Raw genomic sequence first — 106081 nt, forward strand, 5'->3', positions numbered from 1 at the left:
CCAAAACGATTTCCGCCTTGCGCCTCTCCCTCAGGACCTCGGGATGGCGGTAGAAGCGCTCCAGGAGGAAGGCCTTCAGTTCCCGGTGAGCCCGCTCGGCCTCAGGGGTGAGAGCAGCCAGGCGTTCAGGATGCCGGCGCACTTCCTCCGGGCTCCTCACCCCGGCCCCTTCTACCCTTTGGTGGGTGGCCTCTATGGAGGCGGTGATGAAAAAGCCCAGAAGCTGGCGCACCAGGATCCGGCGGGAAAGCTCGGTTAGCTCCGAAAGGTCCAGGCCTTCTTCCCGGGCCAGCTCCGCCAGGAAGGGCACCTCGGTGAGCTCTTGGGGGCGAAGGAGGCCACTACGGAGGCCGTCGTCCAGGTCGTGGGCCGCATAGGCGATGGCGTCGGAAAGGTCCACCACCTGGGCCTCGAGGGTGCCCTTGCCCTCGTACTCCGGCTTGAAGCCCGGGGTATAGGCGGCCTCGTGGGTGGCGATGCCCTCCAAGACCTCATGGGTGAGGTTGAGGCCCTTGAACCCGGGGTAGCGCACCTCCAGCTCGGTGAGGATCCTCAGGGCGTGGGCGTTGTGCTCAAACCCCCCGTGGTCCTGCATGAGCTCGTTCAGGACCTTCTCCCCCGTGTGGCCAAAGGGAGGGTGGCCTAAGTCGTGGGAAAGGGCGATGGCCTCCGTGAGGTCCTCGTTGAGGCCCAGGGCGCGGGCGATGGAGCGGGCCACCTGGACCACCTCCAGGGTGTGGGTAAGGCGGGTGCGGTAGTAGTCCCCAGCCCAGTTGGGAAAGACCTGGGTCTTGTACTCCAGGCGCCGGAAGGCGGTGGTGTGAAGGATGCGGTCCCGGTCCTTCTGGAAGGGCGTGCGGTAGGGGGACTCGGGTTCCGGGTATTTCCGCCCCCGGGTGTCCCGGGCCTTCTGGGCGTAGGGTGCCAGCCTTTCCGCCTCCAGATCCAGAAGCCTTTCCCTGGAGTAGAGCATCCCCTAGATCCGTTTGAAGAGAAGCACGGCGTTCTGACCGCCGAAGGCGAAGGAGTTGGAGAGGGCGTAGGCCACCTTGGCCTCCCGGGGCTCGGGCACGAAGTCCAGGTCCAGCTCGGGGTCGGGGTCCTCCAGGTTGATGGTGGGAGGGATGACCCCGTGGTAGAGGGCCTGCACCGTGGCGATGGCCTCGATGCCCCCGGCAGCCCCCAGGAGGTGGCCGGTCATGCTCTTGGTGCTGGAGACCATGAGCCGCTGGGCGTGCTCCTTGAAGACCTCCTTGATGGCCAGGACCTCGGCCCGGTCCCCCACGGGGGTGGAGGTGCCGTGGGCGTTGATGTAGCCCACCTCCTCGGGGTTCACTTTGGCGTCCAAAAGGGCGCGGCGCATGGCTAAGGCGGCGCCTTTCCCCTCGGGGTGGGGCTCGGTGATGTGATGGGCGTCGGCGCTCCGGCCAAAGCCCACCAGCTCGGCGTAGATCCTGGCTCCCCGCCTCTTGGCGTGCTCGTACTCCTCCAGCACCAAGACCCCAGCTCCTTCCCCCATCACGAAGCCATCCCGGCTTAGGGTGAAGGGGCGGCTGGCCTTGGTGGGCTCCTCGTTCCGGGTGGAAAGGGCCCGCATCACGGCGAAGGCCCCGATGGCCATGGGGGTGATGGCGGCCTCCGTGCCCCCAGCGAGGACGACGTCGGCCTCCCCCAGCTGGATCATGCGGAGGGCGTTTCCGATGGCATCCGACCCCGTGGCACAGGCGGTGACGGCGGTGGAGCTGGGTCCCATGAAGCCGTAGCGCATGGCGATGTGGGCCGAGGCCATGTTGGCGATCATCATGGGGATGAAGAAGGGGCTTATCCGGTTCGGGCCCCGCTCCAGGAAGACCTTGCTTTGGGCCTCCCAGGTTTCCATGCCCCCGATGCCCGTGCCCACCAGGGTACCCACCCGCTCGGGATCCAGGGCGCTGGGCTCCAGCCCCGCATCCTTCAGGGCCAGCTCGGCGGCGATCAGGGCGTACTGGACAAAGCGGTCCAGACGCCTAAGCTCCTTTTTGTCAATGAACTCCTCGGGATTGACGTCCACCTCGGCGGCGATGCGCACCGGCAGGGCCGAGGCGTCAAAGCGGGCGATGGGGCGCACCCCGCTTTTCCCGGCAAGCTGGGCCTTATGGTAAGCTTCCGCCCCCACACCGATGGGGGTGAGGGGTCCGAGGCCGGTAACCACCACGCGTCGCATGGGGGTAGTATACCGGGAAAAGCCCTGGGAAAAAGAAAAGGGGCGCGGGAAGCGCCCCTTAAAAGCCCTATTAGCTCTAGCCTAGCTTGGCCTGGATGTAGGCCACCGCATCCTTCACGGTGCGGATCTTTTCGGCCTCCTCGTCGGAGATTTCCAGGCCGAACTCGTCCTCGAGGCCCATGATGAGCTCCACGGTATCCAAGCTGTCCGCCCCCAGGTCCTCGATGAAGCGGGCATCGAGGGTGATCTTCTCGGGTTCCACCGAGAGCTTGTCCGCAATAACCGCCTTCACCTTTTCAAAGATCTCCTTCTCCGTCATGAAAACCTCCCTTGGGGATTTTACCACGGGGTATAGCTTAGGGCCTGGCCCCTTCAATGGGGGGTGAGCCCCCCATCCACGCACAGGGTTTGGCCGGTGATGTAGCCTGCAGCCTCGGAGACCAAAAAGGCCACCGCCTCGGCCACGTCCTCCGGCCGGCCGAAGCGGCCTGCGGGGATGCTTTTCAGGTAGGCCTCCCGCACCTCGGGCGGGAGCTTTTCCGTCATCTCCGTTTCGATAAACCCCGGGGCCACGGCGTTCACCGTGATCCCTCGGGCGGCGTACTCCTTGGCCACCGCCCGGGTGAAGCCGATAAGCCCCGCCTTGGAGGCCACGTAGTTGGCCTGGCCGGGGTTTCCCAGGATCCCCACCACGCTGGTGATGTTCACGATGCGCCCGAAGCGGGCCTTCATCATGAGCTTGATGGCCTCCCGGGTGGTGCGGAAGACCGCGGAGAGGTTGGCTTCCAGCACGGCTTCCCAGTCCTCGTCCTTCATGCGGATGAGGAGGGTGTCCCGGGTGATGCCGGCGTTGTTCACCAGGGTGTCCAGGCCCCCCAGGATCTCCGCCGCCCCGTGGACCAGGCCCGTGGCGGCCTCCGCCTCCAGGAGGTTGGCCCCCAAAACCCCCACCAGGGGGCTTCCCAGCCTCCTTGCCTCCTCCGCCACCTCCTCCGCCTTCTCCCGGTTCTGCCCGTAATGGATCACCAGGGCATAGCCCTCCCGGGCCAGCCTGAGGGCGATGGCCCGGCCGATGCCCCGGCTGGCTCCCGTCACCAGTGCCTTACGCATCCTCCACCTCCAACGCCTTCCTTACCCCTTCCGGGTCCCCCACGGAAAGGGCGTGCGCTTCCTTCAGGGTACGGGCCACCAGGCCTTTCAGCACCTCCCCGCTACCGAACTCCAAAAAGCGCCGGACCCCCCTCTTTTCCATGTCCTTTAAGATCTCCACCCAGCGCACGGGGGCGGTGATCTGCTCCAGGAGAAGTTCACGGATGCGGCCGGGGTCCTCCTCGGGCGTTGCGGTCACGTTGGAGTAGACGGGGAAGCGGGGCTTCCTCAGGGTTACCTGGGCCAGGTCACGGGCCAGGCGCTCCTTGGCAGGAGCCATCAGGGAGGAGTGGAAGGGGGCGGAGACCGGGAGGAAAACCACCCGGGCCCGTTTTTCCTTTAGCCTTTCCGCCGCCTCCTCCACCGCCTCCTTCCTGCCGGAGATCACCGTCTGTTCGGGGCTGTTGAGGTTAGCGATCTCCACGCCCTCTAGCCCCGCCAAAGCTTCCTGGATGGCTTCCAGAGGAAGCTTCAGGATGGCGGCCATGGCTCCCTCTCCCGGGGGCACAGCCTCTTGCATGTACCGTCCCCGGAGGCGTACCAGCCTCAGGGCATCCTCCAGTTCCAGGGTGCCCGCGGCCACGTGGGCGGTCCACTCCCCCAAGGAGTGGCCAGCGGCCAGGGAAGGGGGCTGGCCTCCCTGGGCTAGAAAGGCCTGGTAGGCGGCGTAGCCCACGGCCAGAAGGGCGGGTTGCTGGTTTTCCGTGAGGGTGAGGGCCTCCTCGGGGCCTTCCCACATGAGCTTTAGGAGCCCGGGCAGGGTGGCCTCGGCTCGGTCCAGCACCTGGCGGGCGGCAGGGAAAGCCTCGTAAAGGGCTTTTCCCATACCCACCTTCTGGGAGCCTTGGCCGGGGAAGAGGGCGGCGTACATTAGGCTCCCCCCCAGGTGAGGACCGTGGCGGCCCAGGTGAGCCCGGCCCCGAAGGATACCAGAAGAACGTGATCGCCTTCTTGGATCCTGCCGTCCTCCACAGCTTCCTTGAGGGCCAGGGGGATGGAGGCGGTGGAGGTGTTGCCGTAGCGGTCCACGTTCACCACCACCCGTTCCCAGGGAAGGCCCAGTCGCTCCCGGGCGGCGTCGATGATCCTGAGGTTTGCCTGGTGGGGCACGAAGACCTTGATGTCCTCCGGGGTGAGGCCGGCTTTTTCTATGACCTCGAGGGTGGCGGTGTTCATCACCCGCACGGCGAACTTGAAGACTTCCCGCCCGTTCATGTAGAGGCGGTTGCGCATGGAGGTCCCGTCGGGAAGCCTGGGGGCCACGCAGGCGTGGTAGAGCTCCTTGGCCCCGCTACCGTCCGCCCCCAGCACGAAGGAGCGGAAGCCGAAGCCTTCCCGCACCCTGCCCACCACCGCCGCTCCCCCGGCGTCCCCGAAGAGGACCGCGGTGGCCCGGTCGTTCCAGTCCACGATCTTGGAAAGGGCCTCGGCCCCCACTACCAGGACCTTACGGGCCAGGCTCGCTTCCACCATGGCGTGGGCCTGGGCCAGGGCGTAAAGCCAGCCCGGGCAACCCGCCAACAGGTCGTAGGCGAAGCCCTGGATGCCGAAGCGGGCCTGCACCAAGGCGGCGGTGTTGGGGAAGAGGGCGTCGGGGGTGTTGGTGGCCACGATGACCCCATCCACTCCCTCTAGGGCCCCGGGGTGGCGCCTTAGGAGGTCCTCCACCGCCTTGAAGGCCAGGTCCGAGGTGTACTCGTCCTCGGCGGCGATGCGCCTTTCCCGGATGCCGGTTCGGGTCACGATCCACTCATCCGAGGTGTCTAGATAGGCCTCAAAGTCCTCGTTCCTCAAGACCCTTTGGGGAACATACGCCCCCAGGGCCAGGATGCCCGGCGCCTGACCTCCCGTCATGGGCTCCACTATACCGGCCCATGGCGCAAAAAGTTGAGACCCCGGAGGCCGGGGTCCCTTAAGTCTTGACCGGGTCTAGACTTCTAGAACCTTGCGCCCATCGTAGTAGCCGCACTCTGGGCAGACGGTGTGCGGGGGCTTCATCGCCTTGCACTCGGGGCAGGGGACCAGGGTCGGGGGGGTCAGGGCATGGTGGCTCCTGCGGGCATCGCGCCGCGCCTTAGAGGTCTTCTTCTTGGGTACAGGATGCTTGGCCATCTCCAGTCCTCCAGGGGGGCTTGGCCCCCGCTAAACCCCTGGTAGTATAGCAGACCCGTTAGAGTTCGGGAAGGAGGTCCTTAAGGCCCAGGAAGGGGTGGTGGGTTTCCGGCTCGTGGCCGCAGTCCACCAGGTTGCGGTCCGCCCCGCACACCGGGCAGAGGCCCTTGCACCCTTCCTCGCAGAGGACGGTGTAGGGCATCTCCGTCACGAACGCCTCGGTGAGGAAGGGGAGAAGGTCCAAGTCGGGCTCGCCAAAGGCGTAGTACTCCTCCTCTTTCTCCTCGTGGAAGACCACCTCTTCCAGGCCTTGCTGGTAGCGGAGGAGGTGCTGGAAGTGGGCGTGGATGGGGGTGGGGGTGGGCTTGAGGCAGCGGCGGCACTCCATGAGGACCACGCCCTCCACCTCACCCGAAAGCCAGTACTCATCCCCTCCCACGGCGGAGACCGCCACCTTCCAGGTGGCCTCTCCTTCCAAGGGGAAGCGCTCCTCGCCTACAAAGAAGGCTTCCCGGACCACGCCTGTGGCGCGGGCCGTGCCTCCTTCCCGCAAGAGGCGGGCCAGGTTGATGCTTGCCACCTCGCAGTGTTCCATCCTTTTAAGTATAGCGCCAAAAGCCCCTTCCTCCTAGGGGGTTGGCATAAAGTTCCCAAGCGGTGCATGGGGTTTTCTGCTAGCATGCCCCCCATGGAGCGGGTGGCCATCCTGGGTGTGCCCATGGACTTAGGCGCAGGCCGGCGTGGGGTGGACATGGGGCCTTCCGCTTTGCGCTATGCCCGGCTGGCGGAGGAGCTCGAGGCCCTGGGTCTGGCGGTGGAGGACCTGGGGGACGTGCGGGTACCCGTGGCGGAAACCCTGAGGCGAAAGGGCTTGCGCTTCGGCGGGGAGAACTACTTGGAGGAGATCCGCCAGGCGGCCCTCGAGCTCAAGGAGCGGCTCCGCTCCCTGCCGGAGGGGGTATTTCCCATCGTGCTGGGCGGAGACCACTCCTTAAGCATGGGTTCGGTGAGCGGGGTGGCCAAGGAGCCCTTGGGGGTGGTCTGGGTGGATGCCCATGCGGACTTCAACACCCCGGAAACCAGCCCTTCGGGAAACATTCACGGCATGCCCCTGGCGGTGCTCTGCGGGCTTGGGCACCCCCGCCTCACGGAGGCCTTCCAGGCGGTGGATCCCAAGAGGGTGGTCCTGGTGGGGGTGCGGAGCCTGGACCCCGGGGAGAGGCGGCTTCTTCGGGAAATGGGGGTTACCGTTTACACCATGCACGAGGTGGACCGCCTGGGGGTAGCTCGCATCGCCGAGGAGGTTTTGGAAAGGCTTTCCGGCCTGCCCCTCCACGTTTCCCTGGACGCCGACGTCCTGGATCCCACCCTGGCTCCCGGGGTGGGGACTCCGGTGCCCGGGGGCCTTTCCTACCGGGAGGCCCACCTCCTCATGGAGATCCTGGCCCAGTCGGGCCGGGTGCGGAGCCTGGACCTGGTGGAGGTGAACCCCATCTTGGACGAGCGTAACCGCACCGCGGAGATGATGGTGGGCTTGACCCTCAGTCTCTTAGGGAAGCGAATTTTATAGTTGACGGCTTATCCCTCCTTCAACTATATTGGGTCCATGAAAGCCCGCTGGGGTCTAACAATTCTTGCCTTTCTTTTAGTCCTCTTGGGTGGTTATCTGGTCCTTTCCCCGTACTGGGCTCTTAAGGGTTTGCAAGCGGCCATCGAGCGCCGGGATCCAGCGGCCCTGGAGCAGTATGTGGACTTTCCCCGAGTTAGGGCAAGCCTAAAGGCGGATCTCAATGCGGCCATGGTAAAGGAGCTGGAGAAGGCTCAGGATGATCCCTTTATGGCTTTGGGGATGATCTTTGCTGGGGGTCTTGTTCAGGCCCTCGTGGACGCCCTGCTTACGCCCGAGGGTCTTGCCAGCTTGGGTACAGGAAAAGATCCCGAGCAGGCCAGTCTGGAAGAAGTGCGCCAATGGCGGCTAAAACTGCAAGGGCTATCGCGGGCTTACGTCCACCACAAGGATGACCCCCAGACTGGTTTGGTCATGGAGCGGCAGGGGTTGAGGTGGCGGGTGGTGCGGATTGTCTATACCCCCTAGGCCCGGTTCCGCAGGTGCCGCCCCAGTTGCCGCCCGCCCTGGAAGGCCAGGGCGAGGCTTTCCCAGGGGGGTTCTTTTTTGTGGTGGAGAAGAGGATCCAGGGCCTCCCTGGCCCACTGGCTCACCAGCACGGGAAAGTCCAGCCCCGTTTCCAGGAAGTACTCCTCCGCCTCCCGCCAGGCACCCTCCATGCGGCGGAAGAAGGCGGAAAGATCCTTGGGCACAGGGGCTTCCGGCCAGAGGAAGCCGCTCACCACCCCTAGGAGCCAGGCCCCCCGGAGGTCCTTGGGCAAAGCCTGGGCCCCCCGGGCCACGTAGCCCAGGGGATCCTTGTGCAGAAGCTCCCGCGGCAGGTGGGCCAGGGGGTCCTCCATGCTTAGAGTGTAAACCTGAAGTGGGAAAAAAGCCCGGGCCCCGGGATACCTTCTGTACCCCAGGGCCCGAAAGAAGGCCCCGGGCTTAGCCCGCGGCCAGGGCGGGAAGAACCGCCCCGGGGATAAGGCCCAGCAGGATGAGGAGAAGGGCTACCCCCAGGGCCACCCCCCGGGCCAAGGGCCGGGGACGGGCCTCCGCCTCACCCTTTTGGAAGACGGCAAGCCCCAGGCCCAGGTAGTAGTAGGCGCTCACGGCGCTGGTGATGAGGGCCAGCACCAAAAGGCCCCACTGCCCGGCCTTGGCGGCCTCGGTGAAGACCAGGTACTTGCCCCAGAAGCCAGCCAGGGGGGGAAGGCCCAGGAGGGACAAGGAGGCCACGAACAGGCCAAGGCCGAGGAGGGGGTCCCGGTGGAAGAGCCCTTTAAGGCGCTCCAGGGGCACCCGGTCCGGGGAGACCTCCGAGAGCACGGCGAAGGCCAGTCCCGTGGCCAGGACGTAGGTGAGGAGGTAAAAGCCCAAGGCCGTGGCGTTTCCCGTGTAGAGGGCCAAGGCCATGTACCCAGCGTGGGCGATGGAGCTGTAAGCCAGAAGCCTTTTGGCTTCCCTTTGGCTCAAGGCGGCCAGGTTCCCTAGGAGGACGGAGAAGGCGACGAGGAGGGCCAAGGCGTCGGGGACGCCGGGGGCGGCCACCCTAAGCAGGGCGGCGAAGGCTGCGGCCTTCACCCCCGTGGCCATGAAGAGCACCACGGGGGTGGGGCTACCCTGGTAGACATCCGGGGTCCAGAAGTGGAAGGGAGCCAGGGCCACCTTGAAGCCTAGTCCCACCAAAAGAAGGCCCAGGGCCAGGGCGTAGAGGGGCCCTTCGCCGGGGGTGCCCGCCAGGAGGTTTCCCGTGGCCCCGTAGTGGAGGGCGGTGCCGTAGAGGAAAAAGGCCGCGGCCAAGGCCCCCAGGAGGAAATACTTCAAGGCGGCCTCCAGGCCTTCCCCCCGTCGCCAGGTGGCCAGGGCGTAGAGGGGGAGGGAGAGGGCCTCGAGGGCCACCAGCATCAGGATGAGGTTTTGGGTGGAGGCGAGGAGGTGCATCCCCAAGGTGGCGTAGAGCACCAGCAGGTAGAACTCAAACCGCCCGCTCCGCACCAGTCCCACGGTCCAAAGGGCCCCCAAAAGGGCCAGCAGGGTGAAGACCTGGGAGATCCCGTCCACGTGGTAGGGGCCAAGGGCGAAGGGTTTTCCCCAGGTGAGAAGGAGGGAAAGGAGGGCCAGGGAAAGCCCCAGGATGGTGAATCGTTTGAAAAGGGGCACCGAGACGAAGAAGCCCAAGAGGGTGAGAGCCACGGAGAAGAGGCTAAGCACCAGGAGGGTCATGCGCCACCTCCAAGGATCTTGGCGAAGGCTTCCGCTAAGGGCTTAAGGCCCTTTACGAAGAAGCCGGGGAAGACCCCCATGAGCACCAAGGCGGCCACCGCCAGCGCGGCGAAGGGCCACTCCGCTCCCTTCAGATCTTCGGTCTTCTGGGTACCTTCTTCCCAGAAGACCTTCTGGAAAGCGGTGAGGGCGTAGGCGGCCCCGGCGATCACCGAAAGGAAGGCCATGGCGGTGAGCCAGGGGCTTTGTTTGTAGGCGCCCAGGAGGGTCATAAGCTCCCCGGGGAAGCCGGAAAGCCCGGGAAGCCCCACCATGGCCAGGAAGAGGAAGAGGGCCAAGGCGGCCATGCCCGGAGCGCTTTGGGCGAGGCCCCGGAAGGGACCGATCTCCAAGGTGCCCACCCTCTCGTAAAGCCTCCCCGCCAGGAGGAAGAGGGCCCCGGTGTAGACCCCGCTTGCGGCGAGGAGGTAAAGCCCCCCCAAGGCCCCCTCCTCCGTGGCGGAGAAGACGCCGAGGGCTGCCACCCCCATATGGGAGAGCCCGGCGTAGGCCAAAAGGGTCTTGAAGTCCTTGGCAGAGAAGGCTACCCAGGCCCCGTACAGGGCGGAGATGGCCGCCAGGAAAAGGAGAAGCCCCTGGAGCTCGGAGAATCCTTCGGGGGCCAAGGGGATGGCGAAGCGGAAGAAGGCGAAGACCCCCACCTTATAGAGGGTCCCCAAGGCATCCGCCAGGCCTGAAGGGTGGTTCTCCTGGTGAAAGGGGGGAAGCCAGGCGTGGAGAGGGAAGAGGGGGGTCTTGATGGCGAAGGCCAGGGCGAAACCCAGAAATACCCAGAAGGCGGCGCCTCCGCCAACTGGGTGGGCCAGGAGGTCCTCGAGGAGGAAGGTGGGGCTACCCCCTAAGACCTTCACCGCCAGGATGGCGGCCAGCATGGGCAAGGACCCCGCTAGGGTGAAGAGGAGAAAGATGTAGAGGGCTTTTATCCGGCCCTCGCCCCCGTAGAAGAAGAGCATGAGGAGGGCGGGGATCAAGGCCGCCTCAAAGAAGAGGTAGAAGACCAAGAGGTCCCGGGCGGCGAAAAGCCCGAGGAGAAGGCCCGACATCAAAAGGGCGAGGCCCAAAAACCGCCCCTCCACCTGGGCCACCAAGGCCCCCAGGAAGACGGTAAGACCGATGGTAAGGAAGAAGAGGGCGGAAAGCCCATCCAGCCCGAAGGCCCAGTAGACCCCCACACCGGGAAGAAGGGGAAGGGTTACTGGGTGGGCCGTCCCCCCGGGGTGGGTGAGGAAGAGGTAGAGGTTTAAGAGGAAGCTTAGGCCCGCTCCCAAGACCCCCAGGGCGCGGGGAAGGCCCAGGAGGAGGAGAAGGCCGAAGAGGATGGGTAGGAGGATCGCCAGGATTACCACCGCATCACCCCCAGTAGCACCAAAGCGCCCAGCACGAAGAGCAGGGCGTAGACCCTTAGGTAACCGGTCTGCAGGCGGGCCATCCCTTGGCCCAGGCTCCGCACCGCCCCGCCCAGGCCCAGGTAGCCGCGAAAGAGGCTGCCATCCCCATAGAAGAGCACCTCGGCCAAGGCCTTCAAGGGGTTCACGATTAAGGCGTTGTACACCCGGTCGACAAAGAAGCTTTCCCGGCTCCAGGCCTCAAAGGTGAGGTACCAGGCGGGGAAGGCCTTGCGCTGGAAGAAGGTGTAGCCCAGCCAAAGCCCCAAGAGGGCCACCGCCCCCGAGAGGGCGATGAGCCCCCACTCCGCCCCCAGGGAAAGGTGGTGGGCTTCCACCTCGGCCAAGGTGGGCTTCAGGAAGGCCTCGAGGGGATTGGGCAGGGGATAGGGCAGGGCCACGTACCCGGCCAGCACCGAGCCCAGGGCCAGGAGGTGGTTGGGCCAAAGCATCACCGGAGGGGCCTCATGGGGATGGTGGTGGCCCCGCTCTTCCCCCAGGAAGACCAGGACGAACCAGCGCATGGCGTACATGGCGGTGAGCACCGCCACCAAAAGCGCTCCCAGGTAGAAGCCCAGGCCGCCAAAGGGGTAGGTGAGGGTGGCGGCCAGGATGGCGTCTTTGGACCAGAAGCCGGAAAGAAGGGGCAGGCCCCCTAGGGCCAAAGCCCCGATGAGAGCGTGCCAGCGGGTGACGGGCAGGTGTCTCCAGAGCCCCCCCATCCGGCGCACGTCCTGCTCTCCCCCCAGGGCGTGGATCACGCTACCCGAGGCCAGGAAGAGGAGGGCTTTAAAAAAGGCATGGGTGAAGACGTGGAAAAGGGCCACCCAGTAGGCCCCCACGCCCGCTGCCAGGAACATGTACCCCAGCTGGCTGATGGTGGAATAGGCCACAATTTTCTTGATGTCGTTTTGGCCAAAGGCGGATAGGGCCCCGTAAAAGGCGGTGATGAGCCCAATGACCGCGATGATGTAGGAAACGTCGGGGAGGTTGGCGTAGAGGAAGGAGCTCCGGGCGATGAGGTAGACCCCAGCGGTGACCATGGTGGCGGCATGGATCAAGGCGGAAACCGGGGTGGGGCCGGCCATGGCGTCGGGGAGCCAGACCATGAGGGGCACCTGGGCGCTTTTGCCCACGGCCCCCAGGAAGAGGAGGAGGCCCGCCAGGGCCAGGAGGCTGGGGTTCTTCAAGGGGCCTTCCAGGGCCTCCTTTAGCTCGCTGATGGAGAGGGTGCCGTAAAGGGCCCACAGGATGGCCATGCCCAGCATGAAGCCCAGGTCGCCGATCCGGTTCACGATGAAGGCCTTGCGGGCGGAGTCGGCGTACTGGGCGTTCTTGTACCAGAAGCCGATGAGGAGGAAGCTGGCCAGGCCCACCCCCTCCCAGCCGATGAACATCACTGGATAGCTGTCGGCCAGGACCAGGGTGAGCATCATGGCGATGAAGAAATTGAAGTAGGCGAAGAAGCGGCTGTAGCCCGCATCCCCGGCCATGTAGCCGATGGCGTAGACGTGGATGAGAAACCCCACCCCGGTGACGATGAGGAGCATGAAGCCGGAGAGGTTGTCCAGAAGCAGGCTAAAGGGGATCCCGGGAAGCCACTCCGCTTCAAAGCGGGCCCCGCCCGAAAGGAGAAGGCCCACCCCCACCAGGAAGGAGGCCAGGACCAGGGCCGAGGCCAGGACCCCGGGGAGGGGTTCTCTCATCCGTTTTCCGAAAAGCCCCAAAAGGGCAAAGCCCAAGAGGGGAAGGAGGATGGTCAGCAGCAGCATCTTCACCCCCTAAGCTCCGAGAGATCGTCCACCGCGGTGCTCTCCCGCTGGCGGAAGATGGCCACGATGAGACCCAGGCCCACCGCCACCTCGGCGGCGGCGATGGCGATCACCATGAGGGCTGCCACCTGGCCTTCCAGGCCAAAGGCCCGGGCGAAGCCCACCAGGGAGAGGTTGGCGGCGTTCAGCATGAGTTCGATGGAGAGAAAGACCAGGATGGCCGTCCTGCGGGTCAGGACCCCGTAGACCCCCAGGGCGAAAAGGATGGCGGAGGCATAGAGGTAGCTCACCGCACCACCTCCTTTTCCGCCTTCCGCTCCTCGGGCCTCAGGGCGTCCAGGGGCCTTTGCGGCTGCACCAGGGCCACGGCCACCACCGTGGCCACCATGAGGAGGAAGCCCACCGCCAAAAGCACCCCGAGCCAGTCCCCGTAAAGGAGGGGCCCCAGGGCCTGGGGCAGGCCGCCCTTAAGGTCCTGGGTGAAGGCCAGGTTTAGGCCCCAAAGCCCCGAGAGGAGGACCAGGGCCACCCCCAAGGAGAGGAGGAGGGCCAAGGGGCGGCTTCGCGCCAGGGGATCAAAGCCCACCTCCCCCTGGGCGGCGTAGAGGATCATGATGACGAAGAGGAAGAGGACCACGATGGCCCCGGCATAGACGATGATCTGGATAAAGCCCAGGAAGCGGGCCTCGAGGGCCACGTAGATCCCGGCCAGGATCAGGAAGTTCCCGATGAGGGCCAAGGCGGCGTGGATGGCGTTTTTCAGGGTGACCACCAGGACCCCGGTGAAAAGAAGGGCCAGGAGGGCTAGGGCTTCTAAGGGGCTCACTTTTTCCCTCCTTCCGTGGGGGCCTTAAACCCCTCCAGCTCCGGGCGGACGTAGGGTACCACGTAGCCGGGCTTCACGGGCTTGCCGGTCATCTTCGCTTCCCGGCGCTGGGGCTTGGTGCCCACCACGTCCACCAGCATGTCCTCCTTGCCGTAGATGAGGTCGGAGTACTCGTAGTCGGCCATCTCAAAGTCGTAGCCCAGCACGATGGCCCCGGTGGGGCAGGCTTCCTCGCAGAGGCCACAGAAGATGCACCGGAGCATGTTGATCTCGTAGACCTTGGCGTAGCGCTCCCCCGCCGAGACCGGGTTTTCCGGGTCGTTCTCTGCCGGTTCCACGTAGATGGCGTAAGCGGGGCAAGCAGCCGCGCACAGGGAGCAGCCGATGCACTTCTCCAGGCCGTTGGGGTGGCGGGTGAGCACGTGGCGGCCGTGGAAACGGGGCTTGAGGGCCACCGGGGCGTCGGGGTAGGGCACGGTTACCGGCTTGGAGAAAAGGTACTTGAGGGTGATGCCAAGGCTTTGGGCCAAGGCCTTAAGGGTCATGCGCCACCTCCTTTGGATAGCCCCTTGGGGGCTTTGCGCGCGGATTTAGGACTGTACAGGATGGCTCCCAAAAGGACCAGGAAAGCGGCCAGCGAAAGGTAGAGGAGGTAGGAGCGGGGAAGGTCTAAGGCCACCACCAAGGCGGTCACCAGGAACCAGACCAGGGCCACCGGGAAGAGGAAGCCCCAGCCAAGGCGCAAAAGCTGGTCGTAACGGAGGCGGAACCAGGTGGCCCGGATCCAGATGAAGAGGAAGAGGAAGAAGGCGATCTTGAGGAACATCCAGAGGTAGGGCACCTCCAGGAAGGGCATGGTCCAACCTCCCAGGAAGAGGGTGGGGATGAGGGCGCTGGCGGTGATGAAGTGGATGTACTCGGTCATCTGGAAGAGGGCCCATTTGATGGAGCTGTACTCCGTGTGGTACCCCCCGACCAGCTCCTGTTCGGCCTCGGGCAGATCAAAGGGGGTGCGGGCGGCCTCGGCCATGCTGGCGATGAGGTAGACCAAAAAGGCCGGGAAGGCGTAGAGGATAAGCCAACCGTTTTCCTTCTGCCAGTTCACGATGTCGTTCAGGTTAAGGCTCCCCACCAGGAGAACAGGGGAAAGGAGGGCGATGCCCAGGCCCAGCTCGTAGGAGATCAGGCTCGCCGAGGAGCGCAAGGAGCCCAGGAGGCTGTACTTGCTCCCGGAGGCCCAGCCCGCCAGGAAGATGCCGTAGATGGCCATCTCGCTCACGGCGAAGAGGTAGAGGAGGCCGAGGTCCAGGTTCAGGACCCAGGGCTGGTAGCCGAAGAAGCTCCCCGGGGGGCCGAAGGGGATGGCCCCGAAGGCCAGGAGGGCGAAGACCACGCCGATCAAGGGAGCCAGGACAAAGAGAACCTTGTCCGCCCGCTCCACCACCAGGTCTTCCTTGAAGATGCTTTTGATGGCGTCGGCGATGGGCTGGGAAAGACCCAAAGGGCCCACCCGGTTGGGGCCCATGCGGACCTGGAAGCGGGCGAGGAGGCGGCGTTCGATCAAGGTCATGAAGGCGAAGGCGGTGAGGAGGCCCACCACCACCAAAAGGGCCTTTAAGGCCACCATCCAATAGGGATCCACGGGGTAAGGGTTCATGCCTCACCTCCTAAAGGCACCAGCACCTTGGCCTCCGCGCACCTTCCCGCAAAGGGGCCAAGGGCCGAGAGGTAGAGGAAGCCCTTGGGCAGGTCTTCCCGGTGGACCACCTGGGCCAGGACCGGGCCCAAGGGGCCTTCCACCTCCACCCAGGCTCCTTCCAGAAGGGCCTCGGCCTTGGCGGTTTCCGGGTGGACCCAAAGCTCAGGGCGGACGGTCTGGGCCACCTTGCCCGTAAGCTGCCAGGCCCTCCACATGGTGGGCCTAAGGTAGAGCCTTCCCTCCTGGGCCCTGGGCCGCAGGCGTTGGGTGCGGTGGATGAGGAGGCTATTCGGAGCGGGCACCTTTTTCTTGAGCTCCCGCTCCACCTCGAGGCCAAGCCGGAAGGGAGGCCGTACCCCAAGGGCCTCGGCCAGCAGGGCCAGGGCCTGGATGGCGCCCTCCGCCTCGCCGTTTTCGATGGGGGCGGGGTTGAGGGAAAGGACCCGCCCTTCCAGGTTCACCACCTGACCCCGCTTCTCGTAGAAGGTGGGGGCGGGGAGGACCACATCCGCATACCGCTCCGCCAGGGGGTGGAGATGGCTTAGGTGCATGACCAGGAAGCGTTTGTCCTTTAGGGCCCCTTCCGGGGGTACGAAGCCGTAGTAGGCGTAGGGGCTTCCGGGTTCGTCCCAGGCCGCCCCTTTCTCCCCGGGCCAGACCCCCAGGGCCTCGAGGCCCCGGGCATTCGCCGCCGGGGTCATGGCCAGCACCTTGGCCCCCTTGCGCTCGGCCAAAAGCCTGGCCCTTTCCGCCGCCACCGCATCCTGCAAGACCCCAGCCCCCAGGATGAGGATGGGGTTTTGGGCCTTCTCCCACGCCTCCTTGGCCTGCTTGACCGCCTCGCTCCCCTCCTTTTCCCCAAGAAGGGCCAGGAGGATATCCCGCTCCTCCCCAGGGGCGTGGACCCCTGCAATGCGGGCCCACTTCATCAAGGGGGCGCGGTAGGGGGCGAAGAGGGCCATCTTGTCGGTGCGGCGGGGCATCCTCTCCTTGATGGAGAGGTCGGCGAAGGGGGTGCCGTGGGCGAACTTAGGGGCGGGCTTGAGGTCCCGCACGAACTCGCTTAGGCGGAGGTGCAGGATGGGGGCTTCCTCCGTGGGATCCCCCAGGACCAGGGCGAAATCGGCCCTGAGGAGGTCCTCAAAGGTGGCGGGCACAAAGAGGCTCGCTGGGGCGGCGGTGCGGCCCTGGAAGTCCAGGTGGGGGGTGTTTAGCCCCCGGGCCAGCTCCGCCGCCATGAGGCCCTCCTCGAGGGTGGCGTCGTGGGGTAGGTAGATGCCCACCTCCTCCTTCCTGGCCTCCTTGAGGCCCTCCCGGATGGCGGCGAAGGCCTCCTCCCAGGTGGCCTCCACGAGCCTTTCCCCTTTCCGCACCAGGGGGTATTTGATCCGGTTCTCGTCCGCCCACTCGTGCCCGAACCGACCCGCATCGCAAAGCCAGATCTCGTTCACCTCGGGGACTTCTCGGCCCCGGATCCTTAAAAGCTCGCCGCTACGGGTGTCCGCGGTGATGCCGCACCCCACAGGGCATAGGGCGCAGGTGGAGGGGGTTTCCTCCATCTCCCAGTTGCGGGCCCGGAAGCGGGCGGTGAGGTCCAGAAGGGCCCCCACCGGGCAGATGTCGGTGATGTTCCCGGAAAACCCCGAGGGAAGCCCGAAGTCCATGGTGCCGATGAAGGTGTGCACCCCCCGCTCGATGAAGTCCAGGACCTCGTCTCCTGGGATCTCCTCAAAGTAACGCACGCAGCGCTTGCAGTGGATGCACCGCTCCCGGTCCAGCACCACAAAGGGGGAGAGGGGGTGGTGTTTGTCCACGTGGCGGCGGGTGAACTCGAAGCGGGTGTAGGTGGGAAGCTCGAGGGGGGCCTTCTGGTAATACTTCTCGTAAAGTCCGTACTCCACCGTTCGGTCCTGGAGCTCGCAGGCTCCCCCCTTGTCGCAGGTGGGGCAGTCCAAGGGGTGGTTGAGGAGGGTGAACTCCACCATCCCCGCCTGGGCCTCCCGCACCACCTCCGAGAGGGTGTCCACCACCATGCCGTCCGCCACGGCGGTGACGCAACTGGCCGCCAGCTTGGGCTGCCAGGCGATCTCGGGCTCTCCCTTCTCGTTCAGGACCGGCTTGCCGTCCGGGCCCCTTTTGGGCAGGCCGATGCGCACCAGGCACATGCGGCAGGCCCCTATGGGGGAGAGGTGCTTTTCCGAGCAGAAGAGGGGCACGTCGTACCCCGCGTGGAAGACCGCGTCCATGACGCTGGTTCCCGGGGGCACTTCCACCATGCGGTCGTTGACCTTGACCTTAACCACCTTCACCTCCAGAGGTTCACCCTGGGCACGGGCTTCTTTTCCCGCACCAGGGCCAGGTACTGGTCCTTAAAATGCTTCAAGGAGCCTTTCACCGGCCACACCGCCGCATCCGCCAGGGGGCAGAAGCTCCGGCCCTCGATGAGGGGCAGAAGGGCCTCGAGGTTTTCCACGTCCTTCTCCTCCCCCTCCCCGGAGCCGATCTTGGCGAAGAGGTTCACCATGAAGCCCGCCACCCCCTCCCGGCAGGGGGTGCACTTGCCGCAGGACTCGTGGGCGTAGAAGCGGGTCACGTTCCACATGGCGTCCACCATGCTTACCCTCTCCGGGATGAGGATCACGCCTCCGGTGCCCAGCATGGAGCCCTGGGCCTGCAGGTGCTCGTAGCTCATGGGGGTGTCCAGGACCTCATCGGTAAAGGGCAGGGGCGGGGTGGAGGATCCCCCAGGGATGAGGGCCTGGATGGGCTCCAGGGGCCCTCCCGCCCAGTCGTAGATGAGTTCCCGGAAGGTGGTGCCCATGGGAAGCTCATAAACCCCTGGCCGCCTAACCGGGCCGGAGATCTGGTAGAGCTTCATCCCCTTGGACTGCTCGGTGCCCATGCTGGCGAACCAGTCGGCCCCCCGTTCCAGGATGGGCACCACCGAGGCCAGGGTTTCCACGTTGTTGATGGTGGTGGGCTTGCCCCAAAGCCCCGACTGGGCGGGGAAGGGGGGTTTGAGGCGGGGGTTGGCCCTTAAGCCCTCCAGGGAGTTCATGAGGGCGGTTTCCTCCCCGCAGATGTAGGCTCCGGCCCCCCGGTGCACGTGCACGTCGAAGGAGAAGCCGCTGCCGAAGAGGTTCTCCCCCAGGTAGCCCCGGGTGCGGGCTTCCCGGATGGCGGCCTCCAGGCGGTCCGCCGCCTTGCGGTACTCCCCCCGCACGTAGATGTACCCCACCGTGGCCCTTATGGCGTAGCCCGCCAGGATCATGCCCTCGAGGAGCAGGTGGGGAACATCCTCCAGGATGTACCGGTCCTTGAAGCTACCTGGCTCGGACTCGTCGGCGTTGCAGATCAGGTAGTGCTGTTTCCCATCCTTGGGCATGAAGCTCCACTTCACCCCTGTGGGGAAGCCTGCCCCGCCCCGGCCCCTGAGCCCCGAGCGCTTCACCTCCTCGATGACCTCCTCCGGGGTTTTCTCCTTTAGAACCCGCTTGGCGGTCTCGTATCCCCCGTGCTTCAGGTAGTAGTCCAGGGTCCAGCTTCCCTCCTGGCCCACGTGGGCGTAGAGGGTTTTTTCAAACCGGGGGTCGCGTCCGGAAACGATGGGCCCGGTCATACCTCCACCTCGTGCACGTGGTGCCCGCATTTGCCGGGGAGCTCGATCTCCTCGATGCGCTTGCCCGCCTTAAGGCCCTCCAGAAGCGCCTCAAGCCTCGCCCGGGTCACGCATTCCACATAGGGTTCGTCGTTCACCTGGATCACGGGGGCGGTGTGGCAAGAGCCTAGGCACTCCACCTTCTGCACGCTGAAAAGGCCATCCGGGGTTACCTCCCCCGGGCCGATGCCCAGGGTTTCCGTGAGGTAGTCCCAAAGCTCGTCGGCCCCGGCCAGCTTGCAGCTCAAGGTGGCGCACACCTGAAGGTGATAGCGCCCCGTGGGCACGAACTGGTAGTAGGAGTAGAAGCTCGCCACCCCCATGACCTCCGTGGCCGTGGTGCCCACCAGCTGGGCGATCTCCTCTATCCGTTCCGGGCGGATCCAGCCCTCCTCCTGCTGCACCCGCCTTAAGAGGGGCATGATGGCGGAGCGTCGCCCCTCCGGTGGATACTTGGCGAAGGTTTCCTCCAGGAAGTCTTGCTTGTCGTCAAAAAACCCCATCTTCCCTTCCCTCCTATCGGTCCACGTCGCCCATCACGGGGTCTAAGCTGGCGATGATGGCCACCATGTCGGGCACCTGCTCCCCCTTGCAGGCGTAGGGGAGGCTTTGCAGGTTCACGAAGCTTGGGGCCCGCACCTTGACCCGGTAGGGCATGCTGCCCCCGTCGGAGACGATGTAGTACCCGAGCTCCCCCCTGGCGGACTCCGTGGGCACGTACACCTCCCCTTTGGGGGGATGGAAGCCCTCGGTGTAGTGCTTGAAGTGGTAGATGACCGCCTCCATGGAGGTTTCCAAAAGGTGCCTGGGAGGCGGGGTGATCTGGGGGTTGGGGTCCCGCACCGGCCCTGGTTCCAGCCTCTCCAGGGCCTGCTGGATGATCTTCACCGACTCCCGCATCTCCCGGATGCGGATGATCATCCGGTCAAACACGTCCCCGTGCTCCCCCAAGGGTACGTCAAACTGGTAGGTCTCGTACCCCGAGTAGGGGTAGGCCTTGCGCACGTCGTAGTTCACCCCGCTCGCCCTTAAGGACCCTCCGGTGAGACCGAGGTCAATGGCCACCTCGGGGGGAATAACCCCCACCCCCCGGGCCCGTTCGTAAAAGATGGGGCTTTCCGCAAAGAGGGCCTCGTACTCGTCGATGCGGTGGGGCAGGACCTGCAAAAGCTTTTTAAGCTCGGGCACGAACTCCTCGGGGAGGTCCTCCTTGACCCCGCCGATGCGGATGTAGTTGTGGTGGAAGCGCTGGCCCGTTACCCACTCAAAGAGGTCCAGGATGGTTTCCCGCTCCCGGAAGGCGTAGAAGAAGGGGGTAAGGGCCCCGAGGTCCAGTAGCCCGGTGCCCAGGAAGACCAGGTGGCTGGCCAGGCGGGAAAGCTCATTCAAGATGATGCGGATGGTCTCGGCCCTAGGGGGTACCACCGCCCCCACCAGCTTCTCCACCGCCAGGGCGTAGGCCAGGTCGTGGGCGAAGGAGTGGAGGTAGTCCATCCGGGGCGTATACGTGATCACCTGCGTATACGTCCGGTACTCCATGTTCTTCTCAAACCCGGTGTGGAGGTAGCCGATGTGGGGGACGAGGTCCAAGACCTCCTCGCCGGAAAGGGTCACCACCACCCGCAGCACCCCGTGGGTGGAGGGGTGCTGGGGTCCCACATTCAGGGTCATGACCTCCGTGCGGAGTTCCTTGGGCTCCTCCGCCACCCTTGGGTCCAGGTCCAGGTAGTCCTTCATTTGACCTCCTTGGCCTTCATGAGATCGGCCCAAAGGGCCCGGTACCCCTTGCGGCTACCGCCCCGGTATAGGGTGAGGCCGGGGTTCTTCCCGGTAAGGGAGGCCCGGAACTCGCTGGGCACGATGAAGCGCCCCTCGCGGAAGAGAGTGGGGGTTTCCCCCAGGGGGAAGTCCTTGCGCAGGGGGTGGCCCTCGAGGTCCTCCGGGGTCAGGATCTTGCGCAAATCCGGGTGGCCTTCAAAGACGATCCCAAAGAGGTCGTAAACTTCCCGCTCCAAAAAGTTGGCGCTTCCCCAGAGGTCGGTGACGGTGGGAAGCCTGGGGTCCTTTTCCGGCACGTAGACCCGGAGGAAGAACCGGCTTCCATCCCCGTCCTGCCACCCGGGAAGGGAGACCAGCTCGTAGACCACGGCGAAGCGCTCCGGGCGGGGGTCGGGGTATTCCAGGTAGTCCAGGCCCACGATGTCCGCCAGGTAGTTAAAGCCCAGGGCCTTGTAGTGGACCATCTCCTCCTTGAAGGCCTCCCGGGGCATCACCACCCAGAGGTTGCCGAGGCCGTTATCCTCTATGGTGTAGCCCTTGGCCCGGGCTTCTTCCAGCACCCTATTGAGCCGCATACCTCACCCCCTGGCGCGCTTCCAGGCGGCCACGGGGGGAAGCCTCTCGCCCCTTTCGTTCACCGCCTGGCCCCGCACCTTTTTCTGTAGCTGCATCACCGCATAGATGAGGGCCTCGGGGCGCGGGGGGCAGCCGGGCACGTACACGTCCACCGGCACCACCGAGTCCACGTTCTGCACGATGGCGTAGTTGTTGAACATCCCCCCTGAGCTGGCGCAGGCCCCCATGGAGATCACCCACTTGGGGTCGGGCATCTGCTCCCAGACCCGCCGCATGACAGGGGCCATCTTCTTGGAAAGCCGGCCCGCCACGATCATCACGTCCGCCTGGCGGGGGCTTGCCCGGAAGACCTCGCTCCCGAAGCGGGCCAGGTCGTTTCTGGCGTCGGTGGAGGCCATCATCTCGATGGCGCAGCAGGCCAGGCCGAAGGTGGCGGGCCATAGGGAATTGGAGCGCCCCCAGGCCACCAGCTTCTCCAGGGTGGTAAAGAGGATGCCTTCCCGCTCCAGCTCCTGCACGTCCCGCTCGAAGAGGTCCTTCAGTGCCACCGCATCACCCCCTTCCACCACTCGTAGAGGAAGCCCACGAAGAGGAGCAGGGTGAAGGCCGCCACGCCCAGGAAGCCGTATAGGCCGAGCGTGCCTGCGCTCACCGCATAGGGCCAGAGGAAGGCCACCTCCACGTCAAAGAGGATGAACAGCATGGCCACCACGTAGAAGTGGACGGGGAAGCGCTTGACCTCCCCCGCCGGGTCGTTCCCCGACTCGTAGGGCATCAGCTTGGCCTTCCCCGGCTTCTTGGGACCCAGGAGGGCCCCCACCACCAGGGCCGCCACCCCGATGAAAAGGGCCACTCCCAGATAGATCAGGATGCTCACATACTCCGCGATCGGCGCCAAGGTCCCCTCCTTTCGTGCATCTCTTCACGAGGTAAGGGCCCAAAACCATCGAGGCCCCCACCTCAGTTCCCGCCCATCTTATCACCCCAGGTGCGGGGCAATAGGGGTGGACTACACCGAAGGGGAGGCTAATCGGTGTAAGCCATTTGATTATCGGCTGCTAAGACATTACACCCTGGTGTAGAGAAGGTCCTTGAGCCTCTGGAAATAGGATAGGTCCAGGGCCTCCGCCCGAATATCCGGGGAAAGACCCAAGCTCCTAAGGGCCTCCTCCACCTCCTCCTTGGGGTACCCGGCGGCGGTGAGGGCGTTTTTCAGGGTCTTGCGCCGCTTGGAAAAGGCGGCCTCGAGGAGCTGGAAAAGGGCAGGATCGTCCGCCACCTTCCTGGGGGTGAGGCGCACCAGGCTGCTCACCACCTTGGGAGGGGGAAAGAAGGCTCCGGGGGGGAGATCAAAGAGCTTTTCCGCCCTTGCGTGGTAGGCCACCCGCAAGGAGAGGAGGCCATAGGAAGGGGTATTGGGCCGGGCCACCATGCGCTCCGCCACCTCCTTCTGCACCAGAAAGACCAGGCGGGCAAACCGCCCGGTCCTGAGGAGGCGGGTGACCAAGGGGGTGGCGATGTTGTAGGGGAGATTGGCCACCAAAAGGCTTCCCTTAGGCACCTCTTCCCACGGGAAGGCCAGGGCATCGGTAAAGACCAGGTTCACGGGAAGGCCCTTCAGGGTTTCCTCCAGCAGGGGTTTTAGCCGCAGGTCCTTCTCTATAGCTGTGACCTGAGCCCCGGCCTCCACCAAGGCCCGGGTCAAAACCCCCAGGCCCGGGCCCACCTCATAGACCGGGCCGGTGAAGGGCTTTGCCGCTTCCACGATCCGCCTCAGGTGGGCGAAGGAGACCAGGAAGTTTTGCCCTAAGCGCTTGTCGGCATAAAGCCCGTGCCGCCGCAGTAGCTCCCGCACCCCTTTGGGGGAAAGCAAGGCTTCAAGCATGGTTCAGGCGTTTCACCTTGGGGCGCAAAGGCTCTTCCTCTGGAAAGAGCTCCAGGTACTCCCCCAGGTCCAGGGCGTCGATGAGGGCGAAGCGTTCCTTGAGCAGGATCCCCTCCTTCATGGGCACATGGCCGTACACGCCGTAGCGGTAGCCCATCCGCTCCACGTAGTCGGGGGTGCGGAACCACCAGGTTTTGGGCTCGCTTTGGGCGTAGAAGAGCTCGTCGTACTCCTGGAGCCAGGGCACAGGTCCCACGTGGGCGAAGTGCACCCCATGGAAGACCACCTCCCGGGGGAAGCCCGCTATCCAGCTCCTTAGGGCCTTGGGAAGGGGGCGCCCCCCGTGCTCGGGATGGAACTCCAGGTGCTTGAGGTGCTGGTTTCCCAAGATGGGTTCCCCTTTTAGGACCGCCTCGTCGTGGTTGCCCAGGAGGATGGTCACCTGCCCCTGGGCTGCCTCCTGAAAGGCTTTTAGCCGGAATAGCTCCCGGATCTGAGCCCCTGCCGCCAGGCGCAGGTGGTTTGGGTCCAGGGGGTCGAAGGGGCTAAGCCCCGTCAGGCGTTCGTAGTCCCTGGGGGTCTTGGGGTGGACCAAGTCTCCCAGGAGGACCAGATAGGTCTTCCCCGAAAGGAGTTCCTCGGTGGGCTTAAGCCCAGCATCCGCCAGTCCCTCTGTCTTGAGGATCCGCCAAAGGGCGGGGAAGTTGGCGTGAAGGTCCCCGACGGCGACGATTCTCATCCCTTAAGCAGGGCCCTGAGCTCCCCGTAAAGCCGCTTGGTTTCCTCGGGGGTTTTGCCATAGCCGCCGTACCTGGTAACGATTTTGGCGGCCTCCTTGCCCAGGCCCTTTTCCTTGAGCCTTTCCAGAAGCTGGTCGATGAGCCGGTAGGCCTCGGGCTTTTCCTCCTCGAGGCCCTCCTCCTCGCCAGGGGAGGGTTCGGGCAGCTTGGGTGGGGTGAAGCGGCCCTTCTCCGGGTCGTAGTCCACCCACTGTTTCTCGAGGCGGTAGAGGTACCGGCCCACCCCGAACTTCACCGCAGCCCTCTTCAAGGCATCAGAGAAGGCCGCCTTCAGGGAATCCCCTTCCCCCACGTCCTCCTTGGTCACCCCCAGGACCGTGAGGCGGCACTTCACCTCCACCAGGCGTTCCCGCCGCTCCCCCCGCTCGTCCCTCACCGCACGCTCGGCGTCGGCCAGCACCTCGTAGGCGTCCTGCCACCCCTCGGGACCCACCACCCGGTCCAGCCGGTCCAAAACAGTGCGGGCATCCACATAGGGGACCACCAGGGCGCGTTTTTTGTCCCGGGAGAGGGCCTCGATGCGCCACTGCACCTCGCCGGGGGGGAAGGGTTCGGAGAGTTTTTGCCAGACTTCGTCCATAGCTAAAGTGTACTTTAGGCCACCCTCAGGGGTTAGGGGAAAGGATGGGTTAGGCTAAGGCCATGCGCAGGATATTCGGGATGCTACCCTTGCTGGTTCTGGCTTGGGCCCTCGAGGTAAATCCCTCCGGCTCCATGGAACTCCGCATCACCGCCACCCTCTCCTTTAACCTTTTCCCCCAGGCGGTGGTGGTGGAGCGCCTTCCGGAGCCCCAAGGGCTCGTGGTGGTTTACCGTTTCTCCCAGGCGGGGGCCATCTTCCGCTACCACGACGAGGACCTCCGCCGCCGGGGCTGGGTGCGGGTCAAGTACGAGGTGAAGAAGGACGAGTGGAAGGCGGAGTACAAGAAGGGTAAGGCCAAGGCCAAGCTTTCCGTGAAGGACAAGAAGGGCCGGGTGGAGGTGCGGCTTAAGGAAGGGGACTAGACAAGGCCACGGCCCCCCGCTACCATATAGGGCGCGTGGGGCCGTGGCGCAGCTGGGAGCGCGCCTGAATCGCACTCAGGAGGTCACGGGTTCGAGTCCCGTCGGCTCCACCAGCTCCAGAACGGAGTTTTTGACCCCCCGGGCTTCCCCGGGGGGTCGCTCTGTAGCAGAAGGTGTAGCAGGAACCCCGCTAACCGATGTCCAGCACCCACCCCCGCCGCTCCTCCTCCAGGAGGTGGCGGTAGATGCCCAGGGTGATGTTCGGGTTTGCGTGGCCCATGCGCTCAGCCACCAGCTCCACGGGAGCCCCGTGGGCGAGGAGGAGGGAGCCGTAGGTGTGCCGGAGGTCGTGGACCCGCACCTGGGGGAGACCGAGCCGGGCGAGGAGCCTGCGGAGGAAGTGGTCCGGGGCGTCCGGGTGGACGGGCTGGGAGGGGTCCCGCCCCGGGAAGAGCCAGCTCCTCCGCACCTCCTCCTCGCTGAGCCCCTGGACGCTCTCGCGGTAGGCCCGCAGGCGCTCCAGGGTGGTGGGAGGGATAGGGACCGCGCGGTAGCCAGAGGAAGTCTTCGGTTCGGATATGACTCCCTTCCCGCCCACCTTCGCCCACGCCCGGCGCACGTGGAGCACCCCCTCCTCGAGGTCCACGTCTTCCCACCGGAGGCCCAGAGCCTCGCCCCTTCGGAGCCCGCAGGTGAGCATGAGCCGGAGGGCGAGGGCGAGGGGGGAGGGGTGCTCGTCCAGCGCGGCGAGAAGTCTCCTAGCCTCATCGGGCTCCAAGGTTCTTCCCGGACTCCTCCTCGGCGGCCCCTTCACCTTCACGGGAGCCACAGGGTTGCGGTGGATGAGCTCCATCCGCACGGCGTCCTCAAAGACGGCGTGGAGGAGCCAGCGGATGTTCGTCATGGCGTGCGGGGTGAGCCTGAGCCCGTCCAGGTGCCGCCGGACGTGGAGGGGTTGGACGCTCTGGAGCCGCATGCGCCCAAAGCGGTCGTAAGCCGTGGGGTCCCTGAGGGAGGGTATGGCCTTCGCCAGGTGGTAGCGGTAGCTCTCCAGGGTGCGGGGGCGAACCTCCGCCGCCTTGCGCTTGAGCCAGTCCTCGGCCCAGTCCCGCACGGTGATCTGGGCGGGCTCGGCGAGGAGCCCCCGGTGGTGGAGCACCTGGAGCTCGGCGAGCTTACGGGCGACCTCCTGGCGGGTCCTGCCGTAGACGACCTTCCGCCGGGGGTTCCCGCGAGGGGTGTAGCCCACCGTGATGGCCCCGACCCAGAGCCCGTCCTTCCGCTGGTAGATGGACCCTTCTCCTGGAGGACGCTTGCGGGCCATGTCAGCGCAGGTGCTGGCTCAGCCAGGACTCGTAGTCCCGGTGGCTGACCTCCAGGGTGTAGAACGTCCTTGGGTTGCCGCTGAGGACGAACACCGCCTCGCCCACACGCCTCTCCAAGGGTTCCCCTGGCCGCACCCTGTTCAGGTTCTCCTCCACCCAGCGTTTGGACTCCACCTGGGGGTTCCCGTCAAAAGGGGCGGTGGCGAGGTAGGGGAGGAGCCAGGACGCCGTGGGCTCGGCGTTCAAACCGGATACGCTGACCTCGTAATGCAGCACCTTGTCCCCGTAGGAGTAAACCTCCACGACCATTTCCGCCCCCGTGTCCGGGTCCACCTCGCTGGCCCTCCTAACCCACACCCCGGGGAGCACGTTGGACTTCTCCGCCTTCCACCGGAAGCCAAAGGGTTCCTTCTCCAGGTTCAGCGTGATGTCTACCCAGGCGAGGCCGGGGAGGGTGGGGGGCGGGTTGCTTGGCTCTTCTGGCTGGGGTGGCTCCTCTGGCTTGGGTGCTTCCGTTGGCGCGGTTGGCTGGGTTGGCTCCGTTTGCTGGGTTTGCTGAGCCGTCTGGGGCTGCTGGGGTGGCTGCGGGGCGGGGAAGAGGTACGCCAGTCCGATGAGGAGGAAGACCACGCCGAAGGCAAAGCCTCCAATCCGCTGACCCTGGGTCAACTGCCGCCTGGACTCTCTAGAGAGGGCGCCCGCGATGAAAAGGACGCCGAGGATGAGGAGAACCCATCCCACCGCTACCTCCTACATCTTCCGCACCAGGGTGGCCGCCACCCCGAGGATGCGGTCGCGCTCGGTTAGGGGAACGGGAGGGTGGTCCGGGTTGTCGGAGTAGAGGTACCAGGAGCCGTTGTAGCGCTGGAGCCGCTTTGCCACAACCCCGTCCCAGTGCACGTGCACCGCCACGATGCGCCCGGGCTCCGGGGCTCCCCCCGTCCAGAAGACCACGATGTCCCCGTCCCTGAGCGTGGGCTCCATGGAGTCTCCCTTGACCCGCACGGCGAAGAGCTCTTCCTCCCGCTTGCCCCTGAGCTCGGGGATGTGGAGGGTGATGTATTCCGCGCCCTCGTTCCACATCGGCGGCCCAGCCCCGGCGTCTATGACAGGAATACGATACCGCACCACGGGGATGGACCCGGGGATTTCCGCACCAGGAAGCTGGATGCCGGTTTCGCGGGAGAACTCCTCGGGGGTCCATTGGAGAACATGAAGGATGCGTTCAAGGGTGGCGGGCTCTTTATAAGCGAGGTAGCGCACCATGTTTTCCACGTTGGGTAAAAACCTCGCCCCGGCCCACCCAGGGCTTTTGCCTACCCGCTTGGAAAACTCCGCCTGGCTAATGCCAAGCTTTTTCAACCTGGCTTTTATGACTTCTGCTGCTTCATCTATCGCCACCATCTTCTCCCCCCAAATACCTTTGGTATTAGGATAGCCCCGTAATGACTACTGAGGGTATTGACAAGCGCGGGAGCTTTGACTACAATGGGTAGCGATGATCGGTGAACGGCTCAGGGAGCTCCGGTTGAAGCGCGGCCTCTCCCAGTACGAACTGGCCCGCGCGGCCAATGTGAGCCAAGGGCTCATTTGGCAAATAGAGGCCGGGCGCAAAACCCCCAGGCTGAAGACGCTTTTGCGCCTGGCCGAAGCGCTTTCCGTTTCCCCCGAGGAACTACTACCAGTAGTATCTAAGGAGGAGACCCATGCATAACCCCGTGGCCTACAACATCGCCCAGGCGGCCAGGGTCCTGGGCATCGGCGAGAGGACCCTCCGGTATCTCATCCGGGCCGGGCAGATCCGCGTGGCCCGGGTGGGGAGGAGGGTGCTGGTCCCTCACTCGGCCATCGTGGAGTTTTTAGAACGCGGTGGCGTTGAACAGGTCCTTTACGGCCACGTGGCCGTGAGGAAGGCCAGGGTGGAGGCCCTGGCCTAGTGGAGGTGATGCGAATGACTAGACAGGCGCAGGTTCAGTATACCACAGCTCTGCGGCGGGTGCTGGAGAAGTACCCAACCCTCCCCCCTCGGAAGCGCGGCGAGTCCTGGGAGGAGTACCTCCAGCGCTTGGAGCACCGGCTCCGGTTGCTGGAGTACGCCTGGGGGGACTGGGTGGAGTCCCCCCCTAGGCCCGAGCTCTACCTCTCCGACCCTTACTTGGCACACGCGTGGCCGAAGGCCCGGGGGGAGATTTACCTGCTCCGGATGGCTATCCCGGAGCTTCGGCGGGCCCTCAAAGGGGTGCGCCATGCGTAGGGACTGGCGCACCGCCTGGTATCAGGCCAACCCAGAGGGACTGGTGGGGCGTCTCAGGGACCTCGCGCGGTCCCGCCCCGAGGCCGCCAGGGCCCTGGCCACGCGGCTGGAGCGCGAGGGCTGGGGCCCCTGGTGGGAGCTCCTGGGGGACCTCCAGGCCCCCCGGGCCCTCTGCCCCGTGTGCCGGGGGGAGGGGGTGGTGTGGACGCATCCCATGGCTCGCTCGTGGGAAGTCCCCCAGGACCTCGCGGACGAGTGGTGGCAGGACTGCCACGCATGCGGGGGGGAAGGCCTGGTGCCCTTCCCCGTTGACGCAGGGGACTACGGGGAGGAAACCCCGTTCCCAATGGCCGAAGAAGGCCAAAGGAGGTAGATCATGGGGATCTTTAAAGGGATGGTCGCGGAAAGGAGCGGCGAGCAGGCGGTTAGGGAGCCTGGGACTTACGAGTTCCAGCTTGTAGAGGTGCAGGCGGGGCTCATGGCGAGCCAGTTCAGCGAGGAGCCCAAGCCCGCCCTGCGCTTCCTCTTTGAGGACGACGAGGGGCGCCTCTCCGGTCTCGTCAACATCCCCTCCATCGGTAGAACCCCCGATGGCTCCTACGGGCTCCTCTACAACGAGAAGTCCAAGTTTTGGCAGGTGGTGGGGGCCCTCTGGGGCCGGGCGGTCGGGCCTCAGGACGCGAGCCTCCTGGACATGGACATTCCCGGGGTGAACAGACCGGAGGACCTGAAGCGCTTACCTCTCTTCTTCACAGAGGGGCAGGAACCGGTGAAAGGGGTGGTGATTCGCATGGGCGAGGAGGAGATCACCGCCCCCGGCAGGCCCGTGCTCCTCACCATCGCCACGAAGGAGAAGGGGGACCGGGTGGTGACCAACATCATCCAGTACGCCCCGGTTCCGAGGAAGCGGGCTCAGAAGGCGGCCCAGAAGGCGGCTGAAGACCTCTGGTAGGAGGAGCCATGGCCCACCGCGCCCTGTACGACCCGACCCCGGAGGAGTGGCGCTACTACTCCTTCTCCCCCACGGCGGTGCGGTGGGCCAGGGTCGCCCTCGAGGCGGAGGGGTACGAGGTGGAAGCGCACGCCGCCCTGCTGGAGTTCGGCGTCCTCCTGGCGGCGTGGCACCCCGAGAAGGGGACCGGATTCCTCCTGGACGTCTACGATGTGAACCTCGTGGCGCGCCACGGCCCCGAAGCCCTCAGGAAGGGGCTCGTCCGGGGCTACGCCGCCAACCACGTCCGGGAGGACGAGCCCGGCTACCACATCCGCCGCTACGCCGAGGCGGCCCTGGCTCGCATCGTCAACGAGTTCGCCCGCGAGGCCACGCCGGGGAACCGCAACAACGCCCTGAACCGCATGGCCTACCAGCTCGGGCGGCTGGTGGGTGGTGGGCTCATCACCGAGGAGGAGGCGAGGGCGCTCATTTTCGGGGAGGCCGAGAAGGTCTTCCAGCCCTCCGAGCGCGCCGAGGTGGAGGGGACGGTCCGGTCGGGCCTCGAGGCCGGGAAGCGGAAGCCCGCCCCGCGCCCTGAGCGCCTGCTCGGCCTCAAGCCCAGGAAGGGGGTGGTGCCGCCGTGGGCGAAGTGAGCATGGCCCCGCCGGAGCGCCTGCCGCGGGAGGAGGCCCTGGCCCGCCTGCGGGAGTGGATCCCCGGGGTGGAGCGGGTGCTGCGGGTGCTCTCCACCCCGGTGCACTACGCCCTGGTGGTAGAGGGGAAGCGGGTGGAGCTGGGGCCGGTGGACACCCTCCTCTCCCAGCGCCGCTTCCGGGCCAGGGTGGTGGAGAGCTTGAACGTCCTCCCCCGCTGGCTGGACCAGCGCTACTGGGACAGCATGGCCCAAGCGGTGCTGGACGCCGCCGAGGAGGTGGAGGCCCCAGAGGCGGAGGAGCTGGACCTGCTGCGGGCCTGGCTGGAGGCCTATCTAGAGGAGCGCGCCCCCGCCCAGGCCTCGGACCCTCAGAGCTACGAGGCCCACTTGCGCCTGGAGCTCCCGGTGGTCACCCCCGATGGGGAGGTGGCGGTGAACGCCGTGAACATGGCCACCTGGGTCGGGGACAGCCGGGGGGCGAAAATCCAACCCCGGGCTCTAGCTCTCCTCCTCCGGCGCTACGGGGCAGAGGCCAGGAAGCTCCAGGTCTGGAAAGAGGGGCGAAACCGCACCAAGCGCTACTGGATCGTCCCCAGCACCGTCTTGCCCGAGTGGGCCCGGGGGTTGGGGGAGGATTTTGAACCCGGTCAAGGTTCTAGTCACATAGTCACTTCTCCGGAACAAGTGACTAGAGGGGTTAGCCCCGTCCAGGACGAGAAAAATGGGGGGTCTAGTCACATAGTCGGAGAAAAAATCGCCCCCGCACCATCTCAAGTATCTGACTATGTGACTAGACCCCAAGGAAACCCCGTGCAGGACGGCAGTAATGCTCTAGTCACATGGGGCAACTCATCTGACTATGTGACTAGACTTAGTGATGCGGAACACACTTCTGAACCGGAGAAGGATTTCTCAACCCCACCAGGAGGTGGAGACCAGGAATGGCCCCCCGATGGGGAGACAAGTTTCACGAAGAAGGAGGTGGGCGGTGGCAAGATCCGCATTGTCCTCGACCCCTAGCCTGCGGGTCTACGGGCCTCCAGGCACGGGCAAGACCACCTGGTTGGCCCAGGAGGTGCAGGCCCTTTTGGAAGAGGGGGTGCCCGGGGAAGATATTGCGGTTTGCTCGTTCTCCCGGGCTGCTTTCCGGGAGTTCGCCGGGAGGCTAGGAGGGAAGGTGCCAGAGGAGAACCTGGGCACCATCCACTCCCTGGCCTACCGGGCTATCGGCAGACCCCCGCTGGCTTTAACCGCTGACGCCCTGAAGGATTGGAACGCCAGGGTACCGGACACCTGGCAGATCACCCCCAGGGTCAAGGGTAAGGGAGCGGATTTCTTGGACGTCATGGACCCGTACGAGGACGAGGACAACCGCCCCTACGGGGACCGGCTCTACGATCAAGTGGTCCTTCTCCGCAACACCCTCACCCCCATGCGGGAGTGGACGGAGGAGCAGGTGCACTTCTACCAGGCGTGGAAGTCCTGGATGCACGCCCAGGGGGTGGTGGACTTCCCGGGCATGCTGGAAGCGGCCCTGGCCCAGCCCGGAGGCCTCGGGGTGCGGTTCCTCCTGGTGGACGAGGCCCAGGACCTCACCCCCCTGCAGCTCCAGCTGGTCCTCAAGTGGGCCCAGGGAGCCCGCTACGCCCTCATCGGGGACGACGACCAGAGCATCTACGCCTTCATGGGGGCGGACGGCTCCTCGTTCCTTTCTGTGCCCGTGGCAGGGGAGCTGGTCCTCTCCCAGTCCTACCGGGTGCCCGCCCAGGTGCAGGCCCTGGCCCAGGCGGTGATCCGCCGGGTGGGGCGCCGGGCGGAGAAGGAGTACGCCCCCAGGGACGAGGACGGGGTGGTGATGCGCCTGCCCGTGGACCCCGAGTGGCCGGCTCCCGCGGTGGAGGATGCCCTGGAGCGGGTGCGGGCGGGGGAAAGTGTTCTTTTCCTTGCCACCGCCAAGTACCTCCTGGACCCTCTTACGGAGGAGCTCCTCTTGCGCGGGGAGCCCTACGGCAACCCCTACGCCCCTCACCGGCACAGCTTCAACCTCTTCCCCAGCGGGGCCAGGGGGGCGTGGGAGAAGGCCAGGGCCTTTCTCTTCCCCAACCGGGTGGGGGCGGACCTGAAGGCCTGGACCCCCTACGTGCGGGCGGAGGTATTTGCAGTCAAGGCGGTGAAGGCCAGGGAGATCATCGACGCCCTCCCGGACCACGAGCGTTTGGACGACCGCCACCCCATCTGGGAGGTCTTCGCCCCGGGGCACCGGGAACACGCCGTGGGACGCAACCCCTCGTGGCTTCTGGATCACCTGCTTGGCAAAGCCCCCAAGGGCTTCAGGCAGGCCCTCATGGTGGCCCTGCGCAACCCGGCGGCGGTGCTGAAGGGGGAGGCCAGGGTGTGGCTCGGGACCATCCACAGCGTCAAGGGCGGGGAGGCGGACTGGGTGTACCTCTGGCCCGGCTACACCCGCAAGGCGGCCAGGGAGAACCCCGACACCCTGCACCGCCTCTTCTACGTGGGCCTCACCCGGGCGAGAAAAGGGGTGGTGCTGATGGCTCAGGGTGAAGCCCCGCACGCCTACGTCTGGCCGGAAAGGAGGAGGGTTTACGTATGACCGGGATGACGGCGCTGGAGGTGTTGCTGGCGGCCCAAAAGGCCGGGGTGCAGCTGGTGGAGGAGGAGGGGCGGCTGGGCCTCGAGGGCCACACCGAAAACATCCAGGCTTTCATGGCCCGCTACGGGGAGGCCCTGAAGACCCGCCGGAAGGAGGTCCTGGCCCTCCTGCGGGGGGAGGTGGACGAGGACACCCGCCGGGCTCAAGCCCGCCTGGAGTTTGCCCTGGCCTTTACCGCCAAGCTGGAGGCCGAGGCCGAGGAGGAGGCTGGCGTGCCCACCTGGTTGGCCTACGCCACCTGGTGCCTGGTGGGGGACGCCATGGAGGGCTTCGTCCGCTGGGGCCTGGGGGATGCCTGGCCTGCTATCCAGGAGGCCTGTCAGGACCGGGCGGAGGCCAGGGGGCTCAGGGAACGGGCATTAGAGAAGTGGGCAGAGGCCCACAGCAAGCGGGAGGCGTTGCGGGCTGAACTCCGCTGGAACGACCCTCAGTGGCACCTCTGGATGGACCAGTTGGGCCACGAGGCGGAAACCTGGGCGTGGCGAGCCTTCTTGGTGGAGCTGGCGCTGAAAAACCCGGGGGCGTCCAGTGAGGTGGAAAAGGGCTTCGACCCCTGGGTGGACCTCACCCCGTGGGCGCACTACCTGGCGCAAAACGGCAAGCGCTTGCGGCTGGTGTGGCGGGAGGCAGCGTAGGGGTGGCCCGTGATGGAGATGGCATGGTGCCCGGTGTCCGATAGGTGGGAGGTCCTGGTGATCCACGGGGGCCGCACCGTCGGCTACGGCCAGGGGGTGACCCGCGCTCAGGCGGTGGAAAGGGCCATCCAGGACGCCCTCCGGCACGGCTACTCGGTGCCTTTGGCCCAGGCATACCTGGCCTGGTGGGAGGGCGTGGTGCTGGACGTGCGGGATGTGCTCCTGCGCGTGATAAAGGAGCTGGCGAGATGAGCTTGCTTCAGCTGGTACTCGTCTACGTCCTGACCTCCTACCTGGCCCTGGGGCTCCTCCTGCTCTACCTTTCCCGGCGGGGGGAGGAGCTTCCCGAAGGGGCCAGTGTGGGCATCCTCGGTCTGGCCGCCCTTGCGGGACTGGTGGGCGTGCTGGTGGCGCTGGTGTGGAGGGGGGTATGAGCCGCACTCTGAAGTACTGCCGCTACGTGGCCCTGATAGACGGGGGGATGGGCTGGGAGGTGTTTGGGTCTACCTTCACCCAGGATTGGCTTGCCCCCCGCATGTCCGACCTGCTTGCCGCCCTGGAGCGGGCAGGGTACGACGACTGGGAAGACATCGGCAAGGCCCCCAAGCTGGAAGCCGAGCTTGCCACGACCGTTCTTCCCTGGCCCCTGGACAAGCTCACCATCGGCGAGGGGGTGAGCGTGTACGCCGGGCCGACCAAGGTTGTGGAGGGGCGCTTGGTGCGCTCGGCCATCTTGGAGCTGGGCCCGGAAGCCCTCGAGGCCCTGGGGTACTTCGAGCGCTACGCCTGCCCCGCCGAGGGGTGCCAGGGCACCATCCGGGTGCCCAAGACGATTACCCCGGATATCTACACGTGCCCGTGCGGGGCCAAGCGGATTTTTGTGCGGCTTCCCCGCTACGGGGAGCGCTTAGAGCCTGATAAGCACTTCATCCTGGAGGTGGTGGGGTGAAGCGTCTTTGGTACGTACGCTACCGGGAAAACGGCTATAGCCGGGTGAAAACCTTCGCCCACCGGGAAGCGGCAGCCCAAGAGGCTCAGCGCATTGCGGACGCCACCGGGCGGCCCGTGGAGTTGGGCATGTGCTCCACCGGTTACCGCGAGGGCATCCGTTACACCGTCTATCCAAGGAGGGAGTCATGAGGGCCACTTTGCCCTGGCCCCCCTCGGTCAATCACTACTGGGCCGCCCGTGACAATGCCCGCTACCTGTCCCCCCGCGCCAGGGCGTGGCGGGATGAGGCCGCTTGGCGGCTCCGGGAGGCCAGGAATGGGAAGGGGCGCATCTCTCAGGAGGTGGCCCTGTTCCTCTTCGCCTACCCCCCGGACCGCCGGAAGCGCGACCTGGACAACATCCTCAAAGCCGTCCTGGACGCCCTCGTGCACGGGGGCGTGCTGAAGGACGACCACCAGGTGGCGGAGATCCACCTCATCCGCCGGAGACCGGAGCCGGGCGGAAGGGTGGAGCTCTACCTGGAGGTGATGGACCCTTGACGCCATCCGGCGTGAGGTACTGGCCCAATCGGGGCGTGGCCCCGGCCCCTAACCCACGGGGCGCCCCATATCTTGGGGCGGGTCCGAGACGCCGCACCATGGGCGAGGTCCAATCCCTCCCCCGCCACAGCGGCGTCGCCAGGGGCCACTCGCCCGCAGGCCCTGGGGGGCCAGGGGGCCTGGAGGGCGGGGTGACACTTGCCGACATTTGGAGGGAACCTTGAGGAGAAAGAAGCTCATTTTGACCAAAACCGCCGTGATGGAAGCGCTGAGGAAAACCCACGGGCTGGTTTCTCCGGCGGCCGAGTTGCTGGGCACCGACCGCACCACCCTCTACCGCGCTATCAAGCGCTTCGGTTTGGAAGACTTCCAGCGCCAGATGCGGGAGGAGGTGATAGGTGATGTTGCTGAGCTGAAGCTTTTTGAAGCCATCAAGCAGGGCAAACCTTGGGCGGTGGCGCTCTACCTGAAGACCCTCGGCCGCCACCGCGGCTACGTGGAGCGGCAGGAGGTGGCCAGCGTCGAGGAGGTGCGGATCCGGTTGGTGGAGGAGGATGGCCCGGACGACTGAGCCGCGGGTGGTGGTGAGGCCCCTGCACCCCGGGCAGCTCAGGGTGCTGAGCCAGGCTGGCCCGCGGGGCAACATCCTGCGCTGCGGCAGGAGGTGGGGAAAGACCCGGCTCCTTGGGCGCCTGGCGCTGGAAGCCTTCCTGCGCGGGCGGCGGGTGGGCTGGTTCGCCCCCACCTACGCCCACCAGGAGGAGATATGGCGCTGGTTGGAGCGGCGTCTGGCCCCGGTGGCCCCCTTCCTCTCCATGCGGGAGAGCCCCCACCCCCGCATCGCCGAAGGGGGAGGGGGGCTGATCGAGATCTGGTCCCTGGCGTCGGGAGACGCCGTGGCCCGGGGGCGCTCCTACCACCTGGTGGTCCTGGACGAGGCGGCGTTCGCCCCGGACCTCGAGGCCCAGTGGGACTACGCCATCGGTCCCACCCTCCTGGACACGGGCGGGGTGGCGTGGATCGCCTCCACCCCCAGGGGGCGCAACGGCTTCTTCCGGCTCTGGGCCCGCTACGAGGGGGTGGAGGGCTGGGCCCTCCACCACGCCCCGAGCCACGAGAACCCCTACCTCGACCGGGAGTGGTTGGAGGAGTACCGGCGCACCCGGCCCGCGGAGGCGTACCGCCAGGAGATCCTGGCGGAGTGGGCGGACGTGGAGGGGCGGGTGTTCGCCGAAGACGCCCTGGCCAGGGCTCTGACCCTCGAGGGCCCCACCTTCCCCCAGGAGAGCGGGCGCTACGCCGCCGGGGTGGACCTGGCCCAGGCCCAGGACTACACGGCGGTGGTGGTGTTGGAGCTGGGGCCGCCCCTTCGTCTGGTGCATGCCGACCGGTGGCGGGGGCTTTCCTACACCCTCACCGCCCGGAAGGTGGTGGAGGTATTGGAGCGCTACCGGGCTTGGGCGGCGGTGGACGCCACGGGGGTGGGCAGGCCGGTGCTGGAGGAGATCCGCGCCCTCTGGCCCCTGGCCCGAGGGGTAACCATCACCTCGGGCCGGGGGCGGCGGGAGGGGAGCGTGGGCAAGGAGGACCTGGTGAGCGAGCTGGTGGTGCACCTGGAGCGGGGGGCGCTGGAGCTCTACCCGTACCCTCCCCTCCTGGAGGAGCTGCGGGCGTTCGAGGCTTCCCCCCTGCCCGGGGGCGGCTTCCGGTACGCGGCCCCCTCCGGCGGGCACGACGACTTGGTCATGGCCCTGGCCCTTGCGGTGTGGGCGGCCCAGCATGCGGCCCCTACAGGTGGGCCCTACCGGGTGAAGGGGAGGTGGTAGTGGGCTCCAAAGAGCTGTATACTAGGGCTAAGCTGGGCAAGACTCTACCCTGCCCCCGGTGCGGCTCCACGGAGGTGGAGTCCAGGGGGCGGGTGGGCGTGGAGGGGGTATGGCCGGACGTGATGCTGGTGCGGCGGTACAGGTGCGGGCGCTGCGGGCTTACGTACGAGAGCGCCGAGGTCGCCCTGGCCCTGATCCCGCCCTCCTCCTCTGGGGGGCCCTGAACGCCCGCATGCGCCGCGTGGGGCCTCCTGGCCGGGGGCGCCGGGGGGAGGTGGAGCGGCTGGTGGGTCAGGCGGGGAGCTACGCCCTGCGGGTAGGGGGGCGCTGGTACCCCTGGGACGTGGTGAGGGCGGCGCTCCGCAGGGCCCTGGAGTTGGACCGGCCCCCTCACGAGCGGAGCCGGGAGGCGCGGGACCTGGCGGCCTTCCTCTGGTCCCCTCGCCCCGACCGGGTGGGCTATGTCCTAGCCCGCCCCAGGCTTCTCCAGATATGGCGGGAGATTCATGGCTAAGGAGAAGATGAACACCTACCAGGAGCCTCGGGGCTGGCTCCGGGCCGAGTGGACCCCGGCGGAGGTCCGCACCGTCTGGGCCATCGCCCAGCAGGGGGACATGCGGCCCGTGGCCGAGCTCGCCCGGGCCATCTTGGGGGACGAGCGGGCGCAGGGGGTCCTCTCCGTGCGGGTCCGGGGCCTCTTGGGCCTCCCCTTCACTCTGGAGCCCGCCCCCGGCGGGGAGCGCTGGGCGAAGCTCCTGGAGGAGCGGTGGTGGAGCCTCTTCCCCGAGGAGGTCCTGCACGACCTCATGGTCTGGGCTCTCCTCACCGGGGTGGGCCTCGCCGCCCTCTCGTGGGTGGAGGAGGACGGCCTCCTCTGGCCCAAGCTGGACGTCTGGAACCCCGGGGCCCTGGTGATGCGGGACGGGGAGTGGCGCGTGCGGGACGCCACAGGGCAGGAGCATCCGTTGGAGCGGGGGATGTGGCTCCTCTACACCCCCTACGGGCCGAAGCGCCCGTGGGAAAAGGGGCTCTGGCGGACCCTCGCCCTCCCCTGGCTGGTGAAAGCTGACGCCATCCGGTACTGGGCCCGTGACAACGAGGTGGGGGCCCTCAGGGTGGCCTACACCGATGGGCCCACGGGGGATACGGGGAAGGAGCTCGCCCAGCTCCTGGCGGACCTCGGAGGCGACACGGGCCTCGTCCTCCCCGAGGGGTGGCGGCTGGACGTGCTCTCGCCCTCGGCGGAGGTGTGGCGCTCCAAAGCGGAGGCCATCGCCTGGGCGGACCGGGCCATGACCATCGCCATACTCGGGCAGAACCTCACCACGGACGTCCAGGGCGGGAGCTACGCCGCCGCGCGGGTGCACGAGGCCGTGCGAGCGGACCTCCTGGAGGCGGACGTGGAGACCCTAGCCACCGGGCTCAGAAACGGCGTCCTGTCCCTCTGGGCCGAGTGGAACGCGGGGGACCCCGCCCTCGCCCCCTGGCCCCGCTGGGACCCCAGGCCCCCCGAGGACCTGGCCGCCCGGGCGGAGACCCTGCAGAGGCTGGCCCAGGCCGTGGCGACCTTCGCCCAGGCGGGGGTGGACGTGGACCTGGACGCCCTCCTGGAGGAGTACGGCCTCCCCGTGCGGAAAGGGCAGGGGCTCGTGCGCCTCGCCTCGGGGGACCCGCCCCAGGAGGCCCCCGGCTTCGTCCAGGGCCAGCTCTACGCCGACGCCCTCGCGGATCGCCTCCTATCCCGCCTCCCCGACCCCCTGGCGGGCCTCGAGGCCGAACTCGCCCAGGCCCAGAGCTACGAGGAGGTGCGGGGCCTCCTCATGCGCCGCTTCCGGGAGGCCTCCCCTGAGGAGGTGGCCACCCTCACGGAGCGGGCCCTGGTCCTCGCGGGACTGGCGGGGCGGTACTCGGTGATCCGGGATGTGGAGCGTTAGCGCGGACCCCCTCCGCTTCCAGGAGGCGGCGGAGTGGTTCCGGGGCAAGGTGCCCCTCCTCAAGGGGGAGTGGGGCCAGCTCACCCAGGAGGCCCGGCGGCGGGCCTTCACCGCCGCCGGGGTGGCCCTCTTGGACCGCCTCGCCCTTCTCCACCAGAGCGTCCTCCGGGCCCTGGAGGAGGGGACGCCCCTGGAGGAGTGGCGGAAGGAAGCCCTGGCCATCCTCGGCGGGGGGTGGAGCCGGGGGCACCTGGAGACGGTCTTCCGCAACAACGTGCAGGCGGCGTACTCCGCCGGCCGGTGGGATCAGCTGCAGGACCCCGCGGTGCGCCGCTCCCACCCCTACCTCATGTACGATGCCGTCCTGGACGCCCGCACCACGGAGATCTGCCGGGCCCGGGACGGGGTGGTGCGCCCGGCGGACGACCCGTGGTGGAAGGCCAACTGGCCCCCCCTCCACCACAACTGCCGGAGCGGGGTGCGGGCCCTCACCCGCGCGGAGGCCGAGCGGCGGGGCGTGACCCAGACCCTGCCCAGCCTCCCCCCGCAGGAGGGCTTCGGCCTCTCCCCGGCGGAGGAGGAGTGGGTGGAGGGCTACGCCAAGGGCCAAAGGGACGCCGCCCGCCTCCCCTGGGCGCCCGCCTTCGCCGGGGAGCCACCCACCTGGCGCTCCTACGGCCTACCTGAACGCCTGGACCCTACGCCCGCCCCCGGAGACCTCCTGCCCACGCTGGCGGAGGTGGGGGAGGCGCGCTTCCTCGCCCTCCTGGAGGAGCGCTTGGGAGGCCTCCCCGCCCTCCTCGTGGACCCCACGGGCCTCCCCGTGCTGGTGGACCGGGGGCTCGTGGGCCACCTCAAGGGGGATGGGCGGGAGCGCTTCCTCGCCTGGCTCCCAGACCTGGTGCGGACCCCGCAGGAGGTCTGGCTCCTCCCCCTTCAGCACGAGCGGCGAGTGGTCTTCCGCCAGCGGTACCTGAAGGTCTACCGGGAGGGGCGGGACCGGCACCTGGTCCTCTCGGCGGAGGTGCACCGGGGGGCCCTGGTAGCCCTGACCTTCGTGGAGTCTAGGGACTACGCCTATCTCCAAAACCAGCGGGTGGGGTTTCTCCGGTGGGTGGCCAAATAAAACGGGGAACGCCCCCCTGGAGGGGCGCCCGTCCTGCACCGGGCTATCGGGAACCCAGGCCCAGCCCGGTGGGTTTGCCCTGATTCTAGCACCCCTTGTAGCGGAGTGCAAGGTGTGCTATCCTAGAGCTAAGCTCGGATAACTCTACCCCCGGGAAGCCCCGGGGGGGTTTTCGTGGACCATGACACGGCATGCCCTGACCATCCCCGTCCCCGGGGGCGAGCCCCCCCGCGAGTTTCGCATCTTCCCCTTCGGTCGCGTGGAGACGACCAAGGGGGTCTTTCTCTTTGACCAGGAGGCGGCCCGCCGGGTGATGCAGGCTTGGCGGGACTACGGCAACCGGCTTTCCATTGACTACGAGCACCAGGCCCTGGAGCCCGTGGCCAACGGCCCCGTCCCCGCCGCCGGGTGGTTTGACCTCGAGGTCCGGGAGGACGGCCTCTGGGCGGTGAACGTGGAGTGGACCCCGAGGGCTATGGAGCTTTTGCGCAACCGGGAGTACCGCTACTTCAGCCCCGCCTTCTACGTGGACGAGGAGGGGCGCATCGTGGAGCTCATCAACCTCGCCCTCACCAACCTCCCGGCCACCAAGCGCATGGAGCCTCTGGTGGCGAAGGCGGTGGGGTTTGAGTCGGGCCCGGTCTACGAGGGCTCCTCCTGGGACGCGGACGCCGCCCTGGCCCGGGTCCGGCGCTGGGCCAGCCGGGACGGGAGCGGGGACAAGGACACCATTGACTGGGGCAAATACCGCCGGGCGTTTGCGTGGTACGACGCCACGGACCCAGAGAGTTTCGGCTCCCACAAGCTCCCCCACCACGACGTGGTGGACGGGAAGCTTGTGGTGCACAAAAGGGGGGTCTACGCCGCCGCCGCCGTTCTGCAAGGGGCGCGTGGTGGCGTGGACATCCCAGAGGCGGAGCTGGAGGCGGTGAGGAGGCACATCGCGGCCCACTACCACCAGTGGGGCGAGAAGGCCCCCTGGGAGCGGGAGGAGACCAGGAGGACGAGGATGGAGAAGGTTCTGAGGCTTTTAGGGCTTAGGGAGGACGCTGGCGAGGCCGAGGCCGAAGCGGTTCTCCGCAGGCTCATGGCGTTCCCGGAACGGGTCTTCGCCCTGACGGGGACGCGCCGGGAGGACGAGGCCGAGGCGGTGCTCCTGGCCTGGAAGCAGGCCCACGAGGAGCTGCCCCGGGTCCAGGAGCGGCTGGCCGCGCTGGAGGAGGAGCGGAGGAAGGAGCGGCTGGCCCGCCTCATTGAGGAGGGGAAGAGGGAGGGCAAGCTCACCCCGGCCATGCTCTCCTGGGCGGAGAGCCAGACTCCCGAGGCGCTGGAGGCGTTTTTGCGGGTGGCCCCCAGGGTGGTCCTTTCCAACGGGGCAGAGGAGCCCCCTGTGGGGCAGGAGGGGCTGGACTGGCATAAGCTCAGCCCCGCGCAGCGGGCTGAGCTGTACCGGGAAAACCCGGAGGTGTACCGGGCCCTACGCAAGCGGGCCCTGGGCTACTAGGAGGTAGAAGATGCCTGCAACGACTCGGGCCGATCTGATCATTCCGGAGGTTTTGGCGGACGCGGTGGCGGGCGCGTGGCCCAACCGCATTGCCCTCTACGGCACGGATGCGGTGGTGGAAAGCCGCACCCTACCCGGTGGGGTGCGCGGCGGGGACAAGGTGAAGGTGCCCTACTTCGGCATCCTGGGCGAGTTTGAGCAGGTGGCTGAAGGAGCGCCCCTTACCGTTACCAAGCTCTCCATGACCTCGGAGGAGGCCACCGTGCGTCGGGCGGGGAAGGCGTTTGAGGTCAACTCGTGGGCGCAGTTGGCCGCCATGTACGCCGACCCCTACGCTGAGGCTACCCGCCAGATCCTGGAAGGGGCCCAGCGGGAGTTTGACCGGGCCCTGGTGGAAGCCGCCAACAGCACCACGGGCGGGGGTGTGGCCACCCAGGATGCATCCACGGGCACCATCACCTACGACGCCCTCGTGGACGCCCTGGCCAAGTTTGGGGACGCTCAGGTGGACGTGGCCGCCGTCATTGTCCACTCCAAGGTGTTGGCGGACCTGCGCAAGCTCAAGGACACCACGGGCCAACCCATCTTCGTGGACGCCCAGCAGGGTGGGCTGCCCCGGGTGATGGGGCTTCCCCTCATCGTTTCCGACCGGGCCCCTGTCATTACGGGCACGCCCACCAAGTACGTGACCCTCATCGTGCGCCGTGGGGCCCTGGCCCTGTGGTACAACGGCACCCCCACCGTTGAGACCGACAAGGACATCCTGGTCGACTCCACGGTGGTGGCGGTGAACGTCTACTATGCCGCCCACCGCTATTCTCGCTTGCCGGGAAGCGACAAGCCCACGGTGGTGCGGCTTATCACCCAGTGAGGTAAGGGATGGGCTTGACGACGTTTCGCCGCTGGCGCTACGGGGGGGAGGAGGAAGCTCAAGCCCCCTCCAGTACCACCACCCCCCTTCCCGAGAACTTCCCGGGGCGGGCGCTTCTGCTCGGGGCGGGGTACGGCACCCTCGAGGCGGTGCGGGACGCCCCAGACGATGCCCTTCTGGGAATAAAGGGCATCGGAAAGAAGCTCCTGGAGGAGATCAGGCATGCCCTACGCCAGCAGGGCTGACCTGCGCGCCCTCGGGCTTCCCGAGGCGGCCCTGGCCTCCATCCCGGACGTGGAGCAGGAGGCGGCCCTCGAGGCTGCCTCCGCCCTGGCGGACTCCTACCTCCGGGCCCGCTACGACCTCCCCCTCGCTTCCTGGGGGCGCGGGCTCACCCGGGCCGTGGCCCTCATCGCCGCCTACGACCTCATGAGCCGGAGGGGGTACGACCCCACCCGGCCCGGGCAGGAGAACCTGCGCATGCGCTATGAGGACGCCATCCGCTGGCTGGAGGGGGTGGCCGCAGGGAAGGTGGACCCCGGGGTAGAGGACGCTACCCCCGAGGTTTCCTCCACCGCCGTCCAGGCCGTGACCCGCGAGCGGAGGTGGCCGTGAGTGTGCGCGGGGATTTTGACGAGCTGAAGCGGCTCCTGCGTGGCTTTGAACGGCTAACCCGGCCCGGGGCCCTGCGGGAGGTGTCCCGCGCGGCGGCGGAGGGGGCCATGAGCGCCCTCATGGACCGCTTCCGCACCGCCACCGACCCGTACGGGAGGGCGTGGCCGCCTTCCCTCCGGGCCCAGCTGGAAGGGGGGCAGACCCTTTCCGACACCGGGCGCTTGCGGCGGTCGTTTTCCGTGCAGAATGTGACCGAACGAGGCTTCGTCATCGGCACCAACGTGCGCTACGCCGCCGCCCACCAGTTCGGGGCGGTGATCCGCCCCCGCCGGGCACGTTACCTCCGCTTTCGCTTGGCCGGGGGGCGTGGGGCGCGGAAGGGCGGGAGAGGGCGGTGGGTCACCGCTAGCCGGGTGGTGCTCCCCGCCCGGCCCTTCTTCCCCGAGGGGCATGACCTCGGGGAGTACGCCGAGCGCATGCGCGAGGCTATCGCCGCCTGGCTGGAGGCCGAGCTGTGATCGCGGAGTTCATCCAGGTCCTCGCCCAGGAGCTTCCCGCCGTGCCCATCTACGTGGGGCTCGCCGGGCTGGACGAGCACGCCCACCCGCCCCGTCTGGTGGTGGTGCCCGAGCGGGAGACCCTGGAGGCCTCCACCCAGTACACCTTCCCCGCGCCCACAGGCCGCCCCCTCTACGCCCGGCGGGTGCGCCTCTCCCTCTACCTCTGGGCCAGCGCCTACTCGGACGTGGAGGGGATGCTGGCGGAGGTCCTCACCGCGTTGCGGAAGCGGCTGGGCACCCTCGCCCAGCCGCGGGACGGGGAGTGGGTGGAGGGGGGAGCCATCGCCCTGGGGGTGGCCTACCGGCTGGGCCTCGAGGTGGTGGCCCCGGTGGAAGAGCGGGAGCAGTACGTAATCCTGGAGCAGTTAGCCATGCAGTGCGGAGGTTGAGTATGCCTAGGAAGGACGAGACCCAAGAGGTTCAGGAAGAGCCCCGGCGCCCCTACGAGGAGTGGGCGCGGGAGCTCGGCACCCCAGGGTGGCTCCTCGCCGCCGCCAAGACGAAGGCGGGATGGGCCCTGGGGCAGGAGGTGACCCGCAAGGAGTACGAGGCTGCCCTTGAGGCGGCCCAGGGGGAGGTGATCAGGAATGGCTAACCTGCCCGGGGTGTACCTGAACATCCAGGACGGCAACCTGGGCGTCCTCCCGGCCCTGGGAGAGGGCGTGCACGTCAAGATCGGCGTGGCGAGCCAGGGGCCCGTGAACGAGGTGGTGGCCCTCTCCGACACCAAGCGGGCTAAGGAAACCTTTGGGTCTGGCCCTCTCCTGGAGGCCATCGGCGTGGCCTTCGCCCAGGGGGCGGGGGCCATTTACGCGATCCGGGTGAACGCCAGCGTGGCGGGCACCGTGGGCACCATCAGCAAAACGGGCACGGGCACGGGTACCCTGGCGGCAAGCGGTAGCCCCCTGGACGCTTACGAGGTGGTCGTCCGCATCACCCGCACCGGGGCCAGGGGGACTGCCGCCTTCGTCTACTCCTTGGACGGCGGAGATAACTGGAGCCCGGAGATCGCCGTGCCCTCTGGGGGCACCTACACCCTGCCCGGCACGGGGCTCACCCTCACCTTCACCAACGGCGCCACCGAACCCTCTTTTGTCCAGGGGGACGAGTTCCGCTTTACCACCACCGCCCCCGGCTACACCCTGACCGACCTCAACGCCGCCATAGACGCCCTCTTCGCTCAAGCCCAGCTCCGTTACCAGTTTATCCACGTCGTGGGGGCGGCTACCCCAGCAGTGGCCGCCGCCGTGGACGCCCGCATGGGGGAGGCGGCCAGCCAGCACCGCTACATCTGGGCCATCCTGGACGCCGAGGACAAGTCGGACAGCCAGCTCCGCACTGACTGGGCCAGCTTCGCTTCCACGCGGGTGGGCGTGGGGGCTGGGTACGCCGAGATCGCCAGCCCCATTACCGGGCGCATCCACCGCAGGCCCATCTCGTGGTTGTGGGCGGGACGCCGGGCAGCCCGCCCCGCCCAGGAGGACGTGGGCCGGGTGGCTTCTGGCCCCCTGGTGGGGGTGGTGCGGCTCCACCGGGACGAGTATGTCAGCCCGGGCCTGGACGAAGCTCGCTTCACCACGGCCCGCACCTATCCGGCGTATGCGGGCTACTACCTGACCCAGGGCCGGCTCATGGCCCCGCCCGGCTCGGACTTTGAGCTGGACCAGTACCGCTCCGTGATGGACCTGGCCTGCACCGTGGCGTACCAGGCGGGGCTTAGGTTCGTGAACGAGTCCATCCGCGTGGACCCCGCTACGGGGGGCATCGCCGAGAAGGACGCGGTGCGGGTGGAAGGGTACATCGCGGGGATGCTCAGAGCGGCTCTGAAGGGGAAGGTGAGCGAGATAGAGGGCCAGCCCGCCGTACGGGTGACGGTGGACCGCACGGAGAACATCCTCTCTTCCCGCCGCCTCCCCGTGTCCATCGCCATCATCCCTCTGGGCTACGCCAAGTTCATCAGCGTGGAGATCGGGTTTGAGAACCCGGCGCTGAAGGTGGGGTGATCTGAATGGAGGTCAGGAACACCAAGCTCTACGACTTCTCCTCGGTGGAGCTCATAATTGACGGGGAGACCATCCCTGTGGACGCCGAGGTGGAGTACAGCGTCCCCGAAGTCCAGGAGGAGTACATTTACAAGCAGGGGAAGCCCGTGGGCCGCACTCCCGGGATGGTGGAGCCCGTGGAGGTGACGGTCAAGCTCCCCAAGGACATCTACGACCAGCTCCTGGACAAGTGGGGCAACGGGTTCCAGGACAAGGAGATGGACATCCAGGTGGTCTACGCGGGCACGGACGGGCAGACCACCGTGGACCTCATCCGCGCCTTCCGCCCCACGGGCGGGGGGAGCGTGAGCGTGTCCAAGGGAGCGGAGCCGGTGATGGTGGAGCTCAAGGGGAAGGCCCTCGAGGTCCTGCCCCGGTCCAAGGCCCCCTTCCGGGCCAAGTGAGGAGGGGTAGATGCCTGAGCTGAAACCCGCAGACGAGCAGGACCTCCTCCTGGAGCACGGGGAGGTCTACGTGGCCGAGGGGCGCTGGGGCAAGGCGTACTTCCGCCCGCCCCAGGAGCCCGAATACAGCCGCTTCGTGGCTACCGCCGCCCGTGAGGGGGCGAACCTCTACGCGGCGCAGAAGACTCTGGTCCTGGACTGTCTCCTGAAACCCTCGCGCGCTGAGTTCGCCGAGATCGTTCGCCAGCGGCCTGGGCTCGTGCCGCGCATTGCCGCCGACCTCATCGCCCTGGCCCAGGACGAGGAGGCCCGGTTTCTGGCGCCGCTCGGTTGAGGTCTACCAGCAAATCCTGAAGGAGCGGAACGTGGCCCTGGCCGCCAAGTGCCTCTTAGCCTACCGCAGGGGGGAGCGCTCCCCGGAGGCGGCGGCCGGGGCCATGCTGGAGGCCGCGAGCCACCTGGCCCTCATCCCCGACCGTGGATAACCGCCTGCAGTGGATCTTTGAGCTTCGCGCCCAGGTTGCCGGACTCACCGCCGCCGTCAGACAGGTGCGGGAGTTCCAGCGGGCGGTGGTGGGGGCTACCTCCGCCGCCCGCGCGGCCAGCGCGGGCATGGGGGCGGAGTTCAGGGAGACGGGCTACGCCGCCCGCTCCCTCTCCCTGGCCCTGGCAGGGGTGGGGGCGGCCCGAGGAGGGTTCGCGGCCCTCGCCTCCGGGGCGGCCAGGGCCAGGGCGGAGATGGCCGCCCTCTCCTCCAGCGTTTTCAACCTCCGCAACCTCCTCATCGCCGGGACGGCGGGGTACGGGGCCAAGCTCGTCATAGACGCGGTTTCGTTTAAGGAGAACACCCTCATCGCCTTCCAGACCCTCCTAGGCAGCCGCGAGGAGGCGGAGCGGATGATGCGGGAGGCGGTCAGGTTCGCCGCCGCCACCCCCTTTGAGACCCGGGATGTGATCGACGCCTACCAGCGGCTGCTCACCGCCGGGTTCAAGCCGGTGGAGATCCCCGTGGTGCTCAAGGGGGTGGGCGACCTGGCCGCCCTCAAGGGGTTTGACAAAGGGGTTATCGACCGGGTGCTCTACGCCATCCAGCAGATCCGGGCCAAGGGCCGGTTGCAGGGCGAGGAGCTCATGCAGCTGGCCGAAGCCGGGGTGCCCCTGGGTAAGGTGTACGAGGTTTTGGGCCGCCGCATCGGCAAAAGTGCAGACGACGTGCGCAAGCTGCAGGAGGCGGGGCGGATATCCGCCGACCTCGGCATCGTTGCGGTCCTGGAAGCGCTGCGCGATACCGTCTCCGGTGGGCGGTTGGGTTCCATGATGGACCGCACCAGCCGGAGCATCTCCGGGTTGCTGTCCACGCTGCGCTCCCGCCCCACGGAGCTCCTAATGGACATCAACCTTGACCCCGTGCGCAACACCCTCGCCAACCTGGTAACGCTCACCGACACCACCCGCCGGACGGGGCAAAGGTTGAAGGCGATGCTGGAGCGGTACATCGGTGGAGCGTTTAGGAGCGTGTTTGGTAGCCTCGCCGACGCTACCGACCCCTCGAGGGCCGAAGCCAACCTGAACCGCTTCCTGGACAGCGTGGAGCGCACGATTGCCCAGGTGAGCCTGGCGTGGCAGCGCATCCGCCCCGCCATCGTGGAGACGTGGCGCGGGGTCATGGACGGCATCCGAGCCGCTCAAAGCGTGGCCCAAACCGTGGCCCCCGTTCTAAACGCCGTGGCCCAAGCGCTCGGAAGCACAGCAGGCGGCATGGAGGCTTCCACCACCTCTGGCTTCCGGCTCCTGGGAATGGGAATCGCCCTGGCCGGAGCGTGGCGGCTTCTCAACCTCCTCACCCTGGGCATGGCGGGGAGCGTGGTGCGCTGGGGCGGGCTGGCGGTGCTGTGGTTTGGCCGCGCGGGGCTCGCCGCCCTGCGCTACGCCGTGGCCCACCGGGCGGCCATCATGGCCGCGGCTTCCAGCATGGGCCCCATGCTGGCCCGCTTGGGCATGGGGGCGCTAACCATCCTCCGGCTGGCCACCCCCTGGGGGCTGGTGGCTACGGCGGCGGCGTTTGCCGTGGGCTACATCATCCGCAACTGGGACAGCATCAAGGCGTTTTTCGGCAAGCTGTGGGGCACGCTTACTTCGCAAGCCAGGTCCGCATGGGCCGGATTCGTGAACGTTGCCCTGGGGGCTGGAAGGGCGGTATGGGACTGGTTCCGCTCCTTGCCGGGCCGCATCGTGGAGGCCGTGCGTGGGGCGGGGAGCCGCTTCGTGGAGGGCCTGCGGGAGATCGTCCGGCGTGTCCCTGGCGGGGACCTCCTCCTGCGGGCGCTGGACGCGGCGGGGGGCGTGGCCCGCCAGGCGTGGGAGTGGGGGAAAGGCGTGGCCCGGGCTATTGGGGACGGGGCCAGAGAGGGGCTCGGCATCCGTTCCCCCTCGCGGGTGTTCGCCCACATCGGAGCCATGACCGCCTTAGGCCTTGCCGTGGGCCTGCAAAACGCTGCGCCTATGGTGGAGCGGGCCACCCAAACGCTGCTCCAGGCGACGCAGGTGGCTCCTGCGATAGAGGCCGCCATCAGACTGCCGGAGGGCGCGCCTAAGCGCCCCGAACCCCCTAGGGCCTCAGAGCCTCTAGAGGTGGCCCTTCCCAAGTTGGAGCCTCTAGAGGTGGCCCTTCCCAAGTTGGAGCCTCTAGAGGTGGCCCTTCCCAAGTTGGAGCCTCTAGAGGTGGCCCTTCCCAAGTTGGAGCCTCTAGAGGTGGCCCTTCCCAAGTTGGAGCCTCTAGAGGTGGCCCTTCCCAAGTTGGAGCCTCTAGAGGTGGCCCTTCCCAAGTTGGAGCCTCTAGAGGTGGCCCTTCCCAAGTTGGAGCCTCTAGAGGTGGCCCTTCCCAAGTTGGAGCCTCTAGAGGTGGCCCTTCCCAAGTTGGAGCCTCTAGAGGTGGCCCTTCCCAAGTTGGAGCCTCTAGAGGTGGCCCTTCCCAAGTTGGAGCCTCTAGAGGTGGCCCTTCCCAAGTTGGAGCCTCTAGAGGTGGCCCTTCCCAAGTTGGAGCCTCTAGAGGTGGCCCTTCCCAAGTTGGAGCCTCTAGAGGTGGCCCTTCCCAAGTTGGAGCCTCTAGAGGTGGCCCTTCCCAAGTTGGAGCCTCTAGAGGTGGCCCTTCCCAAGTTGGAGCCTCTAGAGGTGGCCCTTCCCAAGTTGGAGCCTCTAGAGGTGGCCCTTCCCAAGTTGGAGCCTCTAAAAGCGTTCTCGCCCGTTCCCTCTGATGTAGTTCTTCCAGTGGTGGACATCCCCAGGCCGCCCAGGGCTCCTGAGGTGGTGGACATCCCCAGGCCGCCCAGGGCTCCTGAGGTGGTGGGGCTGAAGGTCGTGCCTACTCTCCGCTCGCCCGAGGCTCCCCCGCCCCCTCCCGCTCCTCTCCACCCCGTCGTGACCGCGCTAGCCCCTACCACGAGGGAGACCGTGGTCCACATCCACGTGAACGGGGCACAGGATCCACGGAAGGTGGCCCGCGAGGTGGTGGCGGCCATAGACCACTGGGCGGCGGGGCGCATCGTGGTGCTGGGCCTCGAGGCCCTGGCCTCGGAGGTGGGCCATGACGCATGACGAGCTCGTCATCGTGGGCCCTAGCCGCTGGCGCATCGCCCCCGACCCCAAGGCGGACATCGTGGGGCAGGTGCGGGTGAGCGTGCGAGGCGGGGGCCTGCGCGAGTCCACCGTGGAGGTGCCGGGGCAGGACGGGGTGGTGTCCACGAAGCTCGGCTATTCCCCGGCGGAGGTCACGGTGGAGGTACGCGTGGCCGACTTCGGCCAGCTGGACCGCATCCGGCGCTTCGCCGAGGTCTACCGCAACCGGCGCGGGGCGGAGAAGCACACCCCTGTCCAGCTCGTCCACCCCGCCACGCACCGCTGGGGCATCCGGGAGGTCTACCTGGTGGACCTAGAGGAGGCCCCCCTGGACTGGCGGGAGGGGTACCGGCTCACCCTCCGCTTCCAGGAGTGGTGGCCGGAGACGAGGACGAAAAAGGCCGCCAAGCAGCAGGGCAGCGGCGCCGGAGGCGGGGACGGGCTCCTCGGTCAGGGCGCGAGCGTCCTGGAGGTGGACCGCCCCTCTAAGGCTCCCCCGCCTCCGCCTAAGAGGTAGCTATGGCGAGCTTCATCCTTGGGAATGACCCCATCGCCACCGGAGAGGTGGTGCGGCCCTACCCCGGACGGGCCCACGCCACCCTCCTCCTCGGGGTCCCTCACGGGGAGCACTCCGTAACCGAAGGGGCGCGGGCGCCCCTGCGCCTTTTCCATGACGACGTGGAGCTCGTCCTCCATGGCACGCCCGTCCAGATCATGCGCACCCCGGAGGGCTGGCCCCTGGTGCGCTGGGTGGCCGGGGCGGGCGCCCTCCACCGCGTCCTGCGCCCCCGCTACTACCAGGGCGTGCCCGCCCGCCTGGTGGCGGAAGACGCCCTGAAGGAGGTAGGGGAGAAGCCTGGGGCGCTGGACCTGCCCAGCGTCCTCAGGGCCTGGGTCCGCCACGCCGAGAGCGCCTACCGGCTCCTCTGGCGGCTGGCGGAACGGGAGGGGCGGGCGATCTACGTGGGCGAGGACGGAAAGGTCCACGCGGAGCGCCCCGAGTGGCCCAAGGGCCCCGAGGTGCCCGGGGCGAAAGCCCTCGGCCCCGGGGCGTACCTAGCCCCCCTGGACCTCTCCCTCCGCCCGGGCGCGGAGGCCACCCTCTGGCTAGGTGGGGTGCGGGTGCCCGTCCGGGTGAGCCGAATCGTCTATCGGCTGGAGAAGGCCACGATGGAGGTGTGGCGTGCGTGAGCGAGCCGTTCGCGCTCTGAAGGCCCTCGGGGTAGACGAGGGCATAGACTTCCTCGCCCTCTACCCGGCGGAGGTCCTCCTGGACCACGGGGACATGCACCTGGACCTCCGCCCGGACGACCCGCGCTTCCCTCACCTCGTCCGGGTGCCCCTGCGCGTGTTCCTCCCCGGGGCGTACGTGCGGGTCAAATCGGGTAGCCGGGTACTCCTCGGGTTTGAGGGGGGAAACCCTGAGCGCCCCGTGGCCTACCTGTGGGAGGCCGGGGGAACGGTGGTGGTAGAGATCCGCTCCGTGTCTGGCCGCCGGGTCCGGGTGGACGACGAAGCGGGAGAGATCCGGGTGGAGGACCCCGTCCGGGTCGTGGTGGACGCCCCCCAAATCCTCCTTGCCGGGGACGGCCCCCCTGTGGCCCGGGTGGGGGACCCGGTGCAGGTGGGGGTGGCTGTGGGCCAGATAATCGGCGGCAGTTCCAAGGTCTTTTCGGGGTGAACCATGACCGACTTCGGGACCGACATCACTGAAGAGCTGACCTGGCGCCGGGTCTCCGGCCTGGAGAACCTGGCCCGGGCCATCGCCCGCCGCTACATCACCCCGAGGGGGGCGCTCTGGTACGCCCCGGGGTACGGGCTGGACCTGCGGCGCTACCTCAACGAGGCCATGACCCCAGAGCTCCTGGAGGAGATGCGCATCCTGGTGGAGCAGGAGGCCGAGAAGGACCCCCGGGTGCGCTTCGCCGAGGCCAGCGTGGCCCCAGAACCGGACCACCGCGTGCGGGTGGCCCTGCGCTTGGAGACGGACCAAGGGCCCTTTGACCTGGTCCTCAGCGTGGACCGGGTGAGCGTGGAGGTGCTGGATGCCTACCCTGGATGAGCTCCTGACTCCGCCCTCGCGGGACCAGCTGCGCCAGCGCCTCATAGAGGCCCTGCGGGACATGGGTTTTCCCCTCAACGATTTCAACCCAGGTGCGGTGGGGCGGCACGTGGCCGTGGAAGCCCCGGCCCTGGGGCTGGAGGACCTGTGGCGCATGGTGGCAGCCATCGCCCGGGGGGGCTACCTCTCCACCGCGTCCGGCCCGTGGCTGGACCTCCTGGCAGAGGAGTTCTATGCTCTCAAGCGGAAGCCCGCCGCCTTTACCTGTGGCGTGGTGCGCCTCTCCGCCCTGCCGGGGTTCGGTCCCTATGAGATCGGCCCCGGGGACCTCTGGGTGGGGACGGCGGACGGGAAGCGCTACAGCAACATCACGGGCGGCACCCTCCCCCAAGGGGGCACCCTGGACCTCATCGTCCAGGCGGAGTCCCCTGGGGCACTTTTCAATGTTCCGGACGGGGCCATCACCGTCCTCCACACCCCCCTGCCGGGAGTGAGCGTGGTGAATCCCACGGGGTGGCTCGTGGAGGCGGGGGCGGACGAGGAGACAGACGAGGAGCTACGGGCCAGGTGCCGGGCGCGCTGGGCGGAGCTCGGGGGCGGGGCCACGAAAGCGGCCTACGAGTACTGGGCCCTCACCGCTCACCCCAGCGTGACGAAGGTGCGGATACTGGACGACCACCCCAGGGGTCAGGGGACTGTGGACGTGGTCATCTGGGGGGAGGGGGGTATCGGGAGCGAGGTGGTGGGCGTCGTGGACGCCTATGTCCAGGCCCGCAGGCCGCTCACGGCGAACGTCCTGGTCTACGCCGCTACCCCGCGCGTGGTGGCCCTCTCAGGCGTGGTCTACGCCGTTCCCGGAGCCCTCACCCAGGCTCAGGCGGCGGTGGACCGGGAACTCGCCGCCATGCAAAGGGAGGTTCCGATCGGTGGCATCCTCTACCGCAGCCGGATCATTGAAGCTCTCTTCGCCCGTCCCCATGTGACCAATGTGGTGCTCTCCAGCCCCACCGGAGACATCGCCCTGGGGACCACAGAGGCCCTGGTGCTGGACGCTAGCGGGATCAGCTACGAGGAGGCGGCATGAGCTACGAGGAGTGGATGGAGAAGGCCCAACCCCCCTGGCTCCAAAACGAGGCTGGGCGGCGCTGGGCCAGGGCGCTCGGGCGCGTCCTGGACGGGGCAGTGGACGGAGCACGGGACGCCGTGCTGGCCCGCTACCCCAGCTATGCCCCTGAGGACGCCCTAAACCTCGTTGGGGAGGGCCGCGCCCTCCGCCGCTTCCCCCCCGACGAGCCGGACGCCTCCTACCGGGAGCGCGTCCGGCACGCCTGGGACTGGTGGCTCCGGGCGGGGACGAAGCCCGGCATGGAGGCCGAGCTCGCCCGCCTCGGCTTCCACGCCAGGGTAATAGAGGGACCCTTTGAAACCTACTTTGACGGCGCCTGGCGCTTTGGGGACTACGAGGGCGCTTTCACGGGCCCTGCCTGGGCGGAGTTCATTTTGGAGGTCAGTCCAGCGGGGCCCTGGACCGCGCGGGAGCGGGCCTACCTGCGCCACGCGGTCCAGGAGCTCAAGCCCGCCCACGCGGTCCTGCGGGAGGTGCGCCTCCTCCTCCAGGACGGGCGCGTCCTGCGCCTCGCCGCCCTCCCGGCGGGAGAGGTCTGGGACCTCGGGCGCTTTGGGGAGTTCTACTTCGGCGAGGTCCTAGGGGGGGCGTGGGTGGCGGGGCTCGGTGGGACCGCGTGGCTGGACTCGCGGCGACTGGAAGGAGGGGAGTTTGATGGGGAGTGGAGTTTCGGCGAGCGTGGTTTCTAGGCGCACATGGGGCCCCGTGCCCCGGGGGGTCTTCCTCCTCCCGCAAACGGGGGAGGCCCGGGCCCGGGCGAGGACGGAGGCCGTGGAGCGGAGGGTCTACGGCCCTCCCCTGGACGGCTGGCCCTTTGCGGGCGGGGAGCCCTCTATGGCCTCCCTCGGGCTCGGCCTCGCCTGGGCGGCGGAGGAGCGGGGCAGGGTGCAGGGCCCGCCCTTCGGGGAGGTGGAGTTCTAGATGGCGTTCACGCAAGCGGCGAAGCGGCTCATGCTCCAGGCCCTCATGGACGCGGTGGTGGAGGCGGGGTGGGGGACTTCTGGCGCGGCTACGGCCGGTAGCCTCACCAACCCCGTCTACACCAACCTCATCAGCAAGCGCCTGGAGGGGGACAGCGCGGTCTTTGAGTACGCCCTGGCCTGGGAGGGCCTAGGGGTGCGCACCCTGCGGGAGATCGCCCTCTTCACAAGGGATGAGAACGGAAACCGGGTCATGCTCTACCGCCGCACCCGGGACCCGGTGGACCTGGAGGTGGGGATGACGGTCATAGATCGGCTCACGGTGCGGCTGGAGGAGGTGTAGCGTGCCCACGATTGAAGAGCTTCTGGATTTTCTGACAAGCCGGGGCATCCCGGACGAATGGCAGCCCGCGGAGACCATAGAGTCGGGCGGGGGGACGATCCCCAAGACCTCTTCTAAGGGGCTCGTCCGCAGCTCCACCAACGAGATCATTGAGGTCGGGGCCTTCGCCCGCATCATGGCCCAGTACGCCATGCGGGACCGGGCGGCCATGCGGGCGGCGGCGGTGCTGGGAAGCCTCGCCCTGGACCAGGCCGCCCTGGCCCACAAGGCCTTCGCCGACCTGCGGCAACGGGTCTGGCAGGCGGGCAGGGTCTACATCCCCTGCAAGTACGTGGTGAGCGGGCTGCAGGTTAGCCAAGGCAACGGGCGCTCCCTCTCCATCGCCGCCGGGGTGGCGGTGCAGGGGGGGATACGGATGCGCTACGCGGAGCGGCCCAACGTCATCGCCGTGCCCACGAACCCGGGGACGACCGCGAAGACCTACATTCTCAGCCTCACCAACGACGGCGCGGTCCAGCTCACCGAGGGGAGCACCGCGCCCGAGGGGGGGCTGGGCCTGGCCCGCATCACGGTGCCCGCGGGGGACGTGGGGGCGACCTTCGCGGGGACGATCACCGACATCCGCACCGTGACCCCCAGCACCTTCTTCCCCCCGGTCCTCCCGGATGTGACCGTGGCCCTGCCCTACCCCATGCCCGACACCGACTATCACGTCCTCCTTCACGTGGAGAGCGCCTCGGACATGGGGCGGGTGGCCCTGGAGGTGGTGGGCAAGACTAAAAACGCCTTCACCCTCAGCAACCGCGGCACGGCGGACGACATCGTGGTGCGCTGGGTGGCCTACCACCCGGCCTGGAGGTGAGCATGCAGGTGGAGCGCGCGACGGCATACGGCGAGCGGTACTGGGAGCCCCACCTGGAGGGCACTACCCTCCACCTCGGGGGCCTGGAGCTGGATCTGGACGCCCTCTCCGGCCCAGAGCCCAGGCGGGTCCTCGTCTACGCCCGGGGGGAGGAGGCCAGCCTGGAGCCCACGGACTGGCTCGTGGCCGAGCTCCTCCTCCCCGCCCGGGGCGTGGAGCAGGTTCAGGTGGGCGAGGTGGTCTACGAGGACGAGGAGGGCGGCACGCGGGTGGAGCCCGTCTACGAGGCGCGGCTCCAGCCACTGGACCTGGAGCGGGTGGTTCTCAGGCTCTTCCCGCTCCCGTTTGAAGGAGGTGCAGCATGATCTTCAGCGTGAAGGACTCTTTGCGGCAGGCGGTGGAGGCGGCCAGCGGTGGGCTGTGCACGGTGATGTACACCAAGCGGGGCCAGCCCGTGTTTTTGCGCAGGATCCCCCGGTTCAACCTGGAGGACATTGACCCCTCCCTGGGCACCGGCCCCCACCCGGCCTTCGTGGTGGGCGGCGAGGTGAAGTCGGAGATCTGGATCGGTCAGTTTCCGGGCATCGTCAGCAACGGCGAGCTTATCAGTGTGCCCGGGGTGGACCCCGCGAATGCGATCAACTTCGATGAGGCTTTGGGCTATGCCCGCGCTAGCGGCCCGGGCTTCCACCTGATGACCAGCGCAGAATGGGCCGCGGTTGCCCTGCTAACTTGGAAGTCCCGCGGAGCCGGGGACGACCCCGTGCGTGGCAACACCCAATGGGGACGTTCGCACGAGGCTCAATGGGAGGCTGGGACGCGCCAGAGCGGGGACGCCCCGGGGGAGAACACGTATGCTCAAGGCCGGAGCGGCCGCACCCTAACCGGCTCGGGACCGGCCACCTGGCGGCATGATGGCACCCCGGCGGGCATCGCGGACCTCGTGGGTAACGTGTGGGAGTGGGTGGCGGGTCTCCGGCTCGTGGACGGCGAGATTCAGATCATTCCCGACAACGACGCGGCCTTCGCTTCCACGGACATGAGCGCCTCCTCTCCCCTCTGGAAGGCCATCCGGGCCTCAGACGGGGCGCTGGTGAGCCCCGGCACCTCGGGAACGCTGAAGTACGACATCAACCCCAATAAGAGCTACAGTAACGACAACACTGTGCAGGACCTGGGCCCTCTGACCCTCCGCACCACCACCAAGACGCCCCCCGCGGGTTGGGATTCGAACACCTATCAGGACTACGCCTCCGCCCTGTACAAGGATTTGGCGGTGGACACCGGGATTACCGTGCCCAACCTGCTTAAAGTCCTGATGCTCGTCCCGCACACCACCCACATCACCAAGGGGAGGCTGTTCGCCCGCCCCTACGGTGAACGGCTCCCGATCCGTGGTGGCCACTGGTGGGATGGCGGTGGCGCGGGGCTCGCCGCGTTGTACCTGGTCCTCCCGCGCGGCCACCGGTCGTGGGATGTCGGGGCCCGCCCCGCTTTCGTGCTCTGAACTCTGGAGATCTGATGGGAAACGAGCCCCTCTAACCGGGATGCGGCCGGGTGGGACAAGCGTCTCGTCATAGCCCCCGCCTGGCCCACCTGGCCCCACGCGGGGTACGTGGTGGTGGAGGACAGGAGGGTGGAGGTGCGAAGAGTCAGCCATTAGCACCCAAGAAGAAAGGAGGTGAAACATGAAGCCGTTCTGGCGGTCTAAAACTTTCTGGAGCGTCCTGATCGCGGGCCTCATCGGCCTCTGGAACGCCCTGGTGCCCGAGACCGGGCTTCCGCCCGTGCCGGACTGGATTATCACCGTCCTGGCCGCCCTCGGGCTCTACGGGCGGACGGTGGCCCAGGGGCCTCTGGTGGTGTCCCGTGCGTCTGGCGATACTCGCACTGACGCTGACCGCTCTCGCCTGCGGTAGCGCTCTGGCGGGCGGTCGTGCGGCGTGTCGGGTGGTCTACGGCCCCCCGCTCTGGGCGGTGTGCTACGCCGAGGAGGTCGTCTGGTCTCAAGGCCCGCTGGAGGTTGCTTTGGGGGCGGAATGGCGCTCGTGGCCGGAGCCCCAAGTAGGGCTTTACTCCCTCGTGGGGCTCTACCTGGAGGGGTGGTGGGCCAGCCTTGAGGTGGCCCGCCCCCTCCTCGGGCCTTCGCCATGGAGGTGGGCCATCGGCGTGGGGACGCGCTGGTAAGAGGGCACATGTGGAAAAGGAGAAATACACGGAGTACGTCCTACTTAGCTTCACCACCCTGGCCGGGGTGGGGTTTTTCATCCGGTCCCTCCTCACCGGGGAGGACATTCCGCAGGGCTGGGCGCTTCTCATCGGGAGTGTGTGGGGGGCTCTCCTCGGGGTGCGCGAGATCCTCAAGCGGAAAGGAGGTGAGGGATGAGCGGGGTTGACGTCCTCCTCCTCCTCGGGGTGGAGCTCTCCCGCGCCATCATCACCGCTTACTCCGTCTACGCCATCGTGCTCATCCTGGGCGGTTTTCTGGCCCGCCTCCCTACCCGGTGGGAGGAACGGGTGGAGGCGTTGGGCGGAAGCTTCTACCTGGCCGGGGTCATCCTCTGGCGGCACTACGCAGGTGGAGACGCGTATGACCTGGACCTCTTCCTTCGCGCCTCAGGCATGGCCCTATTGGCCCTCCCCAGGCTGGTCCGGGTAGTCCTCAGAGAGTACGGAGGTGGGAGATGAGGGTCCTGCACCCCTTCCGCGATGCTCGCCGAGCCCGGGTGGACGCGGGGTTCCTGGACCCTCGCTATCCCGAGTGGCGCCGCAAGGCTGGCCTTCCCCCCGCCGAGCACCCCGGGGTGGACTACAACCTCCAAGGGACGAGCGGGGACCAGGACTACGGCTACCCCGTGGTAGCCGTGGCGGCGGGGAGGGTAGTGCACGCCGGAACGCACCGGGTGTGGGGGAACATCGTCCTGATTGAGCACCCCACCCTGGCCCAGCTCCTGGGGCTCCCGTACCTCGCCACCCAGTACGCGCACCTCGCCTTCGTCGCCGTGGAGGAGGGAGACGTGGTGCTGGCGGGAGAGGCCATCGGGAGCGTGGGGAAGGGGGACCCGCGGGCACCTTTCCTCGCCCACCTGCACTTTGAGGTGCGGCGGAAACCTCTTCCACCGGACTACTGGCCCGGGATGAACCGCAAGGCCATCGAGGAGGGCTATCTGGACCCCGTGGCGTTCTTGGCTACTCAAGCTGAATCCGAGCACCGCTACTGGTTCCCGGCGGGGACGTTGTACTCTCCCAAGGGGCGCTGGACTACGAAGAGCCCAGTGGTGATGAACCTCTCCCGCCCGGACCTTGCCCAGGTGCGGGTGAACGAGCCCGTGAACCTGTAGCAGAGCTGTAGCAGAGCGCCAACCGGATAGTACCCCCACGTGCCAATCCGTGCCGATTCCTGACGCGACTTGCCGCGGTGCGCAGGGATTTTCGTGCAGATCGCACTCAGGAGGTCACGGGTTCGAGTCCCGTCGGCTCCACCAGGAGCCCCCCGCCCTAGGGCGGGGGGCAACCCTTACCGCCCTACTGCCCGTCCTGCAGACCCAGAAGCCATTCCACAAAGGCGTTCACCACGTCGCTTTCCCCAAGGAGCTCCGGCGCCTCGAGGACCGCCTGGTAGAAGGCCCGCACCAGCTCAGGGGTGGGGTCTCGGAGGAGCTCCTGCACGGATTTGCCCGCGTAGGGGCCCCTCGGCAAGGGAGCGGTGAGGCGGGCGCCGGTGGCCAGGGGGGCGGCCTCCTTGAGGGCCGCTAGGGTCCGCTCTATGAGGAGCCTCTCCCCTGCTTCCCCCAGCATCTCCTTCACGGTGAGGAGGGGGATTCCCGAGAGGTCCCGGGCCTCGAGCCCCAGGGCGTAGAGCTTCCGGGCCAGGCTTTCGGGTCCCACCTCCAGGGGGATTAGGGCCTGGGCCTCGCCGTAGCGCACCTCCAGCACGTACCTGCCCGGCTCGGGCAGGGTGACGGCGGGGGCCACCTCCTCGAGGGCGGCGGTGAGGGGAGGGAAGCCCAAGGGCTTCTTCTCCTGGGCCAGGAGGGCCCCTTCCTTGTAGAGGAGGGTTTCCAGCTGGTGGCGGGGGAGGTAAGGGGTGCCGCTGAGCCTCACCTCGGGGAAAACGGCCTCTGAAGCCCTAAAGGGCCGGGCGTCCAGATCCCCAGGGATTAGGGAAAGCTTCCTCACCTCCAGGGAAAGGGTTTCCTCCCCCAGGTTCTCAAGGGCCCTTTTCGCCCGTGGGGTCAGAGGGTGTTTTGGATAAGCCTTCAGGAAGGCCTGGTATATCTCCTTGGCGGGAAGGCCCACCCTTTCCGAGAGGTAGGCGCGGAAGTAGAGGGTGAGGGGTTCTTGCCTTTCCTCCAGGTCCTTTAGGGCCTCCGGGAAATCCTCCCCCTCGTCCAGCCGCAAAGCCCGGTCGTAGGCGGCCTTGGCCCCCAGGAAGTCCCCGTAGATGGCCTTAAACAGGCCCAGGTTGTAGTAGGCGGTGGCGTTGGGCATGAGCTCCACCGCCCGCTTTGAGGCCAGGATGGCCCTGGGAAGATCCCCCGTGAGGTAGTAGGCCCAGCCCAGATTGGTCCAGTAAAGCCAATAATCCGGCCTTAGCTTTAGGGCCTTCAGGAGTGCCTCCTTGGCTTCCTCCCCCTTCCCTTCCGCGAAGGCGGCGAAGCTCACCTCCTCCCAGGCCAGGGGAAGCTCAGGGAAGGCCTGGGCCAGGGTGCGGGCGGATTCCTTCCAGCGCTCGTCTTCCAGGGTCCGCAGGAGAAGGTGGGCCGCGGTCCTTTCCAGGACATCCCCCAAAAGCAGGTTCCCGGCCTCCTTGAGCGCCTCTTCCCGCTTCCCTTGGGAGAGAAGGGAAAAGGCCTGGTATGGAGGGGAGAGCTTCCCCTGCCAGAGGAGGAGGAGTTTTTGAGGCAAAAGCCCTTCCAAAAGCCCAGCCCCCCGCCCCTCCTTAAGGTCCAGGGCGGACTGGTGCAAGGGATCGGGGTTCTGCCCTTGGGCGAGGGCCCTAAGTGCTTCCTCCGACTGGGTGGGACTGGGCAAGGGGGCCCACTTGGGGGCCAAGCCCTCCTTCTGCAGCCAAAGCCAGGCCAGGCCTGGGGTGGCAAAAAGCCCCTCCTTGACCCCATCCTTGCGGGCCAAAAAGAGCCTAAGCCCCCTTTCCTCCTCTCGGCCTAGGAGGACCCAGTCTGCTCCGGTGGCCGCTTGGGCCAGACGGGCCCCGGCCTTGGTGTAAAGCCCCCCCACCAGGTCGTAACTGCCCTGCCAGGGAAGGTTGGGAAGGAGGAGGGCCAGGAGGGTAGGGGGTGGGGCCTTAAGGCCCTCGGCAAAGGCCTGGGCCAGGCGGAAGCCCTGGGGGCCTTCAAAGGGCAGGACCAGCCCTTGGGCCAGGCCGAGCCCCAGAAGAAGGAGAAGGGCGAGGAAGCGCCTTGGGGTCACCATGGGCGCATTCTAGCGCCTTTCCTTGAGAACCATATAAGCGAAGCGGAAAAGCCTGGGGGCCCGCTTCCACCGCTTGGGGTCCAGGCCCACCCGGAGAAGCCACTCCAGGCCGAGCCTCTGCGCCCAGGCCGGAGGGCGCTTGGCCTCGCCGGCCAGCACGTCCAGGGTGCCACCTACCCCCATGGCCACCTTGGCCCTCAGGTGGGCCTTGTGCCGGTGGATGAAGGTTTCCTGCCGTTCCCCCATGCCCACCAGGAGGAGGTCCGGGGCCTTTTGCCGGATCTCCTCCACCACCCCTTCCTCCTCCTGGAAGTAGCCGTGGTGGTACCCGACCACCTCCGCCCCGAGCCGCCTGGCCTCGAGGGCCGCCCGCTCCGCCACCCCGGGCCTGCCCCCCAGGAGGTAGACCCGGATCCCGGGAAAGCGCTCCAATAGAGCCAAGGTGAGGTCCACCCCGGTGACCCGCTCCTTAAGTTCCAGGCCCAAAAGCCTTTTGGCAGCCCAGAGGATGCCCACCCCATCCGGGGTTACCAGCTCCGCCTCGAGGATGGCTTGCCTGAGGGCTTGGTCCTCCTGGGCCCGCACGGCGATCTCCGGGTTCAGGGTGACCACCTGGTGGGTGCCTTCCTCCTTTAGGAAGCCCTGGATTCGGGCCAGGCCCTCCTCCATCCCCACAGGGTCCAGGGGAAGGCCTAAGAGTTCTACCCGTTCCATGCCACAAACCTCTGGGCGTAGCGGTCCTGGGTCAGGCCGAACTCCGCCTTGGGGAAGAAGCGTACCCCGGCAAGCCTGGGTACCACCGGGTCCACCCCGATGAGGCTGGCCCGGGCCAGCTCCTCCGTGCGCCCCTCCTTGTGGAGGGCCTGGCCCTCCGGGCTTTGGAAGAGGGCCTCCTGGGGGTCGGGAAAGGCCTTAAGGAGGGCAGAAGCCAGGCTTAAGGGAGCCTCAGGGGAGAGTTTTTTCTGCAGAAAGCCTGCCGCCACCACCGCGGAAAGCAGGGGCTCGGGGGCCCCGGCAGGCCGGAGCACGAGGCCCTGGATGGGGCGTAGGAGTTCCAAGGCGGCCTTGGCGTTACGGAAACCTGCCAGGTACACCTCCTCTTCCCCAGGCACGAGGCTTTGGTTGAGGGCCGGTGCCACCAGGATGGCCCGCTTCCCCTTGAGGTCTATCCCTTCCAGTTCCACCAGGGAAAGGCGGCCATGGAAGCCCTCCGGGGGAAAGCCTTCCACCTCCCCCAATAGCAGGGTTTCCCCCCCTAGCTCCTGGGCCAGGAGGCGGGCCACCTTGGGCCCTGGGGCCACCCAGACCTCCAGGGCTCCTTGGGCCAGGAGCAAGGTGAGGAGGCTTCCTGCGGGGATAACCTCCACCAGGACCAAGGGGCCAGGGGCCGGTGTTCGGCAAAGGTCAACCCGGCACACCTCGCCATGATACCCTAGCCTGGGCGTATGCGGCTTAAAGACTTGGGGGAGAGGGCGCTTCTTGGGAAGCTTGCCACAATCGGCTATCCCCCGGGGGCTCCCTTGCCCCCGGGGGACGATGCCGGCGGGGTTTGGATGGGGGATGAGGCCTGGCTTTTGAAGACCGATGGCTTTCTCTACCGGGAGGTGGCCCTCTCGGGGATGGGGCCCTTTGAGGTGGGCTTTAGGGGGGTGGCGGCCACGGCTTCCGACCTTCTTTGCAAGATGGGAAGGCCCTTGGGCTTTACCCTAGGGCTTTTTCTGCCCCCGGATTTGGAGGAGGACTTCGCCCTTGAGCTGGTCAAGGGTGCGGCGGAGGCGGCAGGGCGGCTTGGGGCTGTGCTCCTTGGGGGGGACACCAACGCCGGCGAGGAGGTGGCCCTCACTGTTTCTGGCTTCGCCCAGGCGGAGGTTCCCGTGCCCCGTAGGGCCTTGCCCGGGGACCTCCTGTACCTGGCGGGGGACCGCTGGGGCAGGACGGGGGCGGCCATACAGGCCCACTACCAGGCCCGGGACCTGGGGGCCTATCCGAAGATCCGGGAGGCGGCCTTCTACCCTTTGCCCCGGCTGGAACTCTTAAGCCTCAAGGGCCTCCTCCGGGGTGGCCTGGACTCCTCGGATGGCCTGGCGGAAACCCTTTGGCAACTTTCCGAACAGGGGGTGCGGGTGGACCTCGAGGCCCTTCCCCTTTACCCCGATGTGCTGGCCTTCGCCGGGGATGAGGCCCTGGCGCATGAGCTGGTCCTTTACGGGGGAGAGGAGTTCGAGGCGGTGCTGGCGGTGCCCCCGGAGCAGGAGGCCCAGGTCCTGGCCCGGGCGAAGGAGGTGGGGCTTCCCCTTTTCCGCGCCGGACAGGTGTCCGAGGGAGAGGGGGTGTACTTCCTGGGCGCACCCGTAAAGCGGCGGGGTTACGCCCACTTCTAGCTATACTTGACCCATGCGGGCCTTTAAGGCGCACCTCCGGGGAATCTCCCCCTATCCCTACAGGAAGGTGGAGGCCCCGGTGAAGCTGGACCAGAACGAAAGCCCTTTTGACCTTCCCCAGGCCCTGAAGGCGGAGGCCCTGAGGCGCCTGGCCCACCTTTCCTGGAACCGCTACCCGGAGATCCACGCCGAGGCCCTGCGGCAAAGGCTTGCCGCCCGGGTGGGATGGCCGGAGGAGGGCATCGTCCTGGCACCGGGTTCCAACCTCCTCATCCTGGCCCTGGCGGTGGCGGCGGAGGAGGTTTTGGATGTAAGCCCCTCCTTTCCCCACTACGCCCATGCCGCCCGGGTGACGGGAACCCCTTACCGGGCCATACTCCTGGAGGCGGGAGGGGAAGGATTCGCTTTGCCTTTGGAGGAGCTTCTTTCCGCCTTCCAGGGCGGGGTCTTCTTCCTGCCTAACCCCCACGCCCCCACGGGGACCCTTTTCCCCGAGGAGGCCCTTTGGGCTTTGGCCGAGAGGGCCAAGGAGGTGGAGGGGCTTTTGGTGGTGGACGAGGCCTACCGGGAGTTTGCGGGCTCGGACTTTAGCCCCTTGGGGCGGGGAAACCCCCATGTGGCCTTCTTGCGCACCTTTTCCAAGGCCTTCTCCCTGGGAGGAGTGAGGGCGGGTTATTTGTTGGCCTCGCCGGAGGTGGCCGCCCTTGTCCGCGAGGTGCTTCCTCCCTTTGTCCTTCCCGCCCACACCGGGGCCATCCTGGAGGTGGTTTTGGAAAGCCCCGGGTACGTGGAGGAGGTGGTGGCCCATGTGCGGGCCGAGCGGGAGCGGGTTTATGCGAAGCTTAGGGGCCATCCCACCTGGCAGCCCTATAGGAGCCACACCAACTTCCTGTTGGTGCGGACCCCGGATGCTGAGAGGGCCTTCCGCCACCTTCTCGCCCAGGGGATACTGGTGCGAAGGCAGGACCACTACCCAGGCCTTTTTGGGTGCATCCGGGTGACGGTGGGCTCCAAGGAGGAGATGGACGCCTTTCTGAAGGCGGCCTTTGAGGTGGCCTATGCGTGAGTCTTCGGTGGAGCGGGCCACGGCGGAGACCTGGGTGAGGGTGCGTCTCGGCCTGGATGGGCCTGTGGGCGGCGAGATCGCCACGGGCCTGCCCTTTTTGGACCACATGCTTCTGCAACTCCAGCGGCATGGCCGTTTCCTCCTGGAGGTGGAGGCCAAGGGGGACCTCGAGGTGGACGTGCACCACCTGGTGGAGGATGTGGGCATCACCCTGGGCCAGGCCCTAAGGGAGGCTTTGGGGGAGGGAAGGGGCGTGGAACGCTACGCCGAGGCCTTCGCCCCCATGGACGAGACCCTGGTGCTTTGCGTTTTGGACCTCTCGGGTAGGCCCCACCTGGAGTACCGTCCGGAGGAGTGGCCCGTGGTGGGGGAGGCGGGTGGGGTGAACCACTACCACCTCAGGGAGTTTCTAAGGGGGCTCGTCAACCACGGCCGCCTCACCCTGCACCTTCGGCTTCTTTCCGGCAGGGAGGCGCACCATGTGGTGGAGGCCAGCTTCAAGGCCCTGGCCCGGGCCCTCCACCGGGCGACCCGCCTCACGGGGGAGGGGCTTCCCAGCACTAAGGGGGTGCTTTAGGGCATGAAGGCCCTGCTCATCGACTACGGTTCGGGGAACCTCCGAAGTGCTGCCAAGGCGTTGGAGGCTGCGGGCTTTGAGGTCAGCGTCTCCTCGGACCCCCGGGCGCACCTCGAGGCCAGCCTCCTGGTCCTTCCCGGCCAGGGCCACTTCGGCCAGGTGATGCGGGCTTTCCGGGAAAGCGGCTTTGTGGAGCGGGTTCTCCGCCACCTGGAAAGGGGCCTTCCCTTCCTGGGCATCTGCGTGGGGATGCAGGTCCTCTACGAGGCAAGCGAGGAGGCGCCGGGGGTGAAGGGCCTTGGCCTCTTCCCGGGGGAGGTGCGCCGTTTTAGGGTGGGGAGGGTGCCCCAGATGGGGTGGAACGCCCTGGCCTTCCAGGGGGCCTTTGCCTCCCTTTCGGGCCGCCACTTCTACTTCGCCAACTCCTACTACGGCCCTCTTACCCCTCACTCCCTGGGGGTGGGGGCGTACGAGGGCACCCCTTTCACCGCCCTCCTCGCCCGGGAGAACCTCCTGGCCCCCCAGTTCCACCCGGAGAAGAGCGGAAGGGCGGGCCTCGCCTTTTTGGCCCTAGCGCGCCTTTACTTCCAGGTCCTCTAGGCGGAGGAGCCGCCCTTGGGCCCCCAGGCCCGTGGCGGCCAGGGCCCCCGCCAGATTGGCCAGGCGGCCGGCCTCGAGGGGGCTTCTCCCCGAGAGGAGGGCGTGGGCAAAGGCGGCGGTGTAGGCGTCTCCCGCCCCGGTGGAGTCCACGATGTCCTCCACCGGATAGGGCTCCAGGAGTTCCTCCCCTTCCGGGGTGACCAGGATGGAGCCCATGGCCCCTACCTTGATGGCCAGGTGCCGGAAGCCTTCCTCCCGGAGCCGCGCGATCCCCCCGGAGAGGGAGGAGGCCCCGGTGAGGGCCAGGAGCTCGGCCTGGTTCATGAGAAGCCAATCCACCCCCCGGAGGTGCCTGAGGAGCTCCCGTCCCGCCGCCCGCACCGCCCCTGTGCCCAGGTCGGCGAAGACGGGCATCTCCCGCCTCCTCGCCGCCTCGAGGACCTCTGCGGCGTAGCTTCGGGAGGGCCCCCCCACCAGGGCGTAGGCGGAGAGGACCACGGCGTCCGCCTGGTCCAGGAAGCGGGGCTTGAAGAGGGCGGGGTCCAGGTAACGGCTTGCCCCCTCGGCGCTCACCATGGCCCTTTCCCCCCCGGGCACCACCAGGATGAGCACGGAGCTCGTGGTGTGCTCCGGGTCTTCCTGGAGGTACCTGAGGTCCACCCCCACCTCCCGTACCCGGCTCAGGGCGAGCTCGGCGAAGGGGTCTTGGCCCACCCGGCCCGCTAGATAGACCCGGTGGCCGAGGCTGGCGAGCTGGGCTGCCAGGGTCCCCCCCGCCCCCCCGGGCTTCATGAGCGCCCTTCGGGCGGGAAGTTCCTCCCCGGGTTCGGGGATGCGCTCCACGAAGAAAAGCAAATCCACGGAAACGTCGCCCAGCACGAAAAACCGCATCTTCCCTCCTTGCCCAAGGCGCAGGAATTCTACCCTCATCTTACACCAAGGAGCCTTGGGTTCTCCCAAAGAGTTTAGCGCCTTTTTATGAGAAAAAAATAACGAGAAGGGAAAACCCCAGGGCGGAGAGGGGGGGCTTAGAGAAAAGAGGGGGTGTGGGGGAGCTATAATCCCCCGGTTTCCAAGATAGCCCTCAAGATACGCTAACGCGTGACACAGGCTGACCAAACCGGGGATACATGAAACAAGGCGCATGGGGGGCGTCCAGGAGGCGCCCCCCGAGGAAGGTTGATAGCCCCGTAGGGGGTAGAAGCCTTCAGAAGCGGTGGTCTTCTACTAACGGCCCCTGAATTTCTTGGACAAGCTCCACCTCGTCCACCTTGAGGCCAGTGGCCCTCTGGACTGCCTCCATGAGCCCGGGCGGCACCCTCTCCGCCTTCAGGCGGAGGACGAGCTTGTCTGTGCCCTCCAGCTTCCTCTCCACCACCACCTGGAAGCCCTTAGGGTCCAGGCCGAAGCCCGCAAGGATGGGCCCAAGCTCCGTGGGGTAGAGCTTCACCCCCTTGACCTTCACCATGGCGTCTGTCCGGCCGAAGACCCCCCGGGGGAGGAGGGTGAGCCCTCCCCGCCTCTCCGCCACGGCTAGGTCCCCGGTGCGGAAGCGCACCATGGGCATGAGGGTGCGGCTTAGGGCGGTGACCACGAGCTCCCCCTTCTCCCCGTCCGGCACGGGCCTGAGGGTCTCAGGGTCTAAGACCTCGAGGACCGCCATCTCCGGGATCTCCCACAGGCCCTCCTTCTCTAAACCCTCTCCGGCCACGATGCCGAGCTCGCTGGTGCCGTAGGCGTCCAGGGCTACCCCCCCCAGGGCGGCCTCCACCCTTTCCCGGAAACCGGGCACGGAGGTGAAGGGCTCCCCTCCCGCCAAAAGGAGGGGAAAGCGCCCTCCCGCCTGGCCCACCTTGAGGGCAAAGGAGGGATTGGTGACCAGCACGTCAAAGCCGTAGACCTGGCCGATCTCGGCAATGCGGGAAGCCTCCCCGGGGCCATGGGGGAAGACCAGGTTTCCTGCCCGCAATAGGGCTTCGTGGAAGAGCCACCCCCCAGCGAATACGTGGTAGCTGAAGGCCACCAGCACCTTTTTGCCCACCAGGCCAAGCCTTTGGTAATGGGCCGCCAGGGCCTCCGCCTGGTAGCGGAGGTCCTCCTGGGAGAGGTACTCGGGCATCCAGCCCATGAGGGGGCTTGGGGTCAGGTGCATAAGGCTTGCGCCTTCCGGGGGTTTGGGGTGCTCTTTCAGGTAAGCCACCCACTCCTCCCGGGTGGTAAGGGGGAGCTCTCCTAGGGTCTCCAGGCTTACCCTTTCCGGGTCAATGTCCTTTAGCTTTTCCCGGTACACAGGGTGCCCTTTGGCCGCACGCACTACCTCCTTGAGCCGAGCCATCCGATCCATAGCCTGCCTCCTTTGCCGGTGCTTCCCTTAGGGAACGCTAGTTTGGATTATACCGGCTCGGCGGCCTGGGCCAAGGCTAGGAGGTGGGAAAGGTCCTGGGCCAAGCCTTCCCAGGTGTCGCGCCGCAGGGTGATATGCCCCACCTTGCGCCCTGGGCGCACTTCCTTGCCATACCAGTGCAGGTGGGCTCCGGAAAGGGCGAGGACCTGGCGGAAGTCGGGTTTCACCCCAATGAGGTTGGCCATGGCGCTATGGCCCCGTGGGAGGGTACTTCCCAAGGGGAGGCCCAAAAGGGCGCGGAGGTGGTTTTCAAACTGGCTGGTCTCGGCTCCCTCTATCGTCCAGTGGCCGGAGTTGTGTACCCGGGGGGCCATCTCGTTGAAGAGGAGTTCCTCGCGCACCTGGAAAAGCTCCAGGGCCACGACGCCCACGTACCCCAGGGCCTCCATGGCTTTCCTGGCGTACCCCTCTGCTTTTTCCTGGAGGGTGGGGGGGATTTGCGGGGCCGGGGCCAGGGAGAGGCGGAGGATGCCCCCTTGGTGGCGGTTTTCCACCAGGGGATAGAAGGCCAGCGCGCCCGTGCGGCTTCGCACCCCCAGGATGGAAACTTCCCGGTCAAAGGGTATGTAGCCCTCGAGGATCAATCCCCCTCCCCCCAGGGCGTGGAACGCCCTTTCCGCCTCCTCCCATGAGGTGAGAAGGGCCTGGCCCTTGCCGTCGTACCCGCCCCGGCGGGTCTTGAGGAGGGCGGGGAAGCCCAGGGCCTCGAGGCCTTCCCTAAGCTCCCTGAGGCTATCCACCCGGCGAAAGGGAGGGGTGGGTATCCCCAAGCTTTGCATGAAGGTTTTTTCCAGAAGGCGGTCCTGGGCCACCTCCAGGGCCTTGGGCGGGGGAAGGACGGGAAGCCTTGCCTCAAGGAACCGGGCGGCTTCCACCGGCACGTTTTCAAACTCGTAGGTAACCAGGTCCAGCCCCTCGGCAAAGCGCGTTAGGGCTTTTTCCTCCAGGAAATCCCCCACCAAAAGCTCCCCCACCTGCCCGGCGCAGGCCTTAGGGGAGGGGTCCAGGAAGCGGAAGGAAAGCCCCAAGGGATAACCGGCCAAAGCCAGCATCCTCCCCAGCTGGCCCCCGCCCAGGATGCCTATCCTCATCCTTCCTCCCTGGGGTCGGGGTGGGCCAAGACGGCCTCGGTCTGGGCCTTGCGGTAGGCCACAAGGCGCTCCATCACCTCAGGATGGGAAAGCCCCACGATGCTGGCGGCCAAGAGAGCGGCGTTCACCGCGCCTGCTTTCCCGATGGCCAGGGTTCCCACGGGGATGCCAGCGGGCATCTGCACGATGGAGAGGAGGGAATCCACGCCCTTTAAGGACCTGCTTTCCACCGGCACCCCCAGCACGGGCAAGGGGGTGTGGGCGGCGGTCATGCCGGGAAGGTGGGCCGCCCCGCCGGCCCCGGCGATGATCACCAAAAGCCCCCGCTCCTTGGCGGTCTTGGCGTACTCCGCCATGAGGTCCGGGGTGCGGTGGGCAGAGACCACCCGTACCTCGTAGGGGATGCCTAGGGTTTCCAGGGTTTCCGCCGCATGGCGGAGGGTTTCCCAGTCCGACTTAGAGCCCATGATGACGCCCACCAAAGGCCGCATCGTACCGGATTGTACCAAGCCTTCCCGCCTGTGGTAAAAGGCAGGCCATGGATGCCCTGGAACTCCTTCGCCTCAACCTCCTTTCCCCTATGGTTTTGGCCTTTGCCCTAGGGGTGGTGGCCCGGCTCCTAAAGAGCGACCTGGCTTTTCCGGAAGCCATGTACACGGCGCTTTCCATCTACCTCCTCTTCGCCATTGGCTTCAAAGGGGGGGTGGAGCTTTCCAAAACGCCCCTGACTATCGTGCTTCTTCCTGCCTTGGCCACCTTGAGTTTGGGGCTTTTCCGGCCCCTTTCCAGTTATTTTCTGGCCCGCCGCTTCCTTAGCCTTGGCCGGCTGGATGCTGGGGCCTTGGCCGCCCATTACGGTTCGGTTTCCGCGGTTACCTTCTTGGCGGCCCTCACCTTTGCCCAGGCGGTGGGCCACCGGCCCGAGGGGTTTTTGCCCACCCTGGTGGCCCTTTTGGAGGTGCCGGGCATCGTGGTGGCCCTCCTCATGGCCAAGCGGGGAAGCGGAAACCTGGGCGAGGCTTTCCGAGAGGTGCTCACCGGTAAGAGCGTGGTCCTCCTGGTGGGGGGGCTTTTGGTGGGCGCCCTTTCCGGGGAGGCGGGTATGGAGCGGGTGAAGCCCTTCTTTGTGGAGCCCTTCTATGGGGCCCTGACCCTTTTCCTCATGGATCTCGGGATAGTGGCGGCCTCGAGGTTCGCCACCTTAAGGCAAGTGGGCTTCCGTTTGGTTCTTTACGGCACCCTGCTTCCCTTGTTCCATGGGGCGGTGGGGGTTTACCTGGGCCACCTGGTGGGGTTTTCCCCTGGAGGAGCCACCGTTTTGGGGGCCATGGCGGCCAGCAGCAGCTACATCGCTGCCCCTGCAGCCGTGCGCATCGCCTTGCCGGAGGCCAATCCCAGCCTGTATCTGGCTGCCAGCCTGGCGGTTACCTTTCCCTTTAACCTGGTCTTGGGCATCCCCATCTACCACGCCTTGGCCCAGTGGATCGGGGGGTGAATCATGGACCTGGTGCCTTTGAAGCTGGTCACCATCGTGGCGGAAAGCATCCTGGAGAAGAAGCTGGTGGAGGAGATCAAGCGCCTGGGAGCCAAGGGGTACACCATCGTGCCCGCCAGGGGAGAGGGTTCCCGGGGCATGCGCAGCCTGGACTGGGAGGGCCAGAACATCCGCCTGGAAACCATCGTTCCCGAGGAGGTGGCCCTCAGGATCCTGGCCCGCTTGCAGGAGGCCTACTTTCCCCACTATGCCGTGATCGCCTACGTGGAAAACGTCTTTGTGGTGCGGGGGGAGAAGTACATCTGAGGGCTAGGCCCGGCCCTTGCGGCGTAAAAGGGGCAGAAGGGCCAGCAGGAGCAGGGCGGGCCATAAGAGCCAAGGGGAAAGCTTTTCCCCCAGGAAGTAGGCCAGGAGCACGAGCCCTTGGCTCCAAAGGAGGCTTCCCAAGGCGGTGAGGGCCAGGTAGGGTAGCCAGGGAAAGCCCAGGGCCCCCAGCAAGAAGGGCACCACGGTGCGCAGACCCGGCACGAAGGGGGCAACCAGCAAAGCCGAAGGGCCAAAACGGTTTAGGAGCCTGGTGGCCTGCTGCTTTAGCTTTTCGGGGAAGCGTTTCAGCACCTTAGGCCCCAGGATCCGCCCCAGCCCGTACCCCATTCCGTGCCCCAAGTAGCTTCCCAGGAAGAGGAGGGGAAGCAAGGGGAAGAGGGCCAGCTTTCCCTCCCCGGCCAGGGCTCCTAGGGCCAACAGGAGGGTATCCCCTCCGGGTACAAAGAGGCCGAAGGGGAAACCCACCTCCAGGAAGAGGACTAGGGCTGGGAGAAGGTAGGTCCAAAAGTTCATCTCAGGAGGGTTGGGCCGCAGGCTTCCGCAAGGCCCAAAGGCTTCCCAAAAGGAGCACCCCCAGGATGAAGAGGCTAAAGGCCTCCTTGTCCAGGCCCAAGGCCAGCTCGGGGCGGTGGAGGGTTTCCTTCGCCAGCTTGTCCCATCCGCCCACCAGAAGCTTTACTCCGGCGAGGCCCACCACCACATAGGCCAGGTGTTTGAACCGGGGGTAGCGGTCCAGAAGGTTCACCACCAGGCTGGCCAGCATTCTCAAGGCCAGGATGCCCAGGAAGACCCCGGTGTAGATGACCCAGAGCTTATCCGAAAGAGCCACGGCCACCAGCACCGAGTCTACGGCGAAGGCCAAGTCCATGAGCTCCACCTGGGCTACGGTCTTCCAGAAGTGGGCGGCGCTCACCTCTACAGGAGGTGGTGCATGGGCCTCTTCAGGTTTCAGGAAATGCTTTAAGGCGATGTAGAGGAGGTAGGCGGCTCCCAGGACCTGGACCCACCAGAGCTTGATGACCAGGGCGGCGAAGAGAAGGGCCAGGCCCCTGAGCACGTAGGCCCCTAGGATGCCGTAGAAAAGGGCTTTCTGCCTCAGGTGGACGGGAAGTTTCTGGACGATGACCCCTAGGATAAGGGCGTTGTCGGCGGAAAGGATCACCTCGAGGGCCATGAGGATCAGGATCGTTGAAAGTACGCCGGTTTCCATCCCACCACCTCCAAAGAAAATAGACCACCGCATCGTGCGGTGGTCTCGCCCGGGCTTTCTGCCCCCAGCCCCCGGGGCTTAGGCCCGTCCTGACGGGAGGCTGGCCATGGGGCTACTCCCCAACCGGGGAATAGTGTGGCACATCCTTGTCGCTTTGTCTAGGGCAAAGGTGAGGTTGTCTAGGCAAAGGGCCCGGGGAGGGGGTATCCTTGAAGCTATGGACGAGCGCCAAGAAGTCCTGCCCGAGGGAGAAGGAGACCGGCACCAGAAAGAAGGGCCGGCCGAGGTACGGGAGGGGTTGCCCACCAAGGAACAGGTCCTCGAGGCCTTGAAGGTGGTCTACGACCCGGAAATCCCCGTGAACATCGTGGACCTGGGCTTGGTCTACGATGTGGAGATCCACGAAAACGGGGTGGTGGACCTCACCATGACCCTCACCGCCCTCGGTTGCCCCGCCCAGGACATGGTGAAGGCCGATGCGGAAATGGCGGTGATGCGCCTTCCCGGGGTGCAGGGGGTGAATGTGGAGTTCGTTTGGACGCCTCCCTGGACCCCTGCTAGAATGACCGAGGAAGGCAAGCGCATGATGCGCATGTTCGGGTTCAATGTGTAGGGGGCTCAGCTGGGTGGTATAGTGGGCCTCGAGGTGCGAGGGAGCCAGGTGCGTACAGAAGACTTTTAGGCTCCGGATGTGCGCCTGGGCTCACGCACGGGGAATCTTGAAAGGCTAATCTGGACTGGCTCCCTTTACATACACATAGAGGGGGGTCGGCGGGGGTTTTTGCCGTCTGGGTCATGTGTAGTCCCCACGCACGTGGGGATGGCCCGGGTGGTCTTGCCCACCCCCGGAGGGCCGATGAGTAGTCCCCACGCACGTGGGGATGGCCCGCGGACGGTCTCCTTCGGGAGGTGGAGGGCGGCGTAGTCCCCACGCACGTGGGGATGGCCCGCGCACCTCTCCCTCGTCCCCACGGGGGGCGTAGTAGTCCCCACGCACGTGGGGATGGCCCGGGCGTCTATAACCGGACCCCCACCTCCTCCACGTAGTCCCCACGCACGTGGGGATGGCCCGGTGGTATAATCCCGCTATGACGGCGGTAGCGCGTAGTCCCCACGCACGTGGGGATGGCCCGGACAGCCCGCGAGAGTTTTTGGCCTGGCTCCAGTAGTCCCCACGCACGTGGGGATGGCCCGGGCGTGCCCCAGCGAGGGCCCCAGGACCTTTGGGTAGTCCCCACGCACGTGGGGATGGCCCGGCATCCTGAGCCTGAGCTCGGAATATGGCCACGTAGTCCCCACGCACGTGGGGATGGCCCGAAGGCCCCCGCCACCCGCACCCGCACCTCCCGTAGTCCCCACGCACGTGGGGATGGCCCGCGCTAATCTACCGCATCCATGAGCGCATCCGCGTAGTCCCCACGCACGTGGGGATGGCCCGGAGCTCCAGCGCCGTCATCCCGGTCATACGTAGTAGTCCCCACGCACGTGGGGATGGCCCGTTTTGGCAGATGGTGGGCGCCCTCTGGGGGCGGTAGTCCCCACGCACGTGGGGATGGCCCGAGATGCTGGTGCACGGCCTCGACCTCGCCGTAGTAGTCCCCACGCACGTGGGGATGGCCCGTCCAGATGGTACGTCCTCCCGTAGGAGAGCACGTAGTCCCCACGCACGTGGGGATGGCCCGAGGGCATGACGCCCTCCCGCGAGATGACCGCGCGTAGTCCCCACGCACGTGGGGATGGCCCGCCTATCCATACATCCTCAGCGTAGCCCCTTGCCTGTTCCCCGTCGGACGGAAAGCCCTACCTCACCTTTCCCCTTGTTTCGGGGATGGATCCAGAGGGGTGCGGGGGTTTCTACCGCCTTGCCCGGTTTACGGGGCTCCCTCTTCGGATCTGGCACTGGCTGGGCCTGAGCGCACCACCAGGGTGTCGGCGATGAGGTCATGCCAGGCCTGGCGCTTAGGGTGGAAGAAAGCCCAGAGGTAGCCAAGGAGGAGGGGCAGGGTGGAAAGGGTCTTGCCTACCACCTCCCGCATAAAGGCGGTGAGCCAGTCCACAGGCTGGCCGTCCGTGCGGACCACCTTGAGGCCCAGGGCCATTTTTCCCGGGGTTGCCCCATACAGTGCGGTGAAGATCACGTAGTAGGCCCAGCTGGGTATCCAGTTGAAGAGGAGGTCCTGGACGAAGGTGGTGGTTTGCGCCAGGGGGTTTATCCCGGCCAGGGCCATCAGGAGGAAGCTCAGGGGAACCAGGATGAGACCGTCGATAAGGGAGGCCACGAGCCTGCTCCAGGGGCTAGCGATCACCATAACCCTCCTCCCAGATAGCGGTACTCGAGGCGAAACCGGTTCTGGCCGAGCAGGGAAACTAGCTGCTCGGTTTCCGAGGAAAGGCCCAGGGGAAACCCCTCGCCCAGAAGTCCCTCCAGCGGGCCTTTAGGTTTCACATAGCGCACCAGGCGAAACTCCTCCAGGCCGGCCAGCTCCGCGGCGCGCTTAGCGGCGTCTTCCAGGTAGCCTTCCCGGTCTGCAAGCCCGAGGGCGATGGCCTGGGTTCCCGAGTAGATGCGGCCATCGGCCAGTTGGCGCACTTTGTCCTTAGGAAGGTGCCTTCCCTCCGCAACCCTGGCCACGAAAAGCTCGTACGCCTCGCGCATGTAGCCCTGGATGAGGGTTCGCTCCTCCGGGGTGAGGGGCCGGAGGCCGGAGCCCATATCCTTGAACCGGCCTTCCTTGAGGACCTCCACTTGAACGCCCAGCTTGGCCAGTAAACCTTGGACCTGGGGAAGGGTGGTGATAACCCCGATGGAGCCGGTGACAGCGGTGGCCGGGGTGAAGATCTCGCGGGCAGCGGTGGCCACGTAGTAGCCGCCGCTGGCGGCCACGGTGCCGAAGGCAGCCACCAGGGGCTTTTCCCGGGCCAAGTCCTTCAGGGCGCGGTGGATGGCCTCGGTTTCCGTGACGCTACCCCCAGGGCTATCCACGAAGAGGACCGCGGCCCGGATGTCCTGGTCCTCCCGGGCCTGGCGGATTTTGGAGAGGAGGTCCTCGAGGTCCTTCCCCATGGGGATGCTGCCCACCACCTCCAGGAGGACGACTTTTTCGCCCCGGCCGTACAGGGTGGCTTCCCGCCAGGGGTGGCCGGTTTCCCGGGACTGGATGAGGCGCCCCAGGCCCACCACGAGAAGGGCCACCGCCATGAAGAGGAGAAGGGCCAGCCAGCGCTTTCGGTTCATGGTTCCAAAATAGCACAAGGGTATGCTGAGCCCGTGCTGAGGGTGGTGGTCAAACCGGGAAAGGAGAAGAAGGTCCGCAACTTTTACCCCAACCTCTATCGGGACGAGCTGGAGGAGATTCCCAAGCAGGCAGGGGTGGCGGAGGCGGTGGCCGCCGATGGCAGTTTTTTGGCGGTGGGCTATCTGGACCCGGGCTCCCGCATCCCGTTCCGGGCTTATCGCTTTGACCCCGGCCCTTTAAATCGGGCTTTTTTTCTAGCCCGCTTTGAACGGGCCTTGCGCAAGAGGGAGGGAATGGGCCAAAGCTACCGCCTGGTGCATGGAGAGGCGGATGGCCTCCCCGGTCTGGTGGTGGACCGGTTTGGAGAGGTTCTGGTTCTCCAGGTGCGCACCCGGGGGATGGAGGCTTTAAGGGAGGTCTGGTTTCCCGCCCTCCTGGAGGCAGTGGGCCCCAAGGGGGTTTACGAGCGGAGCGACGTGGAGGCCAGGAGGCAGGAAGGGCTTCCCGAGAGGGTGGGGGCGGTTTACGGGGAGGTGCCTGAGGTTTTGGCAGTGGAGGAGGATGGCCTGGTTTTCCCCATCCCCTTGGCCCTGGCCCAGAAGACGGGTTTTTACCTGGACCAGCGGGAGAACCGCCGCCTCTTTGAGGGTATGGTGCGCCCCGGGGAAAGGGTCTTGGATGTCTTTAGCTACGTGGGGGGTTTTGCCTTGAGGGCCGCGCGGAAAGGAGCCCACGCCCTGGCGGTGGACAAGGACCTCGAGGCCCTGGCCGTTCTGGACCAGGTGGCCTTGAGAATGGGCCTTAAGGTGGACATCCGCCATGGGGAGGCCTTGGAGGTGCTTAGGGGCCTTCAAGGGCTTTTCGATCACATCCTCCTGGACCCCCCCACCCTGGTGAAGCGCCCGGAGGAGATTCCCCCCATGAAGCGGCACCTGGTGGACCTTCTGCGGGAAGCCTTGCGCCTTCTTGCGCCCGAGGGGTACCTCTGGCTTTCCACCTGCAGCTATTACCTCAAGGCGGAGGACCTTCTGGAAGTGGCCCGGCGGGCGGCCGCCGACCGGGGAATGCGCCTGAGGGTGCACGGCCTCACCTACCAGCCCAGGGACCATCCCTGGAGCCTGCACGTGCCGGAAAGCCTTTATCTCAAGACCCTGATCCTCCAGGAGGATGCCCTCTAGCAGCTACAACCCAGCAGCGTCAGGCCACCCTGGTATGATGGGCGTGGAAGCACCCTTGGGGTGCGAAAAAAGGAGGAGCGTATGGAAGTGGCAAGGGGTTTGGAAGGCGTGCTCTTTACGGAAACCCGGATGTGCTTCATCGACGGGGAGGCGGGCCGCCTCTACTACTACGGGATCCCCATCCAGGAGCTGGCGGAGAAGAGCACCTTTGAGGAAACCACCTTTCTCCTGCTACATGGGAGACTTCCCAAACGGGAGGAGCTCGAGGGGTTCAAAAAGGAGCTGGCCAGGCGACGGGCCCTGCCCGAGCATCTCCTGGAATCCTTCCGCCGCTATCCCCTCTCGGCCCATCCCATGAGCTTCCTGCGCACGGCGGTTTCCGAGCTGGGGATGCTGGACCCCACCGAGGGGGACATCTCCCAAGAGGCCCTCTACCAAAAGGGCCTGGACCTCATTGCCAAGTTCGCCACCATTGTGGCCGCCAATAAGCGCCTGAGGGAAGGGAAGGAGCCCCTGGCTCCCCGGGAGGATCTCTCCCACGCCGCCAACTTCTTGTACATGGCTAACGGGGTGGAACCCTCCAAGGAGCAGGAGCGCCTCATGGACGCTGCCCTTATCCTGCACGCCGAGCACGGCTTCAACGCCAGCACCTTTACCGCCATCGCTGCCTTTTCCACGGAAACCGACCTCTACTCTGCCATCACCGCCGCCGTGGCCTCCCTCAAAGGGCCCAGGCACGGAGGAGCCAATGAGGCAGTGATGAAGATGATCCGGGAGATCGGCACCCCCGAAAGGGCCCGGGAGTGGGTGCGGGAGAAGCTGGCCAAGAAGGAGCGCATCATGGGCATGGGCCACCGGGTTTACAAGGCCTTTGACCCCCGGGCCGGCGTCCTGGAGAGGCTGGCCCGCCAGGTGGCGGAGAAGCATGGCCATTCCAAGGAGTACCAGATCCTGAAGATCGTGGAGGAGGAGGCGGGCAAGGTCCTGAACCCCAGGGGCATCTACCCCAACGTGGACTTCTACTCCGGGGTGGTTTACTCCGACCTGGGGTTTGGCCTGGAGTTCTTCACCCCCATCTTCGCCGTGGCCCGCATCTCCGGTTGGGTGGGGCACATCCTGGAGTACAAGACCCTGGATAACCGCCTTCTCAGGCCGGATGCCAAGTATATCGGGGAGTTGGACGTGCCCTACGTGCCCCTCGAGGCCCGGGCTTAGGAGAGAGGCTATGGGGAAGCCGGGGGTAAGACCCCCGGCTTTTTCCCTCTAGACTCCCTCCTGCCCCCTGGGAGTCCACGGGGGTGGCCCGGGCAAGGGATCTACCGGAGCCTCCACCTGGATCAAAGGCCGCAAAAGGCCTCGTAGTCTATAAGCTCCCGCTGGGTGGGGTGGTCCCCGCAGACCGGGCAGGCGGGGTTGCGGCGCAGGGAGAGCTTGCGGAACTGGGCTTCTAAGGCGTCGTAGAGAAGCAGGGACCCGGCCAGGGGTTTCCCGATCCCCAAAAGCACCTTAAGGGCCTCCGCGGCCATGAGGCTTCCCACCACCGCCGGCAACACTCCGAAGACCCCAGCCTCGGCGCAGGAGGGAACGCTTCCCGGAGGAGGGGGCTTGGGGAAGAGGCACCGGTAGCAGGGGCCCATCTCCCCCTCGGGGGTCAGGTGGTGAAAGACCGCCACTTGGCCGTCAAACTGGTAAATGGCCCCGTAGACGAGGGGTTTTCCCAGGAGCACGCAGGCGTCGTTCACCAAATAGCGGGTTGGGAAGTTGTCGGAGGCATCGATCACCAGGTCGTAAGGTTTCAGGATCTCCAGGGCGTTTTCCGAGGTGAGGCGCACGGGATAGGTGTCGATCTGCACCAGAGGGTTCAGGGCCTGGAGGCGCTCCTTGGCGGCCAGGGCCTTGGGTTTGCCCACATCCTCCGTGGTGTAGAGCACCTGGCGGTGGAGGTTGGAGAGCTCCACCCGGTCCATCTCCACGATGCCGATCCGGCCCACCCCGGCGGCCACCAGGTACTGCAGGACCGGCACTCCCAGGCCCCCGGCCCCCACCACCACCACGGAGGAGCGCTTGAGCTCTTCCTGCCCCTCAGGGCCCACCTGAGGCAGGATCATCTGGCGGTGGTACCGGTCCAGCTCCTCCTTGGTCCACATGCCTAGGCCTCCCGGGTTCCAAAGCCAGGGGGGAGGAAGTCGGGGAAGTCGGGGTTGCCCTTGCGGTCGGGGGCTTTGGGGATGAGGTCCGAGGGGTGGGGTTCCCCCTTGCGGCAGAAGGGGCAGTCGTGGCGCACCTTATAGCGCACGGGCCTGGCGGGGATCCCCAGGGCGATGGCGTGGGGCGGCACATCCTTGGTGACGATGGCTCCCGTGCCCACCATGGCGTCGTCCCCGATACGCACCCCGGCCAGGATGGTGGCGTGGTAGGTGATGCGCACCCCGCTTCCGATGATGGTTTCCTTAAGGGTCACGTCGGGGGAGGCCAGGACGTGGTGGGTGTGGCTGTAGACGTTCACGTAGTCGGAAAGGGAGGTGCGGTCTCCGATCTTTATGCCCCCGATATCGTCCAGGAGCACGTAGCGGTGGACCACCACGTCGTCCCCCAGCTCCAGGTTATACCCCACGGAGAACTCCACGTTTTGGAAGAACTTGGGGTTTTTCCCCACCCGCTTGAAGATGAAGGGGGCAAGGGCCCGGCGAATGGCCACCCCCGAGTGCACGGATTGGCCCAGAGGGGTGAGGTCCAAGACCTTCCAGAACCAGAGGAGGGGCTTGACCCGGGCGAACTTCTCGGGGTCCGTGGCGGCGTAGTACTCCGCTTCAAAGGTGATGCCCTGGGGGTCAAGGCCCATGGCGGCTAAGGGGTTTAGCTCCAAAAGCTCCTCGTAGGGGCGGCCATAGAGGAGGCGGGCAAGCTCCTCTCTCACCAGGGCGTTCCGGTCCACGCTGGGATCGGAAAGCTTCTCCACCAAAGCCCCGATGAAGCGGTCCAGGGCCTTTTCGTGAAGGGGGGCGATGCCTCGAGGAAGGAGCCAGGGCATATGGGTATGCTAACCGGAAAAGGCCCCCAGGGGAATGCTCTTCCTCACCCTATGGAGGATCGGTAGCCCAGCTCCCGCAAGGCCTCGGGGTCCTTCCGCCAGTCGGGGTAGACCTTGACCTCGAGGTCCAGGTACACCTGCCGGTTCAGGAAAACCTCAAGCTGTTTCCTGGCGGCCTGGCCGATCTCCTTAATCTTCCTGCCCCCCTCCCCGATGACGATGGCCTTTTGCGAGGGGCGCTCCACATAGAGGACGGCCTTGATGTACAGGACGCCGTTTTCCCTCTCCGCCACCTCCTCGGTCTTCACCGCCACAGCGTAGGGCACCTCGTGCCAGAGGCGCTTCATGGCCTCCTCCCGGATGATCTCCGCCACCCACTCCCCGAAGTCCTGGTCGCTTTTGGCGAAGTCCTCGGGGTAGAAGAAGGGGCCTTCGGGGAGAAGGGCCAGGAGTTCCGCTTTGAGCTCGGCCACCTGGTGTTCGTCCAGGGCGGAAAGCATCCTGGCCTCAGCCTCGGGCAGGAGGGCGTGGTAGGCCTTGAGGGCCTCCTCGGGGTATTTGGCAGCATCCAGCTTGTTGCCCACCAGGAGGATGGGCACCTTCCCCACCAGGGGCTTGAGGGCCTTGGCCACCAGCTCGTCCTCAGGGGTAGGGGGGTGGCGGAGGTCCACCACCCACACCACGGCGTTCACGTCGGAAAGGGCCTCGTAGACCTCCTGGTCCATGAACTCCCCCAGGGCGTCCATGGGCTTGTGAAGGCCCGGGGTGTCCACGAAGACGATCTGGCGGTTTCCCTCGGTGAGGATGCCCCTAAGGCGCTTCCGGGTGGTCTGGGGCCTGGGGCTGATGGGGGCCACCTTCACCCCCAGGAGGTTGTTGAGGAGGGTGGACTTGCCCACGTTGGGCTTGCCCACGATGGCCACAAAGCCGGAGTAGGTTTTCTCTTCCATATTTGCTAGGTCATCCCGACCCCCTTGGATTGGCCTTGGGGCCTGGGGCCGGACCTTCGGGCACGGACTCCGGGATACAGGCTCCGCCCGTGACCCAGATGTTTCAGTATACTCTAAACCCGTGGATCCCTTGGCCCTGGCCCTGCTTCCCGGAATCGGGCCCAAGCGGCTTCTTGAGCTTTTGGCGGAGGAAAACCCCCTTCTTTCCTTAAAAGAACGCTTTCCCCAGGCGGCAACCCAGCTTCCCCAGGCGGAAGGGCAGGCCAGGCGGGAAAGGGAGCGGGCGGAGGCCTTGGGGGTACGCATCCTGGGCCTTTGGGAAGAGGCCTTTCCCGAGGGGCTTAGGAGGCTTCCCCAACCTCCCACCCACCTCTATGTGCAAGGGAATCTTCCGGAGGGAGGGAAGGCGGTGGCCATCGTGGGCACCAGGAAAGCCTCCGCCTGGGCGCTTTCCTTCGCCCGCAAACTTGCCCGGGGGCTTTCCGAGGCCGGGCTTTGCGTGGTTTCCGGCCTGGCCAGGGGGGTGGACCGGGAGGCCCACCTGGGGGCCCTGGAGGGAGGTGGGTCCACCCTGGGGGTTTTGGGAAGCGCCTTGGACCGCATCTATCCTCCCGAGCACCGGGAGCTGGCCCGGAAGGTGGCCCTGGTTTCCGAGTTCCCCTTCGGCACCGGACCCAAGCCGGAGTTTTTCCCGAGAAGAAACCGCATCATTGCGGGGCTTTCCCGGGCGGTGATCGTGGTGGAGGCCCCCATGGAATCCGGAGCCCTCATCACCGCCCGGTATGCCCTGGAACTGGGCAAGGAGGTTTTGGCGGTGCCGGGCCGTCCTATGGATGCGAACTCCTTGGGGACCAACCGCCTCATCCAGGATGGAGCCTATCCGGTGCTTTCCGCAGAGGACGTTCTTTCCTACCTGGGATTTTCAGGGAAGCCCAAAAAGGCGGTGGAGCTTTCCCAGGAGGAGGAGGGGCTTTATGCCCTTCTTAGGCAAGGGGAAGCCCTCCCCGAGGACCTGGCCCAGGCCTTGGGGGTTCCTGCGGAAAAAGTGCTTTCCCTCCTTACCCTGCTGGAGCTTAAGGGGCTGGCCCAGGCTTTGCCCGGGGGGAGGTATGGGGCGCTTTAGGGCCGGCTGGGCCTCTTGGCCCAGCCGGGAAGAACCCCCTTACTTGGCCTTCTCGTAAAGTTTCTTGGCGATCTCGTAGAGCTCGCCTGGGTGGAACTCGGGGGCAAACTCGGCGGCGTCGTGGCCCGCGTCAAAGACGGGTCCGCCTTCGGGGGGGCCGTCCACCACCCTTACCTCGCTACCGTCCTCCGGGGAGGGGCCGGACCAGATGAGCCCCAGGTCCTGGTAGTCGGAGGGGCTAAAGCGGTAGAGGTTCCTGTGGAAGCCCAGGTCCATGTACTTTTTGGCCTCGGGGATCTTGCTGTTGTCGATGCGGGGGATGGGGAGCATCCTGGTCATCTCCACCCCGGTGAGGCTTTCTAAGGCCTTGCCGTAGGCGGCGGCATGCACCCCGCCCCGCACCAGGAGGTAGCCGATCATCTCGCGGGCCACGGGGTTATCCGTCATCTCGTAAACCCGGAGCTTGTGGGTGCGGGCGGCCACCTCGAGGAAGAAGTTATGGAGAAGATCCAGGATAAGGTTCCCACTGGTGAACACGTACTCCCCGTGCCAGTGCTCCCCCATGGCCCCCATCACCAGGCTGTTGGCTCCGCCGGCGATGAAGTGGGCGGCGTTGCGGGCGTCCTTGGCGAAGCCCAGGGGGGCAGCCACCGGGTCCACGCCTTCCTCGAGGTCCTTCCCCGGGTTCTTGGCCAGGAGGCTGTTGATGGTGGCGGCCACCAGCTCGATGTGGCCCAGCTCCTCGGTGGCGATGTTGGCGATGAGGTCGTAGTAGGGCTTAAGGGCCTTCTTCCCCCGGAAGTTGAAGGACTGGTACATGTAGTTCATCAGGGTGGACATTTCCCCAAAGCGCCCTCCCAGTAGGGCCTGTACCGCGGCAGCCGCGTTGGGGTCCTGCTCCTTGGGCATGGGGAGCTCGATCTGCAGGCGGTCTATTCTCAGGAACATCCTCGTCACCTCCTGCCTGGCAGGGCCAGGCAGTTTTCACCTTAGGGGGGATCCACGCATAAGTCCAATACATCTTGTTGGTTACAGGAATAAACTAAATTTATGACCCTGGAGCAGATACGCTACCTGGTGGCCCTGGTGGAGGAGAGGAGCTTTACCCGGGCGGCGGAGCGGGTCTACCTCACCCAGCCTGCCCTCAGCGTGCAGATCCGCAAGCTGGAGGAGGAGCTTGGGGTCAAGCTCTTTGACCGCAGGCAGGGGAAGCCCACGGAGGTGGGGGAAAGGGTGGCGGCCCAGGCCCGCCGGGTGCTGGAGGAGGTGGCCAGGGTCAAGGCCATCGCCCGGGGGGAGGAGGGGGTCTTCCAAGGTCCTTTCCGCGTGGGGGTCATCCCCACCCTGGCCCCTTATCTTCTGCCAAGGCTTTTGCCCCGGTTGCTGGAAAGGTATCCGGGCCTCGAGGTCTCGGTGGAGGAGGAGCTCACCCCGGCCATCCTTCAGGGGCTGGTGGAGGGCCGGTTGGATGCGGGGTTGGTGGGTACGGAGGAGCGGGCACCGGGGGTGCAGAGCCTTCCCCTTTTTTCCGAGGAGTTTCTGGCCTACATCTCCCCGGGGCACCCCCTTTATGCCAAGGAGAGCCTTCATCCCCTGGAGATCCCCCTCGAGGACACCTGGATCCTTTCGGAGGGCCACTGTTTCCGGGACCAGGTCCTTTCCGTCTGCCGCCCCAGCCTGGAAAGGCGAAGGGTGGAGTTTCAAAGCGGGGATCTGGAAACCCTGATCCTTCTGGTGGAGGAGGTGGGGGGGCTTACCCTTCTGCCCGAGGTGGCCCTGTGGACCCTTCCCCGGGCCAAGCGCCTCCACCTAAGGCCCCTAAGCCCCCCAGGGGCGGGGCGGACCGTCTACCTTCTTGTGCGGGAGGGAAGCCTCAAGGCACCTGTGGCCCGGGCCCTGGGGGAGGAGGTCAAGGGGGTTTTCCGAGAGCTGCGGTTAAAGGGCTGGGAGCGGAAAAGCGTTATGATGGGGGCGGAGGTTCGCCATGGTGAAGCCCGAGGCTAAAGGTGGGGATGTTCATATCAAAGCCGGTCTCATCTGGATGAACGGGGCCCTTCTGCCCCAGGAGGAGGCCAAGACCAGCGTTCTAAGCCATGCCCTGCACTACGGGACCAGCGTTTTTGAAGGGATACGGGCCTACGAAACCCCCAAGGGTGCGGCCATCTTCCGCCTAAAAGAGCACGTGCGGCGCTTTTTCAACTCCGCCAAGGTCCTGCGCATGGAGATCCCCTTCACCCCGGAGGAGATCGAGGAGGCCATCAAGGAGGTGGTGCGGCGAAACGGCTACAAAAGCTGCTACATCCGCCCCCTGGCCTGGATGGGGGCCAAGGCCTTGGGGGTGAACCCCCTGCCCAACAACCCCGCCGAGGTGATGGTGGCTGCCTGGGAGTGGGGGGCCTACCTGGGGGAGGAGGCGGTGCGCAAGGGGGCCAAGCTCATCACCAGCTCCTGGGCCCGCTTCCCCGCCAACGTGATGCCGGGCAAGGCCAAGGTGGGAGGGAACTACGTGAACTCGGCCCTGGCCAAGATGGAAGCGGTGGCGGCTGGCGCCGATGAGGCGCTCCTTTTGGACGAGGAGGGGTATGTGGCCGAGGGCAGCGGGGAAAACCTCTTCTTCGTGCGGGATGGAGTGATCTACGCCCTCGAGCACTCGGTGAACCTGGAGGGGATCACCCGGGATTCCGTGATCCGCATCGCCAGGGACCTCGGGTACGAGGTCCAGGTGGTGCGGGCCACCCGGGACCAGCTCTACATGGCCGACGAGGTCTTCATGACCGGCACCGCCGCCGAGGTGACCCCGGTTTCCATGATCGACTGGCGGCCCATTGGCTCGGGGACCGCCGGGCCCATTGCCCTGAGGCTACGGGAGGTCTACCTAGAGGCCGCCAGGGGCTTGCGGCCCGAGTACGAGGGCTGGCTTACCTACGTCACTTCCTGAGCCAGTCCTCGAGGACCCTTTGGTAAAGCTCTGGGTCCAGGCGGGGATGCTCGTAAAGCCCCGCCTTTAACCTTTGCCTTTGGGCCTCAAAGAGGATCACCGCCGCCGCCACGCTCACGTTCAGGCTCTGCACCATGCCCAGCATGGGGATCTTTATGGCTCCATGGGAAAGGGCCAGGGCTTCCCGGGAAACCCCCCATTTCTCCGCTCCCAGGAGGATGGCGGTGGGCTGGGTGTAGTCCACCTCCCGGAAGTCTTGGGCGTCCTCCCGCAAGGCGGTGGCGTAGATCCGAAAGCCCCGCTCCCTCAGGTGGCCGATGGCCGTCTGGATGTCGGAGTGCACCTGCAGGTAGACCCATTTGTGGCTTCCCCCGCTGGTCTCGTTGAAGGTGGGCACGCCCCCGGTGGGGTTCACCGCATGGGCCTCGAGGATCCCCACGGCGTCGCAGGTGCGGAGGATGGCCGAAAGGTTATGAGGTTTATGGACATTTTCCAGGAGAACCGTAAGGTCCGGCTGGCGCCTCCTTAGGACCTCCTCTATGCGGCGTCTACGGGCCTCCGTCACGGTTTCTCAGCTTAGCGATCAGGGGCTTTAAAAGCGAGCGTTTAAGCTTGAGGGCCTGCCGGTTCACTACGAGGCGGGCGGTGGAGTGGGCCAGGACCTCCACCTCCACAAGGCCCGCCGCCCTAAGGGTGGCCCCGGTCTGGACCACGTCCACCACCGCGTCCGCCAGGCCGGTGACCGCGGCCAGCTCGATGTTGCCGGATAGCTCCACCACATCCGCCACCCAGCCCCGTTCCTTCAGGAGCCGGGTGGTGAAGAGGGGATACTTGGTGGCGATGCGCCGGATGGGGGAGGTGTCGCCGGGGCGCCGAATAAGGGACAGGCGGCAGGCTCCAAAGCCCAGGTCCACCGGCTCGAAAAGGTCCCGCCCCGAGTCCAAAAGGACATCCTTGCCCACCACCCCCACCTCGGCGATCCCCAGGTCCACATACACGGGCACATCCTTGTTGCGAAGCTCCAGGAGGGCGATCCCTCCTTGTTTGCCGTGGAGGAGGGCCCGCTGGTTCTCTATGGAAGGGAGTTCCAGCCCCGCTTTCCTTAAGGCCTCGTAGGCCTCCTGAAACATTCGCCCTTTGGGCAGGGCAATGGTGAGGGCAAAGCGCTTCATGCCTCCTCCACCTTAAAGATGCGCTCGCCTTGGGCCAGGTAGGGGATGCCCCGGGCCTTGGCGTAGGCCACGGGGTCTTCCCCGTGGAAGAGCTCCACCCGCTTCTCCCGGGCGAAGCGGCGAAGGGCCTTCAGGTCCAGGGCCAAAACCTCGGGGCTTACGTCCACCCTGGGGAGTTTTAGGGCCTCCAGGGCCCGCTCTACCCCTATGGCGAACCCCGCCGCCCTGGGGAGGAGGGCCCCGTCGTACCGGCCGCCTCCTAAAAGGGGCAGGCCGAACCCCGGGGTGTAGGCGCGGAAGAAGACCCCCGAGTAGTACTCGTAGCGCCGGGTCATGCCCAGGTCCAAAAGCACGGGCCTTTCCAGAAGTTCCAGGGTCTTTTCCAGATCCTCCAGGGCCTTTCTGGCTCTTTCGGGGAGGGGAAGGCTCTTGGCCTCGGCCAGCACCTCCATGCCCCCGTAGAGGTCGGGGAGGGCCAGGAGGGTACGCCGGGCCTCCGGGGAAACCGGGTGGCGGGAGAGGAGCTCGGTGAGCTCGGGCAGGTTCTTGCGATGGATGGCCCTCTGGGCTTCCTTGCGGGCCTCTTCCGGCAGGCCGGAGGCCTTGAGTACCTCCCCCACCAGGCTGGGAAGGCCCACCTCCACCTCCCCTTCCAGGCCGAGGGCCTCGAGGGCCGCAAAGGCCAGGTGGAGCACCTCGGCGTCGGCTAGGGGGCCGCTTGCGCCCAGAAGCTCGAGGCCCACCTGGGTGTACTCCCGGTAGCGGCCGAGTTCCGCATCCCCTTCCCTAAGCCAAAGGGCCCCGGCGTACTGGAAGCGGGCCACCCCTTCCCCCAGGTGAGGTCTTAGGAGCTTGGCCAGAAGGGTGGTGAACTCGCTCCTAAGGGCCAAGACCTCCCCGGTTTTGTCCACCAGCTTGAAGGCCCGTTCCGCCAGGGGATGGGAGGGGTCATAGACCTCGAGGGCCGGTAGCTCCACGGGCTCATACCCGTGGCGGAGGAAGAGATCCCTTAGCCGGGCCATAAGCTCGGCCTTAAGCCGGGCCTCGGGGGGAAGCAGAAAGCGGGTGCCTTCGGGGATCATTCCTTGACCAGGATCTCCACGCTGAGGATCTTATCCCGTTCCCCCGTGGCGCCTGGGCCCTCCGTGGGGGCAAGGCGCCTTACCACCTCCATGCCCTCCACCACCTTGGCGAAAAGGGTGTACTGCCCGGTGAGGTGGGGGGTGGGGGCCAGGGTGATGAAGAACTGGCTACCGTTGGAGTTGGGGTCCTGGGTGCGGGCCATGCCCACCATGCCCTCCCGGTCAAAGGCTAAGCCGGGGGCGATCTCCAGGCCGAAGCTGTACCCAGGACCGCCCCGACCGGTGCCCGTGGGGTCCCCGGTCTGGGCCACAAAGCCGGGGATGACCCGGTGCCACACCACCCCTTCAAAGTAGCGGTGGAGGGCCAGAAAGACGAAGGAGTTCACCGTGTTGGGGGCCTCCTTCTCCAGGAGGTCCAGAAGAATATCCCCCTTGGTGGTCTTCAGGCGGGCGTAGTAATCCTTGCCGTCTTCCAGCACCTTTTGGGGTGCCTTGAAGGATCGGACCGGTGTTTCCGAAAGGTAGGGAAGGGGTCGCATGTTCTCACCCTTGCAGGCGCCCAGGAGGAGAAGGAGGGCGAGGAAGAGGAGGCGCACCTTCATAGCCTACACCCGGGGCAGGGTGATGCCCTTCTGCCCTTGGTACTTGCCCCGGCGGTCCTTATAGGTGGTTTCGGGCCGGGGGCCCTCGAGGAAGATGATCTGCACGATGCCCTCGTTGGCGTAGACCTTGGCGGGCAGGGGGGTGGTGTTGGAGATCTCCAGGGTGACGTGCCCTTCCCAGCCGGGCTCTAAAGGGGTCACGTTGGCCACGATGCCGCAACGGGCATAGGTGCTTTTGCCTAGGGCGATGGCGATCACGTTCTCCGGCATCCGAATGTACTCGATGCTCCGGGTCAGGGCGAAGGAGTTGGGGGGGATGATGACCTCCTCGCCCTCGTACTCCACGAAGCTTTTGGGGTCAAAGCCCTTGGGATCCACCACCGTGGAAAAGACGTTGGTGAAGATCTTCCACTCTGGGGCGGCGCGGAGGTCGTAGCCGAAGCTGGAAAGCCCGTAGCTGATCACCCCTTCCCGCACCAGCCTTTCCTCAAAAGGCTCGATCATTCCCTTTTTGGCCATCTCCCGGATCCACCAGTCCGGCTTAATCATGCCATCAACTATACCCGCTAGACTGGACCCATGCGGAAGCTTTGGCCCCTCTTCCTCCTCCTGGCCGCCTGTGGCACCCAAGACCCCGCGGGGACGGGAATGGAACCCCTGCGCCTCACCAGCACCAGCCTCCCCCCCGCCTACCTGGGGGAGGCCTACACCGCCACCTTTAGCGCCGAAGGGGGGGTACGGCCCTACACCTTTGGCCTCGAGGGCAGGCTTCCCCAGGGCCTTACCTTCCAAGGGGGGAGGATCAGCGGGGTGCCCCGGGAGAAGGGGAGCTTCCCCCTGATCCTCACCGTGGAAGACGCCGCAAAAAATAGCCGGGTCCAGAAACTCACCCTCGCCGTTTCCGACCCACCCCCGCCCAGGCTTACCCTGGTGGCCCCGCCGGCCCAGGTGGAAGGGCCCTTCCTGCTCTTGGGTCGGGTGGAGGTGCGGGAGGCCTTGGGCTTCCAGCTGGAGCTTCCTCTAAAGGATCTGAACCCGGATCTTGCCAGCCTGAAGGTGGTGAGCCCCGTATACCTCCTGGATTACGATGCGGAGGCAGGGCTTTTGCGCCTGGATGTGGCCTTTGCCAAACCCCTAAAGGACCAGGAGGCCTTCCGCCTCCTCCTCACCCCGCAGAAGGCCCTTACCCCCAGGTTTTCCCCCCGGGTGGTTTTCTACGACAAGGAAGGGAAGCTCCTGGGGGAGGCTTTGAAGCGGGGCAGGCCCTTTGCCGACCTCCTGCAACTGGCCCAGAACTGGGGCAAGGAGGGGAAGGAGCTCAAAGGGGATGGCAACGGGGATGGCAAGGTGGATGCCCAGGACCTCGAGGCCCTGGCCAAGGATTACTTTCCCAAGGTAACCGCCCCAGCCGCTCCCGGAAGCACCCCTCCCTCTGGGCGGGAGGAGGCTCCCCCGCCACCCCAGGAGGAAGGTTCCCCCTAGTGCCCTCGCATGTTTAAGGTGTAGCCTCAAAGGGCTTTCCGGATGGCCTCCGCGTCCTCCGGGCGGTAGCCGTAGAGGGTGACCTCGAGGGTATCGGGAGCCTTCTTGATCTCCGAAAGCATCACCCGGGCCACCTCCTCCACGGGAAGCCCCCCCACCCCGGTGCCCAAGAGGGGAAAGGCCACGGTTTTTAGCCCGAGCTCCACCGCTTTTTCCAGGGCACTTCGGGTGGCCTTGCGTACGGTTTCCAGGCTTGCGGGCTCATCGCCTAGGACGGCGGCGTGGATCACATAGCGCACGTTTAGATTCCCCGCCCCCGTGACCGCGGCCTCCCCCACCTGGATCTTCCCGATCCGGTCGCATTCCTCCTGGATGGAGGGGCCTCCTTTCCGGAGGATGGCCCCCGCCACCCCGGCGCCCAGCTTCAGGTAGTTGTTGGCGGCGTTGACGATGGCGTCCCCCCGGAACTCGGTGATGTCCCCTTCTTCCACGCGGATGCGGGCCATGTCCTCATTTTCCCGTACAATGGGCCTGATGTCACGGGATATCTTGGGCCTCGAGGGGCGGATCGTTATGGTAACCGGGGCCGGCAGGGGCTTTGGCCGGGCCATCGCCCACGGCTACGGGCGCAACGGGGCCACGGTGATCGCCGTGGACCCCGACGTGGAGCTGGCCACCAGCGTGGCCTCGGAGGTGGAGGCCTTGGGGGCCACGGCCATCCCCATCCGGGGCGATATGAGCGTGGTTTTGGATGTGACCAGCACCTTTGAAAAGGTGGAGGAGCTTTTTGGGCTATTGGACGGCATCGTCCACGTGACCACCGCCGAGAGCAAGACCCCCTTCGTGGAGCTTCTGGAAGGGGAGTGGTACGACCTCATGAGCCAGGATGTGAAGTCCAGCCTGTATGTGCTCCAGCAGGGTCTGCGCCACCTGGCAGGGGGTGGATTCGTTACCTTGGTGCTGCCGCCGGCGGTGCGCATAGAGCCCCATACCCTTTCCGTGCGCCGGGCGGTGGAAGGGCTCATCGAGGGGGTCACCCGGACCTTTCCCGGGGTGCGGGTGAACGGGGTGGTGCCCTCCCGGGACCCGGTTTCCGAAGCCTACGACCAAGCCTTGGTCCGGGCGGCCCTGGGCCTGGGTTCCATGGTTTCCGAAGGGGTGCGCGGGGTAGTGCTGGAGGTGGAGCTTCCCGAGCCTCCCCCGTCCCCCGAGATCTACGAGCTTCTTAGGGAAGTGCCATGAAGTGCCCTTACTGTGGTCATCCCGACACCCGGGTGGTGGACTCCCGCCCCTCCGACGAGGGGGCGGCCATCCGCCGCCGCCGGGAGTGCCCAGCCTGCGGCCGCCGCTTCACCACCTACGAGCGCACCCAGCTGGAGCCTTTGATGGTGGTGAAGCGGGACGGCCGAAGGGAACCCTTCAACCCCGATAAGCTCCTGAGGGGGCTTCTTTTGGCGTGCGAAAAGCGCCCCGTGGACCCGGAGGTTCTTCGCCGCTTCGCCTACACCTTTGAGGATCAGGTGACAGGTCCGGAGATCTCCTCCGAGGAGATCGGCCTGAAGGCCATGGCCTTTTTACGGGATCTGGACCATGTGGCCTACATCCGCTTCGCCTCCGTGTACCGGGAGTTTGATTCCGTGGAGCGCTTCATCGAGGAGATCCAGCGCCTGGGGGGTGTTGACAAGAAGGAAGGGGCTTGATAGCATAGCTTTTGCTGCGCGGGCGAAGGCCCAAGCAGGGGGATCTTGAAAAGGGGAGAGCAGAGGCTAACACCAAGCCAATAACGCCTTCGGGCGTTAATTTTATTGGAGAGTTTGATCCTGGCTCAGGGTGAACGCTGGCGGCGTGCCTAAGACATGCAAGTCGAGCGGGGCAGGTTTATACCTGTTCAGCGGCGGACGGGTGAGTAACGCGTGGGTGACCTACCCGGAAGAGGCGGACAACCTGGGGAAACTCAGGCTAATCCGCCATGTGGTCCTGTCCTGTGGGGCAGGACTAAAGGGTGGATAGCCCGCTTCCGGATGGGCCCGCGTCCCATCAGCTAGTTGGTGGGGTAAAGGCCCACCAAGGCGACGACGGGTAGCCGGTCTGAGAGGATGGCCGGCCACAGGGGCACTGAGACACGGGCCCCACTCCTACGGGAGGCAGCAGTTAGGAATCTTCCGCAATGGACGGAAGTCTGACGGAGCGACGCCGCTTGGAGGAGGAAGCCCTTCGGGGTGTAAACTCCTGAACTGGGGACGAAAGCCCTGTGTAGGGGGATGACGGTACCCAGGTAATAGCGCCGGCCAACTCCGTGCCAGCAGCCGCGGTAATACGGAGGGCGCGAGCGTTACCCGGATTTACTGGGCGTAAAGGGCGTGTAGGCGGCCTGGGGCGTCCCATGTGAAAGGCCACGGCTCAACCGTGGAGGAGCGTGGGATACGCTCAGGCTAGAGGGTGGGAGAGGGTGGTGGAATTCCCGGAGTAGCGGTGAAATGCGCAGATACCGGGAGGAACGCCGATGGCGAAGGCAGCCACCTGGTCCACTTCTGACGCTGAGGCGCGAAAGCGTGGGGAGCAAACCGGATTAGATACCCGGGTAGTCCACGCCCTAAACGATGCGCGCTAGGTCTCTGGGTTTATCTGGGGGCCGAAGCCAACGCGTTAAGCGCGCCGCCTGGGGAGTACGGCCGCAAGGCTGAAACTCAAAGGAATTGACGGGGGCCCGCACAAGCGGTGGAGCATGTGGTTTAATTCGAAGCAACGCGAAGAACCTTACCAGGCCTTGACATGCTGGGGAACCTGGGTGAAAGCCTGGGGTGCCCGCGAGGGAGCCCCAGCACAGGTGCTGCATGGCCGTCGTCAGCTCGTGTCGTGAGATGTTGGGTTAAGTCCCGCAACGAGCGCAACCCCTGCCCTTAGTTGCCAGCGGGTTGGGCCGGGCACTCTAAGGGGACTGCCTGCGAAAGCAGGAGGAAGGCGGGGACGACGTCTGGTCATCATGGCCCTTACGGCCTGGGCGACACACGTGCTACAATGCCCACTACAGAGCGAGGCGACCCAGTGATGGGGAGCGAATCGCAAAAAGGTGGGCGTAGTTCGGATTGGGGTCTGCAACCCGACCCCATGAAGCCGGAATCGCTAGTAATCGCGGATCAGCCATGCCGCGGTGAATACGTTCCCGGGCCTTGTACACACCGCCCGTCACGCCATGGGAGCGGGTTCTACCCGAAGTCGCCGGGAGCCTTAGGGCAGGCGCCGAGGGTAGGGCTCGTGACTGGGGCGAAGTCGTAACAAGGTAGCTGTACCGGAAGGTGCGGCTGGATCACCTCCTTTCTAAGGAGCATGAAGCCCCTGCTCTCCCCTTTTTGAGGTCCTTTGGGGGCGCCTTCGGGCGCCCTTTTTTATTGCCAGGAGGCGGAACAGCGTGCGGAGGAAGCGTCAGGTCCGGGTGGCCAGAAAGCGGGTGGTGTCCGCCGGGGGTGTGGTCCTTCGGGGAAGGGTTCCCGAGGTATTGGTGGTGTCCCTGAAGGAAGGACGGGTGGTGACCCTTCCCAAGGGGCAGGTGGAGCCTGGGGAGCGTTACCCGGAGACGGCGGTGCGGGAGGTGCGGGAGGAAACCGGGGTGGAGGCGGCGGTGGTTTCCCCCTTGGGCAAGGTGCGCTACTACTTCACCGTGCGGAACGGAGGAGAACCGGTCACGGTGAGCAAGGAGGTGTACTACTTTCTCATGGCCTATCGCGGGGGCGAACCCAGGCCCCAGCCCACCGAGGTGGAGGAGGCCTTTTTCCTGCCTGCCTCGGAGGCCCTGGAGCGCCTTTCCTACCCCAACGAGCGGGAGATGCTCTTAAAGGCCCTGGCCCGCTGGCGTCCCTCCCGGCAGGATTCCTCCCCGGAGCCTGGGGCCTAGGAGTGGGCCTTGGGGTCCAGAAGGGCCAAGGCGGCTTCCTCCGGGGAAAGCTCCCCCCGGGCCACCCGGGCTACCAGGTCGCCTGCGCCTTGGGTCCGCTTCCTGCCCCACTCCTGGATGACGCTTTCCACCTCAAAACGGGCCCGTTCCAGGCGGTGGGCCTCGAGGAGCCCGTGGGCCACGAGGTGCTGGTAATGGGCCTCCAGCCCCTCAAAGAGAGCTTCCACCCCTTCCCCGGTGGCCGCCACCGTGGGGTAGATGGGAGGGTGCCATCCCCCGGGCCGGGGAGGGGCCAGCTCCAGGGCGCTTTTCAACTCCTGGATGATCCTCTCCCCGCCGGGTAGGTCAAACTTGTTCACGGCGAAGAGGTCGGCGATCTCCATGACCCCGGCCTTGAAGGCCTGCACCGCATCCCCCGCCGCTGGGGTGAGGACGAGAAGGGTGGTGTCCGCCACCCGGGCGATGTCCACCTCGCTTTGCCCCACCCCCACGGTTTCCACGAAGATGCGGTCAAAGCCGAAGGCCTCCAGAAGGGCCAAGGCGGCCACCGTGGCCCCCGCCAGGCCCCCCAGGGCTCCCCTCGAGGCCAGGGAGCGGATGTAGACCCCCGGGTCCTGGTGGTGGCGCATCATGCGGATCCGGTCTCCCAGGATGGCCCCTCCGGTGAAGGGGCTGGAGGGGTCCACCGCCAAGACCCCTACCCGCTCCCCCCGCTTCCTGGCCTCCAGGATCAAGCGGTCGGTGAGGGTGCTCTTGCCGGCTCCCGGGCTTCCCGTGATGCCCACCACCTTGGCCCGGGCCTGTCCCCGCAGGCGCTTAAGGAGCTCCTGCCCCACAGGGTGTCCCGATTCCACCAGGGTGAGGGCCCGGGCCAGGGCCCGCACATCCCCTTGGCGAAAGCGGTGGAGAAGTTCTTCCGCTTGGCTTACCTGGGGCGTCATGCTGGTATTTTACGCTTTTTTACCTATCTGCCCTAATCCGCCAGGGCGATGCAGGCCACCTCCACCCGGACCCCTCTGGGCAAGGCCTTCACCGCCACCGTGGCCCGGGCCGGGTAGGGGGGCGAGAAATAGCGGGCGTAGACCTCGTTAAAAAGGGGAAAGTCCTCCATGTCCGAAAGGAAGCAGGTGGTTTGAACCACCCGGGAAAGGCTGGAGCCTGCGGCCTCCAGGATGGCCTGCAGGTTCTCCATGACCTGCTCCGTCTGGGCGCGGATATCCCCCTCCACCAGGGTGCCGTCGGGCTTCAGGGGAATCTGACCGGAAACGAAGACCAGCCCCCCGGCCCGCACCGCCTGGGAGTAGGGGCCGATGGCCTGGGGAGCTTTATCCGTGCTCACCGCTTCCATGCCCCTATCCTACGCCAAAGCGGAAGAGCTTCCCCGCCAGGTTAGCCACCAGGATCTCCTGGGCCAGGGGCAGAGGCGGTACCTGCACCGCCCCCAGACCCGTGGCTTCAAAGACCACCTGGCCCCTTTGGTCCACCGCCAGGAAGCGCCCCTCCTCCGTGGCCACGTACACATGCCCGGCAGCGTAGGAAAGGCCTGCCGTCACCTTGCCCACCTCGAGGCTCCACACCTCCTCCCCCGTGGCCTGGTCCAGGGCCCTCAAGACCCCGTCCCAGGCGGCCACATAGACCCGCTCCTCGTCCAGGGCCAGCCCGCCCCAGATCTCGCCCTCCACGGCGGTGTTCCAGAGGGTTTCCCGGCTCAAGGGATCAAAGGCGTAGATCTCCCCCTCCCAGGTGGGGATGAAGAGCACCCCCCGGTAGGCGGCCACGGGAGCGTGCACGGGGCTGGTTTTCACCTTGTAACGCAAGGCGCCCGTGTCCGGGTCCAGGGCGTAGAGGAACCCGTCCTCCGAGGCCAGGAAGAGGAGGCCCCGGTGGAAGGTGGGGCTGGCGGAGAGATGGCCTCCCGCCTGGAAACGGTAGAGGAGGCGGTCCCGCTCAAAGGCATAGAGGCTTCCGTCCCGGCTGGCCACGAAGACCCGCTCCCCCAAGACCAGGGGAGCGGCGGTGATCTCTGCCCCCGTGTCGGCGCTCCACTCCAGGGCCTGGGCCTTGAAGCGGCGCACCCGGCCGTCCCAGGCGGCCACGTATACCCCACCCCGCACCACCGGGGGAGCGGTGACCTCCTCGGGAAGGTTTTCCCGGCGTACCGTTCCCGAGAGGAGGTCCACCTCCACCAGGCCCCGCCCCGCCCCCAGGTAGACCCGGCCGTGGGCGTAGACCATCTCCCCGGGCCAGGCGGCCTCCCCTCCCAGGTCCACCTTCCCCTTCAGGGAAAGCCTGCGGGGGTCAGGGGCCAGGGGATAGTGGCCCGAGCGGCTGGACCCGGCCCGGGGGGTGGCAAGGCGAAGGGCCTGGAACTCCTGCAGGGGGCTCTTGAAGAGGCTGGGGTGGGAGGGTCTTTCCTCCGGGTGCTTGGCCAAAAGGGAGAGCACCGCCTCCGCCACCCCGGAAGGGATGGTGGGGTTCAAAGCCTGGGGAGGCTTAGGGGACTCGTAGACGTGCTGGAAGAGGATGGCCTGATCGTTTTCCCCCTCGAAGGGGGGTTTGCCGGTAAGGGTGCGGTAGAGGACCGCCCCCAGGCTGTAGAGGTCAGCCCGGGGGGTAAGGGGCAGGCCCTTGGCCTGTTCCGGGGCCATGTAGGTGGGGGTGCCCAGGGTGTACCCGGTGCGGGTCAGGTGGCGGCTTTCCTGCAAGAGGTAGGCTAGACCAAAGTCCATGACCTTGGGATGCCCCTCCTTGGTGAGGAGGATGTTTTTAGGGGTGAGGTCCCGGTGGAGGATGCCCTGGGCGTGGAGGTGGGCCAGGGCTTCCATCACCTGGATGGCTGCCTCGAGGATTCTTTCCCCTTCCGGGCCCTCCTCAAAGGGGCCGAGGCGGTCAAAGGTACCCCCCTCCACCAGCTCCATCACGAAGTAGGGGCGCCCCTCCACCTCCCCCAGGTCGAGCACCTGGACGATGCCCGGATGGAAGAGACGGGAAAGAGCCCGCACCTCCAGGAGAAACCGCTCCCTCTCGGGGGGAAGGGCCCGGGGGTGGAGGAGCTTCACCGCCACCTTGCGGCCCAGGCGCTCGTCCACCGCCCGCCACACCTCGGCCATGCCCCCAGAACCCAAGGAGGCCTCGAGGCGGTACCGCCCGCCCAGGACCATGCCCGTCATTTTATTCCTCGGGCTCCAGCTGCTTCAGGAGTTCGGCCAGCTCCTCCTTGTTGCCCTCCAGCTCCTGCACGATCTTGGCGATGGCCAGGCGCACCACCTCCGACTTGGAAACCAGCCTTTCGGGGCTGGAAAGGGCGTAGGCCGCCCGGGTGAGGAGGGCGTCCTGTTCCTCGGAGATGACCACCTGCAGCCGCTTCTTCTCCTTCTTGGGCATACCTTCCCTTGGGAGAGTGTAGCAAAGAACGCATGCTCTTGACAATGTGGATGGCCCCTTTTATCCTCACTTTGAGTAAGGTGTGTATGATGCTCAAGGACTCGCGGCGGGGCAGCAGGATCTTGCGGATTGAGGGAGGCCAGCCCCTTTCCGGCGAGTTGCGCATTTATCCGGCTAAAAACGCCGCCTTGCCCATCCTGGCGGCAAGCCTTCTCACCCCCGAGCCCATCACCCTCTTGGAGGTGCCCAGGCTGAGGGACGTGGAGGTGATGCTGGAGCTTCTTTCCCACCTGGGCACCCGTTACCAGTGGGAAGGACGCACCCTCCACCTGCACACCCCGGAGATCCGGAACACCCACGCCCCCTATGAGCTGGTGGGGCAGATGCGAGCCAGCTTCATCGTCTGGGGGGCCCTTCTTGCCCGGGTGGGGGAGGGGCGGATCTCCCTGCCGGGGGGGTGCGCCTTTGGGGCCAGGCCCGTGGACCAGCACGTGAAGGCCTTGCGGGCCCTGGGGGCCGAGGTGGTGGAGGAGGAGAACACCTTCTACGCCCGAAGGACCCGTCCCCTGGCGGGGAGGGTGGTCTTCGACCTGCCCACGGTGGGCGGAACCGAGCAGGCCATGCTGGCGGTGGCCCTTGGGGGCGAGGCCACCGTGGTGCAGGCGGCCATGGAACCGGAGGTGGAGGACCTGGGCCATTTCTTGCGGATGCTGGGGGTGGAGGTCCACGGCCTGGGTAGCCCCATCCTGCACATCCGGGGTGCCAGGCAGCTTGGTGGGGGTACTTACCGCATCATCCCCGATCGCATAGAGGCCGGCACCTACCTCCTGGCGGCGGCGGCCACCCGGGGGTCCATCACCCTAAGGGAGGTGCGCCCCGACCACCTGGATGCCCTTTTGGATAAGCTTCAGCAGTCCGGGCACCGGGTGGAGGTGGGGAAGGACTGGGTGCGGTTCTGGGCCGTACCGGATCCCAAGCCCTTCTTCGTGGAGGCCCGGGAGTACCCCGGCTTCCCCACGGATCTTCAGCCCATCGTTACCGCCTATCTGGCCACGGTTCCCGGGCAGAGCGCCATCACCGACCGGGTTTACCCGGACCGCTTCACCCATGTGGGGGAGCTGGCGAGGATGGGGGCGGAGCTCTACCTCCGGGACCGGACCCTCTTGATTAACGGCAAGCGGCTGCGCGGGGCCCAGGTGAAGGCCCTGGATATTCGCGCCGGGGGCGGGCTGGTGGTGGCCGCCCTGAGCGCCGAGGGGGTTTCCGAGATCGAAGGGGTCTACTTTCTGGAACGGGGGTATGAGCACCTGGAGGAGCGCCTGAAGGCCTTAGGGGCCAGGGTGGGTTTGGAGGAGACCCCCTTGGCCCTGGCGGCGGACTGATACCACCCCATGCGGGCTTGGGCCCGCACGGGGTAGTATGAAGCCCCCTGGCGCGCTTAGAGAAAAGAGGGGGTGTGGGGGAGCTATAATCCCCCGGTTTTCAAACCGGGGATACATGGGTCAGCGAAGCTACATGCGACCGAAGGGAGCTTAGCTCCCCCACGTCCACCACAGGTGGACACGGATTTGGTACAGTGTAGAAGAAGCCAGCCATGCGCAAAGCCTTCAAATACCGCCTGTACCCCACCCAGCCCCAACAAAAAGACCTGGAGCGCACCCTCTCGCTGTGCCGCCACCTCTACAACGCGGCCTTGCAGGAGCGTAGAGATGCCTACAAGAAGGCCGGGAGGACTGTCGGCTTCTACGAACAGAAGAGGTATCTGCCCGAGATACGGGCCGAGCTGCCGGAGTACAAGCACATTCATTCCCAGGTCTTGCAGAACGTCATCGAACGGGTGGACCTGGCGTTCAAGGGCTTCTTCCGTAGGGTCAAGGCGGGACAGAAAGCGGGCTACCCCCGCTTCAAGGGGAAGGGGCGCTACGACTCCTTTACCTTCCCCCAGGCGGGGACTACCGGGGTCAAGCTCCAGGAGGGCGGGAAGCGTGTACTCCTCAAGGTGTTTCCCTGGCGGGAAAGCAGCCACGGGATTGGCTCCGTCAAGGTTAAGCTCCACCGCCCTTTGGAAGGGAAGATCAAGACGGCGACGGTTAAGCGGGAAGGCGAGCATTGGTACATCATCTTCATCACCGAGGTGGACCCCAAGCCTTTGCCTCCAAGCGAGGAGGCCATCGGCATAGACCTGGGCACCAACCCCCACTTCCTCGTTACCTCGGAGGGGGAGATGGTAGAGGCTCCCCGCCACTTCCAGAAAGCCGAGGAGAAGCTGGCCAAGGCCCAAAGGGAGCTTTCCCGGAAGAAGAAGGGAAAGAGCGGCAGGAAGAAGGCCAGGCTCAAGGTAGCCAAGCTCCACCGCAAGATCGCCAACCAGCGCAAAGACTTCCACCACAAGGTAGCCAGGAAGCTGGTGAACCGCTACGGAACCATCGTCCACGAGGACCTGAACGTTCAAGCCCTTTCCCGCTCCCATATAGCCAAGGGCGTACAGGATGCGGGCTGGGCCCAGTTTCTCGCAATCCTCGCCTACAAAGCGGAAGAGGCTGGTAGGCGAGTCATCAAGGTAGACCCCAAGTACACCAGCCAGGACTGCCCGGTGTGCGGCCATAGGGAGAAGAAGCCTCTCTGGGTGCGGGCGTACACCTGTCCCCAGTGTGGGGCGCTTCTCCACCGGGATGTGGCCGCCGCTCAAAACATCCTGGCAAAGGCCTGGACGGGGCCTTCGGGGGTAGCAATACCATGCCCGAGAAGCCCTGGACTTTAGTCCGGGGAGTCGTCACGCGTAGAGGCGTAGGGCCTCGGGGAAACGGAACAGGAGGCGGTCCCGTACCTGCTCGGGGTGGTAGGCCTTTTCCACGTAGCCCGCGGCCCGGAGGGCCTCCAGCACCTCTTTGGCCACCTGACGGTCCCCCTCCAGGCGGAGGGCGAGGAAGGCCAGGGCCTCTTCCTCCTCATCCCCCTCCCCCACGAACTCGGGGTATTCCTGGTCCAGGGCCCGCATGAGGGCCTTGAGGTCCACGGGGCGGCGGGTGAAGGCCCAGCGGGGCCTTTCGCCCGGAAGGAAGTGGGCGTAACCCTGGGCCTCGAGGGCCCGGGCCAGTTCCAGGGCCTCCGGCTGGGGTATCCCCCGCCCTAACAAGAGGGTCACCAAAGCCTCCCGCTCCCCCGGCAGGCCCTGGGGATAGGCCTCTTGTAGGCTGGCGGCCAGCTTCTGTAAGTCCATAGCATAACTATCATACATCCTTAGCCTATTAGACGCAAGGGTGCTTGTATCGGGCTTCGCCTTTCCCTATACTGAGATGCGGTATGGACCTGGAACTCTTGCGCGAACGCCTGGATAGCCTCCGGGGGTATCTTTGACATCCCCGGAAAGGAAGCCCGTTTAAAGGAGCTGGAGAAACGCCTGGAAGACCCGGCCCTCTGGCAGAACCCGGAGGAGGCTAGGCGGATAAGCCAGGAGGCCGCCCGCCTGCGGCGCACGGTGGATACCTTCCGCTCCCTGGAGAGCGACCTCGAGGGCCTCCTGGAGCTGTGGCAGGAGTTTCCCGCAGAGGAGCGGGAGGCCCTTAGGCCTGAGCTTCTGGAGGCGGCCAAGAAGCTGGAAAGCCTTTACCACGAGACGCTTCTTTCCTTCCCCCATGCGGAGAAGAACGCCATTCTCACCATCCAGCCCGGAGCCGGGGGCACAGAGGCCTGCGACTGGGCGGAGATGCTTTTGCGGATGTACACCCGTTTCGCCGAGCGCCAGGGGTTCCAGGTGGAGGTGGTGGACGTGGCCCCCGGGGCGGAGGCGGGCATCGACTACGCCCAGATCATCGTCCGGGGGGAGAACGCCTATGGCCTCCTCGCCCCCGAGGCGGGGGTTCACCGCCTGGTCCGTCCCTCCCCCTTTGACGCCTCGGGGCGCCGCCACACCTCCTTCGCTGGGGTGGAGGTCATGCCCGAGGTGGACGACACCGTGGAGGTGGTCATCCGGCCCGAGGACCTGCGCATCGACGTGTTCCGCTCCCAGGGGCACGGGGGCCAGGGGGTGAACACCACCGATAGCGCCGTGCGCATCGTGCACCTGCCCACGGGGATCACCGTCACCTGCCAGACCACCCGGAGCCAGATCAAGAACAAGGAGCTGGCCATGAAGGTTCTCCGCTCCCGGCTTTACGAGCTGGAGTGGAAGAAGAAGCAGGAGGAACTCAGGAAGCTCCGGGGCGAGGTGCGGCCCATCGAGTGGGGAAGCCAGATCCGTAGCTACGTCCTGGACAAGCAGTACGTGAAGGACCACCGCACGGGCCTCATGCGCTTTGACCCCCAGAACGTCCTGGACGGGGACCTCCTGGACTTCATCTGGGCGGGGTTGGAGTGGAAGGCGGGCCGCCGCCAAGGGGTAGAGGAGGTGGAAGCCGAGTAGCTTAGTAAACGTCCTCCGGGGCCTTGTACACCTCCCCGGTGAGCCAGTAGATGACCCTTTCGGCGATGTTCTCCAGGTGGTCCCCAAGCCGTTCGTAGCTCCGGGCCACCCGCATGAGGGTGAGGGCCTTGGTGAGGGTGCGGGGATCTTCCAGCATGTAGGTGATGAGCTCCCGGGTCACCTCCTCGTAGAGGCCGTCCACCTGGTCGTCCATCTCCACCACCTTGCGGGCAAGCCCGGGGTCCCGCTCGGCCACCGCCTTGCCCAGGGTGTCCATCATCTCCAGAAGCCTCTTGCCCATCTCGGGGAGGGTGACGTAGCGCTTAAGGGGGGGTTCCTGCGCCAAAAGGAGGGCGTCCTCGGCCACGTGCATGGCGTAATCTCCGGCCCGTTCCAGGTCGGTGAGGGCCTTGATGATGGTGAAGATGAGCCGAAGGTCCGAGGCCACGGGCTGGTGCCGGGCGATGACGGCTACGGCCTGGTTCTCGATCTTAAGCTCCAGGGCATCCACCTCCTGGTCCTTGGCGATGACCTCTTCGGCCTTGGCCCGGTTCCCCTCCACCAGGGCCTCCGTGGCCTTTTGGGTCATCTCCCGAACCAGGGAGAGCATCCTCAGGGTTTCCCCCACCAGTTCGTTTAGGGCTTTGTCCAGTACCTCGCGCATCTCGCCTCCTTGCCTCAGTTTAGAGGAAGAGCCACGCCAAAAACGTTCTCGGCCCCGTCCCTCAGGGCGTAGGCCTCCCCACCCAGGCCCTGGGCGATCCGGCGTACCAGGTAGAGGCCCAAGCCCTGCCCGGCTCCTCCCTGGAACCCCCGGTGGCGGGGCAGGAAGAGGAGTTCGTAATCCGGAAGTTCCGGCCCTTGGTCCCGCACCTCCAGCAAAAGGCGCCCCCCCTCTTCCTGGGAGAGGAGGCGGATGGGATCTTGGCCGTACTTGAGGGCGTTGTCCAGAAGGTTAAGGAGGATCTGGAAGAGGGCCTCGGGGTCGGTGTGGGCGGTGTGGGGCAGGTGGACCTCCACCCGCCTTTCCCGGATTTTCTCCCTAAGAAGCCTCTCCAGGCGAGGCCAGAGCTCCTCCAGGGGGAAGGTGCGCTTGGGGCCCGGTTGGGTGAGGGAGAGGTCCCGCACCAAGCGGGATAGGCGGGCCACCTCCCCCTTGAGGAGGTCCAGCACCTCCTTCTCCTGGGGGGTCCTGGGGGTGAGGGCCTCGAGGAGGGGCCCCATCCCCGCCAGGGGGGTGCGAAGCTCGTGGGCCAGGGCCTGGGTGGCTTCCTCCAGGGCCTCCAGGCGCCGGCTTAGCTCCGTTTCGTCCAGAAGGTAGAGTCTGCCAGGAAGGGCCCTCACCCTAAGGGTACGGCTTCGCACCTCCAGGGTGCGCTCGCCCCCGTGGAGGGCCAGGGCCTCGAGGCGGTGGTCCCGGAGGGCGAGGAGTAGGGGGCGGCCCACCACCTTTTCCCGGCTCACCTCCAAAAGCTCCTCTGCCTTGGGGTTCAGGTAGAGGACCTGCCTGTCCCGGTGAAGGACCAGGCCCTCCAGGGCTTTCTCCCAGGCCTCGGCCAGAAGTTCGTTCACCCTTCCCCTTTGGTCTGGCTGGGACCGTGGTTCGCTTCTTGCGGGGCCACCTTGAAGCGGTACCCCATGCCCCGCACGGTTTCCAGAAAGCGAGGGGCCTTGGGATCTTCGTCTAGCTTCTCCCGGAGCTGGAGCACGTGCTGGTCCACCGTCCTCGGGGTGCCCAGGTAGTCCTGACCCCAGACCGCTTCCAGAAGCTCCTCCCGGGAGTAGACCCGGCCCGGGCGCTGGGCCAGGAAGGCCAGCAGTTCAAACTCCCGCCGGGTTAAGGGTAGGGGCCTGCCGTCCAGGCTGGCCTCCTTGCGCTCCAGGTCCAGGAGAAGGGGTCCGCGCCGGAGCACCTTTCGCCTGCCCGCACGGCGCAGGAGGGCCTCGAGGCGGGCCAAAAGTTCCTCGGTGGCGAAGGGTTTTACCAGGTAGTCGTCGGCCCCTCGGGAAAGCCCCTCCACCCGATCCCGGACCTCGGCCCTGGCGGTGAGCATGAGGACGGGAAGCTCGGGGTAGGCTCCTTGACGCATACGCTCCAGGAGCCGGGTGCCGGGTTCGTCGGGGAGCATCCAGTCCAGGACCACGGCTTCCGCCTCCCGCAACCTTGGCCAGGCTTCCTGGGAGGTGGCGGCCTCCAGCACCCTGTGTCCGGCTTTTTCCAGGGCCAGCCGCACCCCAAGCCGCACCGCTGGCTCGTCCTCCACCACAAGGACCGTGGCCACGACCTTAGTCTAGCCCGAGCCTTGTCAGAGGAAGGTCAGGGCCTTTGCTGAACCCGGACAGACACATGTGAGACTGGACGAGTAAAAATGTGGGGACCACTCCAGAAGAGAGGGGGTCCCCACGAATGCAGCTTACCACGGTTGGCAAAGAGGTTTTGCGGGGAGCGCGGAAGGCCCGGGAACTCCAAGAGGCCGGGGCCGGCGATCCCACGGTTCAGGACCGCTTACGGAAGCTCAAACAGGTGGAGGCGCTCAGGAAATACCGGGTGGGCTGGCCCGAGATCCAGGAGCTTTTGGGGATCAGCCGGGCCACCTACTACCGCTGGGAAAGGGCCTTGAGGGAGAGGGGCCTAGCCGGACTAAAGCCCAAGTCCCGCCGCCCCAAGCGTACACGGGGAAAGGTGCAGTGGAAACCTGAGCTCCTGGTCAGGGTAGAGGTTCTCCGGAGGGCGAACCCCACCTGGGGGCGGTGGCCCATCTGGCTGACCCTCCGGAAGGAGGGTTTTTCGGTGAGCGAACGCACGGTGGGGCGTATCCTGGCTTACCTGGAGGGGAGCGGACGGGTGGAGAGCGTGGCCAGTTTTTTGGCCAGGAGGGGAAGGGGAAAGGGAAGGGGAAGGCCAAGGAGACCCTACGCCCACAGGAAGCCCCGGGGATATCAACCGCAAGCCCCTGGGGACCTCATCCAGGTGGACACCCTTATGGTGAGCCTGGGGCCTGGGGAGGTGGTGCGGCACTTTTCGGCGGTGGACCTGTTTACCCGGTATGCCCTGGGGGAGGTGCATAGCCGGGCCACGGCGAGGCTGGCAGGGGAGTTTCTATCCCGACTGGTGGCCCAGGCGCCTTTCCCCATCCGAGCGGTGCAGGTGGATGGGGGTAGCGAGTTCATGGCGGAGTTTGAGATGGCGTGCCAAGGCCTGGGCATCGCTCTTTTTGTGCTGCCTCCCCGGAGTCCTAGGCTTAACGGGCACGTGGAGCGGCTGCAACGGACTTTTAGGGATGAGTTTTACACCCGACCTTTGCCCACGAGGGTTAGCGAGCTACAGGTGGAGCTTAATGCCTACCTGGACTACTACAACCGCAGGAGACCCCACATGGCCCTGGGTGGCCTTGCCCCCCTGGAGTTCTTGGCTAAGATACGGGAGGGGTCGGTTCCCCAAGCTGTCTCAAATGTGCTGGCCGAATACATTTGCTTGACAGGCCTCCTTGGCCCATGCTACCCTGCAAAAGGCCTGGGGGCGGCTAGCTCAGCGGAAGAGCGCTCGCCTCACACGCGAGAGGTCGTAGGTTCAAGTCCTACGCCGCCCACCACGAAGAGAACACAAAACTTCCCCCCTCGCTACCGAGGGGGGAAGATGCTTTCTAGCTATCCAGCGCCCGGTACACGGCTACCGCCCCCAGGGCTCCCAGGATGGGGAAGAGGGCGGGGACCAAGAGGTAGGGGCTGGCTGCGCCCTCTACCCCAAGGATCCAGGCCAGAAACCTGGGGGCAAGGTCCCGGGCAGGATTCAAGGCGAAGCCTCCAGGTCCTCCGAGGCCGTACCCCACGGCTGCCACGGTGAGGGCCAGCCAGAGGGCCGCCATGCGCCCGTCCTTGCCCGCCGCCAGGATCACGCTCATGAGGGCGAAGGTGCCCAGGGTTTCCGCCACTGCCGGACCAGTCCAGGCGTAGAGGGCTTCCGGTTCCGTGCGCAAAAAGCCGGGTCCCGTGCTGAACACGTTGGGCATCCCCTGGGCCAGAAGGCCTTCCCGGTAGGCGACAAAGGCTCCGAGAGCACCCAGGAATCCGCCCAGGAACTGGGCCACCAGGTAGAGGGGCACGAGACGCCAGGGGAACAGGCGGCCCGCAGCCAGGGCCAGGGTGACCGCGGGGTTGAGATGGGCCCCCGAAAGGGAGCGGCTGGTCAGCACCCCCACCAGCACCGCCAGGCCCGAGCCCAGGGCCAGGGAGTCGTAGCCGTAGGCCCCCGGGGAAAGCCGGGGCTGTAGGACCGCATTGACGGCGCTTCCCACGGTGAGGAGGACGAGAAGCAACGTCCCCAACACCTCACCCACAAACGCCCTACCAACGATGCGCATCCTGGTTGCCTCCCCAAAGGGGTTCCTCGCCTTTAGGGGTAAGAAGGAAGCTATTCCGATTATCCCGGATCTGGCGCTTGAGTACCCGGAGGACCTGCTTTTTGGCTTCCTTGTCCAGGATGGGGAAGAGGAGTTCAAAGCGGCTTTGGAAGTTCCGGGGCATGGCATCCGCGCTGGTGAGGTAAACCCTCCAGGTTCCTCCGGCCCGGAAGGCGGCCACCCGGGCGTGTTCCAGGAAGCGCCCCACCAGGCTTTTGGCCCGGAAGGCGGGGTGGAGGAGGGTGAGGGTGCTCCGCACCAGGAGGTCTACCCGGGCCCCTGCCTCGGCGGCCTGGACCAGGGCCTGGAGAACCGCAGGATCCGTGAGGTGGTTGAACTTCAGGATTATCCGGCCCTTGGGGTGGGTCTCCTTGGCGATTTCCTCCACCAGGAGGTTGCGGATGGCCTCCCCGGTCCTGAGGAGGGAGAGGGCCAAAGAAGCCTCGAGGCCAGTTTCACCCGGGCTTACTACCTCCGAGGCCTGCTTTGCGGCCAGCCCGCCCAGCCCTTCCCCGGGAAGGCTAGCCCGCATGGCCTGGAAGAAGCTGTGCACCTCCCGCACCACCTCGTGGCGCCCCGTGAAAAGCGAGAAGTCGGTGTAAAGACGCCCGTTTTGCGGGTTGTAGTTGCCCGTGCCCAGGTGGACGTATCCCTTTCCCTGGTGGGTGAGGAGGAGCAGGGCCTTGGCGTGCACCTTGCGCTCGGGTAGGGGGAGTACCTCCACCCCGGCCCGGAGGAAGCGCAGGTACCAGTGGAGGTTCAAAAGCTCGTCGAAGCGGGCCCGTCCCTCCAGGAGCACGTGCACCTTTTTCCCGGCCCGCGCCGCCTGGATGAGAGCCTCGGCCAGGGGGTTCTCCTCTCCGATGCGGTAGAGGGTGGCCCAGACCTCGGCCACCTCAGGGGAGAGGGCCTCCTGGGCGAAGCGCTCCACGGCGGCGTAGTCGGCAAAGGGGTGGTAGAGGAGGAGGTCCTTGCGGTCCAGGTGGGCCAGGGGTTTTTTCAGGAAGCCCCGGGGCCGCTCGGGCTTCAGGGGCGGGAAGAGCCATTCCCCAGGGCCCTCAGCCACCAGCCTTTCCACCAGGGTGAGGTTCAGGGGTGGGGGCAGGAGGAAGACCTCCTCCGGGGTAAGTTCCAGGGTTCCCCGGAGCGCTTCCAGCCAGGCCTCGGGGAAACCCTCCTCCACCACCAGCAAGGTGGCCATCCCCTCCTGACGCCCCTCCAGGGACTGGGCCAGCTCGTCCCAGTCCGCCCGGGCCCGCTCGCTTTCCAGAAGCCGAAGCACCCTGAGCTCGTAAAGGGGAGAAGGCTCCGGCAGGAAGAGGTCGCTTCGGGCCCGCATCAGGGCTCCCAGGCGCACGTAGGTTCCGTCCCGCCCGGGGACGGGGAGCAGGCGGGGAAGATCCTGGGGCAGGCGCACCAGGTAGTCCTCCGAGGCGAAGTAGAGGGCTCCGTGGGAAAGGTCGGAGGCAGCCTCCCAGGGGATGAGGTCGGTGCGGGGGGCCACCACTTCTGCCAGGTAAACCCGGAAGTAAAGCCAGTCCTCCTCGTCCAGATCCTGGGGCTCCAGGACCTCGAGGCGGGGACGGGCCTCCCTTAGCAAAGCCTGATAGCGCTGGCAGGCCAGCCTGGCCTGGGCGTAGGCTTCCTCCAGCAAGGCCCGGTGGGCCGGGCTCCCCCGCTTTTCCCAGAAGGGCTTGGCGATGCGGGCAGCGAAGAACTCGTCCAGGTTTCGGTTCCAGATGGCCAGAAAACGCATCCTCTCCAGAAGAGGGAAATCGGGCCGCTCCGTTTGCAGGAGGACCCGGCGGTTAAACTGTAGCCAGCTGGCCTCGGGTAGGAGGTGCATTTGTTAAAGATTACGCCCGGCGAAAGTCAGAACAAGGTCAAGCCCCGTTCCCTGGCCATCATGGACCTGGGCTCGGGCACCTTCCGCCTGGTGGTGTACGAATACGAGCCCGGCCGTTCCTTTCACCTGGCGGACGAGTTGCGGGAGCCCGTGGCTTTGGGGGAGGGGCTTAGCCGGGGGCGGATTAACCCCCAGGCTCTGGAGCGGGGAAAGAAGGCCCTGAGGGCCTTTGCCGACTTTCTCAGGGCGGTGGCCCCGGAC

Annotated in this window: 128 protein-coding genes, 2 tRNA genes, 1 rRNA gene, 1 pseudogene and 1 CRISPR repeat array (2 of these 133 only partly in view); of the genes and pseudogenes, 72 read left to right on the forward strand and 60 right to left on the reverse strand. The window is 66.4% G+C overall.

Annotation, left to right across the window (positions count from 1 at the left end; genetic code table 11):
- From MI302_RS03475 to MI302_RS03510, 8 genes are all read right to left on the reverse strand, one after another.
- Positions 1 to 973, reverse strand: partial view of a deoxyguanosinetriphosphate triphosphohydrolase gene (locus tag MI302_RS03475; RefSeq protein ID WP_239726221.1) — the 5' portion only. Its footprint begins 158 nt before the window's first position; only the first 973 of its 1131 coding nucleotides appear in the window; the start codon lies at positions 971 to 973; its stop codon lies off the left edge, out of view.
- A 3-nt stretch (positions 974 to 976) separates the two neighbouring features.
- Positions 977 to 2203, reverse strand: coding sequence for a beta-ketoacyl-ACP synthase II (gene fabF, locus MI302_RS03480; RefSeq protein ID WP_015716497.1), 1227 nt, complete (start codon positions 2201 to 2203; stop codon positions 977 to 979).
- Positions 2204 to 2279: 76 nt separating this feature from the next.
- Positions 2280 to 2522 carry an acyl carrier protein gene (gene acpP, locus MI302_RS03485; protein WP_038032621.1) on the reverse strand — a complete coding sequence of 81 codons (243 nt, stop codon included), beginning with the start codon at positions 2520 to 2522 and terminating at the stop codon, positions 2280 to 2282.
- A gap of 53 nt (positions 2523 to 2575) precedes the next feature.
- Entirely contained in the window at positions 2576 to 3313 is a 738-nt protein-coding gene (gene fabG, locus MI302_RS03490; RefSeq protein WP_019551155.1) for a 3-oxoacyl-[acyl-carrier-protein] reductase, read from the reverse strand.
- Positions 3306 to 4223: an ACP S-malonyltransferase gene (gene fabD / locus MI302_RS03495; RefSeq protein ID WP_126187236.1), complete on the reverse strand. Its 918-nt coding sequence runs from the start codon at positions 4221 to 4223 to the stop codon at positions 3306 to 3308. The genes fabG and fabD overlap by 8 nt, the downstream gene beginning before the upstream one ends.
- On the reverse strand, positions 4223 to 5206 hold the full coding sequence (locus tag MI302_RS03500; protein ID WP_239726222.1) for a beta-ketoacyl-ACP synthase III: 984 nt from the start codon (positions 5204 to 5206) through the stop codon (positions 4223 to 4225). The genes fabD and MI302_RS03500 overlap by 1 nt, the downstream gene beginning before the upstream one ends.
- 75 nt (positions 5207 to 5281) lie before the next feature.
- The gene (gene rpmF, locus MI302_RS03505) at positions 5282 to 5464 is read right to left on the reverse strand and encodes a 50S ribosomal protein L32 (RefSeq protein ID WP_015716502.1); all 183 of its coding nucleotides are present in this window, start codon (positions 5462 to 5464) and stop codon (positions 5282 to 5284) included.
- 58 nt (positions 5465 to 5522) lie between these two features.
- On the reverse strand, positions 5523 to 6059 hold the full coding sequence (locus MI302_RS03510; RefSeq protein WP_126170163.1) for a DUF177 domain-containing protein: 537 nt from the start codon (positions 6057 to 6059) through the stop codon (positions 5523 to 5525).
- A gap of 84 nt (positions 6060 to 6143) precedes the next feature.
- Between MI302_RS03510 and rocF the strand changes: the two genes are divergently transcribed.
- Together rocF and MI302_RS03520 are read left to right on the forward strand one after the other, a co-directional pair.
- Complete coding sequence (gene rocF, locus MI302_RS03515) at positions 6144 to 7034, forward strand: arginase (RefSeq protein ID WP_172960119.1); 891 nt, start codon at positions 6144 to 6146, stop codon at positions 7032 to 7034.
- Positions 7035 to 7070: 36 nt separating this feature from the next.
- On the forward strand, positions 7071 to 7559 hold the full coding sequence (locus tag MI302_RS03520) for a DUF2939 domain-containing protein (protein WP_126164545.1): 489 nt from the start codon (positions 7071 to 7073) through the stop codon (positions 7557 to 7559).
- Here the strand turns inward: MI302_RS03520 and MI302_RS03525 are convergent.
- The 18 genes from MI302_RS03525 to MI302_RS03610 all read right to left on the reverse strand — a co-directional run bounded on the left by MI302_RS03525 (position 7556) and on the right by MI302_RS03610 (position 24319).
- Complete coding sequence (locus MI302_RS03525; RefSeq protein ID WP_239726223.1) at positions 7556 to 7933, reverse strand: hypothetical protein; 378 nt, start codon at positions 7931 to 7933, stop codon at positions 7556 to 7558. The genes MI302_RS03520 and MI302_RS03525 overlap by 4 nt on opposite strands.
- Before the next feature lie 85 nt (positions 7934 to 8018).
- A complete protein-coding gene (locus MI302_RS03530; RefSeq protein ID WP_239726224.1) occupies positions 8019 to 9299 on the reverse strand; it encodes an NADH-quinone oxidoreductase subunit N in 1281 nt (426 codons plus the stop codon).
- Positions 9296 to 10705, reverse strand: coding sequence for a NuoM family protein (locus tag MI302_RS03535; RefSeq protein ID WP_239726225.1), 1410 nt, complete (start codon positions 10703 to 10705; stop codon positions 9296 to 9298). The genes MI302_RS03530 and MI302_RS03535 overlap by 4 nt, the downstream gene beginning before the upstream one ends.
- Positions 10699 to 12516, reverse strand: coding sequence for an NADH-quinone oxidoreductase subunit L (nuoL, locus tag MI302_RS03540; protein ID WP_239726226.1), 1818 nt, complete (start codon positions 12514 to 12516; stop codon positions 10699 to 10701). Before nuoL ends, MI302_RS03535 begins: the two co-directional genes overlap by 7 nt.
- Before the next feature lie 2 nt (positions 12517 to 12518).
- Positions 12519 to 12806 (reverse strand): NADH-quinone oxidoreductase subunit NuoK, encoded by a 288-nt coding sequence (gene nuoK / locus MI302_RS03545; protein ID WP_239726227.1) that lies wholly within the window; start codon positions 12804 to 12806, stop codon positions 12519 to 12521.
- The gene (locus MI302_RS03550) at positions 12803 to 13342 is read right to left on the reverse strand and encodes an NADH-quinone oxidoreductase subunit J (RefSeq protein ID WP_126201144.1); all 540 of its coding nucleotides are present in this window, start codon (positions 13340 to 13342) and stop codon (positions 12803 to 12805) included. The genes nuoK and MI302_RS03550 overlap by 4 nt, the downstream gene beginning before the upstream one ends.
- On the reverse strand, positions 13339 to 13887 hold the full coding sequence (gene nuoI / locus MI302_RS03555; protein WP_239726228.1) for an NADH-quinone oxidoreductase subunit NuoI: 549 nt from the start codon (positions 13885 to 13887) through the stop codon (positions 13339 to 13341). The genes MI302_RS03550 and nuoI overlap by 4 nt, the downstream gene beginning before the upstream one ends.
- Positions 13884 to 14999 carry an NADH-quinone oxidoreductase subunit NuoH gene (gene nuoH / locus MI302_RS03560; RefSeq protein WP_239726229.1) on the reverse strand — a complete coding sequence of 372 codons (1116 nt, stop codon included), beginning with the start codon at positions 14997 to 14999 and terminating at the stop codon, positions 13884 to 13886. Before nuoH ends, nuoI begins: the two co-directional genes overlap by 4 nt.
- Positions 14996 to 17344 (reverse strand): NADH-quinone oxidoreductase subunit NuoG, encoded by a 2349-nt coding sequence (gene nuoG / locus MI302_RS03565; protein ID WP_239726230.1) that lies wholly within the window; start codon positions 17342 to 17344, stop codon positions 14996 to 14998. The genes nuoH and nuoG overlap by 4 nt, the downstream gene beginning before the upstream one ends.
- A 2-nt stretch (positions 17345 to 17346) precedes the next feature.
- A complete protein-coding gene (gene nuoF / locus MI302_RS03570) occupies positions 17347 to 18660 on the reverse strand; it encodes an NADH-quinone oxidoreductase subunit NuoF (protein WP_019551168.1) in 1314 nt (437 codons plus the stop codon).
- A complete protein-coding gene (nuoE, locus tag MI302_RS03575) occupies positions 18657 to 19202 on the reverse strand; it encodes an NADH-quinone oxidoreductase subunit NuoE (protein ID WP_126170170.1) in 546 nt (181 codons plus the stop codon). Before nuoE ends, nuoF begins: the two co-directional genes overlap by 4 nt.
- 13 nt (positions 19203 to 19215) lie before the next feature.
- Entirely contained in the window at positions 19216 to 20436 is a 1221-nt protein-coding gene (gene nuoD, locus MI302_RS03580) for an NADH dehydrogenase (quinone) subunit D (protein ID WP_239726231.1), read from the reverse strand.
- On the reverse strand, positions 20433 to 21053 hold the full coding sequence (locus tag MI302_RS03585; protein ID WP_019551171.1) for an NADH-quinone oxidoreductase subunit C: 621 nt from the start codon (positions 21051 to 21053) through the stop codon (positions 20433 to 20435). The genes nuoD and MI302_RS03585 overlap by 4 nt, the downstream gene beginning before the upstream one ends.
- Before the next feature lie 3 nt (positions 21054 to 21056).
- Positions 21057 to 21602 (reverse strand): NADH-quinone oxidoreductase subunit B family protein, encoded by a 546-nt coding sequence (locus tag MI302_RS03590; RefSeq protein WP_015716518.1) that lies wholly within the window; start codon positions 21600 to 21602, stop codon positions 21057 to 21059.
- The gene (locus MI302_RS03595; protein WP_019551172.1) at positions 21593 to 21952 is read right to left on the reverse strand and encodes an NADH-quinone oxidoreductase subunit A; all 360 of its coding nucleotides are present in this window, start codon (positions 21950 to 21952) and stop codon (positions 21593 to 21595) included. Before MI302_RS03595 ends, MI302_RS03590 begins: the two co-directional genes overlap by 10 nt.
- A gap of 168 nt (positions 21953 to 22120) precedes the next feature.
- Positions 22121 to 22939, reverse strand: coding sequence for a 16S rRNA (adenine(1518)-N(6)/adenine(1519)-N(6))-dimethyltransferase RsmA (gene rsmA / locus MI302_RS03600; protein ID WP_019551173.1), 819 nt, complete (start codon positions 22937 to 22939; stop codon positions 22121 to 22123).
- Positions 22932 to 23678 carry a metallophosphoesterase gene (locus MI302_RS03605; RefSeq protein WP_054392519.1) on the reverse strand — a complete coding sequence of 249 codons (747 nt, stop codon included), beginning with the start codon at positions 23676 to 23678 and terminating at the stop codon, positions 22932 to 22934. The genes rsmA and MI302_RS03605 overlap by 8 nt, the downstream gene beginning before the upstream one ends.
- Complete coding sequence (locus MI302_RS03610; RefSeq protein WP_015716522.1) at positions 23675 to 24319, reverse strand: Rad52/Rad22 family DNA repair protein; 645 nt, start codon at positions 24317 to 24319, stop codon at positions 23675 to 23677. The genes MI302_RS03605 and MI302_RS03610 overlap by 4 nt, the downstream gene beginning before the upstream one ends.
- 80 nt (positions 24320 to 24399) lie before the next feature.
- Here MI302_RS03610 and MI302_RS03615 point away from each other — a divergent pair, with 80 nt between their 5' ends.
- Positions 24400 to 24744 (forward strand): hypothetical protein, encoded by a 345-nt coding sequence (locus tag MI302_RS03615; protein WP_015716523.1) that lies wholly within the window; start codon positions 24400 to 24402, stop codon positions 24742 to 24744.
- Positions 24745 to 24781: 37 nt separating this feature from the next.
- A tRNA-Ala gene (locus MI302_RS03620) sits at positions 24782 to 24857 on the forward strand.
- A gap of 77 nt (positions 24858 to 24934) precedes the next feature.
- Here MI302_RS03620 and MI302_RS03625 read toward each other — a convergent pair.
- The 3 genes from MI302_RS03625 to MI302_RS03635 form a co-directional block, all read right to left on the reverse strand.
- Positions 24935 to 26068 (reverse strand): site-specific integrase, encoded by a 1134-nt coding sequence (locus MI302_RS03625; protein ID WP_239726232.1) that lies wholly within the window; start codon positions 26066 to 26068, stop codon positions 24935 to 24937.
- Between the two features lies 1 nt (position 26069).
- A complete protein-coding gene (locus MI302_RS03630; protein WP_239726233.1) occupies positions 26070 to 26438 on the reverse strand; it encodes a hypothetical protein in 369 nt (122 codons plus the stop codon).
- 381 nt (positions 26439 to 26819) lie between these two features.
- On the reverse strand, positions 26820 to 27473 hold the full coding sequence (locus tag MI302_RS03635; RefSeq protein WP_239726234.1) for a LexA family transcriptional regulator: 654 nt from the start codon (positions 27471 to 27473) through the stop codon (positions 26820 to 26822).
- Positions 27474 to 27567: 94 nt separating this feature from the next.
- Between MI302_RS03635 and MI302_RS03640 the strand changes: the two genes are divergently transcribed.
- From MI302_RS03640 to MI302_RS03865, 45 genes are all read left to right on the forward strand, one after another.
- Positions 27568 to 27783, forward strand: coding sequence for a helix-turn-helix domain-containing protein (locus MI302_RS03640; protein ID WP_239726235.1), 216 nt, complete (start codon positions 27568 to 27570; stop codon positions 27781 to 27783).
- The gene (locus MI302_RS03645; protein WP_239726236.1) at positions 27776 to 28006 is read left to right on the forward strand and encodes a helix-turn-helix domain-containing protein; all 231 of its coding nucleotides are present in this window, start codon (positions 27776 to 27778) and stop codon (positions 28004 to 28006) included. The genes MI302_RS03640 and MI302_RS03645 overlap by 8 nt, the downstream gene beginning before the upstream one ends.
- 8 nt (positions 28007 to 28014) lie before the next feature.
- Positions 28015 to 28323, forward strand: coding sequence for a hypothetical protein (locus MI302_RS03650; protein ID WP_239726237.1), 309 nt, complete (start codon positions 28015 to 28017; stop codon positions 28321 to 28323).
- Complete coding sequence (locus MI302_RS03655; RefSeq protein ID WP_239726238.1) at positions 28316 to 28696, forward strand: hypothetical protein; 381 nt, start codon at positions 28316 to 28318, stop codon at positions 28694 to 28696. The genes MI302_RS03650 and MI302_RS03655 overlap by 8 nt, the downstream gene beginning before the upstream one ends.
- A gap of 3 nt (positions 28697 to 28699) precedes the next feature.
- On the forward strand, positions 28700 to 29275 hold the full coding sequence (locus tag MI302_RS03660; RefSeq protein WP_239726239.1) for a hypothetical protein: 576 nt from the start codon (positions 28700 to 28702) through the stop codon (positions 29273 to 29275).
- Positions 29276 to 29283: 8 nt separating this feature from the next.
- The gene (locus tag MI302_RS03665) at positions 29284 to 29910 is read left to right on the forward strand and encodes a hypothetical protein (protein WP_239726240.1); all 627 of its coding nucleotides are present in this window, start codon (positions 29284 to 29286) and stop codon (positions 29908 to 29910) included.
- Positions 29898 to 30932, forward strand: coding sequence for a hypothetical protein (locus tag MI302_RS03670; RefSeq protein WP_239726241.1), 1035 nt, complete (start codon positions 29898 to 29900; stop codon positions 30930 to 30932). Before MI302_RS03665 ends, MI302_RS03670 begins: the two co-directional genes overlap by 13 nt.
- The gene (locus tag MI302_RS12170) at positions 30901 to 32523 is read left to right on the forward strand and encodes a UvrD-helicase domain-containing protein (protein WP_304653895.1); all 1623 of its coding nucleotides are present in this window, start codon (positions 30901 to 30903) and stop codon (positions 32521 to 32523) included. Before MI302_RS03670 ends, MI302_RS12170 begins: the two co-directional genes overlap by 32 nt.
- Positions 32520 to 33218 (forward strand): hypothetical protein, encoded by a 699-nt coding sequence (locus tag MI302_RS03685; protein WP_239726242.1) that lies wholly within the window; start codon positions 32520 to 32522, stop codon positions 33216 to 33218. The genes MI302_RS12170 and MI302_RS03685 overlap by 4 nt, the downstream gene beginning before the upstream one ends.
- Positions 33219 to 33227: 9 nt before the next feature.
- Positions 33228 to 33470, forward strand: coding sequence for a hypothetical protein (locus MI302_RS03690; RefSeq protein WP_239726243.1), 243 nt, complete (start codon positions 33228 to 33230; stop codon positions 33468 to 33470).
- Positions 33467 to 33652, forward strand: a complete 186-nt coding sequence (locus MI302_RS03695) for a hypothetical protein (RefSeq protein WP_126187915.1) — start codon at positions 33467 to 33469, stop codon at positions 33650 to 33652. Before MI302_RS03690 ends, MI302_RS03695 begins: the two co-directional genes overlap by 4 nt.
- The gene (locus MI302_RS03700; protein ID WP_239726244.1) at positions 33649 to 34167 is read left to right on the forward strand and encodes a hypothetical protein; all 519 of its coding nucleotides are present in this window, start codon (positions 33649 to 33651) and stop codon (positions 34165 to 34167) included. Before MI302_RS03695 ends, MI302_RS03700 begins: the two co-directional genes overlap by 4 nt.
- The gene (locus tag MI302_RS03705) at positions 34164 to 34358 is read left to right on the forward strand and encodes a hypothetical protein (protein WP_239726245.1); all 195 of its coding nucleotides are present in this window, start codon (positions 34164 to 34166) and stop codon (positions 34356 to 34358) included. The genes MI302_RS03700 and MI302_RS03705 overlap by 4 nt, the downstream gene beginning before the upstream one ends.
- On the forward strand, positions 34355 to 34708 hold the full coding sequence (locus MI302_RS03710; RefSeq protein ID WP_239726246.1) for a RusA family crossover junction endodeoxyribonuclease: 354 nt from the start codon (positions 34355 to 34357) through the stop codon (positions 34706 to 34708). Before MI302_RS03705 ends, MI302_RS03710 begins: the two co-directional genes overlap by 4 nt.
- 220 nt (positions 34709 to 34928) lie before the next feature.
- Positions 34929 to 35279: a helix-turn-helix domain-containing protein gene (locus tag MI302_RS03715; RefSeq protein ID WP_239726247.1), complete on the forward strand. Its 351-nt coding sequence runs from the start codon at positions 34929 to 34931 to the stop codon at positions 35277 to 35279.
- The gene (locus MI302_RS12095; RefSeq protein ID WP_255721696.1) at positions 35263 to 36534 is read left to right on the forward strand and encodes a terminase large subunit domain-containing protein; all 1272 of its coding nucleotides are present in this window, start codon (positions 35263 to 35265) and stop codon (positions 36532 to 36534) included. The genes MI302_RS03715 and MI302_RS12095 overlap by 17 nt, the downstream gene beginning before the upstream one ends.
- Positions 36535 to 36643: 109 nt before the next feature.
- Positions 36644 to 37048, forward strand: a complete 405-nt coding sequence (locus tag MI302_RS03725; protein WP_239726248.1) for a hypothetical protein — start codon at positions 36644 to 36646, stop codon at positions 37046 to 37048.
- A complete protein-coding gene (locus MI302_RS03730; RefSeq protein ID WP_239726249.1) occupies positions 37041 to 38468 on the forward strand; it encodes a DUF935 family protein in 1428 nt (475 codons plus the stop codon). Before MI302_RS03725 ends, MI302_RS03730 begins: the two co-directional genes overlap by 8 nt.
- Positions 38455 to 39594, forward strand: a complete 1140-nt coding sequence (locus MI302_RS03735; RefSeq protein WP_239726250.1) for a PBECR2 nuclease fold domain-containing protein — start codon at positions 38455 to 38457, stop codon at positions 39592 to 39594. Before MI302_RS03730 ends, MI302_RS03735 begins: the two co-directional genes overlap by 14 nt.
- Before the next feature lie 181 nt (positions 39595 to 39775).
- The gene (locus MI302_RS03740; protein ID WP_239726251.1) at positions 39776 to 41098 is read left to right on the forward strand and encodes a phage protease; all 1323 of its coding nucleotides are present in this window, start codon (positions 39776 to 39778) and stop codon (positions 41096 to 41098) included.
- 10 nt (positions 41099 to 41108) lie between these two features.
- Entirely contained in the window at positions 41109 to 41969 is an 861-nt protein-coding gene (locus MI302_RS03745) for a phage major capsid protein (protein WP_239726252.1), read from the forward strand.
- An 8-nt stretch (positions 41970 to 41977) separates the two neighbouring features.
- The gene (locus MI302_RS03750; protein WP_239726253.1) at positions 41978 to 42214 is read left to right on the forward strand and encodes a helix-hairpin-helix domain-containing protein; all 237 of its coding nucleotides are present in this window, start codon (positions 41978 to 41980) and stop codon (positions 42212 to 42214) included.
- A complete protein-coding gene (locus MI302_RS03755; protein WP_135260734.1) occupies positions 42192 to 42584 on the forward strand; it encodes a phage protein Gp36 family protein in 393 nt (130 codons plus the stop codon). Before MI302_RS03750 ends, MI302_RS03755 begins: the two co-directional genes overlap by 23 nt.
- Positions 42581 to 43102, forward strand: coding sequence for a phage virion morphogenesis protein (locus tag MI302_RS03760; protein WP_239726254.1), 522 nt, complete (start codon positions 42581 to 42583; stop codon positions 43100 to 43102). Before MI302_RS03755 ends, MI302_RS03760 begins: the two co-directional genes overlap by 4 nt.
- Positions 43099 to 43533 (forward strand): hypothetical protein, encoded by a 435-nt coding sequence (locus tag MI302_RS03765; RefSeq protein ID WP_135260736.1) that lies wholly within the window; start codon positions 43099 to 43101, stop codon positions 43531 to 43533. The genes MI302_RS03760 and MI302_RS03765 overlap by 4 nt, the downstream gene beginning before the upstream one ends.
- A 2-nt stretch (positions 43534 to 43535) precedes the next feature.
- Positions 43536 to 43739 carry a hypothetical protein gene (locus MI302_RS03770; protein ID WP_071677406.1) on the forward strand — a complete coding sequence of 68 codons (204 nt, stop codon included), beginning with the start codon at positions 43536 to 43538 and terminating at the stop codon, positions 43737 to 43739.
- Complete coding sequence (locus tag MI302_RS03775; RefSeq protein WP_239726255.1) at positions 43732 to 45147, forward strand: DUF2586 family protein; 1416 nt, start codon at positions 43732 to 43734, stop codon at positions 45145 to 45147. Before MI302_RS03770 ends, MI302_RS03775 begins: the two co-directional genes overlap by 8 nt.
- 5 nt (positions 45148 to 45152) lie before the next feature.
- Positions 45153 to 45590 carry a hypothetical protein gene (locus MI302_RS03780; protein WP_239726256.1) on the forward strand — a complete coding sequence of 146 codons (438 nt, stop codon included), beginning with the start codon at positions 45153 to 45155 and terminating at the stop codon, positions 45588 to 45590.
- A 10-nt stretch (positions 45591 to 45600) separates the two neighbouring features.
- Positions 45601 to 45924 carry a hypothetical protein gene (locus tag MI302_RS03785; protein ID WP_003047207.1) on the forward strand — a complete coding sequence of 108 codons (324 nt, stop codon included), beginning with the start codon at positions 45601 to 45603 and terminating at the stop codon, positions 45922 to 45924.
- 143 nt (positions 45925 to 46067) lie between these two features.
- A complete protein-coding gene (locus MI302_RS03790; protein WP_239726257.1) occupies positions 46068 to 49184 on the forward strand; it encodes a tape measure protein in 3117 nt (1038 codons plus the stop codon).
- On the forward strand, positions 49174 to 49722 hold the full coding sequence (locus tag MI302_RS03795) for a hypothetical protein (protein ID WP_239726258.1): 549 nt from the start codon (positions 49174 to 49176) through the stop codon (positions 49720 to 49722). The genes MI302_RS03790 and MI302_RS03795 overlap by 11 nt, the downstream gene beginning before the upstream one ends.
- A 2-nt stretch (positions 49723 to 49724) precedes the next feature.
- Positions 49725 to 50396 carry a hypothetical protein gene (locus tag MI302_RS03800; protein WP_239726259.1) on the forward strand — a complete coding sequence of 224 codons (672 nt, stop codon included), beginning with the start codon at positions 49725 to 49727 and terminating at the stop codon, positions 50394 to 50396.
- A complete protein-coding gene (locus MI302_RS03805; protein WP_239726260.1) occupies positions 50389 to 50886 on the forward strand; it encodes a hypothetical protein in 498 nt (165 codons plus the stop codon). Before MI302_RS03800 ends, MI302_RS03805 begins: the two co-directional genes overlap by 8 nt.
- 3 nt (positions 50887 to 50889) lie before the next feature.
- Entirely contained in the window at positions 50890 to 51267 is a 378-nt protein-coding gene (locus MI302_RS03810; protein ID WP_239726261.1) for a hypothetical protein, read from the forward strand.
- Positions 51251 to 52351: a baseplate J/gp47 family protein gene (locus MI302_RS03815; protein WP_239726262.1), complete on the forward strand. Its 1101-nt coding sequence runs from the start codon at positions 51251 to 51253 to the stop codon at positions 52349 to 52351. The genes MI302_RS03810 and MI302_RS03815 overlap by 17 nt, the downstream gene beginning before the upstream one ends.
- Positions 52348 to 53082 (forward strand): phage tail protein, encoded by a 735-nt coding sequence (locus MI302_RS03820; protein WP_239726263.1) that lies wholly within the window; start codon positions 52348 to 52350, stop codon positions 53080 to 53082. The genes MI302_RS03815 and MI302_RS03820 overlap by 4 nt, the downstream gene beginning before the upstream one ends.
- 16 nt (positions 53083 to 53098) lie before the next feature.
- A complete protein-coding gene (locus MI302_RS03825; RefSeq protein ID WP_239726264.1) occupies positions 53099 to 53314 on the forward strand; it encodes a hypothetical protein in 216 nt (71 codons plus the stop codon).
- On the forward strand, positions 53315 to 53656 hold the full coding sequence (locus MI302_RS03830) for a hypothetical protein (RefSeq protein ID WP_239726265.1): 342 nt from the start codon (positions 53315 to 53317) through the stop codon (positions 53654 to 53656).
- Position 53657: 1 nt separating this feature from the next.
- Positions 53658 to 54518, forward strand: a complete 861-nt coding sequence (locus MI302_RS03835) for a hypothetical protein (RefSeq protein WP_239726266.1) — start codon at positions 53658 to 53660, stop codon at positions 54516 to 54518.
- 2 nt (positions 54519 to 54520) lie between these two features.
- Positions 54521 to 54883 (forward strand): hypothetical protein, encoded by a 363-nt coding sequence (locus MI302_RS03840; protein ID WP_239726267.1) that lies wholly within the window; start codon positions 54521 to 54523, stop codon positions 54881 to 54883.
- The gene (locus tag MI302_RS03845; RefSeq protein ID WP_239726268.1) at positions 54880 to 56025 is read left to right on the forward strand and encodes an SUMF1/EgtB/PvdO family nonheme iron enzyme; all 1146 of its coding nucleotides are present in this window, start codon (positions 54880 to 54882) and stop codon (positions 56023 to 56025) included. The genes MI302_RS03840 and MI302_RS03845 overlap by 4 nt, the downstream gene beginning before the upstream one ends.
- Before the next feature lie 181 nt (positions 56026 to 56206).
- On the forward strand, positions 56207 to 56437 hold the full coding sequence (locus MI302_RS03850; protein ID WP_239726269.1) for a hypothetical protein: 231 nt from the start codon (positions 56207 to 56209) through the stop codon (positions 56435 to 56437).
- Between the two features lie 278 nt (positions 56438 to 56715).
- Positions 56716 to 56904 carry a hypothetical protein gene (locus MI302_RS03855; protein ID WP_003043410.1) on the forward strand — a complete coding sequence of 63 codons (189 nt, stop codon included), beginning with the start codon at positions 56716 to 56718 and terminating at the stop codon, positions 56902 to 56904.
- A complete protein-coding gene (locus MI302_RS03860; protein WP_239726270.1) occupies positions 56901 to 57206 on the forward strand; it encodes a hypothetical protein in 306 nt (101 codons plus the stop codon). The genes MI302_RS03855 and MI302_RS03860 overlap by 4 nt, the downstream gene beginning before the upstream one ends.
- Positions 57203 to 57859, forward strand: a complete 657-nt coding sequence (locus tag MI302_RS03865; protein WP_239726271.1) for a M23 family metallopeptidase — start codon at positions 57203 to 57205, stop codon at positions 57857 to 57859. The genes MI302_RS03860 and MI302_RS03865 overlap by 4 nt, the downstream gene beginning before the upstream one ends.
- Positions 57860 to 58043: 184 nt before the next feature.
- Here MI302_RS03865 and MI302_RS03870 read toward each other — a convergent pair whose 3' ends face one another.
- From MI302_RS03870 to MI302_RS03880, 3 genes are read right to left on the reverse strand one after another with little or no spacing between them, the layout of a single operon-like run.
- On the reverse strand, positions 58044 to 59951 hold the full coding sequence (locus MI302_RS03870; RefSeq protein WP_239726272.1) for a hypothetical protein: 1908 nt from the start codon (positions 59949 to 59951) through the stop codon (positions 58044 to 58046).
- Positions 59952 to 59960: 9 nt separating this feature from the next.
- Positions 59961 to 60665, reverse strand: coding sequence for a WecB/TagA/CpsF family glycosyltransferase (locus MI302_RS03875; protein ID WP_239726273.1), 705 nt, complete (start codon positions 60663 to 60665; stop codon positions 59961 to 59963).
- Positions 60653 to 61369 (reverse strand): 2-phosphosulfolactate phosphatase, encoded by a 717-nt coding sequence (locus MI302_RS03880; RefSeq protein WP_126170175.1) that lies wholly within the window; start codon positions 61367 to 61369, stop codon positions 60653 to 60655. Before MI302_RS03880 ends, MI302_RS03875 begins: the two co-directional genes overlap by 13 nt.
- A 27-nt stretch (positions 61370 to 61396) precedes the next feature.
- Here MI302_RS03880 and MI302_RS03885 point away from each other — a divergent pair, with 27 nt between their 5' ends.
- The 4 genes from MI302_RS03885 to hisH are packed head-to-tail and all read left to right on the forward strand — an operon-like array spanning position 61397 to position 64575.
- Positions 61397 to 62332: a thiamine-monophosphate kinase gene (locus tag MI302_RS03885; RefSeq protein WP_239726274.1), complete on the forward strand. Its 936-nt coding sequence runs from the start codon at positions 61397 to 61399 to the stop codon at positions 62330 to 62332.
- A 13-nt stretch (positions 62333 to 62345) separates the two neighbouring features.
- Entirely contained in the window at positions 62346 to 63398 is a 1053-nt protein-coding gene (locus tag MI302_RS03890; protein WP_239726275.1) for a histidinol-phosphate transaminase, read from the forward strand.
- Entirely contained in the window at positions 63391 to 63975 is a 585-nt protein-coding gene (gene hisB / locus MI302_RS03895; RefSeq protein WP_239726276.1) for an imidazoleglycerol-phosphate dehydratase HisB, read from the forward strand. The genes MI302_RS03890 and hisB overlap by 8 nt, the downstream gene beginning before the upstream one ends.
- A gap of 3 nt (positions 63976 to 63978) precedes the next feature.
- Complete coding sequence (hisH, locus tag MI302_RS03900; RefSeq protein WP_026329076.1) at positions 63979 to 64575, forward strand: imidazole glycerol phosphate synthase subunit HisH; 597 nt, start codon at positions 63979 to 63981, stop codon at positions 64573 to 64575.
- On the opposite strand, the gene MI302_RS03905 is transcribed toward hisH, so the two are convergent.
- From MI302_RS03905 to purE, 4 genes are all read right to left on the reverse strand, one after another.
- Positions 64546 to 65466 carry a carbohydrate kinase family protein gene (locus MI302_RS03905; protein ID WP_019551249.1) on the reverse strand — a complete coding sequence of 307 codons (921 nt, stop codon included), beginning with the start codon at positions 65464 to 65466 and terminating at the stop codon, positions 64546 to 64548. The genes hisH and MI302_RS03905 overlap by 30 nt on opposite strands.
- Before the next feature lie 316 nt (positions 65467 to 65782).
- Entirely contained in the window at positions 65783 to 66919 is a 1137-nt protein-coding gene (locus tag MI302_RS03910) for a phenylacetate--CoA ligase family protein (protein ID WP_239726277.1), read from the reverse strand.
- A gap of 47 nt (positions 66920 to 66966) precedes the next feature.
- A complete protein-coding gene (locus tag MI302_RS03915) occupies positions 66967 to 68070 on the reverse strand; it encodes a 5-(carboxyamino)imidazole ribonucleotide synthase (protein ID WP_239726278.1) in 1104 nt (367 codons plus the stop codon).
- On the reverse strand, positions 68067 to 68561 hold the full coding sequence (gene purE / locus MI302_RS03920; RefSeq protein ID WP_239726279.1) for a 5-(carboxyamino)imidazole ribonucleotide mutase: 495 nt from the start codon (positions 68559 to 68561) through the stop codon (positions 68067 to 68069). The genes MI302_RS03915 and purE overlap by 4 nt, the downstream gene beginning before the upstream one ends.
- Before the next feature lie 47 nt (positions 68562 to 68608).
- Between purE and MI302_RS03925 the strand changes: the two genes are divergently transcribed.
- Together MI302_RS03925 and MI302_RS03930 are read left to right on the forward strand one after the other, a co-directional pair.
- On the forward strand, positions 68609 to 69565 hold the full coding sequence (locus tag MI302_RS03925; protein WP_239726280.1) for a sodium-dependent bicarbonate transport family permease: 957 nt from the start codon (positions 68609 to 68611) through the stop codon (positions 69563 to 69565).
- A 3-nt stretch (positions 69566 to 69568) separates the two neighbouring features.
- A complete protein-coding gene (locus tag MI302_RS03930) occupies positions 69569 to 69871 on the forward strand; it encodes a transcriptional regulator (protein ID WP_239726281.1) in 303 nt (100 codons plus the stop codon).
- Positions 69872 to 69874: 3 nt separating this feature from the next.
- Here MI302_RS03930 and MI302_RS03935 read toward each other — a convergent pair whose 3' ends face one another.
- Together MI302_RS03935 and MI302_RS03940 are read right to left on the reverse strand one after the other, a co-directional pair.
- Positions 69875 to 70405 carry a DedA family protein gene (locus MI302_RS03935; RefSeq protein WP_019551243.1) on the reverse strand — a complete coding sequence of 177 codons (531 nt, stop codon included), beginning with the start codon at positions 70403 to 70405 and terminating at the stop codon, positions 69875 to 69877.
- Between the two features lies 1 nt (position 70406).
- Positions 70407 to 71102, reverse strand: a complete 696-nt coding sequence (locus tag MI302_RS03940) for a hypothetical protein (RefSeq protein ID WP_239726282.1) — start codon at positions 71100 to 71102, stop codon at positions 70407 to 70409.
- 217 nt (positions 71103 to 71319) lie between these two features.
- Between MI302_RS03940 and MI302_RS03945 the strand changes: the two genes are divergently transcribed.
- The gene (locus tag MI302_RS03945) at positions 71320 to 71715 is read left to right on the forward strand and encodes a metal-sulfur cluster assembly factor (protein ID WP_239726283.1); all 396 of its coding nucleotides are present in this window, start codon (positions 71320 to 71322) and stop codon (positions 71713 to 71715) included.
- A gap of 186 nt (positions 71716 to 71901) precedes the next feature.
- Positions 71902 to 72846: direct repeats of the CRISPR family, unit length 29 nt; unit sequence GTAGTCCCCACGCACGTGGGGATGGCCCG.
- Between the two features lie 127 nt (positions 72847 to 72973).
- On the opposite strand, the gene MI302_RS03950 is transcribed toward MI302_RS03945, so the two are convergent.
- Together MI302_RS03950 and sppA are read right to left on the reverse strand one after the other, a co-directional pair.
- Positions 72974 to 73411, reverse strand: a complete 438-nt coding sequence (locus MI302_RS03950) for an RDD family protein (protein ID WP_019551239.1) — start codon at positions 73409 to 73411, stop codon at positions 72974 to 72976.
- A complete protein-coding gene (sppA, locus tag MI302_RS03955) occupies positions 73405 to 74337 on the reverse strand; it encodes a signal peptide peptidase SppA (RefSeq protein WP_239726284.1) in 933 nt (310 codons plus the stop codon). Before sppA ends, MI302_RS03950 begins: the two co-directional genes overlap by 7 nt.
- Positions 74338 to 74370: 33 nt before the next feature.
- On the opposite strand from sppA, the gene MI302_RS03960 reads away from it, so the two are divergent.
- Both MI302_RS03960 and MI302_RS03965 read left to right on the forward strand, forming a co-directional pair.
- The gene (locus MI302_RS03960; RefSeq protein ID WP_239726285.1) at positions 74371 to 75516 is read left to right on the forward strand and encodes a class I SAM-dependent rRNA methyltransferase; all 1146 of its coding nucleotides are present in this window, start codon (positions 74371 to 74373) and stop codon (positions 75514 to 75516) included.
- Positions 75517 to 75597: 81 nt separating this feature from the next.
- The gene (locus tag MI302_RS03965; RefSeq protein ID WP_239726286.1) at positions 75598 to 76731 is read left to right on the forward strand and encodes a citrate synthase/methylcitrate synthase; all 1134 of its coding nucleotides are present in this window, start codon (positions 75598 to 75600) and stop codon (positions 76729 to 76731) included.
- Between the two features lie 122 nt (positions 76732 to 76853).
- On the opposite strand, the gene MI302_RS03970 is transcribed toward MI302_RS03965, so the two are convergent.
- The 3 genes from MI302_RS03970 to era are packed head-to-tail and all read right to left on the reverse strand — an operon-like array spanning position 76854 to position 79497.
- Positions 76854 to 77663 (reverse strand): molybdopterin-synthase adenylyltransferase MoeB, encoded by an 810-nt coding sequence (locus tag MI302_RS03970; RefSeq protein ID WP_239726287.1) that lies wholly within the window; start codon positions 77661 to 77663, stop codon positions 76854 to 76856.
- 2 nt (positions 77664 to 77665) lie between these two features.
- Entirely contained in the window at positions 77666 to 78547 is an 882-nt protein-coding gene (locus MI302_RS03975) for an acyltransferase (protein ID WP_239726288.1), read from the reverse strand.
- Positions 78548 to 78591: 44 nt separating this feature from the next.
- On the reverse strand, positions 78592 to 79497 hold the full coding sequence (era, locus tag MI302_RS03980; protein ID WP_239726289.1) for a GTPase Era: 906 nt from the start codon (positions 79495 to 79497) through the stop codon (positions 78592 to 78594).
- A 121-nt stretch (positions 79498 to 79618) separates the two neighbouring features.
- Here era and dprA point away from each other — a divergent pair, with 121 nt between their 5' ends.
- Positions 79619 to 80620 (forward strand): DNA-processing protein DprA, encoded by a 1002-nt coding sequence (gene dprA, locus MI302_RS03985; RefSeq protein ID WP_239726290.1) that lies wholly within the window; start codon positions 79619 to 79621, stop codon positions 80618 to 80620.
- Between the two features lie 39 nt (positions 80621 to 80659).
- Here the strand turns inward: dprA and MI302_RS03990 are convergent, their stop codons facing one another.
- Positions 80660 to 81568 (reverse strand): manganese catalase family protein, encoded by a 909-nt coding sequence (locus MI302_RS03990; protein WP_126165247.1) that lies wholly within the window; start codon positions 81566 to 81568, stop codon positions 80660 to 80662.
- A 102-nt stretch (positions 81569 to 81670) separates the two neighbouring features.
- Between MI302_RS03990 and MI302_RS03995 the strand changes: the two genes are divergently transcribed.
- Together MI302_RS03995 and MI302_RS04000 are read left to right on the forward strand one after the other, a co-directional pair.
- A complete protein-coding gene (locus tag MI302_RS03995; protein ID WP_126217338.1) occupies positions 81671 to 82624 on the forward strand; it encodes a LysR family transcriptional regulator in 954 nt (317 codons plus the stop codon).
- Positions 82605 to 83558, forward strand: coding sequence for a branched-chain amino acid transaminase (locus tag MI302_RS04000; protein ID WP_038031382.1), 954 nt, complete (start codon positions 82605 to 82607; stop codon positions 83556 to 83558). The genes MI302_RS03995 and MI302_RS04000 overlap by 20 nt, the downstream gene beginning before the upstream one ends.
- On the opposite strand, the gene trmH is transcribed toward MI302_RS04000, so the two are convergent.
- Genes trmH through dcd form a run of 5 tightly spaced genes read right to left on the reverse strand, consistent with a single transcriptional unit; the run spans position 83548 to position 86963 of the window.
- Positions 83548 to 84123, reverse strand: coding sequence for a tRNA (guanosine(18)-2'-O)-methyltransferase TrmH (gene trmH / locus MI302_RS04005; RefSeq protein ID WP_239726291.1), 576 nt, complete (start codon positions 84121 to 84123; stop codon positions 83548 to 83550). The two genes, MI302_RS04000 and trmH, sit on opposite strands and share 11 nt — an antisense overlap.
- Positions 84107 to 84730, reverse strand: a complete 624-nt coding sequence (gene hisG / locus MI302_RS04010) for an ATP phosphoribosyltransferase (protein ID WP_019551227.1) — start codon at positions 84728 to 84730, stop codon at positions 84107 to 84109. The genes trmH and hisG overlap by 17 nt, the downstream gene beginning before the upstream one ends.
- The gene (locus MI302_RS04015) at positions 84727 to 85812 is read right to left on the reverse strand and encodes an ATP phosphoribosyltransferase regulatory subunit (RefSeq protein WP_126170675.1); all 1086 of its coding nucleotides are present in this window, start codon (positions 85810 to 85812) and stop codon (positions 84727 to 84729) included. The genes hisG and MI302_RS04015 overlap by 4 nt, the downstream gene beginning before the upstream one ends.
- Positions 85809 to 86414, reverse strand: a complete 606-nt coding sequence (locus tag MI302_RS04020) for a peptidylprolyl isomerase (RefSeq protein ID WP_019551225.1) — start codon at positions 86412 to 86414, stop codon at positions 85809 to 85811. Before MI302_RS04020 ends, MI302_RS04015 begins: the two co-directional genes overlap by 4 nt.
- A gap of 3 nt (positions 86415 to 86417) precedes the next feature.
- A complete protein-coding gene (dcd, locus tag MI302_RS04025) occupies positions 86418 to 86963 on the reverse strand; it encodes a dCTP deaminase (protein WP_015716556.1) in 546 nt (181 codons plus the stop codon).
- Positions 86964 to 86993: 30 nt separating this feature from the next.
- On the opposite strand from dcd, the gene MI302_RS04030 reads away from it, so the two are divergent.
- A complete protein-coding gene (locus tag MI302_RS04030) occupies positions 86994 to 87896 on the forward strand; it encodes a putative Ig domain-containing protein (protein ID WP_239726292.1) in 903 nt (300 codons plus the stop codon).
- Between the two features lie 26 nt (positions 87897 to 87922).
- Here the strand turns inward: MI302_RS04030 and MI302_RS04035 are convergent, their stop codons facing one another.
- On the reverse strand, positions 87923 to 88402 hold the full coding sequence (locus MI302_RS04035) for a macro domain-containing protein (protein WP_126209327.1): 480 nt from the start codon (positions 88400 to 88402) through the stop codon (positions 87923 to 87925).
- Positions 88403 to 88430: 28 nt separating this feature from the next.
- Here MI302_RS04035 and MI302_RS04040 point away from each other — a divergent pair, with 28 nt between their 5' ends.
- From MI302_RS04040 to MI302_RS04055, 4 genes are all read left to right on the forward strand, one after another.
- Complete coding sequence (locus tag MI302_RS04040; protein WP_026329073.1) at positions 88431 to 89138, forward strand: SDR family NAD(P)-dependent oxidoreductase; 708 nt, start codon at positions 88431 to 88433, stop codon at positions 89136 to 89138.
- Positions 89135 to 89596 (forward strand): transcriptional regulator NrdR, encoded by a 462-nt coding sequence (gene nrdR / locus MI302_RS04045; RefSeq protein WP_015716560.1) that lies wholly within the window; start codon positions 89135 to 89137, stop codon positions 89594 to 89596. The genes MI302_RS04040 and nrdR overlap by 4 nt, the downstream gene beginning before the upstream one ends.
- A gap of 102 nt (positions 89597 to 89698) precedes the next feature.
- Positions 89699 to 91214, forward strand: a 16S ribosomal RNA gene (locus MI302_RS04050).
- A gap of 91 nt (positions 91215 to 91305) precedes the next feature.
- A complete protein-coding gene (locus MI302_RS04055) occupies positions 91306 to 91788 on the forward strand; it encodes an NUDIX hydrolase (protein WP_019549867.1) in 483 nt (160 codons plus the stop codon).
- Here the strand turns inward: MI302_RS04055 and meaB are convergent.
- The 4 genes from meaB to MI302_RS04075 are packed head-to-tail and all read right to left on the reverse strand — an operon-like array spanning position 91785 to position 95172.
- The gene (meaB, locus tag MI302_RS04060) at positions 91785 to 92729 is read right to left on the reverse strand and encodes a methylmalonyl Co-A mutase-associated GTPase MeaB (RefSeq protein WP_239726293.1); all 945 of its coding nucleotides are present in this window, start codon (positions 92727 to 92729) and stop codon (positions 91785 to 91787) included. The two genes, MI302_RS04055 and meaB, sit on opposite strands and share 4 nt — an antisense overlap.
- Positions 92730 to 92761: 32 nt before the next feature.
- Positions 92762 to 93136, reverse strand: a complete 375-nt coding sequence (locus MI302_RS04065; RefSeq protein WP_019549869.1) for a RidA family protein — start codon at positions 93134 to 93136, stop codon at positions 92762 to 92764.
- A 4-nt stretch (positions 93137 to 93140) separates the two neighbouring features.
- Positions 93141 to 94958, reverse strand: coding sequence for a PQQ-binding-like beta-propeller repeat protein (locus MI302_RS04070; RefSeq protein WP_015716564.1), 1818 nt, complete (start codon positions 94956 to 94958; stop codon positions 93141 to 93143).
- A gap of 1 nt (position 94959) precedes the next feature.
- On the reverse strand, positions 94960 to 95172 hold the full coding sequence (locus MI302_RS04075; protein ID WP_015716565.1) for a hypothetical protein: 213 nt from the start codon (positions 95170 to 95172) through the stop codon (positions 94960 to 94962).
- Positions 95173 to 95258: 86 nt separating this feature from the next.
- On the opposite strand from MI302_RS04075, the gene murA reads away from it, so the two are divergent.
- Both murA and MI302_RS04085 read left to right on the forward strand, forming a co-directional pair.
- Positions 95259 to 96554, forward strand: coding sequence for a UDP-N-acetylglucosamine 1-carboxyvinyltransferase (gene murA / locus MI302_RS04080; RefSeq protein WP_015716566.1), 1296 nt, complete (start codon positions 95259 to 95261; stop codon positions 96552 to 96554).
- Between the two features lie 212 nt (positions 96555 to 96766).
- A complete protein-coding gene (locus MI302_RS04085; RefSeq protein WP_239726294.1) occupies positions 96767 to 97933 on the forward strand; it encodes a transposase in 1167 nt (388 codons plus the stop codon).
- A 12-nt stretch (positions 97934 to 97945) separates the two neighbouring features.
- Here MI302_RS04085 and MI302_RS04090 read toward each other — a convergent pair whose 3' ends face one another.
- Entirely contained in the window at positions 97946 to 98392 is a 447-nt protein-coding gene (locus tag MI302_RS04090; protein WP_038032602.1) for a hypothetical protein, read from the reverse strand.
- Positions 98393 to 98475: 83 nt separating this feature from the next.
- Between MI302_RS04090 and prfB the strand changes: the two genes are divergently transcribed.
- Positions 98476 to 99574, forward strand: a protein-coding gene (prfB, locus tag MI302_RS04095) for a peptide chain release factor 2 (RefSeq protein WP_239726295.1) whose coding sequence is annotated in 2 segments (ribosomal slippage) — positions 98476 to 98526 and positions 98528 to 99574 — 1098 coding nt in all. Because the reading frame shifts where the segments join, the coding sequence is not laid out codon by codon here.
- 1 nt (position 99575) lies between these two features.
- Here the strand turns inward: prfB and phoU are convergent.
- From phoU to MI302_RS04110, 3 genes are read right to left on the reverse strand one after another with little or no spacing between them, the layout of a single operon-like run.
- Positions 99576 to 100238 (reverse strand): phosphate signaling complex protein PhoU, encoded by a 663-nt coding sequence (gene phoU, locus MI302_RS04100; RefSeq protein WP_019549874.1) that lies wholly within the window; start codon positions 100236 to 100238, stop codon positions 99576 to 99578.
- A 14-nt stretch (positions 100239 to 100252) separates the two neighbouring features.
- On the reverse strand, positions 100253 to 101146 hold the full coding sequence (locus MI302_RS04105; protein ID WP_239726296.1) for a HAMP domain-containing sensor histidine kinase: 894 nt from the start codon (positions 101144 to 101146) through the stop codon (positions 100253 to 100255).
- The gene (locus MI302_RS04110) at positions 101143 to 101856 is read right to left on the reverse strand and encodes a response regulator transcription factor (protein WP_019549876.1); all 714 of its coding nucleotides are present in this window, start codon (positions 101854 to 101856) and stop codon (positions 101143 to 101145) included. Before MI302_RS04110 ends, MI302_RS04105 begins: the two co-directional genes overlap by 4 nt.
- Before the next feature lie 125 nt (positions 101857 to 101981).
- Here MI302_RS04110 and MI302_RS04115 point away from each other — a divergent pair.
- Together MI302_RS04115 and MI302_RS04120 are read left to right on the forward strand one after the other, a co-directional pair.
- Positions 101982 to 103044: pseudogene (locus MI302_RS04115) on the forward strand (integrase core domain-containing protein); the annotation flags it as partial.
- A 48-nt stretch (positions 103045 to 103092) separates the two neighbouring features.
- Positions 103093 to 103167, forward strand: a tRNA-Val gene (locus MI302_RS04120).
- 51 nt (positions 103168 to 103218) lie between these two features.
- On the opposite strand, the gene MI302_RS04125 is transcribed toward MI302_RS04120, so the two are convergent.
- Positions 103219 to 103935, reverse strand: a complete 717-nt coding sequence (locus MI302_RS04125) for an MIP/aquaporin family protein (RefSeq protein ID WP_239726297.1) — start codon at positions 103933 to 103935, stop codon at positions 103219 to 103221.
- Positions 103919 to 105820 carry a phospholipase D-like domain-containing protein gene (locus MI302_RS04130; protein ID WP_239726298.1) on the reverse strand — a complete coding sequence of 634 codons (1902 nt, stop codon included), beginning with the start codon at positions 105818 to 105820 and terminating at the stop codon, positions 103919 to 103921. Before MI302_RS04130 ends, MI302_RS04125 begins: the two co-directional genes overlap by 17 nt.
- Here MI302_RS04130 and MI302_RS04135 point away from each other — a divergent pair, their 5' ends adjacent.
- Positions 105821 to 106081, forward strand: the beginning of a protein-coding gene (locus tag MI302_RS04135) for an HD domain-containing protein (RefSeq protein WP_239726299.1). Its footprint extends 1269 nt past the window's final position; only the first 261 of its 1530 coding nucleotides appear in the window; the start codon lies at positions 105821 to 105823; its stop codon lies beyond the right edge, outside the window.

The organism is Thermus sp. NEB1569, from assembly GCF_022385295.1.
Lineage (GTDB): Bacteria > Deinococcota > Deinococci > Deinococcales > Thermaceae > Thermus > Thermus scotoductus.

Excerpts from the sequence above, each read along its gene's own strand:
- fabF (WP_015716497.1), bottom strand. The coding sequence starts at position 2,203 with ATGCGACGCGTGGTGGTTACCGGCCTCGGACCCCTCACCCCCATCGGT.
- acpP (WP_038032621.1), bottom strand. The coding sequence starts at position 2,522 with ATGACGGAGAAGGAGATCTTTGAAAAGGTGAAGGCGGTTATTGCGGAC.
- fabG (WP_019551155.1), bottom strand. The coding sequence starts at position 3,313 with ATGCGTAAGGCACTGGTGACGGGAGCCAGCCGGGGCATCGGCCGGGCC.
- fabD (WP_126187236.1), bottom strand. The coding sequence starts at position 4,223 with ATGTACGCCGCCCTCTTCCCCGGCCAAGGCTCCCAGAAGGTGGGTATG.
- MI302_RS03500 (WP_239726222.1), bottom strand. The coding sequence starts at position 5,206 with ATGACGGGAGGTCAGGCGCCGGGCATCCTGGCCCTGGGGGCGTATGTT.
- rpmF (WP_015716502.1), bottom strand. The coding sequence starts at position 5,464 with ATGGCCAAGCATCCTGTACCCAAGAAGAAGACCTCTAAGGCGCGGCGC.
- MI302_RS03510 (WP_126170163.1), bottom strand. The coding sequence starts at position 6,059 with ATGGAACACTGCGAGGTGGCAAGCATCAACCTGGCCCGCCTCTTGCGG.
- rocF (WP_172960119.1), top strand. The coding sequence starts at position 6,144 with ATGCCCCCCATGGAGCGGGTGGCCATCCTGGGTGTGCCCATGGACTTA.
- MI302_RS03520 (WP_126164545.1), top strand. The coding sequence starts at position 7,071 with ATGAAAGCCCGCTGGGGTCTAACAATTCTTGCCTTTCTTTTAGTCCTC.
- MI302_RS03525 (WP_239726223.1), bottom strand. The coding sequence starts at position 7,933 with ATGGAGGACCCCCTGGCCCACCTGCCGCGGGAGCTTCTGCACAAGGAT.
- MI302_RS03530 (WP_239726224.1), bottom strand. The coding sequence starts at position 9,299 with ATGACCCTCCTGGTGCTTAGCCTCTTCTCCGTGGCTCTCACCCTCTTG.
- nuoL (WP_239726226.1), bottom strand. The coding sequence starts at position 12,516 with ATGCTGCTGCTGACCATCCTCCTTCCCCTCTTGGGCTTTGCCCTTTTG.
- nuoI (WP_239726228.1), bottom strand. The coding sequence starts at position 13,887 with ATGACCCTTAAGGCCTTGGCCCAAAGCCTTGGCATCACCCTCAAGTAC.
- nuoH (WP_239726229.1), bottom strand. The coding sequence starts at position 14,999 with ATGAACCCTTACCCCGTGGATCCCTATTGGATGGTGGCCTTAAAGGCC.
- nuoF (WP_019551168.1), bottom strand. The coding sequence starts at position 18,660 with ATGACCGGGCCCATCGTTTCCGGACGCGACCCCCGGTTTGAAAAAACC.
- nuoE (WP_126170170.1), bottom strand. The coding sequence starts at position 19,202 with ATGGGGTTTTTTGACGACAAGCAAGACTTCCTGGAGGAAACCTTCGCC.
- nuoD (WP_239726231.1), bottom strand. The coding sequence starts at position 20,436 with ATGAAGGACTACCTGGACCTGGACCCAAGGGTGGCGGAGGAGCCCAAG.
- MI302_RS03585 (WP_019551171.1), bottom strand. The coding sequence starts at position 21,053 with ATGCGGCTCAATAGGGTGCTGGAAGAAGCCCGGGCCAAGGGCTACACC.
- rsmA (WP_019551173.1), bottom strand. The coding sequence starts at position 22,939 with ATGCTTGAAGCCTTGCTTTCCCCCAAAGGGGTGCGGGAGCTACTGCGG.
- MI302_RS03605 (WP_054392519.1), bottom strand. The coding sequence starts at position 23,678 with ATGAGAATCGTCGCCGTCGGGGACCTTCACGCCAACTTCCCCGCCCTT.
- MI302_RS03610 (WP_015716522.1), bottom strand. The coding sequence starts at position 24,319 with ATGGACGAAGTCTGGCAAAAACTCTCCGAACCCTTCCCCCCCGGCGAG.
- MI302_RS03615 (WP_015716523.1), top strand. The coding sequence starts at position 24,400 with ATGCTACCCTTGCTGGTTCTGGCTTGGGCCCTCGAGGTAAATCCCTCC.
- MI302_RS03625 (WP_239726232.1), bottom strand. The coding sequence starts at position 26,068 with ATGGCCCGCAAGCGTCCTCCAGGAGAAGGGTCCATCTACCAGCGGAAG.
- MI302_RS03635 (WP_239726234.1), bottom strand. The coding sequence starts at position 27,473 with ATGGTGGCGATAGATGAAGCAGCAGAAGTCATAAAAGCCAGGTTGAAA.
- MI302_RS03640 (WP_239726235.1), top strand. The coding sequence starts at position 27,568 with ATGATCGGTGAACGGCTCAGGGAGCTCCGGTTGAAGCGCGGCCTCTCC.
- MI302_RS03645 (WP_239726236.1), top strand. The coding sequence starts at position 27,776 with ATGCATAACCCCGTGGCCTACAACATCGCCCAGGCGGCCAGGGTCCTG.
- MI302_RS03650 (WP_239726237.1), top strand. The coding sequence starts at position 28,015 with ATGCGAATGACTAGACAGGCGCAGGTTCAGTATACCACAGCTCTGCGG.
- MI302_RS03655 (WP_239726238.1), top strand. The coding sequence starts at position 28,316 with ATGCGTAGGGACTGGCGCACCGCCTGGTATCAGGCCAACCCAGAGGGA.
- MI302_RS03660 (WP_239726239.1), top strand. The coding sequence starts at position 28,700 with ATGGGGATCTTTAAAGGGATGGTCGCGGAAAGGAGCGGCGAGCAGGCG.
- MI302_RS03665 (WP_239726240.1), top strand. The coding sequence starts at position 29,284 with ATGGCCCACCGCGCCCTGTACGACCCGACCCCGGAGGAGTGGCGCTAC.
- MI302_RS03685 (WP_239726242.1), top strand. The coding sequence starts at position 32,520 with ATGACCGGGATGACGGCGCTGGAGGTGTTGCTGGCGGCCCAAAAGGCC.
- MI302_RS03695 (WP_126187915.1), top strand. The coding sequence starts at position 33,467 with ATGAGCTTGCTTCAGCTGGTACTCGTCTACGTCCTGACCTCCTACCTG.
- MI302_RS03700 (WP_239726244.1), top strand. The coding sequence starts at position 33,649 with ATGAGCCGCACTCTGAAGTACTGCCGCTACGTGGCCCTGATAGACGGG.
- MI302_RS03710 (WP_239726246.1), top strand. The coding sequence starts at position 34,355 with ATGAGGGCCACTTTGCCCTGGCCCCCCTCGGTCAATCACTACTGGGCC.
- MI302_RS12095 (WP_255721696.1), top strand. The coding sequence starts at position 35,263 with ATGGCCCGGACGACTGAGCCGCGGGTGGTGGTGAGGCCCCTGCACCCC.
- MI302_RS03725 (WP_239726248.1), top strand. The coding sequence starts at position 36,644 with ATGGCCGGACGTGATGCTGGTGCGGCGGTACAGGTGCGGGCGCTGCGG.
- MI302_RS03730 (WP_239726249.1), top strand. The coding sequence starts at position 37,041 with ATGGCTAAGGAGAAGATGAACACCTACCAGGAGCCTCGGGGCTGGCTC.
- MI302_RS03735 (WP_239726250.1), top strand. The coding sequence starts at position 38,455 with ATGTGGAGCGTTAGCGCGGACCCCCTCCGCTTCCAGGAGGCGGCGGAG.
- MI302_RS03740 (WP_239726251.1), top strand. The coding sequence starts at position 39,776 with ATGACACGGCATGCCCTGACCATCCCCGTCCCCGGGGGCGAGCCCCCC.
- MI302_RS03745 (WP_239726252.1), top strand. The coding sequence starts at position 41,109 with ATGCCTGCAACGACTCGGGCCGATCTGATCATTCCGGAGGTTTTGGCG.
- MI302_RS03750 (WP_239726253.1), top strand. The coding sequence starts at position 41,978 with ATGGGCTTGACGACGTTTCGCCGCTGGCGCTACGGGGGGGAGGAGGAA.
- MI302_RS03755 (WP_135260734.1), top strand. The coding sequence starts at position 42,192 with ATGCCCTACGCCAGCAGGGCTGACCTGCGCGCCCTCGGGCTTCCCGAG.
- MI302_RS03770 (WP_071677406.1), top strand. The coding sequence starts at position 43,536 with ATGCCTAGGAAGGACGAGACCCAAGAGGTTCAGGAAGAGCCCCGGCGC.
- MI302_RS03775 (WP_239726255.1), top strand. The coding sequence starts at position 43,732 with ATGGCTAACCTGCCCGGGGTGTACCTGAACATCCAGGACGGCAACCTG.
- MI302_RS03780 (WP_239726256.1), top strand. The coding sequence starts at position 45,153 with ATGGAGGTCAGGAACACCAAGCTCTACGACTTCTCCTCGGTGGAGCTC.
- MI302_RS03785 (WP_003047207.1), top strand. The coding sequence starts at position 45,601 with ATGCCTGAGCTGAAACCCGCAGACGAGCAGGACCTCCTCCTGGAGCAC.
- MI302_RS03795 (WP_239726258.1), top strand. The coding sequence starts at position 49,174 with ATGACGCATGACGAGCTCGTCATCGTGGGCCCTAGCCGCTGGCGCATC.
- MI302_RS03800 (WP_239726259.1), top strand. The coding sequence starts at position 49,725 with ATGGCGAGCTTCATCCTTGGGAATGACCCCATCGCCACCGGAGAGGTG.
- MI302_RS03810 (WP_239726261.1), top strand. The coding sequence starts at position 50,890 with ATGACCGACTTCGGGACCGACATCACTGAAGAGCTGACCTGGCGCCGG.
- MI302_RS03815 (WP_239726262.1), top strand. The coding sequence starts at position 51,251 with ATGCCTACCCTGGATGAGCTCCTGACTCCGCCCTCGCGGGACCAGCTG.
- MI302_RS03820 (WP_239726263.1), top strand. The coding sequence starts at position 52,348 with ATGAGCTACGAGGAGTGGATGGAGAAGGCCCAACCCCCCTGGCTCCAA.
- MI302_RS03830 (WP_239726265.1), top strand. The coding sequence starts at position 53,315 with ATGGCGTTCACGCAAGCGGCGAAGCGGCTCATGCTCCAGGCCCTCATG.
- MI302_RS03840 (WP_239726267.1), top strand. The coding sequence starts at position 54,521 with ATGCAGGTGGAGCGCGCGACGGCATACGGCGAGCGGTACTGGGAGCCC.
- MI302_RS03845 (WP_239726268.1), top strand. The coding sequence starts at position 54,880 with ATGATCTTCAGCGTGAAGGACTCTTTGCGGCAGGCGGTGGAGGCGGCC.
- MI302_RS03850 (WP_239726269.1), top strand. The coding sequence starts at position 56,207 with ATGAAGCCGTTCTGGCGGTCTAAAACTTTCTGGAGCGTCCTGATCGCG.
- MI302_RS03860 (WP_239726270.1), top strand. The coding sequence starts at position 56,901 with ATGAGCGGGGTTGACGTCCTCCTCCTCCTCGGGGTGGAGCTCTCCCGC.
- MI302_RS03865 (WP_239726271.1), top strand. The coding sequence starts at position 57,203 with ATGAGGGTCCTGCACCCCTTCCGCGATGCTCGCCGAGCCCGGGTGGAC.
- MI302_RS03870 (WP_239726272.1), bottom strand. The coding sequence starts at position 59,951 with ATGGTGACCCCAAGGCGCTTCCTCGCCCTTCTCCTTCTTCTGGGGCTC.
- MI302_RS03875 (WP_239726273.1), bottom strand. The coding sequence starts at position 60,665 with ATGGAACGGGTAGAACTCTTAGGCCTTCCCCTGGACCCTGTGGGGATG.
- MI302_RS03885 (WP_239726274.1), top strand. The coding sequence starts at position 61,397 with ATGCGGCTTAAAGACTTGGGGGAGAGGGCGCTTCTTGGGAAGCTTGCC.
- MI302_RS03890 (WP_239726275.1), top strand. The coding sequence starts at position 62,346 with ATGCGGGCCTTTAAGGCGCACCTCCGGGGAATCTCCCCCTATCCCTAC.
- hisB (WP_239726276.1), top strand. The coding sequence starts at position 63,391 with ATGCGTGAGTCTTCGGTGGAGCGGGCCACGGCGGAGACCTGGGTGAGG.
- hisH (WP_026329076.1), top strand. The coding sequence starts at position 63,979 with ATGAAGGCCCTGCTCATCGACTACGGTTCGGGGAACCTCCGAAGTGCT.
- MI302_RS03905 (WP_019551249.1), bottom strand. The coding sequence starts at position 65,466 with ATGCGGTTTTTCGTGCTGGGCGACGTTTCCGTGGATTTGCTTTTCTTC.
- MI302_RS03910 (WP_239726277.1), bottom strand. The coding sequence starts at position 66,919 with ATGGATCGGATGGCTCGGCTCAAGGAGGTAGTGCGTGCGGCCAAAGGG.
- MI302_RS03915 (WP_239726278.1), bottom strand. The coding sequence starts at position 68,070 with ATGAGGATAGGCATCCTGGGCGGGGGCCAGCTGGGGAGGATGCTGGCT.
- purE (WP_239726279.1), bottom strand. The coding sequence starts at position 68,561 with ATGCGGCCTTTGGTGGGCGTCATCATGGGCTCTAAGTCGGACTGGGAA.
- MI302_RS03925 (WP_239726280.1), top strand. The coding sequence starts at position 68,609 with ATGGATGCCCTGGAACTCCTTCGCCTCAACCTCCTTTCCCCTATGGTT.
- MI302_RS03930 (WP_239726281.1), top strand. The coding sequence starts at position 69,569 with ATGGACCTGGTGCCTTTGAAGCTGGTCACCATCGTGGCGGAAAGCATC.
- MI302_RS03935 (WP_019551243.1), bottom strand. The coding sequence starts at position 70,405 with ATGAACTTTTGGACCTACCTTCTCCCAGCCCTAGTCCTCTTCCTGGAG.
- MI302_RS03940 (WP_239726282.1), bottom strand. The coding sequence starts at position 71,102 with ATGGAAACCGGCGTACTTTCAACGATCCTGATCCTCATGGCCCTCGAG.
- MI302_RS03945 (WP_239726283.1), top strand. The coding sequence starts at position 71,320 with ATGGACGAGCGCCAAGAAGTCCTGCCCGAGGGAGAAGGAGACCGGCAC.
- MI302_RS03950 (WP_019551239.1), bottom strand. The coding sequence starts at position 73,411 with ATGGTGATCGCTAGCCCCTGGAGCAGGCTCGTGGCCTCCCTTATCGAC.
- sppA (WP_239726284.1), bottom strand. The coding sequence starts at position 74,337 with ATGAACCGAAAGCGCTGGCTGGCCCTTCTCCTCTTCATGGCGGTGGCC.
- MI302_RS03965 (WP_239726286.1), top strand. The coding sequence starts at position 75,598 with ATGGAAGTGGCAAGGGGTTTGGAAGGCGTGCTCTTTACGGAAACCCGG.
- MI302_RS03970 (WP_239726287.1), bottom strand. The coding sequence starts at position 77,663 with ATGTGGACCAAGGAGGAGCTGGACCGGTACCACCGCCAGATGATCCTG.
- MI302_RS03975 (WP_239726288.1), bottom strand. The coding sequence starts at position 78,547 with ATGCCCTGGCTCCTTCCTCGAGGCATCGCCCCCCTTCACGAAAAGGCC.
- era (WP_239726289.1), bottom strand. The coding sequence starts at position 79,497 with ATGGAAGAGAAAACCTACTCCGGCTTTGTGGCCATCGTGGGCAAGCCC.
- MI302_RS03990 (WP_126165247.1), bottom strand. The coding sequence starts at position 81,568 with ATGTTCCTGAGAATAGACCGCCTGCAGATCGAGCTCCCCATGCCCAAG.
- MI302_RS03995 (WP_126217338.1), top strand. The coding sequence starts at position 81,671 with ATGACCCTGGAGCAGATACGCTACCTGGTGGCCCTGGTGGAGGAGAGG.
- MI302_RS04000 (WP_038031382.1), top strand. The coding sequence starts at position 82,605 with ATGGTGAAGCCCGAGGCTAAAGGTGGGGATGTTCATATCAAAGCCGGT.
- hisG (WP_019551227.1), bottom strand. The coding sequence starts at position 84,730 with ATGAAGCGCTTTGCCCTCACCATTGCCCTGCCCAAAGGGCGAATGTTT.
- MI302_RS04015 (WP_126170675.1), bottom strand. The coding sequence starts at position 85,812 with ATGATCCCCGAAGGCACCCGCTTTCTGCTTCCCCCCGAGGCCCGGCTT.
- MI302_RS04020 (WP_019551225.1), bottom strand. The coding sequence starts at position 86,414 with ATGAAGGTGCGCCTCCTCTTCCTCGCCCTCCTTCTCCTCCTGGGCGCC.
- dcd (WP_015716556.1), bottom strand. The coding sequence starts at position 86,963 with ATGATTAAGCCGGACTGGTGGATCCGGGAGATGGCCAAAAAGGGAATG.
- MI302_RS04030 (WP_239726292.1), top strand. The coding sequence starts at position 86,994 with ATGCGGAAGCTTTGGCCCCTCTTCCTCCTCCTGGCCGCCTGTGGCACC.
- MI302_RS04035 (WP_126209327.1), bottom strand. The coding sequence starts at position 88,402 with ATGGCCCGCATCCGCGTGGAAGAAGGGGACATCACCGAGTTCCGGGGG.
- MI302_RS04040 (WP_026329073.1), top strand. The coding sequence starts at position 88,431 with ATGTCACGGGATATCTTGGGCCTCGAGGGGCGGATCGTTATGGTAACC.
- nrdR (WP_015716560.1), top strand. The coding sequence starts at position 89,135 with ATGAAGTGCCCTTACTGTGGTCATCCCGACACCCGGGTGGTGGACTCC.
- meaB (WP_239726293.1), bottom strand. The coding sequence starts at position 92,729 with ATGACGCCCCAGGTAAGCCAAGCGGAAGAACTTCTCCACCGCTTTCGC.
- MI302_RS04065 (WP_019549869.1), bottom strand. The coding sequence starts at position 93,136 with ATGGAAGCGGTGAGCACGGATAAAGCTCCCCAGGCCATCGGCCCCTAC.
- MI302_RS04070 (WP_015716564.1), bottom strand. The coding sequence starts at position 94,958 with ATGACGGGCATGGTCCTGGGCGGGCGGTACCGCCTCGAGGCCTCCTTG.
- MI302_RS04075 (WP_015716565.1), bottom strand. The coding sequence starts at position 95,172 with ATGCCCAAGAAGGAGAAGAAGCGGCTGCAGGTGGTCATCTCCGAGGAA.
- murA (WP_015716566.1), top strand. The coding sequence starts at position 95,259 with ATGATGCTCAAGGACTCGCGGCGGGGCAGCAGGATCTTGCGGATTGAG.
- MI302_RS04085 (WP_239726294.1), top strand. The coding sequence starts at position 96,767 with ATGCGCAAAGCCTTCAAATACCGCCTGTACCCCACCCAGCCCCAACAA.
- MI302_RS04090 (WP_038032602.1), bottom strand. The coding sequence starts at position 98,392 with ATGGACTTACAGAAGCTGGCCGCCAGCCTACAAGAGGCCTATCCCCAG.
- phoU (WP_019549874.1), bottom strand. The coding sequence starts at position 100,238 with ATGCGCGAGGTACTGGACAAAGCCCTAAACGAACTGGTGGGGGAAACC.
- MI302_RS04125 (WP_239726297.1), bottom strand. The coding sequence starts at position 103,935 with ATGCGCATCGTTGGTAGGGCGTTTGTGGGTGAGGTGTTGGGGACGTTG.
- MI302_RS04130 (WP_239726298.1), bottom strand. The coding sequence starts at position 105,820 with ATGCACCTCCTACCCGAGGCCAGCTGGCTACAGTTTAACCGCCGGGTC.